This window comes from Rhizobium sp. SU303 (assembly GCF_021052345.1).
Lineage (GTDB): Bacteria > Pseudomonadota > Alphaproteobacteria > Rhizobiales > Rhizobiaceae > Rhizobium > Rhizobium laguerreae.
The window spans coordinates 796547-911889 of the sequence record NZ_CP088096.1 but is presented as its reverse complement, the minus strand read 5'-3'; the positions used below and the strand labels follow the sequence as shown (position 1 = coordinate 911889).

Sequence of the window (115343 nt, the reverse complement as noted above, 5' to 3'; positions counted from 1 at the left end):
GCCTGCACCCGCTTGGCCTGGCCGGACTAGCCATCATCCTGCTGCTGATCGTCGTGGCGCTCGCCGCCCCCCTGCTGACGAGCTACGATCCGATCGTTCAGGACATGGCCGGGCGGCTTGCCGCGCCATCGGCGAGCCATTGGCTCGGCACTGACAATTTCGGCCGCGACGTCTTTTCACGGGTGATCTATGGCGCCCGCACGACGCTCTACATCATCATGCTCGTCACGGTCATCGTCGCCCCGCTCGGCCTGCTGATCGGCACCGTCTCGGGCTATTTCGGCGGCATCGTCGATGAAATCCTGATGCGCATCACCGATATTTTTCTCTCCTTCCCCGGCCTCGTGCTGGCGCTGGGTTTTGCCGCAGCGCTCGGTCCAGGCATCACCAATGCGATCATCGCGATTTCACTGACGGCCTGGCCGCCGATCGCGCGCTTGGCGCGCGCCGAGACGCTCAGCCTGCGCAAGGCGGACTATATCGCCGCCGTACGCCTGCAGGGCGCGACATCGATCGCGATCATCACCCGTCACATCCTGCCGATGTGCATTCCCTCGGTGATCGTCCGCGTCACCCTCAATATGGCCGGAATCATCATCACTGCCGCCGGCCTCGGCTTCCTCGGCCTTGGCGCGCAGCCACCGTGGCCGGAATGGGGTTCGATGGCCGCCAGCGGACGTGAATTCATGCTCGATAGCCCCTGGGTCATCGCAGCACCCGGCATTGCCATTGCGCTCGTCAGCCTCGCCTTCAACCTTGTCGGCGATGCGCTTCGCGATGTTCTCGATCCCCGAGGTTCAGAATGACAGAGCCCTTGATCGATATTCAGAACCTCGAAATCGCATTTGGCGGCGGACAGGTGCGGGCCGTGCGCGGCGTGAGCTTTTCGCTTGGACAGGAAAAGCTCGGGATCGTCGGCGAATCCGGGTCGGGAAAGTCGACCGTCGGCCGCGCGATCATGAAGCTGCTGCCACCGACGGCGATCGTCAATGCCGAGCGGATGCGCTTTCGCGACGTCGATCTGCTCAAGGCGAACGAAAAAACGATGATGACGATCAGGGGGCGGCGGATCGGCCTGATCCTGCAGGATCCGAAATATTCGCTCAATCCCGTCATGCGGATCGGCGAACAGATCGCCGAGACCTACCGCTTCCATCATCCGAGGACGAGCAAGGTAAAGACCTGGCAACAGGCGCTCGATATGCTCGAGGCCGTCCAGATCCGCGATCCGGAGCGTGTGGCCCGCCTTTATCCGCACGAAATCTCGGGCGGCATGGGCCAGCGGGCGATGATCGCCATGATGTTGATTGCCGAACCCGAAGTGCTGATTGCCGACGAGCCGACCTCAGCGCTCGACGTGACGGTGAGGCTCGAGATCCTGGCCCTGCTCGACGAGCTCGTCTTGCGACGCAATCTCGGGCTGATCTTCATCAGCCACGACCTCAATCTCATCCGGAATTTCTGCGATCGCGTCCTCATCATGTATGCGGGGCGGGTCGTGGAAGTGCTCGAAGCGCGCGATCTCGACAAGGCCCGACATCCTTATACGCAAGGCTTGCTGGCATCCCTGCCGACGATCGAAGATCCCCCTGCCCGGCTGCCGATCCTGAAACGGGATCCGGCCTGGCTTGAAGAATTCGCATTGGAGCCGCCGCGGTGATTAAAATCGACAATCTTACGGTCCGCTTCGGACCCGGGCAGCGACCTGTCGTTCGAGACGTAAGCTTCGCCATCGAAAAGGGAACTGCTTTCGGCCTGGTCGGCGAGTCCGGCTGCGGGAAGTCCACTGTCCTGAGGGCGCTTTCCGGCCTCAACGCCAATTATGACGGCCGGATCGAACTCCAAGGCGAGCCGTTGACTCAACGGCGCAGTCGGCCATTCTTCCGCCAGGTGCAGATGGTGTTCCAGGACCCCTATGGATCTCTCCATCCCCGCAAGACCATCCGCTCGCAGTTGAAAGAACCGCTGCGCAACCAGGGCCTGGATACGAATTCCGTCGACGTCAACGCCGTCCTGAGATCGGTCGGCCTCGATCCGGCGCTGAGCTACAGATTTCCGCACCAGCTCTCCGGTGGCCAGCGCCAGCGCGTGGCGATCGCCCGCGCGCTGATGCTGGATCCGGACGTTCTGCTTCTCGACGAACCGACATCGGCGCTCGATGTCTCAGTGCAAGCCGAAATCCTCAATCTCCTCCAGGATCTGCGCACCAACCGCGGGCTGACCTATCTGCTCGTCAGCCACGACCTCGCCGTCGTCTCGCACATGTGCAGCCGCGTCGCCATCATGGAAGCGGGCGAGATCGTCGAACAGGTCGATGTCGGTGCCCTCCGAAGAGGTGCGGTCGAACACCCCTACTCGCAACGCCTGCTGCGCGCCAGCCGGATGTACGGAAAGGGGTAACTCTCGATCGATACGCGCCTGCTTCTTGAAGTCGTCGCAGGCCCGCCATACACGTCAAGCCGATCCGGCTGCCTAAACCAAAGGCAGTATCGATCGCCGATGATGTTGCGTAACCTTTGAAAGACGCTCGGCCATTCGCATGTTCACCCCGGCATGCTCAAGATTTTCGCTGGGCGGATCGGGGATTCCCAATCTAGCGTTATCCGCTTGATCTAGAGTACAGGCCAAGGTCGCTTATCACGGCAAATTCGCAACGCTGATAGAACTCCGACAGCGCCCCTCCTCGTTGTGAGATCAACCACACGCTGCTACATCCTTCAGCTGTGGCTGTTTCGAACATTGCAGAAAGTAGAGCGGTCCCTATTCCCTTACCCTGTGCGTCGGGCTGCACTGAAAGCTCGTCCACATAGATGACGGGGCCTGTATGGCGCCGCTGTCGTATCCCGAGCGCAATGCCGAGCACCTTGTCTCCGTCAACTGCCGCAAGTGCAATTGACCTGGGAGTTTCAAGCACATAGGTCACATTTTCTGCAGCCGCCTCAAGGCACCAGCTCTCATTCCACGGAGGCAGGGCATAGGCATTTACCAACACGCTGGCCGCGCCGCTAATGTGTTTTTCAATCAGACGCTCGATCCGAAATGGCATAAACTCGTCTCACGCTACGTGAGGTGACATTCGCCGAAGGCTGTTGATTTCGCAATGGTGTGTTGCCTGCATCCGCAGGTTTTTCGCCTAGCTTGTCCCTAAAAAGGTAAAGATCGCGACTACCCTAGGCAGGTCCGGGTCAGCGGGTTCAACCTCTATTTCCAGCTCGTATAATCGTCGGCGACGCAACCAAACGGCGCGCGATCCTGACCGAACCGCTTCTTCAGCTGCTCGCATCCCCACTCGTTCAACGGCGCTGGCATGAGATTGTTGATGTCCATGCCAGGCGATTGGAATGCTGTTGTGGAGGTCGTGACGTACCAAAGCCAGAAGCCGACCACGCCCACGACGATCAGAAGCAAGACACCGAAGAAAAGCTGCAGCCGCTTCCAGATCGATACCGTCCTTTTTGGTTCTTCAATCAAAACCGGTGCATTCCGGTCGTGTTCTTGCTGATACGCAAAGGGTGCAAGAGCTGCGGTGCGCTCGTTATCCGCAAGCTCCACGCGCTGCAGACGATCGTCGAGAAGCACCGGCAGGGCCGTATTGCCGTGCCTGACGGCCAGTCCGATCGCCTTGCCATTGGCTTCACCGACGATCAGAGGCTCCTCTCCATTCTTCATGCGCGTGTAAGCCGATCGCCCGGTTTTGTCGTCGGCGATCTTGTCATTATAGGTGATGGAAAGGACGCCGCGTTTGCGGTCGAATGCGGTAATCTCGACCGGGACGGGGGTCAGCATGGCAGGCCGAAGCAATTGGCCCTTGACCCACCAAATGCGGATAGCGAGAAAAATCATCCCCAGGCTCATGCCACCAAACAGTAGCGCAAATACCGTAAGCGTGATGATCCGATTCCAGAGCATGTCCAGACCCAGGCTCATCGTCGCAAGTTCAGGATGATCGGCTGATATCACAAGGCCGGTTTCGTAGTCGCCGGTATGGAAATCGACGAACATGACCTCCACCTCGGTGTCGTAGTCTCGTCCACCGTAGCTGTAGACAAGGCGTGCCTCGCAATCGGTAAGCACTGCCTTGCGTGTCGTGCATCGCCCGTTTTGCACGTCGCCATTTTCGAGCGTCAAAGGGTTCTGGCTGATCTGGAAATCGCGGATCACCCCTGGTGCTTCCGAGACGAATAGAAAGACAGCCAGCGCCAGGATAATGGGCGTCGACCAGAAATAAGCGCTCGGCGTGGAGATGACGTTGCGCGCCAACGAGAGCGGGCGACCAGGAAGAACAAGTGAAGGCAATGGCGTCGGACCCCTCATATGTGACAGCGCAATGGGCTGGCAAGCTCGGGCAGCGGCCAATGAGGCCGCAACTCAAAGCGCTGCGGCGTCCTTTGTGCATCTGAAAAGACGCGCGGCGCTATAGCGGAATTGACGTCGTTCCGGCCGGCTTGCACAATCTCATTGTGTAAGACCGATCTAAAACCTGAGGCGGGAGATCGCAATCCCTTTCAGCCTGCGTGGGCATCATTGGTCCATTGATCTTGTTGAAAACGTGCGCGCTGCGTTGGGAACGACGTCAATGCCTCCCATACGGAACCAAATCATCGCCGAGCGGTTATATGACACCCTCCTCCTCGATCAGCGGAGCGTCATGATGCGGATGTTAAGCGGCCCGAAAGTTACTCAGATGATCAAGGTCCTTGCCTGCGCCATTGCCGCTGCGACGGCGTCAATGCTCATGGCCGGCTCCGCCAATGCCGACGAGTCTGCTTTCCTCAAGACATTGGCAGGAAATTGGAGCGGTAAGGGTACGGTGAAAGTGCGGACAAATGCACCCACCTTGAAAGTCACTTGCCGTTTCAAGTCGGATGCGAATGCAGGTTCCCTTGCACTCAATGGGCGCTGCACCAGTCTCGCCATTTTTTCCCGTGTCATCAGCGCCAACCTCAGGGCCAGCGGTGAAATCTACACCGGCTCCTACGTGGGCGCGGGCACCGGCACCGCGGGCCTCGGCGGAAAACGCGCTGGTAATGCCATAAACCTCGCGATCAAATGGGCGAAAGAAGTGAATGGCGACCGACGTGCGCAGATGACGATCGAAAAAACCGGGGCGTCGGGCATGCGTCTCACAACCGTCGATACCGACCCCGCAACAGGTCGATCGGTTGTGACGAGCCGCATTGAGCTTCGTCGGAGCTGATATCTTTTTGCATTCAAAGAGCCGTTGTCGTGCTAAAGGGTTGATAGAGAAGCCCCGAAGCTATAGTTTCGCCTTCGCAAATCGTCGAACGATACAAGGAAATAGTTATCTCATGCCGACAGGTACCGTTAAATTCTTCAATGACGACAAGGGCTTCGGCTTCATTACCCCTGAGGGTGGCGGCCAGGACGTTTTTGTTCACGTGTCTGCGCTGCAGAGCGGCGGGTCGCTCCGCGAAGGCGACAAGGTCAGCTTCGAAATTGGACAGGATCGCAAGACCGGAAAATCGAAGGCTGAGAACGTCTCGACGCTCTGATCGAAATCGAAGATGGCCCAGCCTGCGTTGAGCGGGTTGGGCTCATCGAGTCGCGGGCGCGAATGCCTTCGTACTCTAAAGCGCGTCGTGCTCTTCGCGCTTTAAGGCTTTGTGTTACGCATGTCGTTGTCGCAAAGCCGCTGCACAGTTTTGCGCCACATGCTTTAAGCCGAAACGCCGACGATTGAGCCTGGCCGTGTCGTTTGATGTCCGCGCCTTTGAAATCATGAATATGACGCGTGAGGACGCTCATGCCAGCGCAGTGGCGGCAATCAGAGCATTGTCTCTCTGACAAAGGATGCTCCATGCATTCGTTTTAGACGATGCGATGAGCGGATCACATCACGCCCCTGACAGAATGCTATTCGCGGCCTTCTCGGCAATCATGATCACCGGCGAGTTGGTGTTGCCCGACACGATCGTCGGCATGATCGAGGCATCGACTACCCGCAGTTTCACCAGCCCATGCACCCGCAATTGCGGATCGACAACCGCCATCATGTCGCTGCCCATCTTGCAGGTACCGACAGGATGGAAGATCGTTGTGGCGATATCGCCGACGCGACGGATCAGCTCCTCGTCAGTCCGGTACTCCGCGCCCGGCAGCATCTCCTGCGGCCGGTACTTGGCGATCGCACCGGCCTCCATGAGCCGGCGGGCGTGCCGGATCGATTTCGTCGCAACCATCCGGTCGCCGACGGTCGAAAGATAATTCGGGCGGATTTCCGGCGACACGGAAAAGTCCGGGCCGCCAACATGCACGGTCCCCCGGCTCTCCGGCCGCAGATTGCAGACGGAGACGGTGACGGCGGGATATTTGTGCAGCGGCTCGCCGAGCCGGTCGGTGCTCAAGGGCTGCACGTGATATTCGAGATCGGCGGTCGCAACAGCCGGATCGCTCTTGGCAAAGATACCGAGCTGGCTCGGCGCCATCGACAGCGGCCCGGACCGGCGCAGCATATATTCAAGCCCCATGCCCGCCCGGGTGAACAGGTTGTGATAGAGCTGGTTCAGCGTCTTTGCGCCCTCGATGCGGAAGACCGTGCGGATTTGCAGATGATCCTGCAGGTTTTCGCCGACACCCGGAAGTTCATGGACGACGTCCAGTCCGGCAGCGGACAGCACATCCCGTCGACCGACCCCGGAAAGCTCCAGGATTTTCGGAGAATTGATCGCACCGGCAGACAGAATGACCTCGCGACCGGCGCGAGCCAGATGGTTCTGCCCGTTCAGCCGGAACCGTACACCGGTCACCATTCTGCCGTCGAATTCCAGCCGCTCGGTTTCGGCGCCGGTCAGCACGCGCAGATTGGGCCGCTTCATCGCCGGGCGCAGAAAGGCCTTCGTCGTGTTCCAGCGCAGGCCGGCGCGCTGGTTGACCTCGAAATAACCTGAGCCTTCATTGTCGCCATCGTTGAAATCGTCGGTCTTCGGGATACCGAGTTCTTCGGCCGCATCGCGAAAGGCATCGAGGATCGGCCAGGACAACCGCTGCTTTTCCACCCGCCATTCGCCGCCTGCTCCATGCATCCGCGACTGGCCCCGATAGTTGTCCTCGGATTTTAGGAAATAGGGCAGAACGTCGTCCCAGCCCCAGCCGAAATTGCCCGCCTGCCGCCAGCCGTCATAATCGGCCGCCTGGCCGCGCATGTAGATCATGCCGTTGATCGACGAGCAGCCGCCCAGCACTTTTCCACGCGGATAGGGCAGTGACCGACCGTTCAGTCCGGCTTCCGCTGCCGTCTTCATCATCCAATCGGTGCGCGGATTGCCCATGCAGTAGAGATAGCCGATCGGCACATGCACCCAATGATAGCGGTCGGTGCCGCCGGCTTCGAGCAGCAGGACGCGGGTCTTCGGATCGGCCGACAGCCGGTTGGCTAGAACGCATCCGGCCGATCCCGCGCCGACGATGATGAAGTCGTAGCTCCCCGCATCAATGGCTGCATCGTTCACACGGATATTCACGCCGCCGCCCCCGCTGCCACCGGCGGGACCGTCGTCAGACGCCGCCAGAGCGGCGCCATCGCCTCGGCGAGATCCTGATAGAGAGCGTAGCGGCGCGCATAATGCGCCTCGAGCGAGACATCCGGGCGATAATGGCGTTCGGTCCGGACCATGGCCGCAGCACCAGCGCCGAAGTCCGCGAAGAGGCCGGCGCCGGTTCCGGCCGCGATCGCCGCCCCCAGAGCACCGGTTTCGCGCGAGCGGGCGACAGTGACGGGTACGCCGAGCACATCGGCAAAGATCTGCGGCCAGATCAGACTGCGCGAGCCGCCGCCGGACAGCACGGCTTCGTTGAACACCGCGCCGGCCGTTCGGATCGCCTCGATGTGCTGGCGATGACCGAAGGCGACACCTTCGAGAAGCGCGCGAACGAGATGCCCCTTGGTGTGCCAGCCGGCAATGCCGTAGAAGCCGGCGCGCGCATGCCCGTCTTGCTGGGCACCATAGAGATATGGATGGTAGAGCGGGTCGTCTGCCGCGGGCTCGGTCGCCCCGGCCAGCGCGCAGCAGGCATCGAAGGGAGAAACGCCTTCTGCATGCTCGCCTTGGAAGAACTCCCGCACCAGCCATTCGAGATTGGCAGCCGAGGTGGCGCTGTTTTCCATCGCCATGTAGCGGGTGCGATCGAAAGTCGAGGACATGAAGACCGGCCCGTCGAGGTCGGGACCGTCTATGATGACCTGGTTGATGCTCCAGGTACCGGCAATGATCGAGGCGCTGCCGGTGCGCGAAACGCCCGAGCCGAGCGCCGAGGCGACGACGTCGAACAGCCCGCCGACCACAGGCGTACCGGCGGCGAGCCCGGTTTGCGTCGCCACCTCTTTCGTTACCGTACCGGCAATGTCGGCGCTTTCGATGAGCGGCGGCAAGAGGTCCATGCAATCGCCCAGTCCATAGGCCTCCATCAGTGCCCTGTCGTAGCGGCGCGCGGCAAGATCGAGCAAACCGGCACCCGACATGTCGGACACTTCGCTGACGCGGCGGCCGGTCAGGCGGTTGACGACGAAATCCTTGGAGAAGAACACCGTACCGATGCGGTTGAACAGTTCCGGCCGGTGACGCTTCAGCCAGGCAAGCAATGTCGGCGTCTGGGATGGCCACGGGCGCTGGCGGGCAATCGGATAGGTCCGGTCACCAACGCCGGCTTCTCGCCATTCATCGACCAGCCCGGCCGCCCGCGTATCGAGCGACTGGATGCCGATGAGCGGAGCGCCGTCGCGATCAAGCGCATAGAGACCGTTGCCATGCCCGGCGCAACCGATCGCGGCGATTTCCTCCGGCGGGATCTCTGCCTTTTCGATGCAGGTGCGGATGACCTGCCGGGCATTCGCCCATAATTCGTCCAGCCCCCGCTCGACATGGCCCGGGCTCGGCATGCGGCTGTGTCCCTCTTCGGACGCAGCCGCGATCTCGTTGCCCGCCCGGTCGAAAATCACCGCCTTGATGACGGTGTTTCCGGCGTCTAGCCCCAAAAGATAGTTTCCCATGCAGAACCCCTCCCAAGATTCGAAATCGCCACTCAGCCCTGCTGATAGAGTGCAAAGGCCTGTTCGCCGCTCGCATCCTCGTGCACGATCGCCATCAGCCCGCGCACCACGGCACTCGGATTGGCGTGCTGATAGATGTTGCGCCCATAGACCATGCCCATTGCGCCCTGTCGCATCAATGCTGCGGATTTGTCGAAGACGGCACGAAGATCTTCCTTGCCGCCGCCGCGGACGAGAACCGGGCAACGGGCTGCTTCCACCACTCTGTGGAAATCCTCGGCATTGGTGGTCGGATCCGCCTTGACGATATCCGCCCCCATCTCGCGGGCGAGCCGCGTCAAGGTAACGATTTTGTCGGCATCGCCATCGACCATGTAACCGCCCTTTTCGGTGACCGGCTGCATTACCAGCGGCTCGATCATCAGCGGCATGCCATACTTGTCGCAATCGGCCCGCACCCGGGAAATGTTCTGCACGCATTGGCGGAACAGGTCCGGCTCGTCCGGCAGCATGAACAGGTTGACGACGACGCAGGCCGCATCAATTTCGATCGCGCCGATCAACGGCTCGGCCTCGTTCTGCAGCACCGCCCACATGTCGCGGTGGCGGATCCGGTTATAGGGATTGCCCATGTCGATGCGCATGACCAGCGCCGGCTTGTCCTTGCCGGGTACCTCCTGCAGCAGGTCCGCCTGGCCGTAATTCATCTGGATCGCATCCGGCCCGGCAGAAACCAGCGCCTTGACGACGGCCTGAATGTCCTCCAGCCCGTTGAGGAAGGACGGTTCGTTGCAGACGCCATGATCGATCGCCACGTCGAGGCAGCGGCCGCCGCCGAACAGCCGGTTCAACCGGACTTTGCTGTTGTGTCGCATTCTATGCTCCTTGGTTCGTTCCTTGCCGAAAGCATGTCTTCGTCGACGCCGTGGCGTTCGGTGAGAAGGGTGAGAAAACGGTCGCGCTCACGGGTGCGATGCGCGAGCGTCCAGTGCTTTTCCTGCGCCAGCAGGTCGAGTACGGCATCCATCATCTCGAGCGAAAGCTCGCCTGAAACGGCCAGCGTCGTGCGCCGCAAAAGCAGGTCGTCGAGATGTTCCACCGCTTCGCAGCGGATCAGGAACTGCAACTCGCGCACCGAGTAGCCGGCGTGCGGCAACACTGCATCGGGGCCGGCGGCGATGAAGCCGGCAACCGCCTCGGCATCCGTGCCGTATCGAGCAAACAGCTCAGCCATGCGCCGGATGGAAAGGCCTTTGCTGGCCGCCACCTGCGCAAGCCAGACAGGCGCGTTGGCGGGAAATGCCTGCCCGCCGCCGATCGGCCGATCGGTTGTCGCAACGCGGCGCTGCCTGCCTAGCCGTTCCAGAGCCATGTCGGCCGCCAGTTCCCCGAAGGATCGGAATGTCGTCCACTTGCCGCCGATCATGCACAGAACCGGTGGGCCGCCATCCTTCGGCTCTACGACCGTGCAGAAATGATCGCGCGGAATGCGCCCGGTAAAGCTGTCGGTGCTGGCCGGCAGCGGCCGAACGCCGGAAAACTGGAAAACGATCTGTTCCGGCCGGATTGGGATGCTTGGCAGGACGAAGGCGAGCGATTGCTGGATATAATCCCGCTCGTCGGCCTCGCAGCGCACCGTTTCCGGATCATCGGTGCGGATATCGGTCGAACCGACGAGAACCTTGCCGAGATACGGAAACAGGATGCAGATCCGACCGTCTGCGTTCTCATAGTAGATCATGTGACCGGCGAGCGCGTCGCGCAGATCCGCATTGTCGACGATCAAATGCGAGCCCTTGGTGCCGCCCATCAGCGGAGCCGGCCGCCCTTCTGGCGAAAACAGGGTCTGATTGGCGATGTCGATCCAGCCGCCGGTGGCGTTGATGATCAGCGTCGGTTCGACGGCAATGGACGCGCCGCCGATCTGGTCTTCGACGCGGTACTGACCATCCTCTGTCCGCTGAAGTTCCGCATAGTTCAGCGCCATCGCTCCGAACTTTGTCGAAAGACCATCCTGCAGAAGCTCGATGCCTAGCCGCTCCGGATGGCTGACCCAGGCGTCGAAATAGGTGGCCGAACTCTTGATGTCGGGATTGAGCGCCGGCCACTTGGCAAGCGTTCTGCGCCGGCCGCGAAATTGGTGGCGCGGCATCAGCGCCCGTTTGCGGGTCAGGAAATCATAGATGCTCAGGCCCGCCTTGATGGCGATAGCGCCACGCCGGCTCGGGCGGCGGCTGAGGCCCAGGAAGCGGACGATGCCATTGCCGAGGCCGGAAAAGATATCGAACACCGGCACCGTCGTCGGCAGCGGCGCAACGTAATGCGGCGCATTGCGCAGCAGCCGGTCCCGCTCGACCAGCGATTCCTGCACCAGCTTGAATTCGCCGTTTTCAAGATAGCGAAGCCCGCCATGCACCATGCGCGACAGCGCCGAACTGGCCCCGGAGCAATAGTCGTGTTTCTCGACGAGCAGCACATTCAGCCCCTGCAGCGACAGCTCCCGAAAGACGCTGATGCCGTTGATGCCGCCGCCGATGACACACACGTCCACCTTCGGGCTCTGGCGGAGCCCGTCCAATATCTCTTGCCGTTTCATGATGGCGATCCGCTACCTGTCCATGTCAGTCAGTTTCGCCACTATGGCCGTATCGATGGCCCCAAGATCGGCCGCATCCAGCCGGATGGTCCCCGCCCGCGCATTGTCGAGCGCCTGTGCCGGATTGCGCGCCCCGCAAAGTGCAAAGGTGACGCCCGGCTGCGCCAACGTCCACGCAATCACGATCTGGGCGATGCTGGCGCCGTGTTTTTCGGCGACGGGCCGGATGGCGTCGGCCAGCAACGTTGCCTTCTGGCGGTTGCCGACCGAAAAGCGCGGATTGCCCTTGCGCTGGTCGTCGCCTGAGAACACCCGGTCAGGACCGATGGTGCCGGACAGCAACCCCAAGGCCAGCGACGAGTAGCTCAGCGTCGCAATGCCGTTGGCCCCGGTCAGCGGCAGAAGCTCCGCCTCGATCTCGCGGTCGATCATGCTGAACCGCTCCTGGATCGCGTCGAGACCACCGGCAGCGATATAGGCATTGAGGTCGTCGGGGCTGACATTGCTTGCGCCGATCGCCCGGATCTTGCCCGATATGCGCAGATCTTCCAGCGCCCGCATCGTTTCCTCGATCGGGGTCGTCGGATCCTGCCAATGAGTGATGTAGAGGTCGATATAGTCGGTTCCGAGCCGCCTCAGACTTTCCTCGACCTCATGCAGGATCGCGTCGCGGCCGAGATAACGGTGCACCGGCTTGCCGCCCTGGTCGAAGAAATGACGGCCCTTCTGCGTATGCCAGACAAGACCGCATTTGGTGGCGATGACAGCCTTGTCGCGGCGCCCGGTCAGCGCCTTGCCGACAATCTCCTCGGAACGTCCAAGCCCATAGGCCGGCGCCGTGTCGATCAGCGTCACGCCGGCATCGAGCGATGCCTGGATGGCGGCGATGGATTCGTCCTCATCGGTCCCGCCCCACATCCAGCCGCCGATCGCCCAGGTGCCCAGTCCGACCGCCGAGGCGGAAACGCCCGATTTGCCGATCTCACGTGTCAGTTGCTGTCCGCTCATGCCCATTTCCCTTCGCCATTCGCCAGTGCCAGCACCCGCGCACCCGTCGCCTCATCGGTCACCAGCGTATCCAGATGATTGCCGCGCAGAACGCTGAGGATCGGGCCCGCCTTGTTCGGCCCGCTCGCCACACCGATCTTGGTGGGGATCGAGGCGAATTCCGGCAGCGTCAGCGACACCAGCGAACGGTTGAGGCTGTAGTCGCAGACCTGGCCATGATCATCGAGCAGATGCGCCAGCAATTCGCAGGAGGCGCCGGAGCGCTCGATCGCGGCGCGGTCGGTGCTCGAGGACGGATGCAGGTCATAATAGCTCGAATCGTCCGACAGGATCGAGCCGATGCCGACCACCGCCACCTTCGCCTCGCGCCCCCGTTTGAAAACGTCTGCGACGGAACGCATGTTGATCAGCATCGCCCGCTGCTCGGCATTATCGGCAAAGAGGGGCGCGTGGATCTGGTAGGAACGCCCCCCAAGCCGGTCGGCCATCAAGGTCGAGACATGGTTGACATCGGTATAGTGCTTACCTTGCACGCAGCCGGTTGCTGGAATGACTTCGACATCAAAACGACGCGGCGGCTGCAGGCCGGCGACGACGGCGCTTACCCCTTTGCCGCCGGTGATGCAGATCGTATCGCCGTCTGTGATCTCTTCCAGCAGCAACCTCGCTGCCGCTTCGCCGACGGCTTGAAGTGCCGTCTGCGGGTTTTCGGACACCGTCGGCACCACCACGGCGCGGCCGATGCCGCCAAGCGCTTGTAGCCGTTCTTCCATATCGACCAGCGGCTCGACCGGCGACTTGATCTTGATCTCGACCAGGCCGAGCTGGCGGCCGCGCTTGATCAGGCGGTTGACGGTGGCGTGCGAGATGCCGAGCTGATCGGCAATCTGCGCCTGTGTCAGTCCCTCGAGGAAATGCAGGACCAGAGCCTGGTGCATCTGCCGGGCGATGACGATTTCCTCGCGCGGCGCATTTGCGGGTTTGAGCTTGGCTATCGGCATATCAGGCAGCCTTCCGCTTGTGCAGGAAATGGTCGATCGAGACGGCGGCAAGCAGAATGCAGCCTTTGATCATGTCTTGCCAATAGACAGACACGTCGAGCAAGATCAATGAGCTTGTTACGACCGACAGCAGGGCAATACCGAGGATTGCGCCCAGGATCGTGCCGGAACCGCCATTCAGCGACGCACCGCCGATCACCGCGGCTGCGATGATGTTGAGTTCCATGCCGACGCCAAAGGTCGGGGTCGCGGCACCGAAGCGGGACATGTAGATCACCCCGGCAACACCGGACAGCGTGGCGCAGAGCACCGTCACCCAGAACTTCACCTGGTTGGTCTTGATGCCGGAATAGAGCGCCGCCTTCTCGTTGCTGCCGGTGTAGAACACCTTGCGGAAGGCGGTTGCCCGGCGCAGCAGGAAATCGAACAGCACGACGACCGCGACAAAAATCAGGATCACATAGGGGACGCCATAGAATGTGCCCTGCCCGACCGCCTTGAACGAGGGCGGCAAGGTGAATAGCGACAGCGGTGTGCCCTTGGTGATGATCAGGCAGATACCGCGCACGATGACCATGGCCGCAAGCGAGGTAATGAAGTGGTTGAGCCCGACGATCGTGACGAAGAAGCCCATGACGCAGCCGATCAGGCCGCTGGCAATAATGCCGATCAGGGATGCGCTCCACGGATCGAGCCCCATCAGGAACAGCGAGCCCGACAGCACCATCGAGAAGCAGACGACCGAGCCGACCGACAGGTCGATGCCGCCGACGATCAACAGGATGGTCATGCCGACGACGACGATCCCTTCCACCGAAAACGACATCAGCATCGCCCGGAAGTTGCCGAGCGTCAGAAAATGCGGCGAGGCAAAACTCATGACGATGCAGAGCGCCAGGATGATCGCGATCAGTCCCGCCTCGCGCATCGTCCCCAGCCGTTTCCAGCCGGGCGCGCGTGCCTGATGTGCCGTTGCCAATGTAGCGTCCGCCATGACCCTGCCTCCTGCCCCTGCTTTTTCCCTACGCGGCATGCTCTGATGCCTTCGAATTGTTGTGGCCGCCGATACCCGAGGCGAGCCGCATGATCGCTTCCTCCGTCATCGCCTCGCCCTCGACCTCGCCTGCAACCGTGCCTTCGTGGATGACCAACACCCGGTCGCACAGACCGAGAAGTTCCGGCAGTTCCGACGAGATGACGACGATGCCGATGCCGGAGCGCGCGAGATCGCGCAGCAGCCGGTGGATTTCCGATTTGGCGCCGACATCGATGCCGCGGGTCGGCTCATCCATCAGGATCGCCTTGGGATTGACCGCCAGCTGCTTGGCAATCGCCACCTTCTGCTGGTTTCCGCCGGACAGCGATGAGACCGGCATGTCGATGCCACCCATCCGCACGCCGAGCCGCCGGACCAGGTTGTGGGCACGATCCGCCTCGGCCTTGGAATTCAATAGTCCCAGCCGTCCGGTCAGCGATTTCAAATCGAGAACGGCAATGTTCTGGGCGATGGAAAGATCGAGGAAAATGCCGGAGCCTTTCCGGTCTTCCGACAGGTAGACGACGCCCGCCTGCGCGGCCTGCGCATAGGAGCGCGCCCGCAGCCGCTGTCCATGCAGTTGCACTTCGCCGCCGGTTACCGGCCGCAATCCGCAAATACCTTCGGCTATCTCGGTGCGGCCCGAGCCGATCAGCCCGCCGACGCCAAGAATTTCCCCTTTGCGCAGGTCGAAGCTGACATCCGTGAAGCGGCTGCCGTCGCCGAGATCGCGAACGCTCAGAATAATCTCATCGGTCCGCTCCGCGGGAGCCTGCTTTTCTGGATAGAGCTGGGTAATCTCGCGCCCGACCATGCGGCGCACCACATCATCCGGCGTCAAATCCGCCACTTTCTCCGTCGAGACATAACGGCCATCGCGAAACACGGTGACCCGGTCGCACAGGCTGAAGATTTCGGCCATGCGGTGGCTGATATAAATGATCGAAATTCCCTGCGCCTTGAGGTCGCGGATGATTCCGAACAGGATCTGCGTCTCCGATTCCGTCAATGCCGCCGTCGGTTCGTCGAAGATCAGCACCCGGCAATCGAGCGTCAGCGCCTTGGCGATCTCGACAAGCTGCTGGCTGGAAATCGACAAGTCGCCGACTTTGCGGCGCACGTCGATCGGCGCCAGACGGTTCATCACGACCTGTGCATCCCGCTCCAGCCGGCCATAGTTCATGAAAGGCGAGCGGCGGCGGTTGGTCGCGGCCATGAACATGTTCTCGGCCACCGTCGCATCGGGGCAGAGCGCGATTTCCTGATGCACGAGCCCCAGCCCGAGCGATTGCGCCACGGCCGGCGACGTTACCTTTACCGGCGCGCCATCGACGAGAACGTCTCCCTCGGTCGGCTGCAGCACGCCGGCAATGATGTTCATCAGCGTCGACTTGCCCGCGCCGTTTTCGCCGCAAAGCGCATGAACCTCGCCTTTTTCCAGGCTGAAGCTCACCTCCGTCAACGCCTTCACCGCACCGAAGTGCTTGCTGACATTGCGGATTTCCAGAACCGGCACCGACACCATCATCGTCCCCTCCTCACGCTCGCGGTGGCTGTCCGGAGTTTCCTGCCCCGGACAGCCGGCACAAAGGCTTACTCCTCGATGCCTTTGGTGCCCCGCCGCTTCAGGTACTTGTCCCAGTAGAAGTCGTCGGCATTGGCAGCCGTGACGATCGACAGGCCGTTGTCGACGAACGGAATGCTCATCGGATTGAAGCCGACGCGCTTGGCGTCGTTCATCGGGTCGATGAGTTCCGGATGTTTTGCAAGCCACAAGAGCATGAAGCCCATATAACCCTGCATGCCCTGGTTCGGATTGATCGAGCCGAACACTTCGCCCGCCTTGATCATGTCGAGGATGTTGGCGTTGACGTCGGCACACATGACGAGGATCTTGCCGCCGCTTTCCTTGTTGGCCTGCGAAGCGCCGATGGCCGAGTTCGCTTCCGGCATGAAGACGGCGCCGATGTTCGGATGTGCCTGCACCAGGCTCATCAAGCCCTGATAGGCCTTGTTCGGGTCCTGGTTGGACGCAGCGCGGCCGACCAGCTTCATATCAGGATATTTTTCCTCCATACGGGCGATGAAGGCGGCGATACGCTTGTCGTGGTTGTCCTGGCCCGGATTTTCGAGAACGGCATATTCACCCTTGCCGCCCATCTTTTCGGCAATCGCGTCTGCCGCATAGGTGCCTTCGCGGGTATTGTCCGACGTGACGAACGAGATGCGCTTGGAGAGCGGCGCATCAGCTGCGAAGGTCACCACCGCCGTGCCCTGGTCGATCGCCCGGTTGATCGGCTCGATGAACGGATCGGAGTTCATCGGGTGAACGAGAATACCGGCCGGGTTCTGGGCCAGCGCCTGGTCGAAGGTGGCGATCTGCTTGTTGACGTCATATTCCGGCGTGCCGGTATAGGCGGTCTCGCAACCGAGCTGCTGACCGGCCTGCTTGAACATTTCATAGACCGGGAACCAATATTCGACGCCCGATACCATGACGTTCATGACGTATTTTTCACCGGGCTTGCAGCGGAACGGATTTTCCGTGTCCGCGCTGGCCACGCCGGCGAAAAGCGTCGATGCGAGGACCGCCAATGCGGTCGTGCTTAGAAATTTGCGCAAGTTTCCTCCTCGAGGCCGAAGCCCCTCCCAAATATCCGGCGGCGCCTCAGCGGCTGCCGATGATCCATTGAAGACCGGAGTTCCTCCTCGAAGTCCGGTACGGGCAGATAATCGCAACGGCAGAGCGCTGTCAATATAATTCATGCTGTGAAATATATTTCACAAAAGACGTGTGACGGGATGTCGATAGCGCCTTAGGGGCGTTTAGAAGGCGTACTGTTTGATTCTCGTGCTTGGATTATTACCGCTGACAGGGGACAGAGCAGTTGAGGGGTTATTTGAGCGACGAAGGTTGCTCTTTCCAAGGTACTGCAACGGAACCATCTGCTCTCGCCGCGGGTTGGATAGGCATCCTCAAGCTCTCAGCCCCACGGAGCGTGCGATGGCTATATCCGCCAGCAATCGAGACTCGGCCGCCTATCCGATGCAGTCGCTGTTCGTCCCCTTTCCCTTCGTCTGCTTCACGCTCGCGCTAGCGACCGATATCGCTTTCTGGCAGACCGGCAATCTGATGTGGCAGAATTTCTCTGCATGGTTGTTGCTCGCCGGGCTTATGTTGGGCTCGCTTGCGATTCTGGCCGGATTGATGGATCTGATGCGTCCCCGCACCCGCCCTTTGCGGCCGCCGATCCTGTCCGCGCTCCTCTATCTGATCATACTGGGCATTGCCTTTGCCAACAACCTTATCCATGCCGGCGATGGATGGACGGCCGTCGTCCCATATGGACTGATGCTTTCGGCCCTCACCTTTGTCTTGTGCCTGGTGGCCGCAGCAGTTTCCGCTCGAAAATATGCCAGACTGGCCTGGAGGATATGATGAAAAAATCCCAGATACTCGGCGCTTCGGTTCTGTCGATATCTCTTGGCGTCGGTCTTGCCGCTGACGCTCAAAGCGGAGATTTTGATATCTCTCAGCAGATCGGACCGAATCCCGTCCTTCCGGAACCAACCGCCTCACTGCTGCCTGATCTGAAGGTAGCGGAGGTCGTTGGCTGGAAGGATGGTGAGACGCCGGCCGTTCCGAATGGTTTGACGGTCACTGCTTACGCCAAGGACCTCGCCAATCCGAGGACAGTCCACACCTTGCCGAACGGCGACGTACTGGTGATTCAGTCGCGCGGCCCGTCCGGCAAACCGACCTCACGGCCGAAGGATTTGATCCGGGGCTGGATCATGTCGATCGCTCGTGGTGGCGGCGGCGAGCAGAAGGAAAGCAACGTTATCACACTGCTGCGTGACGCGAACCGCGACGGCAAAGTGGATGAGAGGCACGATCTTCTGAAGAAACTCGATTCGCCGTTCGGTGTCGCCTGGGTCGACAACACGCTCTACGTCGCCTCGACGTCCGCCATACTCGCCTACCCCTATGAACTTGGCCAGAATGAAATCACCGCCCAACCGAAAACCCTGACGCCCTTGCCGGGTGGTCCGATCAATCATCACTGGACCAAGGATCTGGCGCTGAGCCCCGACGGGCAGATGCTTTACGTCTCGGTCGGCTCGAATTCCAACGTCGCCGAGAACGGGCTTGAGGCGGAAAAGGGCCGTGCAGCGATCTGGCAGGTCGACCGGCACACCGGCGCGGCGCGGGTCTTTGCCTCAGGTCTGCGCAATCCGAACGGCCTCACCTTCAACCCTGAGACAGGTGTGCTCTGGACGGTCGTCAACGAGCGCGACGAACTCGGACCGGACCTCGTTCCCGATTACATGACCTCGGTCATGGAAGGTGGTTTCTATGGCTGGCCATGGAGCTATTATGGCAAGCATGTCGATGCGCGCGTGCATCCGCCGCGTCCCGACATGGTCGAAAGGGCGATCCCACCGGATTATGCGCTGTCGAGCCATGTCGCCGCGCTCGGACTGACCTTTTCTATGAATTCAGCGCTGCCGGCCGCCTACGCCAACGGCGCCTTCATCGGCGAGCACGGCAGTTGGAATCGGGACAGCTTCAACGGCTACAAAGTCGTGTACGTACCATTCGAAAACGACAAGCCATCCGGCAAGGCGCAGGACGTCGTCACAGCGTTTATCCAGGGCGACCAGGCGAAGGGACGGCCGGTTGGCGTCGAGATCGACGGGACGGGAGCGCTGCTCGTCGCCGATGACGCCGGCAATACCGTCTGGCGCATATCGTCGTCCGACGGCAAAATCACGCCGCAGCCAATCGGCACGGACCAAGTGAAATTGCAAGCTTCGACGAATGCGGCGCGAGATCAGACTCCCGATGGAGATCCAAACATCGGAACGGAGATGACGGGATCGGCTGCTCAATCCCAAACACCATCGGCATCGCCCGCTAAGCGCCCGACCGGCCTGGCACCACCACCTTCCGGCCAACGACAGGATGAGCGCCGGCCTGCGCAGATGGAGATTGCCCCCGCAACCGGTCCTTAAATTCGGAGGTGCCGAAATCCGAGGCTCCGAATGGAGCCTACGGCCATTCCGACCACAATTCCGGGCGCAGGACCGAATTGCTCTACAGCCGATTGGCGCGCAACAAGGTGTCACGAGACAAATACCCGACAAGTGTCCCATCTGCGGCTTTGACCTGCAGGCCCGGCATCTCACCGGAGAGGATGAGCGCCAAGGCGTCGTGAACCGTGGCATCAGCGGCAATCTCGGCATCGCCTTTCGACGGTTCCGGAGCAGTCATGATCATCGATACGGCAATCAAGCTTAGCCTTTTTATAGCCCGGTCGGGACCGAGGAAACTCTCGACGAATTCATTAACGGGACGCGCGAGGATTTCCTGCGGGGTATCATATTGAAGGAGGCGACCATCCCGCATGATGGCGATGCGATCACCCATCTTGATTGCCTCATCGAGGTCATGGGTGACGATGACGACGGTCTTCTTCACCTTCCTGAGAATATCCCGGAATTCGTCCTGAAGCCGAACGCGAGTGATCGGATCGATCGCACCGAACGGTTCGTCCATCAGCATGATGGCAGGGTCGGCGGCGAGAGCGCGCGCGAAACCGACGCGCTGGCGCTGCCCGCCCGACAATTCGTGTGGCAGGCGCTGCCGCATGATGGTCGGATCAAGTCCGACGAGATCCAGGAGCTCGTCGACCCGACGATCGCTGCGCGCCTTTTCCCAACCGAGAAGCCGCGGCACGGTCGCGACATTGCGTGCGATCGACATATGCGGAAACAGACCAACTTGCTGGATGACATAGCCGATGCTGCGGCGCAGTTCTTTCTGATCGACCCGGGCGATATCTCTGCCATCGACCAGCACCCGTCCCGCCGTGGGCGTCTCCAACTGATTGATCATGCGCATGGTCGTGGTCTTGCCGCAGCCCGAAGGACCGATCAGCGCAACCGTCGAACCGGTCTCGATCAGGAGATCGAGATTGTCGACCGCATGCGAGCCGCTTCCGTCGTAATTCTTCGTAACATGGTCGAGATGAATCATCCTGATATCCGCTTTCGGCCGCTTACCGCCGTTGAGTGAAAACGCGCTCCAGGGCGCCGAACGCCAATTCCGCAAAGATCGCGAGTAGGGCGATCGGAACCGCTCCGACGAGAAGACGCGGCATGTTCATGATCGCAATGCCGGCATTGATGAAATCGCCAAGCCCGCCGCCGCCGATGAAGGAGGCCAGCGCCGCCCCGCCGATGACCTGGATGGCACTCGTCCTGACGCCTGACAGAATCGAGGGCACGGCCAGAGGAAGTTCGATCTCCCGCAGCATCTGTCCGGCGCTCATACCCATTCCATCGGCCGCATCGATCACCGAGGCGTCGATCTCGCGGATGCCGATGATCGTGCTCAACAGCAACGGCGGCACGGCAAGGACGATGAGGGCGACCACCGACGGCAACAATCCGATGCCGAGAAACGGCATCGCCGCCGACAGGATCGCAAGGCTCGGGATGGAGCGCAAGGCGCCGGCAATATTGACCACGGCAAAGGCGGCGCGAGGTGCCCGTGCTACGGCAAATCCGAGTGGCACGGCAATGACGAAAGCGATGCCGAGCGATAGGACGCACATCAGAAGATGGCGATTGAAAGCGTTGAAGAAGGCGCCGGAGTTGCTGAAGATCCAGCTGAATGCATCGATAACGATCATGCTGCTTTACCTCCACTGCGCCGGCGCAGCAGCTTTTCGAACGATGCAAAACAGTAGTCGGCAAAGAGCGCCAGAAATGACGTCAGCAGCCCGCCCGCGATGATTTTTTCGGGAAACCGCTGGTCGATGCCTTCGAAAATGATGACGCCGAGCCCGCCGGCATTGATATAGGCGGCAACAGTCGCGATGCCGATGACCGTCACCATGGCAATGCGGATGCCGCCGACGATATAGGGCATCGCCAGCGGCAGCTCGACCTCCCAGATCCGGCGCGCCGTGCCGTAGCCCATGCCATCGGCAGCTTCGAGTATGTCACGCGGAATTGCCTGAAACCCCATGCCGATATTGCGGATCAGGATCATCAGCGAGTAGGCGGCAAGACCGGTAATGGCAGGTGCCGCCCCAATCCCCATGATGGGGATGAGAAGCGCAAACAGCGCCAGGCTCGGCACGGCGAACAGGATACCGGTGAAGATGATGATAACCGCGAAGCTCCGCGGTCGCCTTGCCGCCCATATCCCGACGATCAGCGAGATCACCAGGGCAATGCCGACCGAGGAAAAAACGAGATACAGGTGCTCCAACAGCGCTTCGAACAGCCGATCGAGGTGTTTAGGGACCCATTTCATCGTCGAGACCTCCGCGTCCGGGCGCTCGTTCGCCTGTCTACCATGAGATCCCCAATCTGCGATCGGCGTCGTCGGCTCTCTGCGGCAGAACATCGTAGGCCGACGGAACGACCGCCGAAAATCGTCTGAGGCCGAGCCGTTTCAAAGCCGCCGCTCCCTCAGACGTTTCATGCAACGTCACGAGGCTCCGCTGTAACGCTGTGGCGATGTCCGCGGGTAATGTTTGCGCGGCAACCAATAGCGGCGCAGGAAGCGGATCGGTCGTGGCCAGAATGCGAAGACCATCGATTTCGTCGCGTTCGTGCATCGACAACAATTGGAAGGCATAAGCATCCATCGCGCCCGCATCGATCCTGCCGTCCTTGAGAGCGGCGATGATGCCTGAAGGGTTGAGCAGCGGTCCGACCGTCATGCTCGGCTTCATTTTCCCGGCAAACTGGCCGGCAAGGAAGGAACGCGCCGCGTGGTAGCCCGATTGGGAATCGCGCACGGTCCAGCCCCAGCGTGCCGCAGCGAGATCCGCCACCGCGTTCACCGGCCCGGTGGAGGCGACGAGGATGTGGCTGGCATAGAGCGGCTGCTCCAAAGACCATGCTTCGCTCGAGACCGGTGCAGCAACGGCAGCCGGTCTTAAGCCCTCGGGCGTGCGCGAAAACGGGTAGCCGCACATGAAGACCGCTCCCATGTCCGGCCTCGCCCATAATTCCGACAAGGGTGCCGGTGCTGCATGGGCGATGATCTCGAGCTCGACGCCGGAACGTAGGCTGACCAACGCAAACAGCGCGTCCCACAGGCCGCGAATGCGCGGGCTGAGATTATACATTCTCGAACAGGCGATTGGCTTGCATATGACCATGGCTATTTATGCAAACCGCAGGCGCTGGCCGATATTCATCACCCTGGCCTTCTCCACCATGGCGGCGCCGAGCGCCACGTCGGTCGTGCTGAGGCCGCGATGCCAAAACAGGATCGTCTCCTCGTCGCTCTCGCGGCCGGGTTTCATGCCGCAGACGATCTGGCCGATTTCGGCATGCAAATTCTCGGCCGTCACCTTGCCCTCATCGACATGACGACGAAGCGCTCCGAACGGCTTGCCGGGGCCGCATTGTCCCCAATCGTCGACGACGACCTTGTCCATGATATCGGTGAGATCGAATTCAAGCGCGCTCATCGTGCCATAAGGCACGACGAAGGCTCCCTTCTTCACCCATTCCGTCTTGAACAGCGGCGCCGGTTCCGGCAGGCGGCTGGCCTCGACCATGATATCGGCGCCGTTGAGGCAATCCTGCCAATTGTCGGTGACGATGATCCCCTTGCCGAGATCTGCCTCAAGACGCTTTGCGAAGGCATTACGACTTTCCGGGCGGCGCGAATGCACGCGGATTTCATCGAAGTCGAAGAGATGATCGAGAAGGCGGACATTCCAGTAGGAGGTTCCGCGGGCGCCGATATGGCCGAGAATCTTGCTGTCCTTGCGGGCGAGATATTTTGCGCCAAGGGCGGTCACGGCGCCGGTGCGCATGTCGGTGATGGCAGTTGCGTCGATGATGGCCTTCGGTACGCCGGTGTTCGGATCGAACAGGTTGAGGACCGCAAGCTCCGAGGGCAGATCGACCTTGTAGTTGTCGACGAAGTCGCCGACGACTTTGACGCCGGCATAATTCAGCGCTTTGACATAGCCGCGAAGCACGTTGAAATGGCCTTTGTCGGAGCTCTCCGGCACAAGATGAACCCGCGGCTCGATGACGGTTTCGCCCCTGCCCTGCGCATCCAGTGCTTTCGACACCGCATCGAGAATCTCGTCATCCGTCAGCGCCAGCGCCTTGGCATCGAGAGCATTGAGATATTCGATCCAGATTTCCTGCATTTCCCGCTTCTCCACATTCCAGTCCGGCTGCTGAGCGGACGGATTTCGAACAAACACCGTAAGAAGTTCGCCACGCCAGGTCGCGGCCGGATCGATATCCGGCCGCGGGCGTGACAATCATTTCGGCAGCAGGCCGTTTTCCTTGAGGAATTCGACCGCCACGTCCTTGGCTTCCTCGTGATCGGTCTCGACCTTGGCATTGAGGACACGCATTTTCTCATTGTCGAGAAGGGAGCCGACCGCTTCCAGCAGTTCGGCAACCTTCGGATTGGCCTTCAGCACGTCCTGGCGGACAACAGGGGCCACGTAGTAGGGCGGAAACAGACCCTTGTCGTCTGCCAGCGGCACGAGGTTCTTCGAGCCGATCTGCCAGTCGGTCGCCGCACCATTGGCAACGTCAATGTCCTTTTGTTCCAGCGCGTCATAACGAAGGCCAAGCTTGGCAAACTGCTTGAACTCCTTGAACTCGGCGTCGTAGACACGCTTCAGGCCGGGCAAGCCATCGGCGCGGTCCGGAAATTCAGCGCCGCCGCCGAAGACCAGGGTCTTGGAAACCTTGGCGAGATCCGACAGGCTCTTCAGATTGTTGGCCTGCGCCGTTTCCTGACGGACCACGATGACATAGCCATTGTTGATGCCGCTCGGCTTCAGCCAGGTGAGATTGAACTGCTTGGCGTAGAAGTCCTTGACCTGCGTGTAGACCTTCTCGGCATCGGTCGACATCTCACCCTTGACGACAGAAGCGAGCGCCGTGCCGGTATATTCCGGATAGAGATCGATCTCGCCGGTCACCAATGCCTGGTGAGCAATCAGCGTGCCGCCGAGATTGATCTTGCGCTCGACGGTGATGCCGGCATTTTCCAAAACGGCGGCGTACATTTCGGCGAGGATAAACTGCTCGGTGAAATTCTTGCTGCCGACCTTGATGGTCTCTGCGGATGCAGACTGGAACAGGGCGGCTGCCATGATGCCGGCTGCAAAGATGCCTTTTGTCCAATTTTTCATAGTCATTCCCTCTTGTTGACTTTTCAATGAACGAACCGACGGGTTCTCCGGAATAACCGTCGGCATGACCGGTCGGCGCTCTGCCCTTCTTGCCGGGGCAGTGGCGAACCGGCTTATTGCGGGCCACGCCCGATCAATGCGGCAATCGTCGCAAAATCCGGCCCTTGCGCGCGATCCTCTTCAAGTGCTGGGACGTGGGTGCGGACAAAGGCATAGGCTTCCGCCGATCCCTTGCCCAATTCACCTGAGACGCCTCTGAGCTCGACGGCCTGTACCGATGCGATCAGTTCGATGGCGACCAGATAGCGCAGGCGCTCGACGATCGCCTGCGCCTTTGCCAAAACGCTGGGAGCCATCGATGCCTGGTCTTCGACACCATCGGCGACAGGAATGGGCGAAAGCGAAACCGGCATGGCCAGATGGCGGATTTCGGCTTCCATGGCCGAGACGGTCTTTTGCACGGTCGCAAAACCGGTACGGCTCTGGCCCATCGGGGTCAGGAAACGTGGCAGGTCGGACATGCCAGGCGACATGATCTTCATGATCCGATAGGCGGTGCCTGCCGCACAATGCGCCATCGCCTGCCCCAGCCTTTCCCAGGCGAGCACAAAAGCGGTCATGTCAAAATTGCCGTGTGAAAGAATGACGCCCTCGGATGCGATCACGACAGGATTGTCACTGGAACTGACGAGCTCTATGTCAGTCGCCTGCCTTGCCTCATCGATCGCATGCCGCAACGCGCCCCAGACCTGCGGCGTGCAGCGGTAGCTCAAAGGATCCTGCAGACGCCTTGCTGCATCGGCGGCAAGCAAGGAGCTGCCCGAAAGAAGCTCCATCAGCTGAGCGGCGACGCGGCGCTGCCCAAAGGCCGGTCTCGCAGCCAGAGCGCGGTCGTCGAAGGCACTGACATTGGCCCGGAACGCTTCGAAATTAACGGCAATCGCCTTCAGGGACCAATCGAACAGCCGCTCGATATCCACAAGCGTCAAGCAGGCGAGGCCGATGGAGAGGCTGTTGGCCACCACCAGCGCATGCCCGTCCTTCGGCGCGAATTCGAGGGGCTTCAAGCCGGCCCTTTCAAGGGCGATGGCGGCCGGCAGCACTTCGCCGCCAAGCTCGATCTCGCCGAAGCCCAGAAGGCCCCGGCTCATATGGGCAAGCGGCGCCAAATCCGCCGCACCGATCGAGCCCAATGAGGGGACGACAGGATGCACACCTGCATTGATGGCGGCGATCAGACCCTGGAAGACTCTCAGCGAAACGCCGGAGCCGCCCGCCGCCATGCCGGCGGCCCTGACGGCCATCATTGCCCGCACGGATTCCTGGGCAAGCGGCTCTCCGACGCCGACGGAGCGGGCTTGCGGCACGCGCATCTGGAACGCCACCAGATCTTCCGTTGCAAGTCGTGTATCGACCCCGGCCCCAAGGCCCGTCGTCAGGCCATAGACCGGCAGATCGCTTTCCGTGTAGCGGTCGACGACGGCGCGCGCGGCCACAATTCGGGCCTCGACCTCGGCGGATATCTCGATCCTTGCGTGACTACGGGCAATTGCTGCGATGTCCTCGATCGTCGGCGGCGCCGCGCTGAAGATGATCGATGGAGAATTGGTAGCGCTCACTGTTTCTCTCCGAGAATTGCGACGGGTCTGGAGGGACCCTTGGTGGACCGTGCTTCCAGCCGATATTGCGCGCCGGGATAGTATAACAGCGCACAGGTCACGACGGCCTCGCCTGACCAGGTTCTTCGAAAGACGCGCAGGCAAGGGTGATCATTCCTGAGGTCGAGATATTTGCGTATCGCCGGATCCGGCTTGACCGCCTGGACGATATGTTCGAATGCCGTTATCGGAGCCACCTCCGTCAGATATTCGTGCGGCGTCATGCTGCGGAAGTCGGTCGAGAGATAGTCGGGCGCGACCAGCGGATTGACGTAGCGCTCCTCGACCTGAATCGGCCGGTCGTTTTCCATGTGCACGATCAGCGAATGCATCACTTCAGCGCCGAGGATGAGTTCGAGCGCATCGGCAACATTGGCATCCGCCTTCATCAAGCCGGCCTTGACGACAACCGCCTTATGCGTGTGACCCCGTTCCAGTATTTCGTCGGCTATGTTGCGGATTTGAAGCAGATCGACGTCGAGGTGCTTTGGTGAAACGAAGGTTCCGATCCCGGCGGATCGCTTGAGAACACCCTCGAACATCAACTCCCGCAGCGCCCGGTTCGCCGTCATACGGCTGACGCCGAATGCAGCCACCAATTCGCTCTCAGAGGATACCCGGTCTCCCGGCTGCAGCTTGCCCTGGGCGATCTCGGCCAGGATCTGCTCCTTGATCCTGATATAATGGCGCGCTTCGCCGGCGGCGGGTTTGAGCGCTTTCGTCATGACAACCTCGCCATGCCATTGTCGAGGATGGTCGCGCCGCGCGCAGCAACGAGGCCTCGGAAACGAATCTCGGCATCGTTCCGCCACATCTGCACGGTGATCGTTTCGCCGGGAAAGATCGGCGCGCTGAAACGCGCCGCAATCGCGCTTAAGCCGCTCGCCATACTTGGATCGATGGCAGCGACAATGGCGTAGCCCGCATAACCGAAGCTGCATAGCCCATGCAGGATCGGCCGGTCAAAGCCGCTCCTGCCGGCTGCCTGCGGGTCGACATGCAGCGGATTGAGATCGCCGTTCAGGCGATAGAGCAGTGCGGCGTTGTCAGGGATGTCGACATTGAATTCAAGGTCCGGCTTTCTGTCCGGAACTTTCGGCAACGGTTCGGGCGCAGATCCCGCCGAGCCGCATCCACCGTCGCCGCGGCACGCATTGGTCTGGACGATCGTCGCGATTGGCTCATCACGTTCAGCGGTCGCGATCAGGCGCTCGAAGCTGACGAACATTCCTTTCTCAACGCCGCGGTCGATCACCGACAAGACGCGCGAGCGGGAGATGAGCGGCACATCGAGGGGAACCGGCCGGTGGATCGTCAAGCGATGTTCGGAATGCACCAGACGCGCCCAGTCGACGCCTGTCTGCTGCATCCATGGCCCCGGATGCGCCACGATATTGGCAAGGGTCGGCGCGGATACAAGATCGCGTTCATAGACGTATTTCAATGCTCTTTCGTCGAGCGCGTCGGTGCCGTAGCCAACCGAGAGGGCGTAAAGAATGGCATCCCTTGCGGTAACCACTTGTGTCGCTTGCGGCACCGGGAAATCGAGGATGGATTGAGCCGACAGCTTCACAATGCAGCTCCCCCCGATGTCGCGGGTTTGCGAGCGCCACCGGATAGGCGGATGCCGCCGTCAACGGAAAGCAATTCACCGGTGACGAAGTCGGCACCCTGAACAAGCCAGACAATGGCGCCGGCAACGTCTTCCGGTGTTGCGACCCGGCCAAGCGGGGCGGTTTCCGAAAATCGCTTGGCAATGGCTCCATAGGCATCCGGCCCGAGCGTATCGCGCATCCAGCGCGTATCGATGATGCCGGGGCAAACCGCGTTGACGCGGATATCGGGACCGCAGGTGCGCGCCAAAGCCAAAGTCAGCGCATTGAGCGCGCCTTTGGAGGCCGTATAGGCAAGCGAGCTGCCGCCGCCGGTAAAGGCAACATTGGATGAGACATTGACGATCGCACCGCCGCCGCTGTCACGCATCGCAGGCACCGCCGCCCGGCACATCTGATAGGCACCGATAACGTTGACACCGAAAACGTTCTGAAAATCTTCGGCCGACAATGTTTCCAGATCGAAAGGATCGGATTTGACCGTCATTGCGGCATTGTTCACCAGGGCGTCGAGCCGCCCCCATCGATTGACTGTAATCGCCACCATCCGGCGGCAAGCCGCGTCATCGGCAACGTCGGCCTGGACGATCTCCACCTCCGTGCCCAGGCTGCGGCAGATATCGCCGGTCTCATCGGCCTCTTTTTTGCTGCGGCTGTAGTTGATGACCACCCGGGCGCCGCCCTCGGCGAATTGTTTGACGCACGCCGCCCCGACACCCGTTGCCGAGCCCGTGACGATGATGGCGGCTCCATCGATTTTCATGGGGCAATGTCCTTCATGGCATGGGTCGAAAACAGGCGCGCATCCATCTTCTTCAGCTGGTCCGACACCGCGATGCCCTTCGGCAGGCGGTCCAGAACATGGGCGGCAAGATCGATGCCGGGGGCAAACTCCGTCAGCGTCAAGCATCCGCCGATCACCCGAAAAACCGCCCGCTCGGTGACGACGAGCTGGGACTGTCCCTCCGGCGCAAAGGCTGGGCTCGAACTGATCTGGTCGACAGCCTCGACGATCTTGCAAAGGCGGCCGTCCTGGATGATCTCGAGCCTGCCGTCGGCAACCGCAATTTGCGCGCCGCCCGCCGAAAATGCGCCGAGATAGACAACATGTTTGGCCGTCTGCGAGATATTGGTGAATCCGCCGACCCCGACGATGGAATTATTGAAGCGGCTGACATTGACCGCCCCATGCCGATCCACCTCTGCCATGCCGAGAAAGGCGATATCCAGGCCGCCGCCGTCGTAAAAGTCAAACTGCGATGCCTGTGGGATGATGGCGGTCGGATTGACGGCGGCGCCAAAGGACAGCTCCTCGGCCGGTACGCCGCCGATGACGCCGGATTCGATCGTTACCGTATAATCGTCGAATCCCTCTTCGCTGGCGATACGGCCAATACCCGCGGCAATGCCGATGCCGAGATTGATCGTCGGGCGGTTCAGCGGCGCCAGTTCCAGGAAGGCGCGTCGCTGAACAATCTTATCGACCGACAGCGGCGCCGGTTGCAGGCGGCTCACCGCCATCCGGACGCGTCCGGTATAGGCGATATTGTCCGCCTCGGCGAAACTGATGCCGTGCTGGGCCGGATCATCGCAGACGACGACATAATCGACGAGCGCCGCCGGGATGCGAACATCGTTCGGCTGCAGCGAGCCGCGCTCGGCAATCCGCTTGACCTGCACGACGACGATACCGCCGGAGTTTCGGCCCGCCTGTGCCATGGCGAGCACGTCGAGCGGGAAGGCCTCATCCTCGAGGGTGATGTTGCCGTCTTCGTCGGCCGTCGTCCCGCGCAAGAGCACGCAGTCGAGCGGCATCGACGGATAAAGCAGCCATTCCTTGCCGCGCAACGACACACGCTCGACTAGCGCGCGCGGTGTCGTCACATTCATGCGTCCGCCGCCATGAAGCGGATCCATGAAAGAGCCGAGCCCGATATGGGTGACCACGCCAGGCTGACCGGCGGCAATCGCCCGATAGAGCTGCGCGATGACGCCTTGCGGCCAGCAATGCGCTTCGATCTTTTCCTCGATCGCAAGCTTTCCAAGGCGCGGTGTTCCGCGCCATCCCCCGGCAATCACGCAGGCGACCAGGCCTTCATAACCGAAGTGCCCCATGCCGCGCGTCTGCCGATCGCCCGTGCTGGCAGCAAACAGAAGCGTCAGGTTGCGGGGTTTTCCAGAGGCGAGGAAACGCTCCTCGACAGCGGCCGTGATGGCCTCGGGATGGCAGCATCCTCCAAAACCGGAGGCAGCGACAGTCATCCCGTCTTCGAGAAGATCCGCAGCTTGCTGTGAAGAGATGACCCGCATGACGATCTTTGCTCCGCCTGGCCTGTATATACAGGCTAGCCGTTGATCGTTTGGAAGGCAACCGGAATCTTTGCAAGTATTTTGGGCATATCACCTCGATCAGACGATATTCAGCAGCCCGATCAGGCAAAGCCCAAGAGCCGCCAGCGCCAACAGCGACAGCGCCGCCGCTGCGAGGACACGACCACCGGTATGGGCGACGGATCTGACATCAACGGAGAGGCCCAAAGCGGCCATGGCGGTGACGGTGAAGGCGGCGGAGACAGCCGCTATCCCGGGCAGCAGCGGCGCCGGGATCGCGTCGAGGGAACGAAGCGTCGCCATGGCTGCAAAACCGAGGATGAACCATGGGAGAACATGGCGGAGATTGACTGCGGAACCGCCAGGGCGGCGGCCATGAACTGCGCCGAGCACGAGGATGACGGGTCCGAGCATCATTACTCGGATCAGTTTGACGAGCGTGCCCACCTGGGTGCTGACGGCTCCGGCAGAAGCCGTGGCCGCCAAGACCTGCGGAACGGCATAGGCTGTCAGCCCTGCGAAAACGCCATATTGTACCGCGCTCAAACCCAAAAACAGATGAAGAAGCGGCAGCGTCAGAACTGCACCGATGCCGAGGAGCGCGGTAAAGGCTATCGAGGCCGCGACATCGTCCGGTTTGGCGCCGATCACCGGCGCTGCGGCGGCAATCGCAGAATTGCCGCAGATCGAGTTGCCGCAAGCAACCAACGTCGCCAAGCTGGCCGACAGGCCGAAGAGCCGCCCGATAACAAAGCTGCCGACCAAAGACAGAGCAACCAGAACGGCAATTCCGCCGACAAGCGGCAGTCCAGCCTGCCTGATGGCAGCCGTGCTGAGCGAGGCGCCGAGCAACACGACCGCAATCTCGAGCAGTGTCTTGGCGGCGAATTGGATGCCGGGAATGAAGGTCTGCGGCAGGCAGACCGAGGAGCGCACGGCAATGCCGATCAGAATGGCGAGCACGAGGCTCTCGATCCAGTGCGAGCCGAAAATCATCATCTGCAGCTGCTCAACGAGATAGGCAGAGAACGTGACTGCCGCACACAGGACAAGTCCCGGCAGGACGGCAGGAAGCGACAGGGAACGTGAGGCGGAAACAATCATCGGCAAGACCTTGCGGAGGACTGTAATCTCCCACACTCAATTGTCGAATTCCATTGAATAGTATAGCATAGTTCATTCATTAAAATCGAACGATTGAACCATGACCTTTGAACAGCTTTCCATTTTTGTCGCGGTTGCGGAACGTGAGCATCTGACCAAAGCCGCCTTTGCGATCGGGTTGACGCCATCGGCCGTCAGCTCGGCTATCCGCAATCTCGAGACCTCCTACGGCGTCAAGCTTTTCCATCGCGTCGGACGCCGCATAGAGCTGACATATGAAGGACGGGTGTTTCTCGGGGAGGCTAGAGCGACGCTGGCGCGCGCAAAGGCCGCAGCGCTCGTCTTGTCCGACCTCGGCGGCCTGCAAAAGGGTGAGCTTGTCGTTTTTGCAAGCCAAACGATCGCAAGCTATTGGCTACCGGCGATGCTGATGCGTTTCAAGATCCGCTACCCGGGCATTGACCTGAAGCTGATGATTGGCAACACGACCACGGCGGCAAAAGCGGTCCTCGATGGATTGGCTGAAGTCGGCTTCGTCGAAGGCAGCGTTGACGAGCCGGCGCTGCATGTTCAGCCGCTTGCCGAGGACGAACTCCTTGTCGTCGTCGGTCCCCGCCATCCCTGGGCGCGTGGCAAACCAATTGCACCGGCGGACCTGATTTCAGGGACGAAATGGGTCATGCGGGAAAAGGGGTCCGGAACCCGGTCGGCTTTCGAGGCGGCGATTTCGAATCTCGGCATAGCCCCCGCAGATTTGGCTGTCGCGCTGCAACTGCCATCGAACGAGGCAGTCATATCGGCGGCAAGAGAGGGCCTCTGCGCGACGGTCGTCTCAGGTGCCGTTGCCGCACCGCTCTTGACGCAAGGTTTGCTGGTCAAGGCCCGCTTTCCCCTGCCATCCCGACAATTTGCAATCCTGCGGCATAAGCAAAGGCACTCGAGTCGTGCCTCGCTGGCGTTGGAAACCATTTGCCGCGAGGATAAAGCTGCCGAAGTCCAGAATTGGGATGATTGGGCGCTCTAGGCGTCTGATCCTCCGCGCCGGCGGCTTGACATCGGCAGGGTTAAGGCAGAAGCCGCACTCGGCCACGCCATGCGCGGCTGCTTTGCGAGGAGGCCAAAGATGACAACCAAGACTGGCGTCGCCAACGCCGGAAACCTGATCATGACCGGCGTCGTGCTGATGCTGCTCGGCGATCTGCTTTTTGCGCTGAATGATGCTATGGGCAAGTGGCTGGTCGCAAGCTTTGCCGTCGGCCAGGTGCTGGTGATCCGCTCGGTTGGCGCTTTCATCGTGCTCGGGCCAATGATCCTCCGGCAAGGGCCGATGGCCTTGTTCCGCGTCGAGCAGAAGGGCCTCCAGTTCATACGGGTCCTCATGGCGACTGTGGATGTCGCCCTGTTCTACGCTGCCGTCGCCTATCTGCCGCTCGCAGACGTCATGACTTTCTATATGGCCGGGCCGATCTACATTGCGGCGCTCTCGCATTTCTTTCTCGGAGAAAAAATCGGCTGGCGACGTTGGCTCGCTGTTCTCATCGGCTTCGCCGGCGTCGTCATCGCGCTGCGTCCGTCCACGGCGATGCTGTCGCTCCCATCGCTCTTCGGCCTTGCCGGCAGCTTCGCCTTTGCACTGTCGCTGGTGATGAGCCGTTATCTCCGCTCGACCAGCGACACGACACTGGTGACATGGCAGACGATCGCCGCGCTCATCACCGGCATCGTCCTGAGCATCGGCCATTGGCAGCCGGGAACGATTGTCGACTGGTCCGGCATGCTGCTGCTCGGCATCGTTGCCACCTGCGCGCATCTGCTGATCACGCGCTCGCTGAAGCTCGCGCCGGCATCGCTGCTCGCCCCGCTGCAATATACGCTGCTGCTCTGGGCGATCGTCCTCGGCTATATCTTTTTCAACGATGTTCCCGACGCGCAGATCATCATCGGTGCGGCAATCATCGTCGTTGCGGGGCTCTTCATCTTCCACCGGAAGAATTTGAAGGAAACGGTGCCGACTGAGGCCGTCCCGCCCGACGGTCATTGAGGCTACAGCGCCGCTTATCTTTCGGCTTCGCATAGGACGCTGCCGTAATCCCTGGAATTCCAGCATACTTCCATCCTTAAACCTTGCGGGTATAGATCAAACGGATGGAGGCTTAGTCACGTGGACTTTCCCGGAACAATCTGGACGCTTGCACGCTACTCCCGAGCATCAAACCCGGGAGATCGCAATGGCGTCCATGACCCTCGAAGACCTATCCTCGCAACTGAAGAAGATCGATTTCTGCATGCTGTCGACGAACGCCGGGTCGGGCCGCATCTCGGCCCGACCGATGAGCAATAACGGCGACGTCGAATATGACGGGGATTCCTGGTTCTTTTCGTATGAGGACAGCAGGAAAATCACCGAGATCGAAGGCATCGACACCGTCTCGCTGACGTTCACGGCGCCTCCCAGCCTCCTCGGCAAGCCGGGGATTTTCATCGCTGTCGAGGGCTTTGCCTCGCTGGTGCGGGACAAGGCGGCATTCGAAGAACATTGGGTCCCCGATCTCGAGCGGTGGTTTCCTGAAGGAGCGGACACTCCCGGGATGGTTCTTATCAAGGTTTCAGCATCCTCCATCCGATACTGGGATGGTGAGGAAAACGGCGAGGTCGTCCTGCCTGGCTCAGCGAGCTAGGGTAATGGCATAAAAGGGCGCCCTACTCCGCGGGCGGCTCCTCCCAGCCGAAGACGCTCCGGCCGCCGAAATCGGCGGATTGGCGGAATTCGCCGGCGATGATTTCCTTGAGGTCGGGACCCGTCACATAGCGTTCCATCTGCCTGGACTGATCGTCCAGCCTCCGCAGCGCCTGCAACTCCTCTTCACGCCCGAGCCTGCCCTTCTGCACCGCCGATTTCATGACGGCGATCGTCTCGTCATAGACTTTGAGCGGGACCGGAAAAGGATGGCGGTCCTTACCACCATGGGCGATCGAGAAGCGCGCCGGATCGGAAAAACGGCAGGGGGCGCCGTGAACGACTTCCGCCACCATCGCCAACGCCTTTACCGTGCGGGCTCCGACACCTGGCACAAGCAGCAGCTCTTCGAAATCCGCCGGCCCGCGGTCGGCCGCGGCAGCCAGATTTCCATGCAGGCGCCGCATGTTGACGTCGCTCTCGCGGACGTCGTGATGGGCGGGCATGATCAGGTGCGGCAGCATCGGCTGTTGGGCAGGTTCGGGCGCCGGCTCTTCGGCACGCAGCAAGGCGGCGGCTTCACGGATGATCCGGTCGGGCCCGAGGGTTGTCAGCAGATCGAGCTGACCGCGCCGCGAGCGTTCGGCGCGCCTGTCGGCAAGATTGACGATCTCGCCCTGGCTCCTTCCCTCGATTGCCGCATGCGGCGAGTTGACGAAGCTCTCCAGCCCTTCGGACAGCCAGTGATAGCGCCGGGCCTGACGCCTGTCGCCGTTCATGCCTTGCTGCACCACCACCCAATGGCCGTCATCGGCAACGATGAACCCGTGCAGATAAAGGTCGAACCCGTCCTGAAGGGCGGCGCTGTCGACCTTAGCGATGAGACGGCTCGTGGTCGCGAGCCCCTCGCCGTCGAGACCAATACGCTCGCCGATCGAGACGAGTTCCTGTGGCGTCTTGCGAGAATGCGCGCCACGACCGCCGCAGACATGCAGGCCGAGTTCGCCGGCACGCGGCTTCAGCCCACGCTTCAGCGCGCCGAGAACGCTGGTGGTGATACCGGAAGAATGCCAGTCCATGCCCATGACCGAGCCGAAGGACTGGAACCAGAAGGGATGCGCGAGCCTGCGCAGGAATTCGTCGCGGCCATAGTGATGGACGATCGCCTCGGTGATCAGCGTTCCGAGTCGCGTCATCCGGTCGCCGAGCCAATGCGGCACGCGTCCCCCGTGAAGGGGAAGATCGGCGCTACCTGCTCGTTGTGACATCTCGTTTCCTTGCATTCTGCATCGCTGGCGGCCGCCGTCCAACGCCATCGGGGAACCCAGGCAAATTCCGGGCGTTTGTGCTCCAGTTAGTGGCCGAGGCAATCATGACGACATTCGAAACCATCTTCAATAACCCGAGCTTGTCGCAGACAAAATCAAAACGGCCGAGCGACCGCCAAAAACAGGAGGGCAGCGCCTTGTGCCTGGAAGGGAGCGCTGCCAAGGCGGCCTTCCTGATCAATGGCAACAGCTATTTCGCCGAGCTGGCGCGTGCGTTGCGGCAGGCGAGGCGCACCATCTGGATCATCGGGTGGGATTTCAATGCATACATCGGGTTGGAACCCGATAAGTCCGATGAAACCCTGGCCGACCTGTTGCATGCCCTGGCAGCGGCAAATCCGGAGCTTGAAATACGCATCCTCATCTGGGCGCTAGGCCCCGTTTATTCTGGCAAGTCCCTGCAGATGCTGCGGAAGAAAAGCTTTCCCAGAAATACGCGGATCGATCTACGCTTCGAGCTTCAGCCGACATTGCGCGGCTGCCACCACCAGAAACTCGTCTGCATCGACGACGCCGTCGCCTTCATCGGCGGCATAGACCTGACGTCGCGCCGGTGGGACACCTGGCTCCACCGCGCCAAGGATACATTGCGACGTGACCCCAAGGGTGTTTCCTATGATCCGCTGCACGACGTTCAGGCAATGGTCACCGGCGACGCTGCCAAGTTGATCGGCGATATCGCCAGGCGGCGCTGGGAAAACACCACCAGTGAAAACCACCTGCCGCTGGCCGAAAACGTCCCCTTTGCCTGGCCGGACGATCTCGCCGTTTCCATGAGGGAGACCGCGGTCAGCTTCGCGCTGACGGAGCCCTCGACCGCACTTCGCCCCGGCATCAGCGACGGCATCGCCATGACATTGGACGTCATCGCCCGGGCACGGCGGCAGCTTTACATCGAGGCGCAATATCTCGCCTCCTTCCGCGTCGCCGACGCCATTGCCGCGCGGCTGCAGGAGGAAGACGGGCCTGAAGTCGTCATCATCTGCACGCGCAGCTCTCACGGGCTGATCGAAAGGATTGTCATGGGTGGCAATCGCGACCGAGTCATCCGCCGCCTGAAACGCGCCGATCGTGCGGACCGGTTGCGCGTCTATTATGCCGTCGTGCCCGGGCCAATCGTGCCCGGGCCAGTCAAGGCGAAAGAGAGCGGCGAGGTGGAGGTACTCGTCCATTCCAAACTGATCATAGCCGATGACGAGCTGGTCCGCATTGGCTCCTCCAACTTAAACAATCGCTCGGAAGGGCTGGATTGCGAATGCGACATGCTTGTAGAGGCCAGTAATGGCGAGCACCGGCGCGCGATCGTGGATCTGCGCAATCGCCTGCTTTCGGAATATCTCGGAACCACCCCGGAAAGCTTTGCCGCAGCCTTTATGCAAAGCGGCTCGTTGATCGAGGCGGTTGAGGCGCTCAATGACGGGCCTCGGGGTTTACGGGAATTCACCGTGGAACTGTCGGGCAGCATTTCACCGATTTTTGGCACGGCGATCTTCGACCCGGCTCGACCCTTCGCAGCTTTAAACCGACTGGGCCTCGACGCGCTCATCCGCCTCATCTTCCGCCCCGCGTGATTTCCGCCGGAAGATCATCTCGCTGATGACGAGAAGCGTCGTGCCGAGCGCCAGCGGAATGAAGAAATAGGCGCAACGGAATGCAATCAGCGCGCCGATCGAGGCTTCCTTCGGCACGACATAGGAGACCGTCGCCTCGAGCACGCCGAGACCGCCCGGAATATGCGTTGCGAGGATCGCGGAATTGGCAAGGACGTAAGCCGTTACCGACCTGAAGAAGGCCACGTCGCCGAAAGTGGAAAGCATCTGGTGCAGGCAGGCGGAGACGAACATGAAGTTGATCGTCCCAATTCCGATCTGCGCGACCGCGATCGAAAATCGCGGCAGCTGAAACGACCAGCGCCACAGCCGTAAGATGCCGCGGATGAAAAACGCCAGGCCGGCATAGACGACCGGCACGACTAGCGCCAGAACGCCGAAGATGCGCACACTCGCCGGATCGATGCGCAGCAGGCGCCCGGCATCGCCGGGATTGACGATCATGGCGATGCCGCCAAGCGTGATGAGCCCAAGCCCCACCGTGACGCCGCAAAACAGGATGATCTTCGCCACGTCCTCCGCCGTCAGCCCCCAGCGTGAATAGAAGCGATAGCGAAAGGCGCCGCTGCTTAACCCGGCAAAGCCGATATTGTGGCCGAGCGAAAGACTGACGAACGAGGCGAGCAGGATGTTCCGGTAGGGCAAGGATTTGCCGAGCGAGCGGATCGCCAGGAGGTCGAAGCAACTGAGGCAAAGATAAGATGCCGCCGTAAACAGAAGCGCTGTGCAGAAGGTCGAGAATGGAATGCTGCGAACCGATTGAACGATCTCATCCAGGCTGTACTGTTGGAAGATCCGATAGAGAAGGAAGACCGCAAGACAAAGGGCGGCAACCAACAGTCCATTCCAGATTATGCTTCTCCAGCTCATTGATTATCCATTTCGAAACGCAATGCGCAGATTTTACGGGTCAGAGCGTCCTTCGTGCGTTCGAAAAACGCACGAACGCGCTAACCTCGATGATCTGGAACGATCAAACGAGTTCTGTGTTCCCCCGAAGGACAAGTTCTATGTCCTCGGGGAACGAGCTTTCAGCGGGTCTATGCCGGACAAATCAATCAAACTCCTCACCTATAATGTGCATAGCTGTATCGGCGGCGACCGGAAGCTCGATCCCGCCCGCATAGCTTCTGTCATCGCCGAGGCTGAGGCTGATATCGTTGCTCTTCAAGAGGTCGACGTCCTCAGGCGCAGGACCGGCGGCGTCGACCAGGCCCATGCGATCGCCTCGCTTTTGAAGATGCAGGCTCATTTCCATCCGGCGCTGTCGATCGCCGAGGAGCAGTATGGCGATGCGATCATCACTTCGCTGCCGACAGGCGCGGTCAAGGCCGGACCATTGCCATCCATCGGCGAACAGCGCGGCGCCATTTCCGTCGAAATACTGGTCGGCGACAGAAAACTGCTGGTCGTCAACACCCATCTCGGCCTTCGTGGCCGCGAGCGCATCCGGCAGATGACGACATTGCTGAACCCCGGCTGGCTGCACGGCATGGCGGATGAACCTCTTCCAACCATCCTCTGCGGCGATTTCAACGCTATTCCGTCATCGGCGACTTACCGACTTGCCGCGCGGTCATTGAAGGACGCCCAGCTTGCAGGCAGCGCCGCGCCGAGAGCGACCTTTCCCTCGCGCTACCCGCTGATGCGCCTCGACCACATCTTCGTCACTGACGATCTCATCGTCAAACAGGCGGCGGTCCTGGAAAACCGCCTTACAAGGGTTGCCTCGGACCACCTGCCTCTGCTCGCCGAAATCGGCTTTGCCTGATAGTCATCGACGTTGGGCGAGCTTCCGGTTCATCGCTGCCGCCACCAATGGTAGCGCCGTCGTCGCCACGGCTCCCAGAGGCAACCGCATGATGCCCCGCGTGACGACGAAGGCCGCCGCCATAGCACCTGCCAGCTTGAGCCACGGCTGATTGCCGAGCTGCGCATGGGCGCTGGCATCGGCCCATCGGACGTTCTCCGTAACGACGGTCGCGGCCTGATGTTGGATCACGTGAAGGCGAGCGCGGAGGTTTTCGAGTTCTTCTCTCAGTTCTTGCAGACGGCCTTCCAGGACATGACCTTCGTAGATCGGGAGAGGCTCCTCGACAGTGTCTCCAACGGAAGCATGACCACCGAGCGTCGCAATATATGCCCGATATTCGGCCTCGCTGGCGAAACCCTCACGTCTGATAAGATCAGGGTTGATGCTCGCCTCCTCGAAGGAGGCCGGCGCGGTTTCCACACCGTCGCGCATGTCCTTGTTTGTGCCGGTGTCCCTGAGTTCGTCCTTCATGATGCGTCTCCAGTTGTTCCTGGCGATAGAACGCTCGACGGCTCAGAAGGATGCATCGGCCTCCGCTGCTGCCTTCATCTTCGCGACGCGCTGAAACGCTCCGGCCGAAAGTCCGCCAACAGCGGATGGCGGCGTCCGGTGACGATCTCGTCCGCCAGCAGTTCGCCGGCAATCAGGCCGAGGGTGGCGCCGCTATGGCTGAAGGCGACGAAATAACCCGGGATCAATAGCAGTTCGCCGAAGACGGGCTCGCCGTCGCCCGGGATGGGCTTCGGGCCGACCCCATAATCTTCGACCTCCAGCACCGGATTGCCTTCGAGAACCCTGGAGGCCTCGCGCAGCAATCCTTCCAGCGTCGATTGCCTGACATCATAGCTGCCGTCGGGCTTCACGCTCACCTCTTCCTCGGACCAAGCGGCGTCGAGCGCGAAGCCACCGTTGGGCGTCGGCCGGATGGCGACGCGAGGGGTGTTGAGCACGGCCTTCAGCGGATGGCGGATCGGCTTGGTCCGGACCAGAAGGGCGACAGGCGTTGCATCGCCGATATGCTGGCCGGCCTCGGCCACGATTGCGGGAACGTCGCCGCCGGCAGCAAGCAGCACGGCATCCGCATCCCGGCGCATGCCGTCTGCCGTGATCACGCCACGGGCACGCGCGCTTTCGACATCGACCGTCGCGCGACCCGCGTCCGTGATGATCTCGCCGCCCAGCGTGCGGAATTCCTGCGCGAGCACGCCGATCAAGAACGGAAGATCGACCCAGCCCTCCCCGGGATTGAAGATCGCGCCTTGGCGCGTCACAGTACTGGCGTCCACACCCGGCGTTACCCCAGCAATTCTATCCGGGGTGAGCCACTGCGCGTGATAGCCGAGGTCGCGCTCATAGTCGAAGATTTCGGCGATCTCGTTGGCGGCATCGTCCGCATCCCAGGTCAGGCCACCGTCGAAGCGCAGCCACGGCGCATCGGGATACCGGGCGGCCAGCGTACGGTAGCGATCTATGCCGGCCAAGCGCAGCCTGTGATAGGCATCGGTGCGTTTGCGCGCCGAATTGAGCCAGGCGAGCGAACGGCCGGAGGCGCCGTTAGCAAGCGGACCATCATTGATGAGCACGGTGCTGACCCCGAGCCGGGCCAGATGGACAGCGGTCGAGACGCCAAAGATGCCGCCGCCGATGACGACGACCTTCGAAGGTTTGGTGGAAGCATTCATGTCGATAACCTTGTTTTCTGCTCTTGCTAGATCGAATGAAATCCGGCGCGCCCGCCATGAGGACGACCGGGGGCACCATGCGTTGCTTCAGGCGGTTCAGAGAACTTCAGCAAGGAAGCGCTTCAGCCGCTCGCTTCGGGGATTGTCGAAAATCTGCTGCGGGCAGCCAGCCTCGACGATGCGGCCCTCATCCATGAAGACGACCTGATCGGCCACCCTGCGCGCAAATCCCATCTCATGCGTCACCACGGCCATCGTCATGCCCTGGCGGCCGAGAGCGGCCATCAGGTCGAGCACGCCCTTCACCAGCTCGGGATCCAGCGCACTCGTCACTTCGTCGAAAAGCATGACCTCCGGATCCATGGCCAGCGCGCGTGCGATGGCGACGCGCTGCTGCTGCCCACCCGACAGACCTGCCGGCCGATGATCCCGACGCTCTGCGAGACCGACCTCGGCCAGACGCGCCTCGGCGATGCGCCGCGCCTCTTGCCTCGGCATCTTCTTGATCTTGGTCAGCGAAAGCATGACGTTCTCGAGTGCCGTGTGGTCGGGAAACAGGTTGAAGTGCTGGAACACCATGCCCACACGCCGGCGCAGCCTCTCCGGTTTCATCGCCAGGATGCTCTCGCCATCGAGCAGGATGTCGCCGCCCTTCGGCTCGACAAGCCTGTTCATGCAGCGCAGCAGCGTCGACTTGCCCGAGCCGGAAGGGCCGATAATGCAGGTGACGGTACCAGCGGCGATGTCGAGATCGACACCCTTCAACACGTCGAGATCGCCATAGGCCATGGTGAGGTCCCGGATGTTCAGGGCGCCGCCCTTGAAGCGCGGCGTACTCTCCTCGGCCGTGCCCGTGGGATGGGGGCCGGCAGCGGCCCGCAACTCGCTTACCTCGACCAATCCGCTCGCAGCACCCGAGCCGCGGCCTTGTTTTCCGAGCCGCAGTCTCGCATCGATATAATTGACGAAGTGGGTCAGCGGCACGGTGATGACGAGATAGAAGACGCCCGCCAGTAACAAGGGCGACAGATTGCCGGTGACGACGGCCTGATCCTGCCCGACACGGAAGATCTCCCGCTCGGAAGCAAGCAATCCGAGGAAGTAGACAAGGCTGGAATCCTTGACGTTTCCGATGAATTGATTGACCAGCGCCGGCAGAACCCGCCTGATGCCTTGGGGAATGACGATCAGGCGCATGCCCTGCCCGTGGCTCATGCTGAGCGCCCGGCAGGCTTCCATCTGGCCGCGCTCGACGCTTTGAATGCCGGACCGGAAGATTTCTCCGATATAGGCACCGGCAATCAGGCTGAGTGCCAGGATGCCGAGCGGAAATGGAGACGGACCGAAGATCTCGCGCCCAATCCGGGCAAAACCCTGGCCGATGATCAGGATCGTGACGATCGCCGGCAGCCCGCGGAAAACATCGGTGTAGATGCGCGCCGGCAGCCGCAGCCAGCGGGATTGCGAGATGCCCATCACGGCAAGAGCCATACCGATGATGACACCGAGCACGGTCGAGGCAGCGGCCAGGATCAGCGTGTTCTTCAGGCCGACGCTGATCATGCTCGGCAGAACTTCCGCCATGGCGTCCCAGTCCAGGAAGCTGCGGCGCAGATTTTCAAGCCAGTTCATTCAGATCCCCATGAATTCTTGCCCGGCGCAGACGCCGACTAAAGCGGATCGCGATCTCTCAGATTCGCTTGTCGCGCTTTAGGTCTTTGTTTTTACGCATGTCGTTATCGCAAAACCGCGGCACACTTTTGCGCGACATGCTTTAGTAGTGCCTTGGTAGCCGCCCGCCGTGAGCGGGCGGCTTACGGCGTCACTTCTTGGGAAGATACTGTTCCGGCATCGGTGAGCCGGGGAACCACTTTTCGTAAAGGGTCTTCCAGGTGCCGTCCTGCATCGCATCGTGAAGCGCGCCGTTGAGCGCCGTGCGGAAGGCATCATTTCCTTTTCGGACCACGAAGCCAGCAGGCGCATCGAAGGACGGGATATTCACGGCAACCTTCAGCGCGGGATAGCGCTCGCCATATTGTTTGGCGGCCTCGTAGTCGAGAAAATGGGCATCGACCGTTCCGTTGTTGAGGGCGGCCACGGCAGAATTGTTGTCGGGAAATTTTACCAGATCGGTTCCCCCGAAATTCTTGGCTGCATAGACCTCCTGCAAGGTCCCCTGCACGACGCCGAGACGCTTGCCCTTGAGGCCATCGGCATCCTTGATGCCGGCATCCGGGGTCAGGACGGAGAGATAACCGGCAAGATAGCCGTCGGAAAAGTCGACAGTCTTCTTGCGGGCTTCAGTCGTTCCGATCGCAGCAACGGCAACGTCGAACCTTTCGTTTGCCACCGACGGCAGGAGTGCTGAAAATTCCTGGCCCGTGAACGTCACCTTGTCTTTTTCAAAGCCGAGGCGGGAGACGACATTGAGAAACAGTTCGATATCGAAACCGGTGAACTGGCCGTCCGCCGTGGCAAACGTATAGGGCTTGGAATCGCCCATCGTGCCGACGCTGATAGTTCCGGGCTCGATCAGGTTATAGGGATTGTCGGCGGCGGCCGCAGAGCCCGCCGCCATCGCAAGAAGGCACGTCAAAAAACCGGCCCGCAACGGGGCCATGATGGCCGGAAGTGATAAAAAAGGCTGCATCGTCGTTCTCCGCTCTGAAAGGAATGCTCTTGTCGGCACTGTAGATCGTCCCGCCGCTGCCGCTTACTGCGACAGTGATCAATGGAACAAGATACCGGTCTCTGATATAAAGAGACCGGTCTCACGACATATTTGATATCTGTCAATTGACCGGTCGTCAACAATTCTTGTAGTCCTCGGCCATGGAAGATTCCGCTCATCCGAAACGTTCAGTCACGGTCGCCGACGTCGCGAAGGCCGCAAAGGTCTCGAAGGCGACGGCCGCCCGCGTGCTCGGCGGCTACGGCGTGGTCAGCGCCAAGATCACGGATCAGGTCATGGCCGCGGCCGCCGCCCTCGAATACCGCCCGAACGAGCTCGCCCGGAGCATGAGCACCGGAAGATCCGGCATCATCGGGGTCGTGGTCGGCGATATCGAGAACGCTTTCTTCAGTCTGGCGGTGCGCGGTATCAGCGATGCGGCCCGTCTTGCGGGATTCAACGTCATCATCGCGAATTCAGGCGAAGAACTCGATGCGGAAAAATCTGCCGTCGACCTCCTGATCGGCAAACGCGTCGATGGTCTTATCGTGACGCCAGCCCGATGCGACAGCTTTGACCATCTGCAGCACGTCCGCCGTGCCGGGGTGCCGCTGGTCCTGTTCGACCGGGCTATTCCGGAACTCGATGTCGACGCAGTGACTGGCGACGACCGGGAGGCGGCCATCGCGGCGACCCGGTATCTGATCGGGCAAGGACATCGCCGCCTCGCCTACGTCTCTGCCATGGATGCCGAGGACGGTGGGCTCACCGATATTGGGCGGATCTCGAATTCCGCCGTGCGCGAACGCGTGGAAGGTTTTGTCAGCGTCCTGACCGAGGCGGGTTTGCCGAACCCTCTTCGTTATGTCAGGCTCGGCGCCACGAACCAGGAACAGACGGACGGCGTGATCAAACACCTGCTCTCTGACAGTGCCGCGCCGACGGCGCTGCTGGCATCGGACAGTCTCGTCGGCTTGCGCATCTTCAAGTCGCTACAATCGCTCGGCCTGTCGATCCCCAAGGACGTGTCGATGATTTCGTTTCTCGACGCCGATTGGACCAGCGTCACTGTTCCGCCGATCACCATCGTCGACCAGCGCGTCTACGAGATGGGCAAGCTCGCCGGCGAGCGGCTCATCGCCCGTATCGAACGCACCCCTCTTGCCGTCGAACGTCTACGCGTCAGCACGAGCCTCGTCGTGCGCGGCTCCGTCGCCACGATTAGCCGGTGAGGCCTATGGAGTTGGCTATACCCCATCGCTTTGTGAAGCAGCGAGTAGTACCGAACTGCGATCGGTCACGAATGCCCATGGCCGCCAGCTTGATATTACATGGGGTTGCTGTTGTCTTTGCCTGACCAACGTTATTTAATACCGAAAATACTCGCTGTGGGATTTTCAGAAAGATCATGCTCCAGTCAAAAGACGCTTCATCTGAGCTGATAGATTTGATCTATGGAAGTCTATTCGGGGAGTGCAACTGGCAGGATTTTCTGGATCGCGTTGCGCAAACTTCGCCGAATGGAAAGGCTGCCCTCCATTACCACGATCTGGCCTCACCTGTGGCCCATGTTCCCTACGTATCGGGGTTTTCGAGGACCGAGGTCGACCAGTTCAGCAGCCACTTTGCCGCAGTGAACCCCTGGATTCCGAGATTGAGCTTTGTGCCGGTTGGTCAAGGTGTCTGCGGAGACGAAATCTTTCCACGCGAAGACTTGCTCAAATCGGAATTCTACAATGATTGGCTGAAGGGACAGGCCCAATGCGAGACGAGCATCGGTGTCTCGATCATTCGGGAGGAAACCCGCACCTTCGTCCTTTCGACCTGCACCTCGTCAGCCGACCCCGATTTCAACAAAGAGGCAGCCGGGCGTTACACGATACTCGCGCCTCATTTGAAAAGAGCTTTCGACTTCATCCGGAAGCGCGATCTACTCGCCCCGGAAAGACAGACGACGCAAACCCTGTTTGATAGCATCGGCGTCGGATTGATCTACGTTTCGGAGCAAGGGCGAGCACGTCAATGGAATAAGAGCGCGGAAGCCTTGATGGAGGCTGGCTTTCCTGTGCAAGTCGCCCCAAGCGGCAAGCTCGAACTTCAATGCGAGAGGTCGACTGCCGTTCTTAATTTCCTGACTTCCAGAAAGGGCGTGCAAACAAGGCCGCATACGGCGATTGCAAATGGGAAGAACAAGGCTAGCTATCGCATCACACTCCTCCGGCTCCAGTCCGATGCATTCACTGAGTTCTTGGAGGGGCCGACCGTGGCCGTCATTGTCGAGCCGATGGTGGCCACGCCACTCAATGAGCGGCGAGACTTCCTAATGGAAGCCTACAAACTGACTGCGACGGAGATTCGGATCGCATCAAGCATTGCCTCAGGCCATTCGCCAAAAGAGGTGGCCATAGCCGATCACATCAGCTACGAAACGGTCAGAACCCACCTCAGAAACATCTATTCCAAGCTCGGGGTGAACTCCCGGGTTGGTTTGGTCGCGCTGCTCATGCGCTGACCAACGTTCTGCAATTCGTCCCTACCGCCCGCATGGTCAGCGAGCCTTTGCATATTGCGAACGGGTTGCGAGCGCAAAGGCGTGCGACACTCGACATGAATTCCGGCAACCCTTGTCTCATTGCGTTGGAAAACCAGCGCTACGCCCTCTAATCGTAGAGTTCGCCGCGACCAATCTGCTCCCTTGCAGGCGCATCGCTGATTGAGGGATCGTCGGCCGGATCGGGATCTCTCTTGTTGGCATCGCTCAGAAACTGCGCGGCCTTAAGCAGTGCCGCGGTCACCTCCTCGGTGCCCCATCCGGCTTCATTGGCGGCTGCAATCAGCCTTTCCAAAGCGTCGCGCGCGGCTGCGGTCGCGTCTTCGAAGCGCTGCGCGGGAGATTCGGTTTTCGGTGGTGGAAAGGTCATCGGCGTTCCCTCCATAGGTCTGGCTGTTAGGAGTGAACGCAGCCCAGGGGAAATAGATGCACGACCATGCTGATTAAACAAACCGATGCCCAGCAGCGCCGCACCGGCAACGGCCGGCCACGTCTTTTCCGCCTCAGATGACCGTCTGCAACAGAAACGGAGAACTCTCCAACGGACGCTGGGCGAGGATCCTCAGCATTGCGGGGCCCTGTATGCCGGAAGTCGCGCAGGAACGGCCGTCGTGATAGACCACCGTCATGATGCGGCTGAGACTATTGTACCTGATCTCTGCGATCGTCCGGGTGTGAACCGGAAAGATGAATTCATGGGGTTGAGATTTCTCCCCCGAGGTTTTCAAGGTCATTGCGATGCCCCAACGAAAAAAGCAATTTTAGCCCCACCGCGCCCTGGTCTGAGCCTAACGGTGCCTATCAAGCACATATTGCTGCGACGGTCGCGTGACATCGGCGTGACATGCAGAATCGACACTGCCAACTCAGGGCGGATTTGGTGACGCGTCAGTTGCCAAAGCGGCCATCAACCGTCAATGCAATGTCCGATGGATTCCGTGCGCGAGAGCGGCCTGCGGCCAGCATTCGACCGTGCGCGCCAACGATCGAACGGCTTCGTCCACGTTGAAAACCACGTCCCCGAGCCGCTCGATCTCATGATCGAGCTCGTAGACCTCGACTTCGTCGAGGTCGTCATTCTGGAGCATTCGCCTCATTGCCTCGATAAGGCGCTCAGTTCGCCCAACGATATCCAGCGCGCTGCGTATGATGATGTCGAACATGCCGTCCCCTCGCTTCGATAATGAAGGGTCGGCCAGAATCGTGATGCTGACAATCCTGAAATCTTGTCAGAGGCGCTCGCGGATCGTGTCGTAGAGATCCCTCAACTCCCGCAGTGCGGGTTGAGGCCTACGGCGCGGCAGGGCGGCGCGACGTCCGGCAAAGGCAAGTGCGCCGGCGACCGCCGCGATGAGCAGCAGCGTTGAGGCCGGGTAAAGCTTTACCGCTGCTTCCGTCTGACGCATTGCTTTCCCGGCACTCCCCTTTGCCGATCGGGCGGCATCGAGGACCTGCTGCTGGAGCGTGCCGATCTGCTTTCGCAGCGCGCCGAGCTCTTCTGCCAGGTCATGATCAGACTGCCGGGGAACGCCGACGGAGGCCGTATTCGTATCGATGACGGCTTTCGGAATGGGCTCGCCGATCTTGGCTCCCTTGGTGTCGAGGGTCGTCGTCTCAGTGCTCTTGCGGCGCGGCATGATCATTTCTCCTTCCTGGACATGATGCCGAAAAGTTTGAGCGGCTTTGGGAAAACAGGATTCAGGTCGACGGGACCTAAAGTCCTCCTGTTCTAGTCGTCGTCGAGCGAGAAGACCGGCCGATAGTGGCGCTCGGCGATCAGCAAGCTCCGGTCGGGCCGGATGATGTAGATCTCCTCGACCTGGCGCCCCCATTGATCTGTGAAGCTGTGGGGGAAGGAAGAGCCCACCGGCGATTTCGTCAACTTCGTGCGAGGCTGACCATTATAAGTGATACTGCCGGGAATGGGCGCCAGTCCTGCCGACGAATAATTGCCTGCGCTCGTCGTGCAGCCTGTCAGCACAACGGTAAAAACCAGCCCAAATCCTATGCTCCGCTTCATCGATCCCTCCAGCTGCCTCGTCTTCGCGCGGCACCCGCCTCTATCGTCAATGTAACAGGGGACGACAGACATTGTTCCAGAATTTGGCCGGAGACGTCAGTGCAGGCGAAACTTCGGCCCGAAACCGGAACGACCGCGCCATCGCGTCGCTCGGTCGGGGCGCATGCAGTCGCCCATCCCCTCACGTTGGCATTGAATTTTTCGGAGACCGAGTGGTAAATCCGAGAATGCACCCGGTTATGGTGAGGGGACAAACCGTATCAACGCGGCGTGTGAACAAAAGGAAGTTCGGTGATGCTAGCAAGACCAGCCGGATATGCCGGGGCCGCAATCGCTGCCCTGTGGGCGGCCCGCCAGATGGGCCGACTTTATTCCTCCACCGAACCGTTCGGTCCTGAGCTCATGAATGTTGCAAGAAATCTCGGCATTTTCATTCTGCCGGCACTCGTCCTGCTCCTGGCTGGGCCTTTCAGGATGTGGTTCGACAGATTTGCGCCGGTGTACCCCCTGGTGCTCGGAGCCGGTATGCTCAACATCTATATGCAAGACGATGCGCTGGCTGCCGGTCTGCCGTTGATCGTGCTCGTCTACCCCTTCCTGGTGGTCTTTGCGCTCGCCTATCTGTTGGGCGGGCGAGTGTCGGCAATGCGCAATTGAACCCTGCAGCGCGCCGCGGACGAGTGACTCCCATCTCACCTCTAGCCACTCCAGGAGAAGTGCGAAGCGGTTTTCCCGCGAAAGGCTCTAAAACTCGTCGCTGCGACGCCTCACGGCGTGCCTCAACGCCACCAAATGCCTTCGCCGCTCCAGCATATAATCGACATATCCGACGCAGATGAACAGCAGCGTGGGGCCGGCGTAGATGATGATCAGAGCCAATGCGATAAGGATGAATGCGCTCGTCATGGTCTTGTTTTCCAATATTGGTCGCCGCATCTGAAGCGGCGAGAGCGGACGGGTCCTCATCTCGGCAATGCCTGTCCTTATTCATTCAAAATTCGCCGGCTTACTATTCGTTCCCTGCGCGAAGCGATTTCCATATGCGCGGCGGTCCTATCGAACGACAATGATGAAGCGGACGGCTCGCCCGGCCTTAACACTCCCGCGGGCGTTCCTCCCGCATTGCCGCCGTCACGCTCTTCAGCAGCGGGCTCGACATCAGATCCGCGAGCAAAACCGATAGCTTCGGCTTCCAGTTCGGATAGCTGTCGCTGGTGCCTGGCACATTGGTTGGCCTCTTTTCGTCGGTGAGATCGGCGAGACGGACCGCGGCGAGAAGCGAGGGCGTCCTGGCGATGAAGCGATAGGCGCTGACGGTCAAATCCCTCAGCGTCTCCTCGCTTGCCCGCGCTTGGGAAAGCCTGGTCGGCAGTTCGAGGCCGGCAGCCTTCAGCGCCGCTTTCAGCTTCCTCCGCTCGCGCTTGCGGTCTTCGAGATGTTTCTCGGTGAGATCGGGCGGCACGATGCCGTGGTCGCACCGGGCCTGAATGTCGGCGCCGCGCCACCAGCCGGCAAGGGTCTGGTGGTCGTGCGTCGAAATGCAGGCCAAAGCCAGGGCGGGATAGACCTCCGCCGGCTTGAAGCCCTTCTCGTCCTGTTCATAGGAAAGGATGCGGTAGGAGAGAATGTGGGCCGCCGCCAAATCGTCCTGCAATCCCTTGGGGATCAGTCCCAAGTCTTCTCCAATGACGAGGCACCGATGCTCGGCGGACGCTTCTGCGAGGATCTGCAGAAGCCGATCCGCGGGATAACGGACATAGGCGCCGCCGTCCGGCCTGCTGCCCAATGGCACCAGGAAGAGGCGGCGAAGCGCTGCGGCGTGGTCGATGCGAATGGCGCCCGCATATCGCATGGCAGCGCTGACCATGCGCCGGAAAGGCGACATTTCTCCTGCGGCGATCGCGGAAGGCAGATATCCGGCAAGGTGCCAGTCCTGCCCGTCCACGGCGAATGGATCGGGTGGGCTGCCGATGGTGGCCTTCGAGACATAGGTATCCGGCTCGCTCCATGTCGCCGAGCCGTCGACCGCCTCCCCGACGGCAAGATCGAGATAGAGCCCGATCCGCAGGCCGGCCTTCCGCGCCCGGTCCGCCGCCTGCATCAGCTGCCGGTGAGCAAGCCATTGCAGCCACATATGGAAACGGACATCGTCCGCGTGTCCGCGCTCGAATTGGGCGACGGCGGCGCTGTCGAAGCGCTGAAAATCGGCCGGCCAACATTGCCAGCCGGCGCCCACCCCGCGCTCGACCATGGAAAACGAGAGGCATTCGAAAAGCGCATGCAGCCGCAGGCTGTTACCACCTTGCGTGATGAAGGCGTCGAAATCGGCCGGATCATAGGCGTCGTCGATCACGCTGCGCTGTTGCCAGGCCGGCCAGAGATCGCGCAGAGCCCTCAGCTTGATCTGTGCGACGCCGACGTAGTCGACGAGATCGGTTTGGCGAAGGCTGGCCAATTGCCGTTCGAGTTCCGGACTGCAGGCAAAACCCGGCAACCGGTCGACCGCGATATAGAGCGGGTTGAGATGCTGGCGGCTCGAGGGCTCATAGGGGCTGCAACGGTCGGGATCGGCGAGAAACGGCGCGTGAAGCGGGGTGAGGCCGATGAAATCGGCGCCCAGCGATCCCGCGAGATCCGCCATATCGGACAGATCCTCGAAATCTCCTATGCCCCAGTTGCGTGCCGAACGAAGCTCGTAAAGCTGCAGGCTCACGCCCCAGACGCGCGTACCGGAAAGGAAATCGGGCAGAAATGACCTGGCGATCTTCTTAGCCGCCGGCTTGGGCTCCCGCCGCGGCGCGCCAGTCTCGGGATCGGCCGTTCCCGGCAAGTCGACCTTCAGTGCCGAGAGGATCTTGCGCTTGGTCTCGCCTGATATCGCCACCTCCCGATTGTCGGGACTCGGCCTGGTCAGGCTGATGCCGTGCCGGCGGGCGAGCTTGTCGAGCTCAGCAGATTTCATCGTTCGATCGCCTTCCTGTCAGCACGCCGTCACGCTTCGCCGATGCTCCAGATCACCGTCCAGGGCGAGAGATTGCCACCATCGCTGCCGCCGAGACGGAAGATCGTCTCGCCGTCGTTCTGCTGCGAGACGAGCGCCGCCGCCTCGGCGCCGAGGTTGGCGTGCAGATGAAGACGCCGGTTTTGCGCCAGGGTCCAATCCACCGCGAGCGCGCTTCCCGCCGAGCGATAGACCGCGTTTCCGGCGCCGGCGCCGTTCAGCAAAGGCACGATCCTGCGGTGCCGGAGGTCGAGAAGCGCCCTGTAAAAACGAAGGACCTCGGAAGAGGCGAGTTTCGACCAGTCCAGTTTGGCGGCGGCGAAGGTCGATGGCGCCGTCGGGTCGAGAAGGTCGTCGGCGTCGAAGCCCGGGAGACGGGAAAGCTCCTCGCGACGGCCTTTCCTGACCTTCTCGTTCAGATCCTCGTCGAAATCGCAGAAAAAGGGGAAAGGTTCTCTGGCACCCCATTCCTCGCCCATGAACAGCATCGGGATCTCAGGCGCCAGCAGGTAGATGGCGGCGACGGCCTTGATGACATCGGCAGGGCTCGAAGCCAGAACCCGATCCCCCAGCGCCCTGTTGCCGATCTGGTCATGGTTCTGGATGAAGGAGATGAAAGCGGTGGACGGGAGATAGCCGCTCGGCTTGCCGCGGCTTGCGCCGCGATAGGGCATGTGTTCTCCCTGAAACACGAAGCCTTCCGCCAGCGCTCGGCCGAGCTTGCCGGCGTCACCGGTGTAATCGGCATAGTAGCCGAAGGTTTCGCCGGTGGCGGTGATATGCAGCACATGGTGCACGTCGTCGTTCCACTGGGCGGTGAACAGCTTCACTTCCCCGTTTTCGCCACGCTGCAACAGGTCGCTGTCGTTCTCCTCGTTTTCGACGATCAGATGAACATGCCGGTCGCCGGCCGCGGCCCTGACGCGGCGGGCAAGCGCGTGAAGCAGATGCTCAGCGCTGTCGTCCTTAATGGCGTGGACGGCATCGAAGCGGAAACCGTCGAGCCTGAACTCGGTGATCCAGTAGATGGCGTTTTCGATGATGAACTCGCGGATCATCTCCGATCCGTCGCCATCGTAGTTGATCCCGTTGCCCCAGGGCGTCTTGTGATGGTCGGTAAAGAGCGGCGCATAGGAGGGGATATAGTTCCCGTCGGGCCCGAAGTGATTGTAGACCACGTCCAGGAAAACCGAGATGCCGCGCTGGTGCGCTGCGTCCACCAGCGCCATGAAATCTTCCGGCCGGCCGTAGCTGCTGTCAGGAGCATAGGGAAGCACGCCGTCATAACCCCAGCTGTAACGGCCGGGAAATTCACTAAGCGGCATGATCTGCAGCGCCGTAACGCGCAGCGCTTGCAGATGGTCGAGCCGCGCGATCGCGGCCTTGAAAGTGCCCTCCGGCGTGAAGCAGCCGATATGCATCTCGTAGATGACCATCTCCTCCCAGGGCCGTCCCGTCCAGTCGTTCGTCTTCCAGCGATAGAAGGAAAGGTCGACCACTTCGCTCGGCCCGTGCACATCCTGCGGCTGAAACCGCGAGGCGGGATCGGGAATTTCAAGACCGTCCGGCAGGACGAAGCGGTAGCGCGTACCGACACCGGCATCCGCGACCGTAGAGTGGTGCCAGCCGTCCCCGACCGCCTGCATCAGCCGCGGATCAGCGCCTTCGATCTTCAACGACACGCTTTCATGCAGAGGAGCCCAGAGGCGGAATAGAATGCCCTCTTCGGTGAATGCGGGGCCGAACGTCATTTTGGTCAAGGGAAAGCCTTCGATGAAATTAGGATGAGATTTGGGTAACTTTTGCGGGAGCAAAAAGTTTCGTCCGCAAGGGGACGCGCGAAAGCCGCCGCTGTCACCAGGTGACGATATTCACCGGAACATAGAAGGTTAGGTCAATCGAGCCAGGTCGTGGGCTCGCGCATCCCGTGGACAACGACGACAATTTCGGCGCCGTAATTGGTGGGTTCATAGATGGCGATATAACGCCCCTCGATAATCAGGCGGGCGACGGGGCTGATTTCCGGGCGCGCAGGCCCCATTTCGGGATGAGCAGCGACGAGTTCGAACTTGTCGAAAAGCTTTTGCAGGAGCCTGTCGGCAGCCAGTTCATTGTGAACGGCGATATTGCGCCAGATATCGCGCATCTGGCGCTGGGCACGCGGAGTCAACTTATATTTAGCCACGAGCTGCGCGTTCTGCCTTCAGTTCTTGCAGGAAGGCCGTAGGATCAATCTCTTCGGGTTCGCCGCTGGCTTTGCCCTCGGCATATTCCCGCTTGAGTTTTTCCAGTTCAAGCGCACGAATTTCCTCCCGCTGTTCCAGCAAGCGGAGGCTATCGCGCATAACTTCGCTGGCGCTGGCATAGCGCCCGCTTTCAACAAGCTCACGGACAAAGCCTTCATAGCGAGGCCCAATATTATAGCTGGAGGGCATGGCAATACCTTTCATCGAGGCAATATTATCAGTTTTTGATAACCCGGACAAATAAAACAGACGGCACCACCTTGACTGCGACCAGAACTTGCAGCCGCGGCACTTCAACCCTCAGGCCGCAGCGACTTTACCCGAGAGCGCCTGATCCATGGCCGCCTGAAGCTGTTCCTGCGTGAATGGTTTCTTCATTCGCAGCATCCGCCCGAGGCCATGGTCTTCGGAAAACTCGGCATAGCCCGAGGCAAGGATGATGGGCAGGCCTGGAAAGGAGGAGCGAAGGTGACGCGCAAGCTCGGCGCCCGTCATGCCCGGCATGGCATGATCGGTGATGACGAGATCGCAACCCTGTCCGTCGGCAAAGAATTCCAAAGCCTGGGAAGCGGAAGATGCCTCTTGCGGCAGATGCCCGAGATCCTCCAGCATCGCCACGGTTCCGGTCCTGACAAGCGCATCGTCGTCGACGACCAGAATGGCAAGCGGCCGCGACGCCGGTTTCAAAGGCTCCGTTGCCGGAGGCTCGACGGCCTGCTGCACCCTGACGAAGGTTTCGGCAACGGGCAGCCATAGGGAAACGGTCGTGCCCTTGCCCCTGACGCTCGATATCTGGATAGAGCCGCCGGATTGCGCCGCAAGGCCATGAACCATCGACAGGCCGAGACCGGTGCCTTTGCCGACACCCTTGGTGGTGAAAAACGGTTCGGCGGCACGCGAGACCGTTGCCTCGTCCATCCCCTCGCCATCGTCCGACACCGATATCCTGATATAATTTCCGCCCGCGAGCCCGGCCGGGCGGGCGTCTTCGGCTGCCGCCGCGGCAACCGTCACGGCTCCGCCGCTTTCGAGCGCATCCCGCGCATTGACGAATAGGTTGAGCAGCGCCAGTTCCAGCTGGTTGCTGTCGACCAGAAGGGGCGCCAGATCCGCCGGAATGCTTTTGCGGATTTCGATGCGCGGCCCCACCGCCTTGGCGAGAAGATCCTCGACGTTTTCGAACAGCCTGAAGAAGTCGACCGCCTGCGGCTTGAGCTCCTGGCGGCGTGCGAAGGCAAGCAGGCGCTGGGTGAGCGCGGTGCCGCGCTCGGCCGCCTGGATCGCGTTCGTCACCAGGCGTTCGCTGCGTTCATCGGCCGGAAGCCGCTTCTTCAGAAGGTTGAGGCTGCCGAGAACTGCCATGAGGAGGTTATTGAAGTCGTGGGCGACGCCACCCGTCAGATGGCCGATCGTGTCGAGCTTCTGCGCCTCGAACAGCTGCGCAAGCGCCTCTTCGCGCTCCCGCGTCCTTTGGTCGATCCGGTGCTCGAGTTCCTCATTGAGCTCACGCAACTGCGCTGCAGAGGCCTCGAGCTCGGCGGTTCGCTGTTGAACGCGGGCCTCCAGCTCGGCGTTCAGGCGTTCGAGTTCCCTCGTCTTCCTGTAGAGATCGGCAAAGACCCGCACCTTGGCTCTGAGCACCTCGGGGACGATCGGGACGGAGACGTAGTCGACCGCGCCCACCGCATAGCCGCGCAGCCGGTCCGGTTCCGCCAGCATCACGGCGGAAACGAAGATGATCGGCGTGTTCTGATAGCGCGGATGCTGCCGGATCATGCTGACGAGTTCGAACCCATCCTGTTCGGGCATGCAGACATCGACGAGGATCACCGCGATTTCGGTGCGCAACAGATGCTCGAAGGCTTCGCGAGCGGATTGCGCCTTGATGAGGTTTTCCTCGAGCTCTTCGAGAATGACCTCGTAACTCAGGAGCTTTGCCGGTTGGTCGTCGACGAGGAGAATGTTGACGGGGTTCATGGCCAGATCCTCAGCGATGCAGCCACATGCGAAGAGCCGACAGAAGCTGTTCGGTATTGACCGGCTTCGCCAGATAGTCGGACGCGCCCGCTTCCAGGCATTTCTCGCGGTCGCCCTTCATCGCCTTGGCCGTTAGCGCCACGATCGGCAACCGCCGGAACCGGGGCTCCGAACGGATGACCTGCATCGTCTCGTAACCGTCCATTCCAGGCATCATGATGTCCATCAGCACGATCGCGACAGAGGGTTCGTTGTTGATGACGTCGATGGCTTCGCTGCCGGTCGTCGCGGTCAGGACCTTCATTCCCCGGCGTTCGAGGACGCTGCTCAGCGCGAAGATATTGCGGGCGTCGTCGTCGACGAGCAGCACGGTCTCGCCGACCAGATCCTCGTCCGAGCTGTGCAGTTCCTGCAGCGTTGCCTGTTTTGCGGCCGGCAGGTCGGCGACCACCCGGTGCAGGAACAGAGCCGTCTCATCCAGGAGACGTTCGGGCGACTCGACCCCCTTCACCACGACGCTGCGGGCCATGCTGTGCAGCGCCGCGTCTTCCTCGGCGGAAAGCTCCCGGCCGGTGAACACGACAACCGGCACCTCGCCGATCTCGGCGTCGTCGCGCATCTGCTCCAGCACGTCGAAGCCGGACATGTCGGGAAGGGAAAGGTCGAGCACCACGCAGTCGGCAGAATTCTGCCGAAGGGCGGCGAGAGCCTCCGATCCGGAGCCGACGCTGGTGATATCGATGTCGTCATGTCCGAGAAGGGCGGTGACGCTCAGACGCTCGGCCTCGTTGTCCTCCACGAGCAGCAGATGCTTGCGGCGCGGTTGTGCATAGGCCTTCAATCGCGACAGTGCCTTGCCGAGGCCTTCCGGCGTGGTCGGTTTGCTCATGAAAGCGAAGGCGCCGCGGGTCAGCCCATGCTGACGATCCTCGTCGAGGCTGATGATCTGGACCGGAATATGCCGCGTCTGCGGATTCTGCTTGAGCTGGCTCAGCACCGTCCAGCCGAGCATGTCGGGCAGAAAGATATCGAGCGAGATCGCCGCCGGCCTGTAGTCCTGCGCGAGTGCGAGCGCATCGCTGCCGCGCATCGCCACCAGAACCTTGAATCCATTGTCGCGGGCAAGATCCACCAGCACGCGGGCGTAATGCGCATCGTCCTCGACGACGAGCAGCACCGAGTCGCCGGCCGCTATCTGATGACGATCGTCTTCGACATGTTCGGTCGGTTTTTCGGCGCGGCGGTTTGCTGCCGCCTCGGCGAATTCCACTACATTTGCCGACGGAACGGTCTTGGGCGCAGCCGCGCCGGCTCCGACATAGGTGAGCGGCAGGTAGAGGACGAAGGTGCTGCCGACACCGGGGGTGCTGCGCAGCTGGATCTCGCCGCCCAAGAGGTTCGCCAATTCGCGGCTGATCGCCAGGCCGAGGCCGGTGCCGCCGTATTTGCGGCTCGTCGACGCATCCGCCTGCTGGAACGCCTCGAAAATGATGCGCTGTTTTTCAGGCGGTATGCCGATACCGGTATCGACGACTTCGAAGGCGATGACAGACGGCGCGTGCCTCAACGAGGGATGATCGGACGACCAGCCGCTCGTTGCCGACGCGACGCGAAGTGTCACGCCGCCCTGCGCGGTGAACTTGAAGGCATTCGACAGCAGGTTCTTGAGGATCTGCTGCAGTCGCTTCGAATCGGTGATGAGGCTCTTTGCAACATCGGCGCCGACATCGACCGAGAACGACAGGTCCCGGTTTTCGGCCTCGTGCCGGAATGGTCGCGCCATCATCTCGAGCAGGTTGCTGACAAAAATCTCCTCGGCATCGACCGAGACTGTTCCGGACTCGATCTTCGACAGGTCGAGGATGTCGCTGATGAGGTTCAACAGATCGGTTCCCGCGCCGTGGATCGTCTTTGCGAACTCGACCTGTTTGCCCGAGAGGTTGCCATCCGGATTTTCTCCCAGCTGCTGGCCGAGGATGAGGATCGAATTCAAAGGCGTGCGCAGCTCATGCGACATGTTGGCGAGGAATTCGGATTTGTACTTCGATGTCAGCGCCAGCTCGGTTGCCTTTTCCTCGAGCGCGCGCCGGGCCTGCTCGATTTCCTGGTTCTTCGCCTCGACTTCGACGTTGCGCTCCTCCAGTTGCTGCGCCTTCTGCCCGAGCTGCTCGTTGGTCTGCTGCAGCTCGCGCTGCTGCGTCTGAAGCTCGGCGGCAAGCTGCTGGGACTGCTTGAGCAGGCCTTCGGTCTGCATCGTCGCTTCGATCGAGTTGAGGACGATGCCGATCGATGTCGTCAACTGGTCGAGGAACGACAGCTGCAACTCGGTGAATTCGCCGACGGAGGCCAGCTCGATCACTGCTTTAACCTGTCCCTCGAAATGCACAGGCAGCACGATGGCGCTCCTCGGCAAAGTCGTGAACACGCCGGAGCTTATCGGAACGACATTGTCGGGAAGGTCGGTGACCAGGATGCGGCGGGCGTCGCTGGCGCACTGGCCGACAAGTCCCTGGCCGAATTCGAGCCGCGCCGGGTGCGCCGCCTCGCCCCCTTTCGCGTAGACAGAGAGCAGCGACAAGATCGGCTGCCGCTCGTCGGAATCCACCTGGTAGATGACCCCCTGATGGGCACCGACCAGAGGCGCCAGCTCCGACAGCAGCATCTTGCCGACCAGCGTCAGGTCGCGCTGCCCCTGCAGCATGTTGGTGAAGCGAGCCAGGTTGGTCTTCAGCCAGTCCTGCTCGGTGTTGCGCTCGGTGGTGAGCCTGAGGTTGTCGATCATCGTGTTGATGTTGTCCTTGAGCTCGGCCACTTCGCCACGCGCGTCGACCTTGATCGAGCGCGTCAGGTCACCCTTGGTGACGGCGGTCGCCACCTCGGCAATGGCGCGCACCTGCGTCGTCAGGTTGGCGGCCAGCAGGTTGACGTTGCCGGTCAAGTCCTTCCAGGTTCCCGCAGTACCCGGAACATTCGCCTGACCGCCGAGGCGGCCCTCCACGCCCACCTCACGCGCAACCGTGGTCACCTGATCGGCAAAGGTCGCAAGCGTGTTGGTCATGTTGTTGATGGTCTCGGCAAGGGCAGCCACCTCACCCTTCGATGCGACGGTGAGATTCTGCTTGAGGTCGCCGTTCGCCACCGCCGTCACCACCTTGACGATGCCGCGGACCTGCTCGGTCAGGTTGGCGGCCATGACGTTGACGGTGTCGGTCAGGTCCTTCCAGGTACCGGCGACACCCGGCACCTGCGCCTGGCCGCCGAGCTTGCCTTCGGTGCCGACTTCGCGGGCGACGCGCGTCACTTCGCCGGCGAAGGCGTTGAGCTGGTCCACCATCGTGTTGATGGTGTTCTTCAGTTCGAGGATTTCCCCCTTCACGTCGACGGTGATCTTGCGCGACAGGTCGCCGCGCGCCACGGCCGTCGTCACTTCGGCAATGTTTCGAACCTGGGTCGTCAGATTGGCGGCAAGCAGGTTGACGTTATCGGTCAGGTCCTTCCAGGTGCCGGCGACACCGGGAACGACGGCCTGGCCGCCGAGCCTGCCATCGGTGCCGACTTCGCGGGCGACACGCGTCACTTCGCCGGCAAAGGAGCGAAGCTGATCGACCATGGTATTCAGCGTATCCTTCAAGAGCAGGATTTCCCCGCGCACGTCGACCGTGATCTTGCGGGACAGGTCGCCGTTGGCGATAGCGGTGGCCACCTCGGCGATGTTGCGCACCTGCGCCGTCAGGTTGCCGGCCATGGAGTTGACGCTGTCGGTCAGGTCCTTCCAGGTGCCGGCAACACCGGAGACCTGCGCCTGGCCGCCGAGCTTGCCTTCGGTGCCGACTTCGCGGGCGACGCGCGTCACTTCGCCGGCAAAGGCGTTGAGCTGGTCCACCATCGTGTTGATGGTGTTCTTCAGTTCGAGGATTTCCCCCTTCACGTCGACGGTGATCTTGCGCGACAGGTCGCCGCGGGCCACCGCCGTGGTCACTTCCGCGATGTTTCGGACCTGGCCGGTCAGGTTGGAGGCCATGGAGTTGACGTTTTCGGTGAGATCCTTCCAGGTGCCTGCAACACCCGGCACCTGCGCCTGGCCACCGAGCTTGCCCTCGGTGCCGACTTCGCGGGCGACACGGGTGACTTCGGAAGCAAAGCGGTTCAGCTGATCGACCATGGTGTTCAGCGTTTCCTTGAGCTCGAGGATTTCACCCGAAACCGACACAGTGATCTTCTTCGACAGGTCGCCATTGGCAATCGCAGTCGAGACTTCCGCGATGTTGCGCACCTGCGCCGTCAGATTGCCCGCCATGGAGTTGACGCTGTCGGTCAAATCCTTCCAGGTGCCGGCGACGCCGAGCACGTTCGCCTGGCCGCCGAGCCGCCCTTCCGTGCCGACCTCGCGCGCCACACGCGTCACCTCGCCGGCAAAGCCGTTGAGCTGATCGACCATCGTGTTGATGGTCTCCTTCAGTTCGAGGATTTCGCCCGACACGGTGACGGTGATCTTCTTGGACAGGTCTCCCTGGGCGACGGCGGTCGCGACTTCGGCGATGTTGCGCACCTGCCCGGTGAGGTTGGAAGCCATGGAATTGACGCTGTCGGTCAGGTCCTTCCAGGTGCCGGCAACGCCGCGCACATTGGCCTGGCCGCCGAGCCGGCCTTCTGTGCCGACTTCGCGGGCGACACGTGTCACTTCCGAAGCGAAGGCATTCAGCTGATCGACCATCGTATTGATGGTTTCCTTCAGTTCGAGGATCTCGCCCTTCACGTCGACGGTGATCTTCTTCGACAAGTCGCCATTGGCGATGGCGGTCGAGACTTCCGCGATATTGCGCACCTGTGCCGTCAGGTTGCCGCCCATCGAGTTGACGTTCTCGGTCAGATCCTTCCATGTGCCGGCGACGCCGCGCACATTGGCCTGGCCGCCAAGCCGTCCCTCCGTGCCGACTTCGCGAGCGACGCGGGTGACTTCCGAAGCGAAGGCATTCAGCTGATCAACCATCGTGTTGATCGTTTCCTTCAGCTCGAGGATTTCCCCCGACACCGTCACGGTGATCTTCTTCGACAGGTCGCCATTGGCGATCGCAGTCGAGACCTCGGCGATGTTGCGCACCTGCGCGGTGAGGTTCGAGGCCATGGAATTGACGTTATCGGTGAGGTCCTTCCAGGTGCCGGCGACGCCTGGCACCTGCGCCTGACCGCCGAGGCGGCCCTCCGTGCCGACTTCACGCGCCACGCGCGTCACCTCGCCGGCAAAGCCGTTCAGCTGATCGACCATCGTGTTGATGGTTTCCTTCAGCTCCAGGATTTCACCCGAGACGTCGACGGTGATCTTGCGCGACAGGTCGCCGCGCGCCACGGCCGTGGTCACCTGGGCAATGTTGCGCACCTGAGCCGTCAGGTTGCCGCACATGGCGTTGACGCTGTCGGTCAGGTCCTTCCAGGTTCCGGCGACACCCGGCACCAGCGCCTGTCCGCCGAGCTTGCCTTCGGTGCCGACCTCGCGGGCGACGCGCGTCACTTCCGAGGCGAAGGACCTGAGCTGGTCGACCATGGTGTTGATCGCTTCCTTGAGCTGCAGGATCTCGCCGCGCACGTCGACGGTGATCTTCTTGGAAAGATCGCCATTCGCAACCGCGATCGTCACTTCGGCGATATTGCGCACCTGCGCCGTCAGGTTCGACGCCATCGAGTTCACGCTTTCGGTGAGATCCTTCCAGACGCCCGTCACCTCCGGCACCTGTGCCTGGCCGCCGAGTTTTCCGTCCGTGCCGACCTCGCGGGCGACGCGCGTCACTTCCGATGTGAAGACGCTCAGCTGCTTGATCATCGTGTTGACGATATCGGCCGAGCGCAGGAATTCCCCTTTGAGCGGCCGCCCGTCGACATCCAGCGGCACGGTCTGCAAGAGATCTCCCTTGGCGACTGCCGTGATCGTGCGCGTGACGGCGGTTGTCGGCCATAGGAGATCGTCGATCAGACCGTTGATCGATCCTTCCATTTCGGACCAAGAGCCGTCCGACAGGCCGAAGCGTACGCGCGTGCTCGTTCGCCCGTCCCGGCCGACCACCTGCCCGACATGCTCGAGCTGCTGGGCCATGCGCTGATTGGCGGCGATGATGTCGTTGAGGGCATCGGCGACCTTGCCGGTGAGACCCGTCAGGTCGGATCGCATCCGTACGGAAAAGTCGCCGCGCCGGACTGCGACAAGGACTTCCAGAAGCGCGCTGGCGTCGTCGAACGCCATCGTTTTGTGGTCACGCCCATTGAGGCTGTCTACCGCAACGCTGTCGCGCGCGAATTCGCTGGTTTGGTTGCTCACGAAAATCCCCCTCTTCGACGATCGGTAATTTAGCGCTCAACTCAGAAAATGGTATGGGCCGTCCCGCGTCCATCCTAACATGATTCATCGCTCAAAATGAGCCTGATAGTTGCAGATATCGGAAATGCTCGCCAGAACCCGCCCCGGTGGAATTTGCGGTTTTTCGTGCGCGGGAACACTTTGCTGCCGGCTGTCGTTTCCGTCCTGACAATGGAGAGCGACATGTCGAACGTCTCAAGGACAGGCAAGGAAGAGATCAACAACGCGACCAGCCCGACCACTTTCGGAAAGTCGGTCGAGAGCCAGGCGCAAATCGATGACGCGGCTGCGCAAGCGTCGCCCGACGCCGGCGGCGAGATGCTCAACATCTACCGGTTGGAGCCGATCGCCGCACCCGACGATCCGAGATGGGACAATTCCCCCGGACACGGTACCGTCGTCGTCGCCGCGAGAACGCCAGGCGATGCCAGGATCGTCGCCGCGGCGCGCGAACTCGACTTCATGGAAGTCGACGCAGCGCCCGCCGAGGACGTGACGACAGTCAATGCCAGTGCCTTCCGCGACGACAAGCTTTACACCGTGATCGAAATCGATCGGAACAGACGTGATATAAAGCGCAGCATCCTCGACGGTACGGTCTCCGTCGACACGATCCGGCCGGTCGAACCGGACTAGAAATTCTTTCTTCACCTGGGGAGTTCTCATGAATACCGCCAATCTGCAGCTCAAGGGCCTGATCATGGCGATGGCCTCGATATGTGATGCGATCGTCGATAAGCAACTGCTCACGCGCGGGGAGATCGACGCTGCGCTCTCGAAGGCTCAAAAGGCGATCGAGGAGGATGACGACCACGAGCTGTCAGGCGCCAACCGGGCGGCGATCCTGTTTCCGATCCGCGTGCTGCAGCTAGCCGGCGAAGCCGGTCGGAAGGGCGAAGGGGCCACGTTTTCAGACTATGCCAAGCGTGTGGGGAAGCTCAGCTGAGCATGTTCGAAGGCTTTTCTCTCGATACCGTCGACGCCGGGCCGGGGTCGCTTCGCGTCCGTCACGGCGGAACGGGACCGGCCGTTCTGCTTCTCCACGGCCATCCCAGGACACATATGACCTGGGGCACGGTGGCCGATCTGCTGTCGCCCCATTTCACGATCGTCTGCCCCGACCTTCCCGGTTTCGGCCGCTCCTACCAGCCGCTCGATGCTCCCGACAGCCGCAACTCTTCGAAGCGCGCAAAGGCGGAAGCCCTGGTCGAACTGATGCTGAGGCTGGGGCACGAGAGCTTCGCGGTGGTCGGCCACGACCGCGGAAGCTTGACTGCCTTCCGCATGGCGATGGATCATCCCGACCGCGTGCAGAGACTCATCATCGCCGACGGCATCCCCGTGATCGAGCATCTCGAACGCGCCGACTGGAAATTTGCGAGAGACTGGTACCACTGGTTCTTCTTCGCTCAACCGGAAAAGCCGGAACGGGCGATCTTGGCCGATCCCCTCGCGTGGTATGACAAACTCTCGCCGGCGCTGATGGGAAGGCAAGCCTATGACGACCTCGTCGACGTCGTCCGCGATCCAGCCGTGATTCACGGGATGATCGAGGACTACCGCGCCGGCCTCCGCATCGACCATCTCCACGACCGCGAGGACCGCGACGCCGGCCGGAAAGTGACCTGCCCCATGCTCTGCCTCTGGTCGCTACGCGACGACATGGAGCAGATCTATGGCGATCCCGTCGCCATCTGGCGGAACTGGGCGGATCACGTGCACGGCTTCGGCATAGACAGCGGCCATCACGTGGCCGAGGAGAATCCCGAAGCGCTCTCGCAGGCGATCCGGGAGTTTCTCGACCGCCGATAGAACTGAAATCGAGACACGTTTCGGTAGTGCGCCATCCGGGGAGAATGTTCAGCGCTGCCGGTTTCTGCTATAAGTTGATCCATTCGGTCTTGTTTCTCGGCGGCTCCTGTGGCTATACCCCGGCCGTACACACTCACGCACCGGGATCTATACGTGACCAGCCTCAAATCGCTTCTGGCCGCCTGCGGCCTCTCCGCTATGATCGGCCTTGCCGCAAATCCGTCTTTGGCCGGTTCGACGACCTACCCGCTGACACTGGAAAACTGCGGCGCGCAGGTGACTTTCCAGAAGGCGCCCGAACGAGCGATTGGCCTCGGCCAGAACAGCGCTGAAATCCTGCTGCTGCTAGGCCTCGAGAACAAGATGGCCGGCACAGCGTTCTGGCCGAGCAAGGTCCTGCCGCAGCTCGCAGAAGCCAATGCCAAGGTCAAGCTTCTGACCGTCGAGATGCCGACTTTCGAATCGATCCTGGCCGAAAATCCCGATTTCGTGGCGGCGGCTCTGCCGAGCCTGGTTGGGCCGAACAGCAAGGTCGCCAAGCGCGAGGATTTCGACGAGGTCGGCGTCGCGACCTATCTCTCGCCCAGCACCTGCCTCAGCACCAAGGACGTCAAAGACCAGTACGGCAGCCGCGCCGAGCTGTGGAACATGGACCTTCTCTACAAGGAGATCGACGAACTCTCGCAGATCTTCGATGTCGCCGATCGCGGCCAGGCGCTGATCGCCGACTTCAAGGCGCGCGAAGCCAAGCTTCGCTCCAGCGTTTCGAAGGACGGCAAGAACCTTTCCTACGTCTTCTGGTTCTCCAGCCCCAGCCCGTCGGCCGACGCCTATCTCGGCGGCAAGAACAGTGCGTCCGGCTTCATCGCCGACCTGCTCGGCGGGCACAACGCGATATCAGCGGAAGCGGAATGGCCGACGCTCGGCTGGGAAGGCATCATCGCCTCCAATCCCGACGTCATCGTCGTCGCCAGTCTCGATCGTAACCGTTGGGAGCTCGACAAGCCGGAGGCGAAGATCAATTTCCTGAACACCGATCCGGCCGTCAGCCAGATCCCCGCCGTCAAGAACAAGGCGATCGTGATCATGGACGGCCAGGCCATGAACCCGACCGTCCGCACGGTCTACGGCGCTGAGCAGGTGGCCGGCCAGCTGAAGGCTCTCGGTCTGTTGAAGTGACGGAAGCGGGCCGTATCTTCCGGCAGCTGGGAGCCGTCCTCGCACTGCTCCTCGCCTCTTTCTGCCTCATCGCTATCGCCATTGGCGTCAGCGTCGGGATCGGCGACCTGCCGATCCCGCTTGCCACCACGTTTTCGGCCGTCACCAACCGGCTGGGATGGACCGCGGTCGAACTGAACCGCATCCATGAAACCGTCATCTGGGATTATCGTCTCAGCCGGGCGCTCGTCGCCGCCTTTTGCGGCGCGGGCCTTGCGCTGTCGGGCGCGATCATGCAGTCGCTGCTGCGCAATCCGCTTGCCGAACCCTATGTTCTCGGCATCTCGGCCGGCGCCTCTTCCGGCGCCGTCGCCATCGTCATCCTGGGGATCGGCTCGGGGGCGGTTTCGATATCGGCCGGCGCCTTTGCCGGCGCCTTCGCAGCCTTCTTCTTCGTCGCGCTCCTGTCGAACGGCACGCGCGGCGGAGCGGATCGGACCATCCTTGCCGGTGTCGCCGCTTCGCAGCTTTTCAACGCCACGACGTCCTATATCGTCACGACATCGGCCAATGCACAGCAGGCCCGCGACGTCATGTTCTGGCTGCTCGGCAGCTTCGGCGGCGTGCGCTGGCCGGAATTTGCGCTGGTTTCTATCGTCGTCGGCGTCGCCCTTGTCGGGTGCCTGTTTTACGCTCGCGTGCTCGACGCCTTCGCATTCGGTGACGAGGCGGCATCCTCGCTCGGCGTCAATGTCGGCCGCGCGCGGATGGCGCTCTTTGCGCTGACGGCAATGATGACGGCGACGATCGTCAGCATGGTAGGATCGATCGGCTTCGTCGGCCTCGTCGTGCCGCATGTCGCCCGCTTTGTCGTCGGGCCGCTGCATGTCCGCCTCCTGCCGGCTTGCGCCATAACAGGGGCGATCTTCATGGTGCTCGCCGACATCGCCGCGCGCGCCCTCATTCCGAACCAGATCCTGCCGATCGGCGTCGTCACGGCGCTGGTGGGCGTCCCCTTCTTCTCGATCATCCTCTACCGGTTCCAGCGCGCATCATGAGCATCAAAGCCGACAACCTCATCTGGAAGATTGGCAGGAAGACCATTCTCGATGGCGTTTCCCTGGACGCGCCGCCGGGCAAGATGCTCGGCCTGCTCGGACCGAACGGCTCGGGCAAGACCTCGCTCCTTCGGCTTCTCGCCGGCCTGAAGCGGCCGCATTCCGGCCGCATCACGCTCGACCGGAGGGACATCGCCACGATCAGCCGCCGCTCGATCGCCCGGCGGATCGCCTTCGTCGAGCAACACGCCACCACAAATGCCAATCTCAGGGTCGTCGACGTCGTCAAGCTCGGCCGGTTCCCGCACCGGTCGATGTTTTCAGGCTGGACGCAGACCGACGAAGAGGCGGTCGAAGCCGCGCTGGTCCGCGCCGGCATGGCGGAGAAGCGCGACGATCGCTGGCAGAGCCTGTCGGGCGGCGAAAAGCAGCGCACCCATATCGCAAGGGCGCTCGCCCAGTCGCCCCAGGAACTGATCCTCGACGAGCCCACAAACCATCTCGATATCCAGCACCAGATCGGGCTAATGCGGCTCGTCTCCGGCCTGCCGATCACCAGCATCGTCGCCCTGCACGATCTCAACCATGCCGCCATGTTCTGCGACCAGCTGATCATTATGCAGCATGGCAGGATCGTCACCTCCGGCGCGCCGCAGGACGTGTTGAGCGAGGATCTTCTAAAGGATGTCTTTTCCGTCGAGGCCCGTATCGAAACCTCTCCCTATCATTCGCGCCCGCATATCCACTATCTCAGGTGAGAGCGGCTCTCACGTCACGATCTGCAGCGGCAAAGCGGTCGTCTTTTTCAGTGTCTTGAGGACGATGCTTGACTTGACCGACGCCAGATTGTCGGTGACCCGGATCATTCTTTCGAGAAATTGGCTGAGATGTTCGAGGTCGCGCGTCATGACCTTCATCAGAAAGTCGGCGTCACCGGTCTGCGAATAGCATTCCAGGATCTCCGGCGCGGTCTCGATGAAACGATGAAGCTGCTCGTTTCCACCTTCCGTATGCGCTCTGAGGCTGACGAGCGTATGAGCGACGACAGTGAAACCCAGTTTCACGGGATTGAGGATGGCGACGACACTCTGGATATATTGCTCGTTACGCAGCCTTTCCAAACGGCGTGCGCACTGGGTCGCGGAGAGATTGACCGTCAGAGAGAGTTCGTTCTGCGTCAGCTCGCTGTTTTGCTGGAGAGCGGCGAGCAATTTGATATCGAATGGGTCAAGCATGGCCACCCTCCTCGGACGGTGAATTTCTGCACATCATAGCCATATCGCGCTGATTGTCTGCATAGATGCGCCATTACAGGGAGATAATCGCAGAAATTCGTCGCGAAAGTTCAGCTAGTCTGCGAGCCAGAATTACGGAAACGAGGTGGACTTGTGTTTGACGAACTGAACAGTCGGCCAGCCGACAGCCTGCTTGCACTGATCAAGGCCTTCCAGGCCGACGATCGCCCCGGAAAGATCGACCTCGGCGTCGGCGTCTATCGTGACGCCATGGGACGCACGCCAGTGATGCGAGCCGTCAAAGCGGCGGAGCAGTTTCTCCTGGAGACCCAGGACAGCAAGAAATATCTTGGCCCGGAAGGCGACCTGCAATTCGTGCGCCTCCTGCAGCCCATCATCTTCGGAAAATCGCCGACGTTTGCTCAACGCCTTGTCGGCATTCAGACACCCGGTGGAAGCGGCGCCCTGCGTCTCGGTGCTGAGCTCATCCAAGCGGCAAATTCGTCGGCAAAGGTTCTGCTCGGGACGCCAAGCTGGCCAAATCATGCGCCGATCTTCAGCTCGGCGCGCTTGCCGGTAAAGGAGTACGCTTTCGTTGACCTGATGTCGCAGCAGGTGAAATTCGAAAGTGTGGTCGCCGCCTTGTCTTCCGCTCGGGAAGGCGACGTCGTGCTGCTTCACGGTTGCTGCCACAACCCGACCGGCATCGATTTCACCATGGAACAGTGGCGGCAGATTACCGGGATTCTCGTTGCGCATCGGCTGGTGCCGTTCATCGATCTCGCCTATCAGGGCCTCGGCGACGGCCTCGAACAGGACGCCGCGCCGACGCGCATGATCCTCGAGGCGGTCGATGAGGCGCTGATCGCCTATTCCTGCGACAAGAATTTCGGTCTTTATCGCGAGCGTGTCGGCGCGCTTTATGTCATGACCCGCAATGAGGATGCCCTCAGAAAGGCCGAAAGTAACATTGCGGCACTTGCTCGAGTCAACTGGTCCATGCCGCCCGATCATGGAGCCGCGGTCGTCAGGTCCATTCTCGAAAGCGAAGAGATGTCGGCCATGTGGCGCGCTGAGCTCGAAGAGATGTGCCTGCGCGTCAACGGCAATCGTGCAGCGCTGGCCGACGCCGCTCTCGATCTGACCTTCATCCGCCGGCAACGCGGCCTGTTTTCCAATCTTTCCATGTCCAAAGAAACGGCTGCGGCCCTCCGGGCTAGGCACGGCATCTACATGGCGGATTCCGGGCGTATGAATCTCGCGGGCATGCAACCGGCAGACGCCGACGCCATCGTCGCGGCGCTCAGAGCCGAAGGCTGCCTGAAATCGTCGACGGTCGCCTGACCGAATTCAAGCCATTGGAGCCTCCGGATGAGCAGGAAAGAAACGACCGGTCAGGCGATGACCCGTTCACTCGTCGCCCATGGGATCGACACCGTATTCGGCATCCCCGGCGCCCACATGTATGATTTTAACGATGCCCTCTACGGTGCCGGTGACAAAATTCGGTTCATTCACACCAGACACGAGCAGGGCGCCGGTTACATGGCCTATGGCTATGCCAAGTCCACCGGCCAGATCGGCGCCTATACCGTCGTTCCAGGCCCAGGCGTCCTCAATTCCGGCGCGGCGCTCTGCACCGCTTACGGCGCCAATGCCCCGGTGCTGTGCATCACCGGCAACATCATGTCCCACCTGATCGGTCAAGGCAGAGGACAGTTGCACGAACTGCCGGATCAGCTCGCGACGATGCGCGGGATTACGAAAACGGCGGAGCGGATCAATCACCAGTCCGAAACCGGTCCTGTCACGGCCGAGGTCGTCGCCAAAATGCTCTCCGGCCGCCAGGGTCCAGGAGCGGTCGAAGCGCCATGGGACGTGTTCGGGCAATTCGGCCCAGAAACCGATCTGCCGGTCGGCACGAGAGCACCTCATCCGGCCGTCAACCCTGATCAGGTCGCTGCCGCGGCGGCACTGATATCAGGTGCCAGCAACCCGATGATCATGGTTGGTGGCGGCGCGGTGGATGCTGGAGCGGAAATCGCCGCTCTTGCGGAATTGCTGCAGTCGCCCGTCACGTCCCATCGCTCCGGCAAGGGCATCGTCGCCGACGACCACCCCAACTACCTGAATTTCGTCGCGGCCTATGAATATTGGCGGAAGACGGACGTCGTCATCGGGATCGGCAGCCGGCTGGAATTGCAGTTCATGCGATGGAAGTGGCTTCCCAAGGATCTCAAGGTGATCCGCATCGATATCGATCCAACCGAGATGGTCCGTCTCAAGCCTGATGTCGGCATCGTCTCGGATGCCAAGGCCGGAACACAGGCCCTCATTGATGCGCTTGCCGGGCTGGGCCGTGAAGATCGCACGCGCGAATTTGCCGAGCTCAACGAAGAGGCAAGGTCTCGCTTCTCGGCAGTGCAGCCGCAGCTCGTCTATCTCGATGCCATTCGCGAAGCCCTGCCAAGGGACGGCTTCTTCGTCGAGGAAATCTGCCAGATGGGCTTTACCGCCCGATTTGCATTCCCGGTCTACGCCCCTCGTCAGTACGTCACATGCGGCTATCAGGACAATCTTGGTTTCGGCTTCAACACGGCCTTGGGCGTGAAAGTCGCCAATCCCGACAAGGCCGTTATTTCTGTTTCCGGCGATGGCGGCTTCATGTTCGGGGTTCAGGAACTCGCTACCGCCGTCCAGCATAAGATCAATGTCATCGCCATCGTCTTCAACAATTCGGCCTATGGCAACGTACTGCGTGACCAGAAGCAGGCGTATAAAGGCCGCTATCTTGGCTCGGAGCTGACCAATCCAGACTTTGTCGCGCTTGGCGAGAGCTTCGGCATTCGAGCATTCAAGGTGACGAGCCCTGGCGAATTGAAAGACGCGATCGAGAAAGCCCTATCTCTCGACGAACCTGTTCTCATCGAGGTTCCCATCGAGAAGGGATCCGAGGCGAGCCCTTGGCCTTTCATTCATCCGGCTCCGCACACCGAATGAAACCCGATCAAAATGACGGTCCCTTGAGAAAGATCGTCGCCAGCGGCGGCAGCGTCAGCGACAGGGAGACGGGCCTGCCGTGGGCGGGAATGGGCTCGCTCGACACGGCGCCATTGACAAGGCCCGAGCCGCCATATTCCCGCGCATCCGTCGTCATCCGCTCGATCCACACCCCGTCCTGCGGCACGCCGATCCTGTAGCCGTAACGCGGCACCGGCGTGAAGTTCGACATGACCAGAACCGACGAAGCCCGATCGGGCGTATAACGGAGCATGCCGAGGACGGAGTTGGTGGCGTCGTCGGCTGCCGCCCATTCGAAGCCCTCGGGATGAAAGTCGCCAAACTGCAATGCCGGCTCGTCCGCGTAAAGGCCGTTCAGATCCTTCACCAGCCGCTGAATCCCCACATGCTGAGGCCGGTCCAGCACATCCCAGCTTACCGAACCATCATGGTTCCACTCGCCAGGCTGGGCGATTTCGCTCCCCATGAACAAAAGCTTCTTGCCGGGATGGCCCCACATGAAGGCGAGATAGCTGCGCAGATTGGCGAATTTCTGCCATTCGTCGCCCGGCATCTTCGTCAGCAGCGAGCCCTTTCCGTAGACGACTTCGTCATGTGAAATCGGCAGAATGAAGCGTTCGGAATAGGCGTAGATCATGCCGAAGGTCATCGTGCCGTGGGCATAGCTCCGGTAAATCGGGTCCTTCTCGATGTAGCTCAAGCTGTCATGCATCCAGCCCATATTCCATTTGATGTCGAAGCCCAGGCCCCCTTGCTCCGGCGGCTTCGTCACCCCGGGCCAAGCTGTCGATTCCTCGGCGATGGTCACCGCGTGCGGGCAGCGCTCATGAACGATGCTGTTCAGGTGCTTGAAGAATTCGACGGCTTCCAGATTTTCCCGGCCGCCATATTGGTTGGGAATCCATTCGCCCTCGTTGCGGCTATAGTCGCGGTAGAGCATCGAGGCAACGGCATCGACCCGCAAGCCGTCGATATGGTAGCGCTCCAGCCACTCCAGCGCGCTGGCGATCAGAAACCCCTTTACCTCGTTGCGGCCGAGATTGTAGATCAGCGTGTTCCAGTCGCGGTGAAAGCCTTCACGCGGATCTTCGTGCTCGTAGAGCGCGCTGCCGTCGAAGCGGGCAAGTCCCCAGACGTCAGTGGGAAAATGGGCCGGCACCCAATCGAGGATGACGCCTAGCCCGGCGCCATGGCACCGGTCGATAAAATAGGCGAAGTCCTCAGGCGTCCCATATCGGCCAGTGGGAGCGAACAGACCGAGCGGCTGATAGCCCCAGGACCCGCCGAACGGATGCTCCATGATCGGAAGCAGCTCGATATGGGTAAAGCCCATGTCGCTGACATAGGGAACCAGCCGCTGGCTGAGTTCCACCCAGTCGAGCGACCTGTTGCCGTCTTTTTGATCGCGAAGCCAGGAGCCGGCGTGTACCTCATAGACGGAGAACGCACCCTCCAGCCTGTCTTGTCGGGACCGGCCCTTCATCCAGCCGTCATCAGTCCATCGGAACGGCGTCGACGATGCGACGATCGAGGCGGTGGACGGAGCGGCCTCACTTGCCCTCGCCACCGGATCGGCCTTCTGCGGCAAGCAGGTCCCCTGCGCATCGATGATCTCGAACTTGTATCTTTCGCCGGGAGCCAGCCGGGGGATAAACAGCTCCCAGACGCCCGCCGACTGTCTCAGCCGCATCGGGTTTCGTCGACCATCCCAGGCGTTGAAGTCGCCGACGACCGAGACGCGGCGCGCATTTGGAGCCCACACGGCGAAGCGAACGCCCGATACACCGTCGATCGACATCGCCACCGCGCCGAGCGTCCGGCTCAGACTATAGTGAGTGCCCTCCGATATCAGATGGAGGTCGAGCTCTCCGAGCAGCGGACCGAAGCTGTAGGGGTCCTCGGTGATTTGGACTGCATCCGGCCATGTGATCCGCAGCCGGTATCCCGTCCTCGAGGCGGCCGCCGCGGCAAACAGGCCGGACGGGTGGGCGATACTGAACGGCGTCACCACCCGGCCACTCGTCGCATCGATGAGATCGACCGCTTCGGCGCCAGGCAAGTATACCCGCACGATCGTCATGCCGCCGCTTTCGTGAGGGCCGAGGATCGAAAAGGGATCGCCGTGGCGGCCGTCTATCAGAGCCCAAAGCGCATCCTGTCCAATGCCTGCGAGAAATTCCATGCGTTCAACATTCATGCCGTTACCCCCGCTAAGCGCGATGCGATTTCGGTAAGACCGGCGAGCGGAATCGGCAACCACTTCGGCCTGTTGCGCGCTTCATAGGCGATTTCATAGGCAGCCTTTTCGAGAAGAAAGGCATCGAGGACCCTCCGTCGTTGGTCGGGCGGCATAGCGAGCGCCTTCGATGCGGAGACCTCCTGCCAATAGGCATTGAGAAAGGCTTCCTCGGCACCGCGCCCGAAGCGGGCGATGGCGTCCCGTCGCACCTCATTCTCGTGTTCGGTAACCGCGTCATTGTCGAGCTGCGCGGTGGCGACGAGATAGTTCAGCGATCTTAAAAGCCCGGCGACGTCGCGGAGCGGAACGGTCTTGGCTCGGCGCTCGGCGAGATTTTTCGCGGGCTCTCCTTCGAAGTCGATGATGACGGCATCGCCTTCGCTGACCAGAATCTGGCCAAGATGAAAATCGCCATGCGTACGCGTCATCAACGTGCCGCGAGTGTTCTCCGCCAGGCTTGCGCCAAGCTCGACGAGTTCGGCGCGGCGCTCCAAAAGCGGGCGAGCGAGCAGATCGACCGCGGGATCGGCATTTTCCTCGCGTTCGGCAAGCTTCGACATGGCATAGGCGATTTCGCCCGCCACCGCCTTCTTGATCGCCTCGACCTCGCCGTCGCCGGCGATAAGGGGACTGAAAGCCTCGTCCGCGCTCTCCCCCGCGAGGACAACATGCAATTCGCCGAGCCTCCGTCCCACCATTGCAACGAAGCTGATCAGCGACTGGAAGACGTCGTCGCCAGGTTCGACCGCCGGATCGTTCATCACGAGCTCGTCGGCTGCGCGGCGCAGATTGCTCAACATCCAGTTCCAGGCGTCGCCCTGATTGCGGATCGCACCTTGAACGATAATCAAGGTCGATCGGCGCCCGCTGGAGTCGGTATGCGCCACCTCGCCGAGAAGCGGTGCAGTATGGTCGTAGCCGGCGCGGGTCAGATACCGTGTCATTTCGACCTCCGGATGAACGCCGGGGAAAATATGCCTGATCAGCTTGATCATCGCGACGTCGCCCACGATCAGCGAACTGTTGGACTGTTCGGCCGAGAGCCAATGGACCGACATATCGTCGGTGACCTGGAGACGGTCGAGCCGTTCCGTGCCGAGAAATTCGAGGGTGCCGGTACGCCCCGTGATGCGCGAGCGGTCGGCAAGCCCGCGCAGGACGCCGCGGGCCATCGGCTCAACGGCAAACGCGTCCGTGAGGAAGCCGACCCGCCTGCCCTGGCGAACCCGCCCGAGCGCAAGCTGCTGGGCGAGAGCCGAGGGTTGCGCATCGTCCCAGGCAACCGTCAACGGCAGCTGGTAGGATTCGCTGTGATCGGGCAGCTCTACCTCCAATTCGCCGAGAACGACGCCGTCGGCATAGGGGATCGGAGTGGCCGAGATCAACCGCGCCGCCTGAAGCGGCTGATCCTTCGCTCCGAACCAGCGACGCCTGGCGAGATAAGCGGGCAGGATCTCGTTGCTGAGAACGCGCATGTGCGCGGGCTCGTCGACGACATCGAGCAGGCCGCGGCGGAGGACCATCGTCGCGAAATCGGAAAGCTGTTCCGGCGGCGCGGTGCGCCATGCCGGCGGATCGGCATCAGCCTCCAGCTGAAACCAGAAAAAGCCATAGGGCGGCAGCGTCAGGAGATAGGTCAGTTGCCCGATCGGTGGAAAGGGCGACATGCCCGTGAGCTCGATAGGCACGCGGCCCTCGAAGGCGGAGAGGTCGAGCTCCACTGCCTGAGGCAGCCGGGAAAGGTTTGCGACGCACATCAGCGTCTCGCCGTCATATTCCCTCAGATAAGCGAGAATCTTTCGGTTCTCAGGCGAGAGGAACCGCAACGAGCCGCGCCCGAAGGCCGGATGCCTGCCGCGCAGCGCCAGCATCTTGCGCGTCCAGTTGAGCAGAGAATGGGCATCGGTGCTTTGGGCCTCGACGTTGACCGCCTCGTAACCGTATAGCGGATCGGCAATCAGCGGGAGGACGAGACGAGCCGGGTCCGTGCGGGAGAAGCCGCCATTGCGGTCCGGCGACCATTGCATCGGCGTCCGCACCCCGTCGCGGTCGCCGAGATAAATGTTGTCGCCCATGCCGATCTCGTCGCCGTAATAGATGACAGGTGTTCCGGGCATCGAGAGCAGAAGCGCGTTCATCAGTTCGATGCGCCGGCGGTCGCGCTCCATCAGCGGCGCCAGGCGCCGCCTGATGCCGAGGTTGATGCGGGCGCGTTTGTCGGATGCATAGGTCTCCCAGAGATAATCCCGCTCGGCGTCGGTCACCATTTCGAGGGTCAGCTCGTCGTGATTGCGCAGGAAGATCGCCCATTGGCAATTCTCGGGGATTTCGGGCGTCTGGCGCAGGATGTCGGTAATCGGGAACCGATCTTCCTTGGCGATCGCCATATACATGCGTGGCATCAGCGGGAAGTGGAAGGCCATATGGCATTCGTCGCCCTCACCGAAATATTCGCGCGTGTCCTCTGGCCATTGATTGGCCTCGGCAAGCAGCATCACGCCGGGATGAGTGGCGTCGAGGGCGGCGCGGATCCGTTTGAGGATCGCATGGGTCTCGGGAAGATTTTCGTTGATCGTTCCCTCGCGCTCGACAAGGTAGGGAATGGCGTCGAGACGGAACCCGTCGATACCGGTTTCCAGCCAGAAGCGCATCACCTTCAGCAGTTCCTCCATGACAAGAGGACTGTCGAAATTAAGATCGGGCTGGTGGGAATAGAAGCGGTGCCAATAATAGGCGCCGGCAACCGCATCCCACGTCCAGTTGGATTTTTCCGTGTCGAGGAAGATGATGCGGGTTTCAGGAAATTTCTGGTCGCTGTCCGACCAGACATAGAAGTCGCGCTCCGGCGACCCCACCGGGGCGTGGCGCGCGCGCTGGAACCAGGGATGCTGGTCGGAGGTGTGGTTGATGACGAGCTCGATGATGACGCGGATATTGCGCTGATGGGCGGCGTCGACGAAAGCCCGGAAATCCTCCATCGTTCCGTAGTCGGGGCTCACATTGCCATAATCGGCAATGTCGTAACCGTCGTCCCGGCGCGGTGAGGGAAAGAAGGGCAGCAGCCAGATGGCGTTGACGCCGAGGGCTGCGATATGATCGAGCTTCTGGTGCAGGCCGGCGAAATCGCCGACCCCGTCACCATTGGCGTCGTAGAACGACTTGATGTGCAGCTGGTAGATGATAGCGTCTTTGTACCAGAGCGGCTGGGTCAAACCATCAGGATTCAACGTGTCCATTCATGCCTCCGCTGCGCGAACGCGCCAGATCGCAAAGGGCAGGATCTGAGGGTTGAAGCTCACTCTCTGCCACTTGCCATTCCATCTGAACCGATGCCCAGCGACCAGATCTTCCGCGTCGAGCGCTCCACCGTCTCCGAGCGACCACTTCCAGAGCGGCAGCTCGACGTCGCTTTCCTGAAAGTTGTGTGGATCGAGACTGATGGCGATCAACAAAACATTGTCGCGGGCGCGGCTCGCCTTCTCGAAGAACAAAATGTTGTCGTTCGAGGCGTTTAGCAGCGTCAGCCCGAGATGCGAATGCAGGGCAAGATTTTCGTTCCGGATGCGGTTGAGCATCCTGATCTCGGCGATGATATTGCCCGGGCGGTCGTAGTCCCAGGCGCGGATCTCATACTTCTCGCTGTCGGCATATTCCTTGCGCTTGGCATCGGGACGCCCTTCGCAAAGTTCGAAGCCGTTATAGACGCCCCACAATCCGGAAAGCGTGGCAGCAAGTGCTGCGCGGATCAGGAAGGCCGGGCGCGGGGCGTTCTGCAGGAAATCCGGATTGATATCATGCGTGTTGACGAAGAAATGCGGGCGGAAGAATTCCTTCGGCGCCGTCTCTGTCAGTTCCCGCAAATATTGCTCAAGTTCCCACTTGGCATTGCGCCAGGTGAAATAGGTGTAGGACTGGGAGAAGCCGATCTTCGCCAAGCGGTACATCACCTTCGGCTTGGTGAAGGCCTCCGACAGGAAGATCACATCGGGATGACGGGCCCTGATATCGCCGATCAGCCATTCCCAGAACGGAAAGGGCTTTGTGTGCGGATTGTCGACGCGAAACAGCTTGACGCCCTGGTCCACCCAAAGCTGGACGATATCCCTGAGCTCCACCCATAGTGAAGGCAGCGCATCTTTTGTGTAGAAATCGACGTTGACTATGTCCTCGTATTTCTTCGGCGGGTTTTCGGCGTATTTGATCGTGCCGTCGGGACGCCAGTCGAACCAGCCGGGATGCTCCTTCAGCCAGGGGTGATCCGGCGACGCCTGGATCGCCAGGTCGAGAGCGATCTCCAGACCGTGCCGGCTTGCCTCCTCCACCAGCCGGCGGAAATCCTCGAACTCGCCGAGCTCGGGGTGGATGGCATCATGGCCGCCCTCCTCGGAGCCGATGGCATAGGGGCTCCCGGGGTCATCTGGCCCTGCTTTCAGGCTGTTGTTGCGGCCTTTCCGGTTGGTCGAACCGATCGGATGAATGGGAGGGAAATAGAGCACGTCGAAGCCCATGTCACGGATGGCGGGCAACCTCGGGATGACGTCGTCGAAGGTGCCGTGTCGGTTCGGATCGCCGCTCTGCGATCGCGGGAAGATCTGGTACCAGCTGGCAAAGGCAGCCTCCTTGCGTTCGGCATCGACGGCGCTTGCCGTCGAGCGAAGCCGAAACGGCCGCCTGTCCGCCTTGTTCATCAATTCAGATGTTCCGGCATCGAGCAGGATCGCCGTTCGCTCGGCATCTGAGGCGCTCTCGAGATTGGCGAGCAGCGCCTTTAATTCGGCGCGGAGCGTGTCACCTGCATGCATCTCGGCCGAACGGACGAGCTTTATCCCCTCCTGGAGTTCAAGCTTCAGATCCAGCCTGGCATCGTTCTTCTTCGTCAGTTCGTAGCGAAAAATCGCAAACGGGTTCTTCCATGCCTCGACGGCAAATTCATAGCGCCCGACCCGTTCTAATAGGAATTCGGTGCGCCAGCGGTCATTCTCGACCAATTGCATCTCCGTCTCGTTCCAGTCCGCCGCATCGAGCGGCCGCCAGAGCAGGACCGCGGCGATCGGGTCGTGGCCGTCGGCGAATATATCCGCCTCCACTGTGACGATGTCGCCGACCACCCGCTTGACGGGAAAGCGTCCGTCATCGACCCGCGGCGTGATGTTTTCGATGGTGAGCCGCGGTGATGCTATCGCCTGCGCGACGTCGAGGATCGACCGCGATGTGATCGGCGCCGGCGCCTTGCCTTCGACCACCAGGGCCTCCCCTGCCCGCAGCCTCAGAGCGGTGCCGTCGGCTGCGGCGGGAAGAAAACCGGAGGCCGCTTCACGCAGTGCGGTCACTGGAGCGAGCGCACTTTTCCGAAGGTCCCTGTTGAGCAGGATGAACCGCACATTCTCGGCGCTGCGAAGATCTTCCGCCGCCGATTGCAGCAGCGCTGAGACAGGTCCATTGGCGTTGCGGATGAGCCGAAGCGATGAGGCAAGCGCAGGGGGAGCCTTGCCGACCTCGGTGTTCGCAAGGCGAATTTCGGAGGAGATATCGAAAGCAAGGTCATGCCGCAGTCCCCGCAAACCCGTTCCATTCCCATGGGTCGGATCGAGCGGCGCGGCTGCGCCATATTCGAAGCCCATCGGGACCATCAGGCCGCCGCCGAGCGAGGCAGCTAGGCGCAGCGCCCTTATGGCGCGCCGTTCAACGATTTCGCGGCTCTCGGTTCCGTGCGCGATCCGCCTGGCGAATGGCGGCTCCGGAAAAGCGATCTGCCAGCCTAGCTGCTTCTGGACGCGGTGTTCTTCGATGAACCATCTCTCGTCAAAATCCCACCAGGCCATCGATGAAAAACATCCATCAAAGCCCGTATTCTTGACCGCGCTCCTCGCCCCAAAATCAGTGCCGGGCGTCCAGGCGAAGAATTGCGCGTCCGCCTTCTCGCGCACCGCCGAAATCAGCGATTTGAAAGCCGCCGGCGCAATGCGATCGATCCCGAGCACCCGGTAGCCAGAGAGGCCTAGACCGGCAAGTTCTTGCAACCGTTCTGTCCACTCTTCTAACAGCCGGGATCGAGACTCCGCCTCCATCGCGATCATCGGCTCTTCCGGATCCAATGGTGAGCGTCTCGGATCGACGGGGCGAAAGCCCGCCTCGGAATTCCGGGCCTTGCCGTCGAGCATCAGGTCCATCATCAAGGCGATGCCGCTCTTGCGGGCGGCCTCCGCCAAGCGTCCCACCCCATCCTCGATTGCGCTTCCGAGCGACAGTTGAGGATCAAGGCGATTCAGATCCTGGGAGGCAAAGATGCTGCGCTCCCCGCCCCTATCGAACAGAGGTGCCGTCAGCACACGGTCGAAACCGGTATCCGCCGCGTGGTCGAATACCTCGCGCCACGCGTCGATACCCTGAAGAAGGAGTGGATTGACATAATAGATCCGGGGTGGGGTGCTCAACACACCCTGGTTTGGAGAGAATGACATCGGCCGCCGCTCGAGTTTGGTTTGAAGGCAAACTTCTGTTGCCGGACGTTGTTCCACCGAAAGTTTCAATTCAGGTTGCGCCAGACATCGCCGGCCGCACCGGCGAGGACCGATGGAACGCGCTCGATACGCGCGTCAAAAGCCTTGAACTGCGCAGACGGACCTTGAAGGTTCGCGACGTAATTGAATAGTCTTGCGCTTTCTGGGACGATGACCCATTTGGCTGCCGACGGAAGCCCCGTCGCCGCCCCGCACCGTTCTGAAAGATCAGGCGCCCGAACGAGACTTGATGTATCCGAATGAAATCACTGCGATTGCAATAGAGGCGGCCAGGCGTGGATCCATCGGTGGAATTGTGTTCATACCCCGGACTCGATGATCGAATCGCGATCGTCAGGGCGGGAGACGAAGTTGATGCCGTGTTCGTCCGGACCGAAAGGTTCAATGTCCTGATCGATACGCTCGGAACGCCCGAACTGTGCCTGACGGCGCTGGACCTGCTCGGGGAACAGACGAACGCTCGTCCGCTGATCGTCATCAATTCGCATATGGATTGGGATCATTTCTGGGGGAATGCCGCCATTGCTGGGCGCGCTCCGATTATCGCGCATGCCGCCACGCTCGACCGTTTACACGACCCTTCCGCACGGGAAGTCCTGAGGCACAAGGCAAGCCAGGATTCGAGGTTTCGGAACGTCGACCTCATCGGTCCCGATATTACCTTCTCCGGCTCGATGACCCTCAACGGCGGCGATCTGACGCTGGAACTCATTCATACGCCGGGACACACGCCCGACCATATCGCCGTATGGATTCCCGAACTTCGCATCTGCCTGGCCGTCGACGCGGTAGAATACCCCATCCCCGAAGTCTGGAGCAAAAATGCCGGCGACCTGCGCTTGATCCGTTCCTCGCTCGAGCGGATACGCGACCTCAATGCAAGACTGGTCATCCCGGCGCATGGCCGGACGCACTCTCCTTCGGCGGTGGATGACAACCTCGCCTATTTCCAAGCCCTGGCCGATCGTGTCGGCAGTTTGAGCGAGAGCCAGCTGGCGGATCCGCAACTGGGCAGTTCAAGCGGCCTGCGGCTTGAAGACTTCGTCCCCATCCCCGACGGAATGCCTTCCGACGTCGTGGCGTTCTACCGGAACTGCCATGAGACAAACCTTGGCGCCACGGTTCAGGCCCATATCGAAAAACTGAATTCGCATAAAGAACGTCTGGAGGCCGGAACGTGAAACTGTTGGAGGGCGGACGAACCGGGCAGATCTGGCAGGACGGCAATACCGTGATCAGGCCTTCGGGCGCATGGACGCCGACGGTGCACCGGTTTTTGCGCCATCTCAGGAGCAGAGGCTTTCTGGGAGCGCCGGATCCTATCGAGATAACCGAGAACCAGGAAGTCGTCAGCTATGTCAGCGGGCGCGTCTGCGAAGACTTGAGCGACAAGTTTGTCGGATCGGAACGCATGCTGCTTTCCGCAGCCAGGCTTCTGCGCGATTTTCATTCGGCATCTCAGGGGTTTCTGGAATCGGATCACGAGATCAAGACATGGATGCTGCCGCCACAGGAGCCGCGCGAGATCATATGCCACGGCGACTACGCGCCCTACAATGTCGCGACGGCAGACCATGAGGCTGTCGGGATTATCGATTTCGATACCGCCCATCCCGCACCGCGCCTATGGGATCTGGCCTATTCGGTCTACCGCTGGGCGCCGCTTTCCGATCCCGCCAATCCTCATGTGACCTTCGGCATCGACGAACAGCTGCATCGCGCGGAAATGTTTTGCACGGCATATGGGGCGACGATGGAAGACCGGCTCCAGCTGCCTGAGATGATCTGCAGACGGCTGCAGGCGCTCGTCGATTTCATGCTGGCAAGTGCGGGCGCCGGAGATGAGACGTTCATGGAGGACGTGGTTGCCGGAGACGCCCGGCTGTATCTCAGCGATATGGACTACGTTCGCAGCAATCGGGACCGGCTGCTGAAGGCGTTGTGCTGACGTACCATCGCCAAGCCGAATGTCTGCCGCATACCCCCTGCATCACATATTTAGAGCCACTTCTTCCGACGGAAGAAAGTGAAGAGGCCCAGGCACAAGGTGACGATGACGCCTAGCACGACGAAATAGCCGTACTGGAATTTCAGCTCCGGCATATCGTTGAAATTCATCCCGTAGATTCCGGCAATCGCGGTGGGAACGGCGAGGATTGCCGCCCAGGCGGCGAGCTTGCGAGCGATCGCCGTCTGCTCCGTCTGGCCGATCATCACGCTGGCCTCGAAGGCGAAGGCGAGGACCTCGCGCAGTGCATCGATATCTTCCTGAACCCGGCGGACGTGATCGGTCACGTCGCGAAACAGCGACTGGAGTGTGGGATCCATGCCGGGAAGATCGATGTGCTCGTATCGCCGGCAGACGTCTACCAGCGGCACCACAGCATTGCGCAGCCGCAGCAGCTTGCGCCGCAACAGGTAAAGCCGTTCGATGTCGGACTTTTCCAGCTGTTCGCGCAGCACCAGATCCTCGAGCTTCTCGACCTCCTCCTGCACGACCTCGATGACAGGCATGTAGTTGTCGACGATGAAATCGAGGATGGAATAGAGAATATAGTTCTCGCCGTGGGCAAGTGCTGCCGGCGTGGCCTCGCATCGCTGACGCACCGCCAGATAGGAGGACGAATCCCCGTGGCGGACGGAAACGACATAACCGCGACCGACGAACAAATGCGTTTCGCCGAAGACGATTTCGTCATCCTTCATATGGGCGGTCCGGGCGACGATGAACATCGCGTCGCCGTAAATTTCCAGTTTCGGGCGCTGGTGGGGCTGCGCCGCATCCTCGATCGCCAAGGCATGGAGGTTGAACTCGGCCTGGACCTGATGCAGCAGCACTTCATCAGGCTCGTGCAGGCCGATCCAGACGACGGCATTCTCCCGGCTTCGCCATTCGCCGGCCTCCTCTATCCTGATGTCGCGAATGCGTTGCCCATGCTGATAAACGGCGGCGGCCACGACGCCGGGCCGTTCATACGGAGGCGATGTGGAACCCCCGTCTGCCAGCGCGGAAATACCGTTCAGATCCTTCAGCCGTTCCAAATCGAGCTATCCTCTCCATGGCCGCACGGGATCATATATCCGCGGAGCCATTCCCTTCGCCGGTCAGGCGCTCAGCCGATCATAATGCTATTTCGTAAAACATGCATCACTGGATCGGTGCCGGGTATGACCAGCCGCCTTCATTGTGGCCAGGCGCCGGGCAGCGTCATGTGTCCGTGGAAATATCGTCCCAATCCTGGTCCATGTAGCCAATCAGCCAGTTGAGGGCGTAATGCCGTTCGTAGACCACGCCCTTATCCAATCCCGCAGGTGGCTCCTCTCCCTTCAGCTGCGCATTCACGGCGGCCCAATCGTAGCGGTAAATGAGGTCGGCGGCGTCCAGGAGTTCTTTCTGCGGACGAAGCTTGGCGCGACGCATCAGCCCGTCCGTCCCCAGTTCGCGCAGCGTGTTCGCAATGAATGACACGTCGCAAATATGGTCGGGACGTTTAAGATCGGAGCTGATCCCGAGCGCCCACAACATGACGTGCACGCCCTCATAGCGCCAGGCGAAGTTCGTCCGGTCCTGATCCGTGGGATCGGGATCCTCCATGAACGCCCGTTCTTTCGGGGTAAAAAAGCTTGTCGCGTCGAACTGCTGGATGAGAGCCTGACCCATTTCGTGGTCGCCGGTCTCGCCTTTCACGGCGACGATCGCAAGCGCAATCGTGCGCTGAACGACAGCCTTTGTATTTCGGCGGGTGCTCTCGCTCTCGGGCTCGATGGTCGGCAGATGATCGATGGTCGGCACCCCTTCCGATTGAAGCTGGGCGATAGACCGAGCTTTGCGTGCCCCTGCTTCGTCGGCGGGTTGCGAAACGGCTGCATGCATCGGAAGGATCAATGCGAGAAGGGCGGAAAATATGCGCTTCATCATTTCTGGCTCCCATCATTCCTGATGCCGCATCGATAGGGATTTTCCTCAATCAGCGGGAGGCTCAGCACGAAGGCGGCGGCGATTTTCAGGAAAACTGGTAAACGGCGTTTTTACATCTGGGACAAATCGTTAAATTTTTTTCGCGTGCAGCCGTCCATGCGGTTGCCGCTCGCCGCTGAAACGGGCGGCGACAGGAAACCCCGAGACAGAAAGGCGCCCGGCGATTGCCAGGCGCTTTTCATTCGGTCAGGACGCGAAGGCTGGATTGCGCCGCGCGCCCATTCTCAACACGAAATAGATCGCCCCGCCGATGGCGACGCCGAAGAACCAGCCGCAGGTGCCCCACCAGTCCGGCAGGATGGCGGTGAAGGTCGGCAGGATCGAGGAGAACAGCGCCCAGCTCTCATCATTGCGAGCCAACGACACGGCCGGCCAGACGAAACGGACTTGCGACTGCGGCGCCGGCGGCATCGAAAACATAGGCGCCAACATCTCCGGCGGTCGAACGCCTTCCGCTTTCGAAGGAGGCAAGCTGCGCTCCGAACTTGGCGAGCGATGCGTAGCGGTCATGCCCCAGCCCGTCGGATGCCTGGATCGACGTGATGTCGATGACCCGAAGCCTTTCCTTCAAGGCAGCCTCCCTGATGACGGGATCGTCGATATCGAGGCGTCCGACACGCGCCCGCTCTCCCGCTATGAAGCTCGAGGCCACCAGCGCCCGGTCGTCCTTCGAAACGAGAAGAGATATGGGGATCGGCATCCGACCGATATCCTTCAGCTGGGACCGGAAAACATCGACGTCGATGTCAGGGGCGGCGAGGATCACCGCCAGTTTGCCGATGACCTCGTCGCGATGCTGTAGTTTGAGCTGGCGCACAGTCTCCATGACCAGGAATCCGCCCATGCTGTGTCCGAAAAGGATGATGCGTTTCACCTTTCCTGAAGCCGAGAGCGCGGCGACAAGCGAGTCGAGGTCGCTGCGCGAGGAGAGAGCCGCATCGCGGTCGGCGACATAGCCGGCGACGGCAGCGGCCGAAGGCCACGAAAACAGAACCGGAGAACCCGGAATGTCGGCGTCCGCGGCAATCTGCGCGGTGCGAAACAGCGCCTCCTGATAGCTATAGTTATAGCCATGCACGAAGATGCCGACAGTGCCGTCGGACTGCGTAGAGCGGAGCGCCTCCTCTACGAAGGCGTCCTTTGCAAGCTGCTTGCGCCTGATGACAGCAAATTGGCGTTCGGGATCCGGTCTCGATGTCGGATATGTGATCGCGGTGTCCTTCCGGCCGGGCGGGACCGAAAACGCATATTGCTCGTAGGTAAGATTGTCAGCCCAGGCGCTCCCGAACCCGCCCCGTATGCTATCGGGGGTTCTGTTGGTCGCTACGAGCACGTTCACGCTGACCGGGGTCTTTTCGGCATGAGTCGGTTGACTCAGATGAACTGGCTTCAATACGTCCGGCGATGGTCTCGTCGCACAGCCTGCGAGCATCGCCAGGCCGATCGCGGCAATGATGGCCGGCCCGGTCTTCAGGAGCTCTCGGTGATCTGCCTTCGAGGGCTCCGGAGAATATCGTTCCGTCATCGATAAATTTCCCCTGGGATCAAGGCTCTCGGGCGCGCCAATCTCGTCATGCGGCATGTCGTTCTCGTTCCCGCGTGGGATGGCATCGCCTGCGCCACCCCACACATTTTATCGCGGCCCGTGTTGCAGCGGCCGCCGCGGCGGCCGTGGGCGATGGCCGTCGAAGACTGCGTCATACCTCTGCCGCCGCGGCTTCGGCCCGAACGCCTTCGTCCCTCGGAATCCTGAACCACGCGACGTAGAGCGCAGGCAGGAACAGCAGGGTGAGTGCGGTTCCGACGACGATGCCGCCCATCATGGCGTAGGCCATCGGCCCCCAGAAGATCTCGCGCGAGATCGGGATCAGCGCCAGCGTGGCGGCCGCGGCCGTCAGCATGATCGGCCGCATGCGGTGTTCGGTGGCCTCGATGACCGCTTGCCAGGCCGCCATTCCTTCACTGCGGAGATGCTCGATCTGGACAACCAGGATGACAGAGTTGCGGATCAGAATGCCGATGAGCGCGAGCACGCCCAGGATCGCGACGAAGCCCATGGGGGCGTTGCTGAGGAGCAGGGCCGCGACGACGCCGATCAGGGCCGTCGGCGCGACGGCGAACACCAGGAACAGGCGGCTGAAGCTTTGCAGCTGAATCATCAGGATCGTCGCCATCGCAAACAGCATCAGCGGAGCCACAGCCACGATCGGCCCCTGTGAGTCGGCGCTGGATTCGACCGCCCCGCCCACTTCCACCTCGTATCCCACCGGAAGGCCTTTCTGGAATTCTTCGACCTTCGGCTTGAGCTGTTCGACGACCGTGGCCGGTTGCGTCGGACCGACGACGGCCGCCTTGACCGTTATGGTGGGTTGCCTGTCGCGACGCCAGATGGTCGGCTGCTCGAGCTCGTAGCGGAAATTCGCCACGGCAGAGAGCGGCACGACCTTGCCGTTGGAGGTGGAGAGCTGAAGATTCTGCAGCGTCTGGATGGAATCGCGCTCGGATGCCCTGGCGCGGCCGATGACGTTGACCAGGTAGATGTCGTCTCGAACCTGGGTGGCCGTCGAGCCTTCGACGATGCCGTTGAGGGCGGTGGCGATGTCTTCGGAGGATACGCCGAGCTGGCGCGCCTTGTCCTGCAGCACATCGACCTTCACCACACGAGACGGCTCGTTCCAGTCCAGGACCATGTTCGCCAGAAGCGGATGCGATCCGATGACGCCGGCAAATTTCTGGGAGAGATCGCGGACCTTTTGAATATCAGGGCCGCTGACCCGGTACTGGACCGGCTTGCCGACGGGCGGACCGATGTCGAGAAGTTTCACGAAGGCGTCGGTGCCGGGGAAGGTTTTCGTCAGATAGTCCTGCAGCTCTGTTCGCACCTTGTCGCGCACGTCGAGCCCCTTGGTGACGATGATCGTCTGTCCAAACGACACGTTGGGCGTCTGCACGTCGAAGGACAGGATGAAGCGCGGGGCGCCCTGGCCGACATAGGTCGTCCAATGATCGATATCCTTGTTGTCGGCCAGCATCTCTTTTTCGAATCTCGCCATCTGCCTGTTGGTTTCAGCGATCGAACTGTTGTGGGGGAGGTTCCAGTCGATAATGAGCTCAGTCCTGTCCGAGCTGGGAAAGAACTGCTGCTGCACCAGCCCCATGCCGCCAATCGAAAGCCCGAAAACGCCGACCGTCAGAATGATGGTGACCCAGCGCCAGCGCATCGCCAGGCCCAGGAGCCAGGAGAAGACCGAGGCGAAGCGGCCCTTCTTCTCGTGATGCGATTTCATCGTCTTCGGCAGGATCGTGACGCCGAGAAGCGGCGTGAACAGCACCGCCACCACCCAGGAGACGATCAGCGAAACCGCGATGACGACGAAAAGCGTGAAGGTGAATTCACCGGCAGCGCTGTTGTTGAGACCAACCGGAATGAAGCCCGCTACGGTGACGAGCGTTCCCGTCAGCATCGGAAAGGCGGTCGACGTGTAAACATGGGTGGCGGCCTTCCTGAGATCGTCGCCCGCCTCCAGGCGGGCCACCATCATCTCGACAGCGATCATGGCGTCGTCGACAAGCAGCCCGAGTGCGATGATCAACGCTCCGAGCGAGATGCGCTGAAGCGAAATGCCGGAATACTCCATCACCACAAAGGTGATGGCGAGCACGAGCGGAATGGAGATCGCCACCACCATGCCGGCGCGAAGACCAAGGCTGATGAAGCTGATGATCAGCACGATGACGATCGCTTCGAAGAGCGCGCGGGTAAATCCGGACACCGCTTCGTCGACAACGGCCGGCTGATCGGAAACGCGGTGGACATCCACGCCGATCGGGAGGTCGGCGACGACACGCTTCATCTGCGCGTCGAGCCCCTCGCCGAACTCCAGAAGATTGGCGCCCTGCTTCATTCCGATTGCAAGCCCGATCGCAGGCTGGCCGTTGAACCGGAACAACGCCGACGGCGGATCCACGTAGCCGCGTTTAATCGTGGCGACGTCGGTCAGCGGAAAGAAGCGGTCGTTTATCCGAAGATTGATCGATCTCAGACTTTCCTCGGACGTGAATTGTCCACTCACCCGCAATGCAATGCGCTCCGGCCCGGCGTCGACGAAGCCGGATTGCGTGACGGCATTCTGCGCCTGCAGGGTCTGGATGACCGACTGCTGGTCGATCCCGAGTGCTGCGATCTGGCGCGTGGAGAATTCCAGATAGATCGCCTCGTCCTGGGCGCCGACCACATCGACCTTGCCGACGTTGGGCACGGTCAAGACCTCGGAGCGGGCGTTTTCCACGAGATCGCGAAGCTGCCGCTGGGTAAGGCCGTCGCTGGTGAAGGCGTAGATGTTTCCGAACACGTCGCCAAAGCGATCGTTGAAGAAAGGACCGACGACGCCGGTCGGGAAATCACCCTTGATGTCGGCGATCATGTTGCGGATGCGCAGCCAGGTCGGCGCGACATCCTTTGCCTTGGTCGTCGGCAGCAGCTCGACGAAGACGGTCGTCTGGCCGGCAACGGTCTCGCTCTTGGTATAGTCCAGCGATTCCAGTTCCTGGAGCTTCTTCTCGATCCTGTCGGTCACCTGCCGCGTCACTTCTTCGGCGGAGGCGCCGGGCCACTGGGCGGTGATTACCATCGTCTTGATCGTGAAGTTCGGGTCTTCCTCGCGGCCGAGCTTCACGTAGGAGAAGGCGCCTGCGAGAATGAAGACGATCATGAAGTACCAGACGAGCGAACGGTGTTCGAGCGCCCAGTCGGAAAGGTTGAAGGACTTCACTGGCTGATCTCCTGGTCGATCCTGATGGCCTGGCCATCTTCAAGTTTATGCACGCCTGCCACGACGACCCTTTCTCCGGGGGCGAGCCCCTCGGTGACGCGGACGCTGCCACCGTCTTCGACGTCGCCATCGATCTTCACGCGGCGAAGCGATACCTTTCCGGCAGGCGCATCGACGATCCAGACACTCGGGCCGTCGCTGCCGGCAAGGATTGCCGAGGAAGGCAGCACGATCTCAGGATCCGCGGCAATGGTTGCCGAGGCTGTGATGACCGAGCCGAGCCTGAAGGCTTCGGGCGGATTGCTGAGCGCGATCTTGGTCCTGCTCGTGCGGGTAGAGGTCTCCGCCTCCGGTGCTATTTCACGCACGATCCCGGACGTGCGGATGGCCGGATCGAGCTGCAGCGTCACCTCGAAGGGCGCGCCGATCTTCAGTTTCTGGGCGGCGGCCTGGGGCACGTCGACCACGGCGTCGCGCTTGTCCGGCCGGGCGATGGTCACGACCGTCTGACCGGCCGACACCACCTGCCCGACCTCGGCCGAGGTCGCCGTCACCACCCCGTCGAACTCCGCCCGAAGCTGCGCGTAACCAAGTTGCTCTTTGGCCTTGTCGAGGTTGGCCTGCGCCTTGGCGACGGCGGCCGCCGCCGTCCGCCTTGCCTGTTCAGCCTCTTCGAGCGAGGCTTCGGTGCCGGATCGCGATTCCAGCAGCGCGCGCTGGCGCTGCTCCGTGGTCACCGCATTCCTGAGTTGGGCGTCGCTGTTTTCGACGTCGGACTGCGCGTTGCGCACGGCAAGCTCCAGCGCCAGAGGATCGATGGCGGCAACGACGTCATCCTTCTTGACAAGATCGCCGACATTGACGTTGCGGGCGATCATCCGCCCGAGAATCCGGAACCCGAGTTCGGTCTTGATCGTCGGCTCGATCGTGCCGGTGAGGCTCAAACTTGAGGCCGACGTCGGCTTGACTGTCATCGACAGCACGGGACGGGGCGCTTCCTCCTTGCTTTCCTCCTGCGGCGCGCAGGAGGAGATCAGGGCCGTACCCATCATCAGAGCGACTATGTTGAGACGAATACTCACTTGGAAGCTTCCTTGACATAAGACACGATTTCACCCGGCCTGAGGAACTTGGTTCCGTCTGCCACCACGACCTCTCCTTGCGATACGCCCGACTTGACGATGAAGCTGCCGGTCTCATAGCCGGAGATATCCACCGCCCGAACCGAAACCGCAGACGATGCGGGATCTACGATCCAGACGGCCGGCTTGCCGTCCTTGGATGTCATGGCGGACCAGGGAAGCTGGATGACGTCCTGGGAGACGTAATTGAATCTTCCGACGACGGGAGCGCCGAGAGGCATCGGAGTGTCGCTCGATATCGCGACCTTGACCTTGATGGTTCCGGTGGAGGAATCGATCGTCGGCGAAATCTCGCGAACCTTCGCCGCGATCTTCTGCGTCGGGTCAGATAGAAGGGCCACTGTGCCATCGCCGTCGATCGGGCGCAGGAACGCACTTTCGACCACCTCAAAGACAGCATCGCGGTCGCCGTCATGGGCAAGCGTGAAGACGACCTGAGCGGCCTGCGCCACCTGCCCGACCTCAGCATTGCGGGCGGTGATCACCCCGTCGGCATCCGCCTTCAGCTCTGTGTAAGACAAGGTATCCTGAGCGGTTTCCAACAGCGCCTGGGCCGACTTCGTCGATGCCTGCGCGGTCAGAAGCGCCTCCTGCGCCTGGTCGAGTGCTGCACGCGTCGTCACCTGCGTCCGAAACAGGCTCTGCTGGCGGTCGTATGCGAGCTGCGCCTGGGTCTGCTGCGCCTCAGCCGACTGAAGATTGGCTGCCGCCACATCCAGCTCGGCCTTCTGCTCTTCCGGATCGATCCGCGCCAGGAGCTGCCCCGCCTTCACGAACTGTCCGACTTCCACCAGCCGCTCGATGATCTTGCCGCTGACGCGGAAGGACAGATCGGTCTGAACACGCGCCCGCACTTCTCCTGTGACCGCGCCGCCCTGAGCCAGCGGCTCAGCCTTGGCGACGACGACGCCGACCTCTCGTGGGGTTGGCCCAGCCGGTCTGCTCTCATCGCTGCATGATCCCAGACCCATGGCGCATACGATCGCTGTGGCGACCAGAATGGTTCTCATAGTTGACCTCTTGCTCTCAACGGCAGCTGCTATATAATTGACTGACCGATTAGTCAATGAAACTTTGCGTCGCAGGGAGAGAGCGCACGCAGCAGGTTGGAGGATCAGAAAATGACAGCCCAGAAGAAGCTCACACGCGCCGAACAGAAGTCGCTGCGGCCCATCCAGATTCTCCATGCCGCCTTCGAAGAATTCGTGAGATGCGGTTTCACAGGTACGAGAGTCGAAGACATTGCCGACAGAGTCGGCGTCACCAAGGGTACGGTGTATGTCTACTTCGAGACGAAGGAGAAGCTTTTCGAAGCCATGATCAACCATTTTTCCGTGCCGTTTCAGGAACTGCTGGGGATCACCGAGAACCTCAGCGGCAGCGCCACCGACCGGCTGATTTCCATTCTCGGCCTGCTCTACGAACAAATCGCCGAGGATCGCACGACCCGCGAACTGACGCGGCTGGTTATTGCCGAAGGACACCGGTTCCCCGACCTGATCGACCGCCACCACGACCAGTTCATTGAGCCGATCATCACCAAGGTCGACTCTCTCATTCTGGAGGGTGTGGCGTCAGGGGAGTTTCGCGAAGTTCCGGTGGAATTCTCCGACATCGTGGTCGCGCCCATCCTGACGACGACAGTTCTGCGGCTGATATTCGACGACCGCCGCGTGCCCACTCCAAACAAAGAGGCCTTCCTGCGGGCCTATTTCGACCTGCTGCTCAATGGCCTGCTTGCCAAACCTCACTGATCGCCGAATGACGAAAAATACCGCGCCAGGCACGTAGCTTTTCTAAAGTTTTTATGTGAAAACATTGAGTTAGCTGTGGCTTCGAAGGCACGACCTCAATTCGCGACGGAAAAAGTGGAACGCAAAGTCAATCTCAAGGATGTCGCGCGCGACGCGGACGTGTCGCTGAGCACGGCCTCGCACGCGCTCAACGGAACCGCACCGTTGACGATCGAGGTGCGCGAAAGGGTTCTGGATTCAGCCAAACGCCTTGGTTACCTCGATCGCCGGAGGAAGAAGGCGACGATTGCGGCCTTGCGCGTCCTGCTTCTTGCGATTCCCGACGATGCAGCACCGGAGAGCGATCTCAATCTGGTGAGTTGGACGATCCTCAACGGTCTTCGTAGGGAGTGCGAACGTCGCGGCATCAGGATCGTGCCTTTCGTCAGCACCGGCCGGCGCATCGACGGCGCTCAGGTCAGGCAGATCGCGCTCTCGGAACGTGCCGACGGCATCGTGGTCCTGAATGACGATCAGCCGGAACTTATCCGCAGCCTCGCCTCCCCTGATATGCCTGTCGTCATCGTCAACGGCGAAGATCCGGCCATGCTGGTCGATACAGTCACCCCCGAAAACCGCTTCGGCGCGAGGCTCGGCATCGAGCACCTGCTGGCGCTCGGACATCGCCGCATCCTGCACCTGACCTGGAAGGGGCGCACGACGATCCAGCGCCGGTATGACGGCTTTTCCGATGCCTATCTTGCCGCCCAGCTTCCCGTGCCGGACGATATGATCGTCGAGGCCGAGGGATATGAGCCTAGGCACGGCGAGGCTGCGATCAACGCGCTGCTCGACCGCGATCCCACGGTGAAAGGAGCGACCGCCGTCTTCTGCGCCGCCGACAATCTGGCGCTCGGCTGCCTGAAGGCATTGGCCGATCGCGACATCCGCGTGCCCGAAGCGATATCCGTGCTGGGGTTCGACGATATCGTCCCCGGCGAGTTCAGCCGTCCGCCGCTCTCGACGATCAGCGTTCCCACAGACCGGCTCGGCGCTGCCGCTTTGGCGCTCATCGAACAGAGGCTGATCGCCAACGATCCGCAGCGGCCGGCTCATCGCCTGGAACTCGGATGCCACCTCGTCCTGCGCGGCAGCATCGCGCCGCCGCGTTAGATGTCCCGGGCGTGATACTGTATTCCGGCATCTCGTAGATGGAATTGGAGAGGTCCAGGCGATTAGTTGGGAACAGGGCCGTTCACTTCATGCCTGTTCCGGCGATGCCCGTGGTGATGTACTTCTGCAGGAACAGGAAGACGACGGTGACAGGCAGCAGGCTGAGGAACGTCATCGCCAGGATATAGTGCCACTGCACCGAGAACTCTCCCTGGAATGCATTCAGGCCGACCTGCAGGGTGAAATTCTCGCGACTGTTGAGGACGATGAGCGGCCAGAGGAAATCGTTCCAGCGCCAGAGCACGGAAAAGATCGCCAGCACCGCGAGAGCCGGCGCCGTCAGCGGCAGTATGATGCGCCAGAAGATGCAGAATTCGCTCGCCGCATCGACGCGCGCCGCCTCTATCAGTTCATCGGGTATGGTCAGCATATATTGCCGCAGCAGGAAGACGGCGGTTGGAGAGGCGATCGTCGGCAGGATGACGCCCCAGAGATTGTCGGCAAGGCCGACCCCGACGATGACGAGATAGGCCGGCACCATGACGACGGCGAGCGGGATCATCAGCGTCGAGATGATGATGACGAAAACGGTCGTGTCGCCACGAAATTTGTATTTCGACAGCGCAAAGGCCGCCATGGCGTTGACGATGAGCGTCAGAAGCGTCGCAACAACGGTGACGAACACCGAGTTCTTGAGGAAGGTCAGGAAGTTGAAGCGCGTCAGCGGATCGGTGTAATTCTCGGTGGCGACGGTTAAATGCTGCACCGGCGTCATCCCTTTGACGTCGACGCTGACGGGTGGTCCCGGATTTGCGGGATCGACCATCTGGGCCTTGAGGCCAATGCGGCGGACCATGGCCATCTCGCGTGGCTTACCGTCGATGGTCACCTGCCAGAGGCTGAGCGGTTTGTCGAATCCGGGCACCGTCTGCTCCACCGCGGCACGCGGAAGCAGCGCCGGCGGAAACCGGGTGATCTCAGCTGCCGGCTTCAGCGAGGAGAGACCCGCCCAGACGACGGGAACGAGCACGGCGAACGTGCCGCCGATCAGCCAGACCCATGACAATATATCGGTGATGTCGATGCGCCCGGCCCGGCGCGTGCGCGAGAGAAAGCTGATCGGGTTCATCTCAGGACTCCATTCGCTTGCCGAGGCGCAGCTGTATGAGGGTGAGCACCAGAAGCACCAGCCCCATAAGAACCGATGCGGCGGAGGCCAATCCGAAGAGGCGGAGATCGCTGCTGAATGCCATCTGGTAGATATATTGGACGATGAAGCTGTTGGCCGTGCCCGGACCGCCGCCGTTGGTCAGAACCCAGGCTTCGTCAAAGATCTGCACGGACTTGATCATCAGAAGGATGAATACGACAAGCAGGTTCGGAGCAAGGAGCGGAAGCGTGATCCTGAACAGCGTGCGGCGCGGCGACGCGGCGTCGATGGAGGCAGCCTCGTAGAGCTCCTTGGGGATCGCCTGTAGGCCGGCGAGCAGGATGAGTGTGTAAAAGCCCATGTGGAACCAGACCGACACCACGACGACGAAGAAGCGCGACCAGCCAACATCGAGCAGAAAGATCTCCGGGGGGACGCCGAGCATCTGAAAGAAGGCGTTCAGGAGCCCGTTGCGATCGAGGAACCACTTCCAGATCAGGCCGATGACGACCGGCGACAGCAAAACGGGATAGAAGAACATCGCCCGGAAGAAGCCGCGCGCAAAGATCGCCCGGTTGAGAATCAGCGCCGTGATCAGCGCCACCAACAATGTAGCGACGACATTGAAGGCCACGAACCAGAGCGTGTTCCACACAGCCGTCCAGAACAGCGATTCCTGGCAGGTTCCGGGCTGCAGATAATTGCCGCAGGAAAGCAGCGTGCGGAAATTATCCAGGCCGACGAAGGGGCGTTCCGAGACGAAAAGATTGGTTCCGCCGGTGAAGGCGTAACCGACCGCGATCGCGATCGGAAGGAACGTGAAGATGGCGAACAGAACGAGGTTCGGCGCCAGGAACAGCCATGGCATACGCTTGCGGCCGAAGATGCGCTCGATCACATTTATCGGGGCTTCGACCACTCTCATCGCCGTTTCCCCCGTCTGGGACAGCAATGCACCTGCCTTGAATGCCGCCATGTTCAGCGTCTCCCCTGTCCGGGCCGCCGGTCAAAAGCGAGGCCGTTTTCGGGATCGAACAGATGAACCCGCCCAGGGGCGGCGTTGATCAGGATGTGATCACCAGGCGCCGGCGCGAAATGGCCGGCCTCGTGAATGATGATCTGCTCGTCTTGCCCGGCAAGGTTGCCGTAAACATAGGTTTCAGTGCCGAGGCCCTCGTGATACTGGACGATGAACGGCAGGCCCTGCTCGCTGGAGCGTGAAAAATGCGCGGGCCGGATACCGGCGAGAACGGCCTGGCCGACCGCAATGCCGGCGAGATCGACATCGCTGACGATGCTGCCACCGTTGCCGACATCGATGACGACGCCGCTTTCGCCGATGCCGGATACCTTGCCCTTGATGATGTTCATGCGCGGCGAGCCGAGGAAGCCCGCGACGAAGAGATTGCGCGGGCTGTCGAACAGGTCCAGCGGTGCTCCGACCTGCTCGACCCGGCCGGCGCGCAGCACGACGATCTTGTCGGCCATCGTCATCGCCTCGACCTGGTCATGCGTGACATAGATCATCGTCGTCTTGATCTCGCGGTGGAGCTTGGTGATCTCGGCCCGGGTCTGGACGCGTAGCGCCGCGTCGAGATTGGACAACGGCTCGTCGAAGAGAAAAATGTCCGGTTCGCGCACGATGGCCCGGCCGATCGCCACGCGCTGGCGCTGGCCGCCCGAAAGCTGCTTCGGCCGTCGGTCCAGATAGGGTTCGATCGCCAGCATCCTGGCGGCTTCGGCAATCCGCGCTTCGATCTCGGCACGCTTGAACTTCAGGTTCTCCAGGCCGAAAGCGAGGTTCTTGCGAACGCTCATATGCGGATAGAGCGCGTAGGACTGGAAGACCATTGCGATCTTGCGCTCCGCCGGCGAGAGCGCGCTGACGTCGCGGCCGCCAATCGCGATTGCGCCCTCCGTGACCTCCTCGAGGCCGGCGATGACACGCAGCAGGGTCGACTTGCCGCATCCCGACGGGCCGACGAAGACGACGAATTCGCCGTCTTGGATATCGAGTTCGACGTCATGCAGGACTTTGACCGAGCCATACGACTTGTTGACGTTGGAAAGTTTCAGTTCTGCCATGTCCCACTCCCATCAGGTGCCGCCGTTTCGAAGACGGCGTCTTTTTTGTTCCAGCCTTGCGGCAGCGGTGTCGGCCTCGTGATCCGCACCTCGTTCATCAAGATCCCGGTGACATCAGCCACGTAGACGGCCGGCATTCCTCCCGGATAGTGCTCAAGACCAATCACCCGGCCGTCCGACCCGCGGGTCCAGGCATTGGCGCGACCGCCGCCATCGGCTTTCGGGGAAAGGTCGGCGTTCGTCGGACGCAAATCATAGGATCGTGCCGTGCCGAGTTGCCCCGGCTGCTGGTCTATAGCGATGCGCGCAAGCGATGCGTTCCGGATCCCGGCCGACGAGGTCGAAATGACCGTGATCGCCCCCTCCATCCGACCGGTTATGTCCTCGACGATGAGATTTTCGATGGTACCTGCCGTACGCTCCGCGACACGATCGACGACATTGACCGTCAGCGCCTCCCCCGAGCCCCAGAAACCATCGGGGGTCTCGCGGCACTCTACCGCAATTCGTGAAAACCTCACGTTCGATATCCGGCCGCCGTCGCGGGAAAATATGCCGAGCGCCCTGTTGGAGGATGAGACGTTGCAATCCTCGAACACGACATTGGTGACGTCGCCATGGGTTTCAGTGCCGATCTTTAGCGCACAGCTGAGGCTCTGAACGGAGCAGCGGCGGACAAGAATGTTCTCGCATCGCCCGATGGCGACACGGTCGGGACCAATGCTCGTCTTCAGGCATATGCCATCGTCGGCCGTCGATATCCGGCAGTCCTCGATAACGGCGCCGCGGCAGGCATCCAGCACGATGCCGTCGGTATTGGGAAGGCGGCGGTCGTTGTCGATGGTCACGTTCCTGACCGCGACATCGGTGCAGTTGACGAAGTGCAGCGTCCACATCGGCGAGCGGCTGATATGGACGGAGCTGATCTCGACCTCGTCGCAGTCCTCGAAGACGACGACGCGGGGACGAAATTCGGCCGGGATGAAAGTTCCCACCGTCTCGTCGTCCCCCACGATGAAGCTGTCGCAACCGGCTTCGATGCGACCCGCCCCCGTCAGGCTGATCCGCCGCGCATCCTTTGCGACTATCATCCCGCGGTCCGATTTTTCGGCGATCACCGAAACACTCGTATGCGCATAGGCGGCATAGTCCGGAACGGGACGCAGGATCGCGCCGGTGGCCAGATGAAGGTCGACGCCGGATCTGAGCTGGAGCCCGCGGCAGACATGAATGCCGGCCATGAGCTCCACGCGTCCGCCGCCCGAAGCCGACAGGCTGTCGATAGCCGCCTGAAGGCGGACCGTATCGTCACCCCGCGCCGGCTCGATCGCGACGAGAGACACAGGGCTCATTGGCGCTCGCCGTTCTTGAGAAAGACTTCCGTCAGCAGCAGCATGGTCAGCGCCTGGCCATAAGGCGTCGGCACGTTGGGGATGCGCCGGTAGAAATCGAGGTCATGGCCCATCGGCGTGCCGTCCGAGACGCCGTGGACGACACCTTCTTCGTCGATCTGCGCCAACACCGCCGCAAGCGCGCGCTCCGCATAGGCCCTGTCGTCCTTGTCGAGAATACCGGCATCGATGGCCCGCAATATGCCGTAGGCAATGCCTGCCGTGGCCGAGGTTTCCAGCGGCGACGACGGATCGTCCAGAAGGGTGGTGAACATCCCGTCCGGCCGCTGGTATGCTTTCAAGGAGCGCACCTGGCTGACGAGAACATTCGATAGAAACCGCCGGTCCTTCTCGCCGAGCGTCGGAACGAGATCGAAGAGCTCGGGGATGGCGACAGTGATCCAGGCATTGCCGCGCGCCCAGAAGGCATTGGCGAAATTGTGCCGGCCGTTGAAGGTCCAGCCATGATACCAGAGGCCGCTCACCGGATCGGAGAGATAGCGGGTGTGGATCACGAACTGATAAACGGCCTCGTCGATCCACTCGCTGCGCTCGCAGAGCACGCCGGCCCGGGCGAGAAACAGGCAGGCCATGAACAGCGTATCATCCCACAATTCGCCGTCGTTGAGACGCTCCTTGACGACGTGCTGAAAGCCGCCGTCCTCGGTCTTGGGCAGTTCCTTGACGAGCCATTCGGCCCAGTCCTCGACGAGAGCACGAAAATCGGGACGGTCGACATGCTGGACGAGGATTGCAAGCGGCAGCATCGGCGCCGTGCTGTTGATCTGGCGTGGCGGCAGGCCGCGTTCGATCTGGCCGGCATACCAGGCGACGAGCTCCTGCAGCGCTTTCTGATCATTGGTGGAAATGGCGCGCCGCAGGAAGCCGTAAAGACCGACACCGACTTCCCAGTCCCATTCGTCGAACTGGATTCCGGAGGCGGAATTTCCGGTCACGAGACCTTCCTTGATGCCTCTGAGCCGGCTGAAAGCCGTTGCCACGCGATCGATCGTCGTCAGGAGGGCGGCGTTATCGACAGATGTTGTGTTCATGCAGGAGACCTATGTTTAAGAGTAGAACGGCCCGTCAGTACCCGCGCCGGAGGCTGCACTGTCGTGGGTGAGGATCGGCTGCGGCTGCTCGTGCGTGAAGGGCCTCGCCTCGCCGCCGATCGAAAGACCGTCAGCATAGGACAGGCAGATCGCCGGGCCGCCCGGCGGAGTGAGGGAGAGACGCCGAAGCCCGGGATCGAAGGAAATCGTCGTCCGGCGCAGGCGCTCGATGAACGTCTTGAAGGCGTCGCCATTGCCGCATCCGACGATACCAGCCCAACCGCAAAGCTCTCCGTGGGAGCGCGCCTCCCGGCCGGCGGTCGGGCCATCGGTGATCAGCTCCAAGCCGTTCGACGCCCAGAGGGCGGAAAATCCCCGACCCGATCGCGCGATGAGCCACTTGTCTTCGATGATGAGATCGTCCAGCCCGTCGCGGCCGATATAGGCGTGCGTCCATGCATGGCGTGCGTCGCTTGTGTCCTCGATCAGGAGGGCGACGTCGCGATGCTGGGCAACGCGCGGCAGGATGCCGTTGCCGGCCCAATAGGACGGCCTTTGATTGCCCCAGGGATCGTCCTCACCGGGATGATTGACCCACAGCCTCGCCATCGGGTGGCCGGCCAGCCTGATGTCAATGACATGCTGCTGGTGCCCCTTCTGGCCGGTCTTGTGATCGACGACCGTCGAAAGCTGCGCTGCCTCGTTCTTGAACAGCACCAGTTTTCCGCTCTCGAGCCCCTGGCTGTAACGCGCTTCGACGCTTCTTCCTCGCGACAGCGAAGCAAGTTCAGCGAGATCGGCGGGCGGCTCGTAGCCGCCGGCGCAGAACATGGTCAATGCCGCAACACCGTTGTTCAACCAGCCGGTTCCGAAAGCGACCTGGGCGAAGGGCGCGAGCTCGGTCAGCGGGCCGGCGCGCAACTCCTTGTCATAGGCGCGGCCCTGCGATCCGGCCGGAACACCTGCGAGCGTATGAAGAGCGATCATCCGGAAGATGAGATCGATCTGGGCGCGGGCGCGCGCTGACATCGCCGCCTCAGCCCAGCGCTCCAGCGCCAGCAGGCCGATGAAATCGATCGGGTAATAGGCGGCCGAGTTCCACTCCGCCAACCCATGGGCTTCGACGCTGTCGAACCAGCGCCCGAGCCGCTCACGGCCGAGTTCCGCCTGCTGCCGCCCCGTCCGGCCCGAGGCCGAAAACACCTCGTCGGGCAGGAGAAGTCCGGCCAGTAGCTGGCTCGTATGGAAGCAGAGCACGTGGTTCTCGCTCCAGAACCACATCGCGTCGTTGCCCGGCTCGTCGACCCAGTAGCGGTAGGAGCGAACGGAATGCCGGATGCGAGCGACCACGGCGTCGGGCATCCGGTCGGCATAGGCGCCGAGCAGCCACAACAACGGCACCATGATGAAATCCGAGCAATCCTCCCGCGCATCGATGGAGGCGAGCGTCGCGTCGATGATGCGGTCGAAGCTTTCCTGGTCGTGGTGGCCGGTTTCCATCATCGCGATCAGGCGCCCGACGCGGTTTGCGCCGAAGCGGGCGCTGTATTCCAGTGCCTGCCACTTGCGGGCGGCGAGCGACGCCTCGGCCGGCAACGGCGAAATGCTGCTCATGAAGGCGGCATCGATGACGCGGGTGACCGAGCCAGGCCCGGAGCCGATCGTCATGTGGATGCCGTGATAACCGTCGGCAATGCCGCAGACATCCTCGGCGATCAGCAGACCACCCTGATGGGCGTGAAGGGTCAGTTTCGAATGGGCGAGAACCGGCCGTTCGTGGCCGTGGCCGACCACCTTGAGCTCCACCGGCAGGTCGCGCCCGGGTGCGGTATCGAAGACGATTTCCAACGGCTGGTTGACGAAAACGTCGCGCGCCGGGCGCACGCCACGCGAAAGCGCTTCCAGTTCGCGCACCTCGTCCTGATCAAGTGCGACCGGCAGCAGAACCGAGAGCGGCTCCTTGTCCAGCATCTCGAGCTCGAAGAACCAGGTCGTATCGCGCTCGGCAAGGTCTTCGGTATGAACGAGAATCTCGTTGTCGCCGGCTGCGAGCGGCAGCATTATCTCTGTTGCGCTCTCGACGTTGCGCTTGAAGGGCTCGAAGCGCGCAGCCTCCTGCCCGTTGACCCATATGCGAACACCGCCGCAGGTCTTGAGCGCGAGATTGAGCGTGCGCGGGGCCTCCGTCCGGAACGTGCCCTTCAACCAGCGCCTGACATGCGTGGGCACATGCCAGAAGCCGGTAAACTCGACGCGGCGGTTCGAGCCGGGAAGATAGAGGCTTTCGGTCGGCCAGGACGTGTCGGGGATGAGCGCGCGGCCCACCATGGTGGACCAGAACGCCTTGCGGCAAGGCAGATCGCCGACATCGACGAAACCATTGATGAAGCGATACTTCACCCGATCTTCGGCCGGAGCCGGTTCGCCGGGAAAATAGCTGACGATGAGGGCGGAAACAGCCCATGCCGTTATCGTCTGCCGCTCGGCCACGCTGTATGTCGGCGCCTTGTCGTCCGGCTGCTTGATGCTTTCCGTTTTCACAGATCGCCTCCTCTGCAATCCTATGAAAATATTTTCATCAGGTTGTTTGGGTACGTTATTTTTGAAATTTGCTCAAAAACATCGCTATTTGCTCAGGAAATAGCTTGAACGGAACGAATGTCAAGTATATGAAATTCACATATCGACGGCTGATGCCGCGATTGATGAAAATATTTTCATGGGAGGATGAAAATGAAAACCTATCTATTAGGGGCTTTCGCACTGGCGCTGGCCACCGCTTCTTTCGCCTGGTCGAGTGTCGCCATGGCGGAAACCCAGACGATTACCTTTCTCTTCACCGACGACGACCAGGCTTATGTCGAACGGATGGAAGCGCTCAGCAAGGAATTCGAGACGGCGCATCCCGACATCAAGGTGAATTTCGTCTCGTCGGGTTATGACGCAGTCGCCAAGCAGCTGCCGGTACAGCTTGCCATCGGCGAAGGTCCTGACATCGCCAAGATCACCGACTGGCAGCTGGCGCCCTACTATCTCGACATGCGCCCCTTGATGAAAGACCCGGATGGCTTCGCCAAGCTGCATGGCGAAAGCTTGAACACGCTTCGCTTCCCGGGCGTCAACGATCCGAACTCGATCAACGGCTATGTCGCGTCGCAGACCTTCAACCTGCCCTTCGTCAACAAGACGCTCTTCGAACAGGCGAATGAACCACTTCCGAAGCCGACAGCCACGCTGAAGGATATCGTCGAAGCCTCGGCGCGCGTCGCCAAGGCGACCGGCGCCCAGATCCCCTTCACGATGGACCGCTCGGGCCATCGCTTCTCCGGCGCGGCCTTCTCCTACGGCTCGAATTACGTCAAGGACGGCAAGTTCTCGTTCCCCGACGATGCCGCCAAGCGCTACATCACCGATCTCTACAACTGGACGAAGGACGGCTCTTTCCCCAAGGAAATGTGGGGTGCGGCCGGCGGAACCCAGTACAAGAACATGGGCGACGAATTCGTCAACGGCAATGTCGTGACGTATGTCGCCGGCAACTGGATGGTCAATCCGTTCCAGAAGAAGATCGGCGACGCCTTCGACTGGACGGCGATCAGCGCCCCCTGCGGCGATGCCGGTTGCTATGCGATGCCCGGTGGCACCGCGATCGTCGGCTTCAAGCGCACCAAGCATCCGGAGGCCGTCGCCGCCTTCATCGAATTCCTCGGCTCTGAAAAGGTCCAGCGTGAAATCGCCGAAAACTACGTCATCCTGACCGGCGCCGACATCAAGGACCCGCAATACAAGCTCGAGAGCAAGAACGCCAAGGATGCCATGGCCGTCTTCCTCGGAAGCCGCAACAGCGCACCGAAGGCAGCCCGCGACCTGGAACGCCTCAAGGGCTCCTCCGCCATCTATCAGCTGATCGTCCAGCGGATGAGCCAGCTGATCGTCGGCGAGCTTTCCCTCGACGAGACCTTCAAGGCGATGAGCGCGGACGTCGACAAGGTCAACGTGGCGCTCGCCGCCAACAAGTAACCGGCCGCGCCTGTCTCCCACAGATTGCGCGCTGCGTCAGCCACGGCCTCGCAACGGGCCGTGGCTGATCGTTTTTCGCCCTGCCTGGCGTCCTCTCCGACACTTTGATCGGTTTCCAATTGTCGACGATCTGAACCACACTACAACTGCCGCCAGGAAATGTAGCGTCGCCAGTTCCGCGGCGCGATGCTGGGAACGGCGGCGACTGGCGAAGGAATGGTGACACGCGGTTCGAGAGAGGTTATAGGCGTTGTCAGCCTTCGCCGGCTCGCAGGCGCCATGGTCAACTCACAAATGCCGGCAACCCGGTTACCTCCGGCGACCCAGCGCTGTCCATCCGTATAGAGGTGCATTTCCATGCCGATGGGCTCCGAGCATCCGCTGCGAAGGGAACTTCACAACGAGCTCCACGCGCGGCCGTCGCTTTACTTCGATGGCGACACGGATGTGTGGCATGTCGCCATCGTCGGCGACAATGCCCCTCCTCAAATGCCCAATTCCCTGCCAGGACTGGAGGACGTTTCCACGACCCGCGAAGGCAACCACGGCATCGGCCGCATCGGCGATGGCCGGCTGAAGTGGGAGGCGCATACCGAGTTTCTGACGCTGACCTTCGTCGTTCCCGCGTCGGCCGAGCCCGGCAGCAATCCGCCGGAAGCCTTTCAGGCCTGCTGCCGTCAGATCGACGGAAAGGTCATCGCGGCGGTCCGGGTGCTCGTGCGGGACGAGAAGGACGGGCAGCGTCCGGAAAAACCGAAGCTCGACTATGTCGCTTCACAGGTCGGCGGCGGCGACGCTGAAGTGCATTCGAACTTCCGGCTGACCGACAGCGGCTTCGTGGAATTCCTGTTCTTCAACCGCAATCTCAACGCCTATCGCACCGGCCGGATGGTCAGGCGTTTCCTGGAGATCGAGACGTACCGGATGATGGCGCTACTGGCGCTGCCGATGGCGCGCGAGACGGTGTCGAAGCTCTCGATCTTCGACCGGCGCCTCGACCTGCTGATCTCGCATATGCAGAGTGCGGTCAAGGTCGACAAAGCCCTGCTTTCCGAGGTCACCAAGCTTTCGTCGGATGTGCTCAATTTCTCCGCTCTCGCCCGCCACCGCTTCGGCGCGACGAAAGCCTATGCCGAGATCGTCGCGAGCAGATCGTCGGAGCTGCGCGAGGAGCGCGTCGAGCAGCGCCAGCGGATCGGCACCTTCATCGACCGGCGGTTTCAGCCGGCCGTCCGTGCGGTTCACGCCGCCGAACGCCGCCTCGATGAACTGGCCGAACGCGTGAGCCTGGCCGGAGACCTGCTCAGAACCACCGTGCAGGTGCAGCTCGAAGATCAGAACGCCTCACTGCTGACCTCAATGGAAGAGCGGGCGCGCATCCAGGTGCATATCCAGCAGGCGGTCGAAGGCTTCTCCGTCATCGCCATTACCTATTACACCGTCGGCCTCGCAAAGATCTGCCTGGAAAGCATTTCTGAACTGGGCGTCGATCCGCACGTGACGAAGCTCGCCGTTCTCGGCGCCATCCCGCTCGTGCTCTTCGCCGTCTGGGCGGCAGTTCGTCATGTTCGAAAGAGCATTGCCGGCCACTCCAACAGCCCTGCATCCGAGAGCCACTGACGCGGCGTCAGATACTCGCTCACCGCCGCCCTTTCGAGACGGCGGCGTTTTCTTAGCTGTACCGGAAGAACGTCAGGATGCCATTGCGTAGTGGCGTTCCGATGCCCGGCCACTGCCCGTCCTGAACCGCCGCAGCAGCTCGGCAAGGCTTTCAGTTTCATGGGTCAGGCTCTGGGCAGCCGCCGTGGTCTCTTCGACCATCGCGGCGTTCTGCTGCGTCACCTTGTCCATCTGGTCGCCGGCAGCCGAGACCTCGCGCAGGCTGGTCGCCTGCTCGCGGGCGGCAACGGCGATCTCGGCCACGGTCGCATTCATGGCCGTGACCTGCTCGACGATCTGTTCGAGCGAAAGGCCGGATTCGCCTACCAGCTGAACGCCGGTCTTGACCTGCGCCGAGGAGGTGGAGATCAGCTGCTTGATCTCCCTTGCCGCGTTGGCGGAGCGCTGGGCGAGCTCGCGGACTTCCTGGGCGACGACGGCAAAGCCCTTGCCGGCCTCGCCGGCGCGCGCCGCTTCCACGCCGGCATTCAGCGCCAGCAGGTTGGTCTGGAAGGCAATCTCGTCGATGACGCTGATGATGTTGCCGATTTTGGACGACGAATTTTGAATTTCCGTCATCGCATCGATTGCGCGGGCAACGATCTCGCCGCCCTTTTCCGCATTGGTGCGGGCGGTTGCCACGACACCCTGGGCGCGGCTTGCGCCCTCCGCCGTTCCATTGACGCCGCGGGTCACCTCACCCAGCGCCGCGACGGTCTCCTCCAGCGAGGCTGCCTGCTGCTCGGTGCGGCGGGCGAGATCGTTGGAAGCGGTGGAGATTTCCGCAAGGCCGGATCGGATGGTGCCGACCGCGCGGATGACGGCGTCAACCGCCTCTTCGAGGCTCGCGACCGAATTGTTGAAATGATCCCGGATCCTGACATAGCGATGGTCGACTTCGCCGACGCGGACAGTGAGGTCGCCCTTCGAGAGTGCGTCCAGCCCGACAGAGATCTGGCGGAAGGCATGCTCCATCACCTGCGCATCGCTGAGCCGCTCGGCCTCCTGGCGCAGCCGCTCTTCTTCGGCCGCCAGGCGGGCGCGTTCGGCATTGGCTTCCGCAATCAGCTTGGCGCGCCCCGTTTCCTGGAAAACCTTCAGCGAACGCGCCATGGCCCCCAGCTCGTGGCGGTGCTCGACGCCCGTTATCACAATTCCTTCCTCACCGCGGGCAAGCCGCTCCATGGACTGCGCCATGTTGCGCACCGCCGAGGAAATCAGCCGGCCGACGAAATAGGAAAGCACGAGGCCGATAACGATCAGCAGCCCACTGATGACCAGCGTTGTGCTGGTCGCGGAGGCAACCGTTGCGTCCACCGAACCATCAAGGGTCTTCTGCGCACCGGTAACGGTTGCCTGCAGATCCTTGAAGCCATCCGAGATTTTCGGCGCGAGCACGCTGAGCTGCGTCTGGCGGATGTTGCCCGAGGCCTGCAGCACGTCCTTCATGTCGCCGAGACGGGCGGTGTAATTCTGCATCAGCTGGCCGGCGCCCATCAGGCGCTTCTTCTGCAGCTCGTTCTTTGCGGCTTTTGCGGCAGCTTCGTTGAGCGCGACCGCTTCGGCCAGTGCTGCCTGCGCCGTGTCATAGGCCGCAAAATCATCGGAATGCACGAAGCGTTCGGAGAAATAGAGGCTGCGGTTCAACGCCTCCAGTGTCGCCGCCGTCATCTGCAGCAGCGGCACATCATTCTGGCGCCAGGCGCTGCGCACGACATCGTTGAGCGCAATACTGGTCCAGGGGCCGAATTCGGTGACCTTGGAGATCAAGGCATCACGCCTGGCCTGCAGCGCAACGATTTCTTCGAAAGCCTTGCCATAGGTGGCGATGTCCTGGCGGATCGCCGCAAGACCGGACTGCAGGTCCTTGTTGCCGGCAAAACGCGGATCGTCGGCGTCGAACGCCTTCACGCCGGCGCGGAAGCGCTCGACGACAGCCTGCGTCGGCGTGGAGCGGAAGGCTTCCGCCGACATCTGAATCTCGTTCAGTTGGTCGCTGTAGTCCGAGATGGCGAGACTTTGGCCGGCCGTGACCCGATAGGACGAGAAGATCGAGGCGAGCCCGTTCATACCCGAGATCGCGCTGATCGTGAGCAGGCTCATCAACAGGATCAGTGGCACGAAGCCGGAGGTGATCTGTGCGCGAATGCCGAATTTATTCCAGAAATGCAACATCATAGTCCTCTTATGCTCACTGGCTCTTCGGCAGATAGGTGGCAATGTTCTCAGGTGTGACGAGTTCGAATGGAACGTTGTTTTCGCGCGGCACCTTCTCTTTGCGGATCAACTTGACGGCAGCGTCGACAGCGGCAGCACCCTGTCCGACGGCGCTCTGGAGAATGGTGACGTCGAGATCGCCGGCCACCATCGCGGCGAGCGCGTCATCGGTCGCGTCGACACCGGCGACGACGACATCTTTCATCGGAATATTGTTCTTCTTCATGGCCCGGATCGCGCCGAGCGCCATCTCGTCGTTATTGGCGATAACAGCGTCGAACTTGACGCCGGCCGACAGCCATTCCTGCATCTGCTGGTCGGCATAATCGCTCGACCAATAGGCGGCCTGCCGCTCGACGATCTGAAGACCCTTGCAATCCGGGGTGGCGATGACGTCTGATATGTCTTGGGTACGGGCGCGGGCGGCTGCATGGAAGGGTTCGCCCATCAGTACGACGACGCGGCCTTTGCCTTTGAGGAGCGTGCAGACCTGCTTGGTCTCCAGCGTTCCCGACTCTTTCTCGTTGGAGGCCACCACTACCTGATTATCAGGCAGGTCCATGAGGTTGGAAGGGACGTTGTTGATGTAGATCAGCGGAATGCCCGCATCTGCCGCGATCTTGGTCATTTGCGGCCCGAGATCGCCATCGGAGACGGCAACGATGATCGCGTCGACCTTGTCGGCAACGAACTGCTGGACCTGCTTCTTCTGGAGCTCGTTGTCGCCCTTGGCGCTTTCGGTGACGAGCTTGAGGCCTGATATCGTCTGTACATGTGAGACGACGCCGTTCAGAAGTGCTGTTCTGAATTTGTCGAGATCGGACATCGAAACCCCGATCGTCTGAGCATGGGCAGCAGAGATCGATATCGCCAAGGCGATGGATGCAAGCGTGGCCGTTTTCATGAATTCCCCTGGCGCAATTCGGATATGAAGGGGTTATTTCAAAGTTTGGTTAAATTTTACTTTTCTTCCGGAAGCAAAAGTTAAGCGCGAGGGCATGATCTTGCCGCGGCAGCAGCGCCTTCTTCGGCGGCAACCGAGCGGACTTGAATGGCATCACAGCAAACTTGATGTGATGCGCTTAAATCTTCGTTCTTATGAAGATTAGCGCCCACCAAAGCCGGAGCTGACGGTAATGCCCTTGTAGATCACCCTCTGCAGCACGATGGCCAGAATGACGCCGGGCACCATGGAGATCGTCGCACCGGCCATGATGTAGTTCCAGGCGGTGCCCTGCTGTGTCTGGAACAGGGTGAGCCCGAGCGGCAGCGTGGCCATTTCGACGCCGCTGGTGGCGATCAGCGGCCAGAGGAAACTCTTCCATTGTGCGATGAAGGTGAATAGCGCCAGCAGGCCGATGGCCGGCATGGCAAGCGGAATGATGACCGTGACCAGGATGCGCAGGCGCGAAGCCCCGTCCATCATCGCCGCCTCGTCGAGATCCTTGGGAATGCCGAGGATGAACTGCCGCAGCAGAAAGGTGCCGAAAGAGCTGAAGGCGACCGGCAGGATCATGCCGTGATAGGTGTTGATCCAGCCGAACTTGCTGACGATGAGGAAGAGCGGAATGACCAGCATCACCTGCGGGATCATCAGCGTGCTGAGATAGGTAAGCAGCAGCCCCTCCCGGCCGGGAAACCTCAGCCGGGCGAAGGCGTAGGCCGACAGGCAGGATACCGCAATCACGATCGCCGTAACGCCGCAGGCGACCACGAAGGAATTCAACAGGAAGGTTCCGAACGGCAGGGAAACCAGCGCTTCGACGAATGTTCCCCAATGATATTCCTCGGGCAAGATGCGGACCGGCACGGCCATCACCTCGGCATTGGAACGCACCGCGTTCGACACCATCCAGAAAAAGGGGAAGAGGAAAAGCAGCGCGATCAGCGAAAGCGCCGTGTAACTGACGAAGGTGCCGACGCGCCGCAATAGGCGGTGACGATGCTGAGACATGGAATGCGGGTGCCGTGAGGTCGGATCAATCGTCATAATGCACCCATTTGCGCTGCATGTGAAATTGCAGGATGGTGAGCGCCATGATCATGACGAACATCACCCAGGCCAATGCGGAGGCATAGCCCATCTGAAAGTTGGTGAAGCCCTTCTGGTAGATGGCGAAACCGAGCGTCGCCGTTGCCGAGCCCGGGCCGCCGCGCGTCATCGCGAATATCTCGTCGAAGACCTGCAGCGAGGTGATCGCCGTCATCACGGTGCCAAAGAAGATGGTCGGCGAGATGAGCGGTAGGCGGATGCGCCAGAAGCGCTGCCAGGCATTGGCGCCGTCGATCGTCGCCGCCTCGAGATAATGCTTCGGCACCAGGTCGAGGGCGGCGTTGAACATCACGACGTTATAGCCGACATTCGCCCACAGGGTGACAAGCACGACCGCCTGCATGGCCCAGGTCGAGTTCAGCAGGAAATTCGGCAGGCCGAGGCCGAGCGCGCGGATGATGGTATCGGCCAGCCCGTCCGGCGTGAAGATCAGCAGCCAGACCACCGACGCCGCGATCGTCGGCGTGAAGGCCGGCAGGAAGAAGATCACCCGGAAGATCGCCTTGCCGCGCTTCAGGCTCGATATCCAGACCGCGAGCGTCAGCGAAACGATGATATTCAGCGCCAAATACTCGACGGCGAAGAACAGCGTGTTGCTCAGCACGGTGTAGAAGGCCGGATCGACAGTGAAGAGCCTGATGTAATTCTGAAAGCCGACGAAGGACGGCGTCGAGATCAGCTGCCAGTTGGTAAAGCTGAGCGCCAGCGACGCCAGAATCGGCAAGGCCATGAAGACCATGAAGCCGAGGAAACTCGGCAACAGGAACAGCATGGCTGTCTGCGTCTCCGGCTTCAGGAAGAGCCGGGGCCGACCGGGCTGCAAGGGAACTTCGGCAACAGCGCTTTGCGACATGTCTTCCTCCATGCGACGGCGCGTCCTGTCGGACGCGCTGACTCTATTGCTGCGCGAGGCTCTGGATGGACTCCATCGTCTGCTTGGCGTCGACGCTGCCGGCGAAAGCCGGCGGGAAATACTGGTTGAAGAGGTTTTCCACCGCTGCCCAGTTGTTGGTGATCACGTAAGGCACGGAGTGCGCCAGGGAATAGTCGATGGCCTCGCCGCCGTTGGTGATGTCCTTGGCCGCTACCTTGTACCAGGCCGATTGCGACGCCGTGCGCGCAGGCAAGGCACGGCCCTGTTCGGCGAGATAGGATAACGCTTCCGGGCTGGTCAGCACCTGGATCGCCTTCCAGGCCGCGTCCTTATTCTTGCTCGTCGTGGAAATGCCGAAACCGGAGCCTGCGGTGACGGCCGAGAGTTCGCCCTCGTCGCGCGGCAGCGTGGTGAGGCCGATCTTGAACTTGGCCTGGCCCTTCATGCCGATGATCGACCAGGGGCCGTCGATATACATGGCGACATTGCCCGAATTGAACCGGCCCTGGACGACATCACCTGGATTCGCGCCACCGGAGGGGACCAGCGGCGCGATCTTATCCTTGGCTGCAAAGCCGATCAGCCTGTCGGCGGCAGCAACTGCGCTCGCACTGGTCAAATCAAGCTCGCCGGCGTCGTTGACGTATTTATCGCCCCAGGCGGCGGCCAGGACCGAATAGTTCGTCGGGGTGATGCCGAAGCCGTACTTGCCGTCCTTCGTCAGTTTCTTGGCGGCATCGGTGAACTCGGCAAGCGTCCAGCCCGGCTTCGGCAGCGGAACGCCAGCGGCTTCGAGCGCGTCCTGGTTATAATAGATGACCCACGGACCGACGTCATAAGGCAGACCGTATAGCTGCTTGTCGACGGACATGCCGCCGATGATCGAGGGTGTGAAGGCGGCGACGTCGAACTTATCGGCCTCGATCCGGTCATTCAGGGGCTCGAGCAGCGAATAGAAGTTCGGCATGCGCAGCGATTGCATGGAGACGATGTCGGCGAGCTGTCCCGATGCCGCCAGCACCGGCAGCCGCGTCCAGTAGTCGACCCAGCCCGTCGTCGTCAGCGTCACCTTGATATCGGGATACTTGGCGGTCACCATCTCCGCCAGGTGCTGCCAACTCTTGGTGTCGGTTTCGGAGCCGGTCCACATCTGCCAGGTCAGGTTGACCTGCTCGGCCGATGCGGCTGTGGCAAAAAGACTGCTGCCGATAGCGGCAAGCAAAAGCGTTTTCTTCAGAACCTTCATGGGTTTCTCCTCCCTCCATGAACGCAAAGGACACGCGAGTGCGATCGAGCTCACGCCTTCAGGACGATCTCGATCACCGGGACGGTAACGTCCGGGCGCCGGACCGGCAGTTCGAGCGTGATCATGCCTTCCGGCACCATCACGCCGATATTGGAATCCACTTCCTTCGTCTGGCTGAGCCAGCGCACTTCGCTGGCGTCATGCAGGAATTGCGCATAAGCAATCCTGTCGGCAAAACCTTCGATATGGATGTGGCGGTAGGGCCAGTTGTAGACATGCAGATAGAGGCGATTGCCGTTCTGAGTGTAGCGGCAGCCGGCCGGCGCCGGAAAGCCGGACGGACCCGCTCCGTAGATGGAGCGTGCGTTGACGCCCATCCAGTTCTGGTAGACCTCGAGCGCGCTGATGGCGCGCGCATCGAGCGTGCCCCGGCCGGTCGGGCCGACATTCATCAGGAGGTTGCCGCCGAGCGCGACGGAATCGATCAGCAACTGGATGATCTGTTCCGGGCTTTTCCAAGTATCTTCGTCGCGGTGATACCCCCAGGAGCCGCTGAACGTATGGCAGGCTTCCCAGAGCACCCCCTGGCTGGCGATAGCGGGGGCGACCCGCGGCGTATATTGCTCCGGCGTCGTCACGTCAGGCAGGGTGCCGGGCGGCAGATCGAGGCGGTTGTTGACGATGATGCCGGGCTGCAGCTCGCGCACCAGCTCGACCAGCCGCTCGCTCTCCCAATCGGCGCGCCCCTTGCCGGGCAGGCCGCGATATTCGCGCCCGGGATAGCTGAAATCGAACCAGATGATGTCGATGCGGCCGAAGCCGGTCAGAAGCTCGCGCACCTGTTCGCGCATATAGGCCGCGTAGTTGGCGATGTTACGGCCGGCATTCAGGGCCTTGGCGTCGGGATGGTTGCGCAGCGGATGGTGAACGTCGATCGGGAAATCGGGATGGTGCCAGTCAAGCAGCGAATAGTAGAAGCCGATCTTCAGCCCTTCGGCGCGGAAGGCTTCGACCAGCGGCGTGAGCAGATCTTTGCCGCAGGGCGCGTTCGGCGCCTTGTAGTCCGTCACCTTGCTGTCCCAGAGGCAGAAGCCCTCATGATGCTTGGTCGTCACCACGACATATTTCATACCGGCAAGACGCGCCCGGCGGGCCCACTCCTTGGGATCGTAGAGATCGGGATCGAAATTGTCGAAATAGCGCTGGTAATGCTCGTCGGTCAGCTCTTCGCGGTTCTTCAACCACTCGTGCCGGGCTCCCAAGGCATAGAGGCCCCAATGGATGAACATGCCCAGGCGATCCTGGCTGAACCAGGCGTGTTTCTCCGCCCCTCCCGATGCCGGATTTTCCGGCTGGCGTTCCGAACTCGTCACAGGTTTCTCCTCCCTGTTTTCCGGCTCAACATCATATCGAACCGGTTCGGTAAATGATCATCTCGCCTGATCCGATGTCTGTCAAGCCGAAATTCGTGATCGCAAGATCAGAGAGACGAACCCCGTAAAGCAACTGATTTGAAGTATGAATGTTGCACCGGCCAATAAAATCGGACATAACAAGACATTAGAACCGGTTCGACAGACATGACCACGATACGAGACGTAGCGCGCCTTGCGGGAGTTTCCATCTCGACCGTCTCGCTGGCACTCAACAGCCCGAAGCGGGTCGGCGTCGAGACGCTCGACCGCATCCAGCAGGCGATAAAATCGACCGGTTACCGCATCGACCCGGTGGCCCAGACGCTGGCGCGCGGACGCAGCTCACTGATCGGTTTCGTTTCGGCCAATCTCGGCAATATGTTCTTCGGCGACATCCGCCGCGAGATCGAGCGCCAAGGGCTCGACAACGGCTATTTCGTTCTGATCGCTGATTCCTCCGGCAGGGCCGACCTCGAACGGGCGCTGCTGGAACGGCTGGAGGCGCAGAAGATCGCCGGCATCGCGCTGGCGGCAAACGGGCATGGCGAGGAATACGCAACCTTCCTGCGCGACTTCAAGACGCCGATCGTGATGTTCGACCAGAAGGTGGAAGGCGCGGAACGCGATTTTGTCGGCTCCGACAATCCGCTGACCACCACCATCCTAACGGAACATCTGCTGCAGCTCGGCCACAGGCGGATCGGTTTCATCTCGGGGCCGAGCGGCCTGCACACCGCCGACGAGCGCCTGAAGGGTTTCATGAACACGATGGCCGGCGCCGGCGTGGACATCGATCCTTCGCTGGTGGCCGAAGGCGGCTATACCAGAACCGGCGGCCATGCGCAGGCCATGCGCCTGCTCACCCGTCGCGATCGGCCGACCGCCATCATCGGCGCCAACAACATGACGGGCCTCGCGGCACTGCAGGTGATGCAGGAGATGGGCTTCCGCTGCCCTGACGACGTGTCGCTGGCGATGGTCGACGACGTGCCCTGGAGCAACGTCATCACACCCCGCATCACCATGGTGGTGCAGGATGCACAGAAGCTCGGCGAACTGGCGGCACAGCGCCTCCTGGCAAGAATAGCAAGCCCCGAGGGGGCCGCAGCGCCGCCGCAGGATTTTATCCTGACGCCGAGGTTCGTGCGCGGGGAGTCGACCAAGCGGCTTTGAGTGCTTCTGCCGAGGCAGCGTCGAGAGATATAAGCGCAGCGCCGGATTTTCACTGTTCGGCCCTTATCCATTGAAAGGCGGCCAAATTTGTCATACATGTGTGATGAATCGTGAATTTCGCAATGCCGCGTTTGAACGGCATTCGGATCAAAGCCGATGCGGGGGCAGGCGTGGCTATGCAGGTGAAGGATCGCAGCAAAGGCTCCGGGTCGCTGGTCTCACAGGTCGGCGAAAGCCTCCGGCAAGCCATATTGAGCGGCCAATATTCTGCCGGCGACAAGCTTCCGAGTGAGCACGAACTGACCGAAACTCACAGCGTCAGCCGCACCGTCGTGCGCGAGGCGGTGGCAGCACTTCGCTCCGACGGGCTTGTCGAGGTGCGCCAGGGAGCGGGGATTTTCGTGCTCGGCGCCGATCCGGCGCTCTCCGCGCGGAAAGTCGACAAAGCCCGCGTCGCCTCCGATCTTGAGGTACTCGAGATCAGAACACCTGTCGAAATCGAGGCGGCGGGCCTTGCAGCCCTGCGCCGCTCGCCGGCACAGGAGGAGGCGATATTCGAATGTCATCGGAAAGTCCTCCAATGCATCGAGACTGATCAATCCATTCGCGATGCGGATCTCGAACTCCATGCCGCGATCGCCGAAGCCACGAACAATCCGCTGTTCAGGCAGTTCCTGGAATCGCAGGGCTCGGCGATCATCCCGCAGTCGAGGCTCGTTCCGGAATCGAGGACGGCCGAACAGACCGCCTATCGAAAGCTGATCCACAAGGAGCACGAAGCAATCGTCGTCGCCATCTCTGACAGAGACGAGCAGGCCGCCCGCAACGCCATGCGCGACCATCTGGTCGGCAGCCAGGCCAGGTACCGCAACCTGCTGAGGGATCTGCGAAGCTTTACGAGCTGACATCCGATCCGGAATTGCGTGGAAGTCGGACTGATTATGTGCGCACGGCCGGCAGGCGCGCCGGATGTGACCCGCGGCTCCTGACATAAGGTCGCCATGAACGCATCTATTGGCGCGAATTGTCCGCTATTTGTCCGGCGCGCGCATTTTCCCCTGCCTTGAAATCGCCGAGTATGACTTCATGATCAATCTGCATGGAGCAAAAAATGTCCGGCCATGATACTGTCCTTCTCGTTATCGACGCCCAGGAGTCCTTCAGACACCGCGATTACTGGGATGAAAACCTCGCTTCCGGCTATATCGATCGTCAGCAGGCTCTGATCGACGGCGCGCAAGCCGATGGAATACCCATCATCCAGATCTTCCATGTCGACGAAAACGGGCCATTTTCGGAAGCATCCGGGTTCGTCAGCACACTCGCCCCGCTCAGGATCGCTCCCAAGGCGACGTTCAGGAAGAGGCGCCATAGCGCCCTGGTCGGTTCCGGTCTCGACGTGTGGCTGACCGAGAACGGCGTCCGTCGGATCCTCGTCTCCGGCATTCGTACCGAACAGTGCTGCGAGACCACCACCCGCCACGCCTCCGATCTCGGCTATCAAGTCGACTATGTCGGCGAAGCGACACTGACCTTCCCGATGACCGACGCCACAGGACGCACCTGGAGCGCCAAGGAAATCCGGGACCGGACCGAACTGGTCCTGTCGGGGCGTTTCGCTCGGATCGCGACCGTCGAACAGGCATTGGCCCGGCGCGAAAAGTCACTCGCCGTATGACGGACGCCGCGCAGCCCTTCGATATCCCGGTCTTCGTCGTCGTGCCGCCGCGCGTGCTGCTGCTCGACGTCGCCGGCCCGATCGAAGTGCTGCGCAAGGCGAACCTCGAACAGCGCACAGTGCGCTTTACCGCCACCTATATCGGCCCAACGGCGACGGTCGGCAGCTCGATCGGTCTTGCCGTTACGGGCGTCGTCGCATTGCCGGAACGCTTGCCCGATAACGCGCTTGTCGTCATTGCCGGCAGCGCCGACGCCCCGATGGCAAACAGCCGTCCGTGGGACGAACAGGAACGCGCCGACCAGGCCGCCATCGTCGCATGGCTGAAGCGCGCCATTCTTCCGGGAATTCGTCTGGTCTCGATCTGCTCGGGCGCATTGCTCGCCGCCGAGGCAGGAATGCTCGACGGCCGCGATTGCACCACCCATCATGCCTGCATAGAGGATCTGGCGAGGCTCGCGCCCACCGCGCGCGTCCGGGACAACCGGCTCTACGTCGAGGACGGTGACCGCCTCACGAGCGCCGGCATCACTGCCGGCATAGACCTCATGTTGCATATCGTTGCCGAAGCGGCGGGACATACCTGCGCACTTGCGGTGGCGCGATATCTTGTCGTCTATCTCAGGCGCGGCGGCTCGGATCCGCAGCTTTCGCCCTGGCTCGAAGGTCGCAACCATATCCACCCGGTCATTCATCGCGCGCAGGACGCGGTGGTCGCCAACCCCTCCCAGGACTGGTCGGTGGCGTCCCTCGCCCGCCTCAGCGGTGCCAGCCCGCGCAACCTTTCAAGGCTGTTCAACGAGCAAACGGGCATGAGCGTTACGGATTTCGTCAACCTTATGCGCGTGGCTCTTGCCCGCGAGATGCTCTCCGGTTCGCGGCTGGACATGGAGGACATCGCGATGCGCGCCGGCTTCGGCTCGGCGCGGCAGCTCCGCCGCGCCTGGAACCGCCTGAATGACGGCCCGCCGAGCGCGGCACGGTCAACGCTGCCTACATTCTCATAGCGCGAGAGGAAGGGCGGACGGCTTGAGGTCGGCGCCCTGCACCTCTGTTCCCCAGATTTCGATCTGGGTCAGCGCCGGATAGGGCGAGGCGTCCTCGGCCTTGATCAGACCGTGCAGCTCCACCCATTCGACGATGCAGGGCTCTATCGGAAAGGCCTGCGCGGCGCCTGATTTCACCAGCGGAAAGCAGGAGGTCCTGCCGTTCGAGAAGGTGACGCTGGCTTCCTCCCACCAGGAATCATGCGGGAAGTCAGCCCGAAGATAGAAAACGATCTCGTCGATCTTGACCGGCCTGCCGAATTCCACCGTCAGTGCTGCTTGCGGATCGCGATTGATGCCCCAACTCGTATAGGGCCAGAAGCCGTGATCGTCATTGGCCTTTTCGCCGTCGATCGCGTTGCGCGCGGCAAAGACCGCTTCGCCCCGGGTCTCGACATTGGCGCGCGCATGCGGAAACAGAGCCCGATTGGCGTGATCGTCCCAGGGGTTCAGGGCGAGGTTGCGCCGATGGACAATCTCGTCAGGGCGGGTGCTTCGCGCTGAAAGCCGGTGGATATCGCCCCTGAAGGCATTCGGCGAATAGGGCTTGCGCCTATCGCCGAAGGGTACGGCGAGCGAATAGGCGCACTCCTTCATGTAGACCAGGCCGGGTTGGATCGCGCCATCAAGGGAGAGGAACACATGCCCAGGCTCGGAGACCTCCACGACCACGCGATCGCCTTCGCGATAGCTCTGGCGATAGACCAGGAACGTCTCGTCCCGGCCTGTGGAACGCGCCAGCACCACCCCATCGGCATCCACGATCTTCAGTGTCAATTCCATGCTCGCCCTCCCCAGAGCATGACGCCGAAAAGTGTGAGCGATTTTCGGACGACATCATGCTCTAACTCTTTAATTTAGAACGGGATTCAGACTTTAAGCCGACCCGGCCTAAAATCATCCTGTTCTAGACGATCCGCAACTTCAGCAGCCTGCCGGCAAACGGCACGCGCAGCCGATAGA

Annotated in this window: 99 protein-coding genes and 1 pseudogene (2 of these 100 running past the window's edge); 34 read left to right on the top strand and 66 right to left on the bottom strand. The window is 61.4% G+C overall.

Going from position 1 to position 115343, the window contains the following annotated elements:
• The 3 genes in view from RlegSU303_RS28860 to RlegSU303_RS28850 are tightly spaced (each overlapping or abutting the next) and all read left to right on the top strand, a layout consistent with a single transcriptional unit that may run on beyond the window.
• On the top strand, window positions 1-806 hold the 3' portion of the coding sequence (locus RlegSU303_RS28860; RefSeq protein ID WP_017956641.1) for an ABC transporter permease. The gene continues 130 nt to the left of window position 1, outside the view; only the last 806 of its 936 coding nucleotides appear in the window; its start codon lies off the left edge, out of view; the stop codon is at window positions 804-806.
• The gene (locus RlegSU303_RS28855; protein WP_017956642.1) at window positions 803-1660 is read left to right on the top strand and encodes an ABC transporter ATP-binding protein; all 858 of its coding nucleotides are present in this window, start codon (window positions 803-805) and stop codon (window positions 1658-1660) included. The genes RlegSU303_RS28860 and RlegSU303_RS28855 overlap by 4 nt, the downstream gene beginning before the upstream one ends.
• Window positions 1657-2400, top strand: coding sequence for an ABC transporter ATP-binding protein (locus RlegSU303_RS28850; RefSeq protein WP_017956643.1), 744 nt, complete (start codon window positions 1657-1659; stop codon window positions 2398-2400). Before RlegSU303_RS28855 ends, RlegSU303_RS28850 begins: the two co-directional genes overlap by 4 nt.
• A 199-nt stretch (window positions 2401-2599) precedes the next feature.
• Here RlegSU303_RS28850 and RlegSU303_RS28845 read toward each other — a convergent pair whose 3' ends face one another.
• Window positions 2600-3046 (bottom strand): GNAT family N-acetyltransferase, encoded by a 447-nt coding sequence (locus RlegSU303_RS28845; protein ID WP_017956644.1) that lies wholly within the window; start codon window positions 3044-3046, stop codon window positions 2600-2602.
• A 155-nt stretch (window positions 3047-3201) separates the two neighbouring features.
• Window positions 3202-4314, bottom strand: a complete 1113-nt coding sequence (locus tag RlegSU303_RS28840) for a hypothetical protein (protein ID WP_017956645.1) — start codon at window positions 4312-4314, stop codon at window positions 3202-3204.
• 370 nt (window positions 4315-4684) lie between these two features.
• On the opposite strand from RlegSU303_RS28840, the gene RlegSU303_RS28835 reads away from it, so the two are divergent.
• Complete coding sequence (locus RlegSU303_RS28835; protein ID WP_231283885.1) at window positions 4685-5197, top strand: hypothetical protein; 513 nt, start codon at window positions 4685-4687, stop codon at window positions 5195-5197.
• A 112-nt stretch (window positions 5198-5309) separates the two neighbouring features.
• Complete coding sequence (locus RlegSU303_RS28830) at window positions 5310-5513, top strand: cold-shock protein (RefSeq protein WP_017956647.1); 204 nt, start codon at window positions 5310-5312, stop codon at window positions 5511-5513.
• A 342-nt stretch (window positions 5514-5855) separates the two neighbouring features.
• Here RlegSU303_RS28830 and RlegSU303_RS28825 read toward each other — a convergent pair whose 3' ends face one another.
• From RlegSU303_RS28825 to RlegSU303_RS28785, 9 genes are all read right to left on the bottom strand, one after another.
• Window positions 5856-7481, bottom strand: coding sequence for a GMC family oxidoreductase (locus tag RlegSU303_RS28825; protein ID WP_131643217.1), 1626 nt, complete (start codon window positions 7479-7481; stop codon window positions 5856-5858).
• Window positions 7478-9007: an FGGY-family carbohydrate kinase gene (locus RlegSU303_RS28820; RefSeq protein WP_017956649.1), complete on the bottom strand. Its 1530-nt coding sequence runs from the start codon at window positions 9005-9007 to the stop codon at window positions 7478-7480. Before RlegSU303_RS28820 ends, RlegSU303_RS28825 begins: the two co-directional genes overlap by 4 nt.
• Window positions 9008-9039: 32 nt before the next feature.
• Entirely contained in the window at window positions 9040-9882 is an 843-nt protein-coding gene (locus RlegSU303_RS28815) for a class I fructose-bisphosphate aldolase (RefSeq protein ID WP_231283884.1), read from the bottom strand.
• Window positions 9855-11603 carry a glycerol-3-phosphate dehydrogenase/oxidase gene (locus tag RlegSU303_RS28810; protein WP_131718968.1) on the bottom strand — a complete coding sequence of 583 codons (1749 nt, stop codon included), beginning with the start codon at window positions 11601-11603 and terminating at the stop codon, window positions 9855-9857. The genes RlegSU303_RS28815 and RlegSU303_RS28810 overlap by 28 nt, the downstream gene beginning before the upstream one ends.
• 12 nt (window positions 11604-11615) lie before the next feature.
• Entirely contained in the window at window positions 11616-12611 is a 996-nt protein-coding gene (locus tag RlegSU303_RS28805) for an aldo/keto reductase (protein ID WP_017956652.1), read from the bottom strand.
• On the bottom strand, window positions 12608-13612 hold the full coding sequence (locus tag RlegSU303_RS28800; RefSeq protein ID WP_017956653.1) for a sugar-binding transcriptional regulator: 1005 nt from the start codon (window positions 13610-13612) through the stop codon (window positions 12608-12610). Before RlegSU303_RS28800 ends, RlegSU303_RS28805 begins: the two co-directional genes overlap by 4 nt.
• Window position 13613: 1 nt before the next feature.
• Window positions 13614-14606, bottom strand: coding sequence for an ABC transporter permease (locus RlegSU303_RS28795; protein WP_017956654.1), 993 nt, complete (start codon window positions 14604-14606; stop codon window positions 13614-13616).
• A 28-nt stretch (window positions 14607-14634) separates the two neighbouring features.
• A complete protein-coding gene (locus RlegSU303_RS28790; protein WP_131719022.1) occupies window positions 14635-16173 on the bottom strand; it encodes a sugar ABC transporter ATP-binding protein in 1539 nt (512 codons plus the stop codon).
• Window positions 16174-16241: 68 nt separating this feature from the next.
• A complete protein-coding gene (locus RlegSU303_RS28785; protein WP_017956656.1) occupies window positions 16242-17270 on the bottom strand; it encodes a substrate-binding domain-containing protein in 1029 nt (342 codons plus the stop codon).
• A gap of 382 nt (window positions 17271-17652) precedes the next feature.
• Between RlegSU303_RS28785 and RlegSU303_RS28780 the strand changes: the two genes are divergently transcribed.
• A complete protein-coding gene (locus RlegSU303_RS28780; RefSeq protein ID WP_094088198.1) occupies window positions 17653-18087 on the top strand; it encodes a DUF2231 domain-containing protein in 435 nt (144 codons plus the stop codon).
• The gene (locus RlegSU303_RS28775) at window positions 18087-19664 is read left to right on the top strand and encodes a PQQ-dependent sugar dehydrogenase (RefSeq protein ID WP_094088199.1); all 1578 of its coding nucleotides are present in this window, start codon (window positions 18087-18089) and stop codon (window positions 19662-19664) included. The genes RlegSU303_RS28780 and RlegSU303_RS28775 overlap by 1 nt, the downstream gene beginning before the upstream one ends.
• A gap of 82 nt (window positions 19665-19746) precedes the next feature.
• Here the strand turns inward: RlegSU303_RS28775 and RlegSU303_RS28770 are convergent, their stop codons facing one another.
• From RlegSU303_RS28770 to RlegSU303_RS28715, 12 genes are all read right to left on the bottom strand, one after another.
• Window positions 19747-20688: an ABC transporter ATP-binding protein gene (locus RlegSU303_RS28770; protein ID WP_131718969.1), complete on the bottom strand. Its 942-nt coding sequence runs from the start codon at window positions 20686-20688 to the stop codon at window positions 19747-19749.
• 22 nt (window positions 20689-20710) lie between these two features.
• Window positions 20711-21346 (bottom strand): ABC transporter permease, encoded by a 636-nt coding sequence (locus tag RlegSU303_RS28765; RefSeq protein ID WP_017956660.1) that lies wholly within the window; start codon window positions 21344-21346, stop codon window positions 20711-20713.
• Window positions 21343-21975: an ABC transporter permease gene (locus RlegSU303_RS28760; protein ID WP_003550062.1), complete on the bottom strand. Its 633-nt coding sequence runs from the start codon at window positions 21973-21975 to the stop codon at window positions 21343-21345. The genes RlegSU303_RS28765 and RlegSU303_RS28760 overlap by 4 nt, the downstream gene beginning before the upstream one ends.
• A 37-nt stretch (window positions 21976-22012) precedes the next feature.
• Complete coding sequence (locus RlegSU303_RS28755) at window positions 22013-22831, bottom strand: phosphate/phosphite/phosphonate ABC transporter substrate-binding protein (protein WP_094088201.1); 819 nt, start codon at window positions 22829-22831, stop codon at window positions 22013-22015.
• Between the two features lie 6 nt (window positions 22832-22837).
• Window positions 22838-23842 (bottom strand): ornithine cyclodeaminase family protein, encoded by a 1005-nt coding sequence (locus RlegSU303_RS28750; RefSeq protein WP_131718970.1) that lies wholly within the window; start codon window positions 23840-23842, stop codon window positions 22838-22840.
• A 117-nt stretch (window positions 23843-23959) separates the two neighbouring features.
• Window positions 23960-24847: a glycine betaine ABC transporter substrate-binding protein gene (locus RlegSU303_RS28745; RefSeq protein ID WP_043294038.1), complete on the bottom strand. Its 888-nt coding sequence runs from the start codon at window positions 24845-24847 to the stop codon at window positions 23960-23962.
• 113 nt (window positions 24848-24960) lie between these two features.
• Entirely contained in the window at window positions 24961-26466 is a 1506-nt protein-coding gene (locus tag RlegSU303_RS28740) for an HAL/PAL/TAL family ammonia-lyase (protein ID WP_094088202.1), read from the bottom strand.
• Window positions 26463-27230 (bottom strand): histidine utilization repressor, encoded by a 768-nt coding sequence (gene hutC / locus RlegSU303_RS28735; protein WP_094088203.1) that lies wholly within the window; start codon window positions 27228-27230, stop codon window positions 26463-26465. Before hutC ends, RlegSU303_RS28740 begins: the two co-directional genes overlap by 4 nt.
• Entirely contained in the window at window positions 27227-28078 is an 852-nt protein-coding gene (locus tag RlegSU303_RS28730; RefSeq protein WP_131718971.1) for a MaoC family dehydratase, read from the bottom strand. Before RlegSU303_RS28730 ends, hutC begins: the two co-directional genes overlap by 4 nt.
• Window positions 28075-28881, bottom strand: a complete 807-nt coding sequence (locus RlegSU303_RS28725; protein ID WP_131718972.1) for an SDR family NAD(P)-dependent oxidoreductase — start codon at window positions 28879-28881, stop codon at window positions 28075-28077. The genes RlegSU303_RS28730 and RlegSU303_RS28725 overlap by 4 nt, the downstream gene beginning before the upstream one ends.
• A complete protein-coding gene (locus RlegSU303_RS28720; RefSeq protein ID WP_131620165.1) occupies window positions 28878-30428 on the bottom strand; it encodes an acyl CoA:acetate/3-ketoacid CoA transferase in 1551 nt (516 codons plus the stop codon). Before RlegSU303_RS28720 ends, RlegSU303_RS28725 begins: the two co-directional genes overlap by 4 nt.
• A gap of 99 nt (window positions 30429-30527) precedes the next feature.
• The gene (locus tag RlegSU303_RS28715) at window positions 30528-31589 is read right to left on the bottom strand and encodes a YeiH family protein (protein WP_179039454.1); all 1062 of its coding nucleotides are present in this window, start codon (window positions 31587-31589) and stop codon (window positions 30528-30530) included.
• Window positions 31590-31653: 64 nt separating this feature from the next.
• On the opposite strand from RlegSU303_RS28715, the gene RlegSU303_RS28710 reads away from it, so the two are divergent.
• The 3 genes from RlegSU303_RS28710 to RlegSU303_RS28700 all read left to right on the top strand — a co-directional run bounded on the left by RlegSU303_RS28710 (window position 31654) and on the right by RlegSU303_RS28700 (window position 34231).
• Entirely contained in the window at window positions 31654-32577 is a 924-nt protein-coding gene (locus RlegSU303_RS28710) for a LysR substrate-binding domain-containing protein (protein ID WP_131620167.1), read from the top strand.
• 99 nt (window positions 32578-32676) lie between these two features.
• Window positions 32677-33594 (top strand): DMT family transporter, encoded by a 918-nt coding sequence (locus RlegSU303_RS28705; RefSeq protein ID WP_094088209.1) that lies wholly within the window; start codon window positions 32677-32679, stop codon window positions 33592-33594.
• Window positions 33595-33781: 187 nt separating this feature from the next.
• Complete coding sequence (locus RlegSU303_RS28700) at window positions 33782-34231, top strand: pyridoxamine 5'-phosphate oxidase family protein (protein ID WP_017956672.1); 450 nt, start codon at window positions 33782-33784, stop codon at window positions 34229-34231.
• Window positions 34232-34253: 22 nt separating this feature from the next.
• On the opposite strand, the gene RlegSU303_RS28695 is transcribed toward RlegSU303_RS28700, so the two are convergent.
• On the bottom strand, window positions 34254-35498 hold the full coding sequence (locus tag RlegSU303_RS28695; RefSeq protein WP_017956673.1) for a DUF763 domain-containing protein: 1245 nt from the start codon (window positions 35496-35498) through the stop codon (window positions 34254-34256).
• A 104-nt stretch (window positions 35499-35602) separates the two neighbouring features.
• On the opposite strand from RlegSU303_RS28695, the gene RlegSU303_RS28690 reads away from it, so the two are divergent.
• Entirely contained in the window at window positions 35603-37129 is a 1527-nt protein-coding gene (locus RlegSU303_RS28690; RefSeq protein ID WP_017956674.1) for a phospholipase D-like domain-containing protein, read from the top strand.
• On the opposite strand, the gene RlegSU303_RS28685 is transcribed toward RlegSU303_RS28690, so the two are convergent.
• Window positions 37076-38038 carry a lysylphosphatidylglycerol synthase domain-containing protein gene (locus tag RlegSU303_RS28685; RefSeq protein WP_026158202.1) on the bottom strand — a complete coding sequence of 321 codons (963 nt, stop codon included), beginning with the start codon at window positions 38036-38038 and terminating at the stop codon, window positions 37076-37078. The two genes, RlegSU303_RS28690 and RlegSU303_RS28685, sit on opposite strands and share 54 nt — an antisense overlap.
• Window positions 38039-38210: 172 nt before the next feature.
• On the opposite strand from RlegSU303_RS28685, the gene RlegSU303_RS28680 reads away from it, so the two are divergent.
• Window positions 38211-38939, top strand: a complete 729-nt coding sequence (locus RlegSU303_RS28680; RefSeq protein ID WP_017956676.1) for an endonuclease/exonuclease/phosphatase family protein — start codon at window positions 38211-38213, stop codon at window positions 38937-38939.
• Window positions 38940-38942: 3 nt separating this feature from the next.
• On the opposite strand, the gene RlegSU303_RS28675 is transcribed toward RlegSU303_RS28680, so the two are convergent.
• From RlegSU303_RS28675 to RlegSU303_RS28655, 4 genes are all read right to left on the bottom strand, one after another.
• Entirely contained in the window at window positions 38943-39455 is a 513-nt protein-coding gene (locus RlegSU303_RS28675) for a hypothetical protein (protein ID WP_026158203.1), read from the bottom strand.
• A 71-nt stretch (window positions 39456-39526) separates the two neighbouring features.
• Window positions 39527-40663, bottom strand: a complete 1137-nt coding sequence (locus RlegSU303_RS28670) for an NAD(P)/FAD-dependent oxidoreductase (protein ID WP_017956678.1) — start codon at window positions 40661-40663, stop codon at window positions 39527-39529.
• Between the two features lie 96 nt (window positions 40664-40759).
• Window positions 40760-42295 (bottom strand): amino acid ABC transporter permease/ATP-binding protein, encoded by a 1536-nt coding sequence (locus RlegSU303_RS34275; protein WP_017956679.1) that lies wholly within the window; start codon window positions 42293-42295, stop codon window positions 40760-40762.
• A gap of 190 nt (window positions 42296-42485) precedes the next feature.
• The gene (locus RlegSU303_RS28655) at window positions 42486-43313 is read right to left on the bottom strand and encodes an ABC transporter substrate-binding protein (protein WP_017956680.1); all 828 of its coding nucleotides are present in this window, start codon (window positions 43311-43313) and stop codon (window positions 42486-42488) included.
• A gap of 182 nt (window positions 43314-43495) precedes the next feature.
• On the opposite strand from RlegSU303_RS28655, the gene RlegSU303_RS28650 reads away from it, so the two are divergent.
• The gene (locus tag RlegSU303_RS28650) at window positions 43496-44566 is read left to right on the top strand and encodes a LacI family DNA-binding transcriptional regulator (protein WP_017956681.1); all 1071 of its coding nucleotides are present in this window, start codon (window positions 43496-43498) and stop codon (window positions 44564-44566) included.
• A 176-nt stretch (window positions 44567-44742) separates the two neighbouring features.
• Complete coding sequence (locus tag RlegSU303_RS28645; RefSeq protein WP_017956682.1) at window positions 44743-45846, top strand: LuxR C-terminal-related transcriptional regulator; 1104 nt, start codon at window positions 44743-44745, stop codon at window positions 45844-45846.
• Window positions 45847-45994: 148 nt separating this feature from the next.
• Here the strand turns inward: RlegSU303_RS28645 and RlegSU303_RS28640 are convergent, their stop codons facing one another.
• The 5 genes from RlegSU303_RS28640 to RlegSU303_RS28620 all read right to left on the bottom strand — a co-directional run bounded on the left by RlegSU303_RS28640 (window position 45995) and on the right by RlegSU303_RS28620 (window position 47905).
• A complete protein-coding gene (locus RlegSU303_RS28640; RefSeq protein WP_017956683.1) occupies window positions 45995-46255 on the bottom strand; it encodes a hypothetical protein in 261 nt (86 codons plus the stop codon).
• A 133-nt stretch (window positions 46256-46388) separates the two neighbouring features.
• Entirely contained in the window at window positions 46389-46619 is a 231-nt protein-coding gene (locus RlegSU303_RS28635) for a hypothetical protein (RefSeq protein ID WP_017956684.1), read from the bottom strand.
• Between the two features lie 180 nt (window positions 46620-46799).
• Window positions 46800-47048, bottom strand: a complete 249-nt coding sequence (locus RlegSU303_RS28630) for a hypothetical protein (protein ID WP_017956685.1) — start codon at window positions 47046-47048, stop codon at window positions 46800-46802.
• Between the two features lie 66 nt (window positions 47049-47114).
• A complete protein-coding gene (locus tag RlegSU303_RS28625) occupies window positions 47115-47522 on the bottom strand; it encodes a hypothetical protein (protein WP_026158204.1) in 408 nt (135 codons plus the stop codon).
• Window positions 47523-47614: 92 nt separating this feature from the next.
• Complete coding sequence (locus RlegSU303_RS28620) at window positions 47615-47905, bottom strand: hypothetical protein (protein ID WP_026158205.1); 291 nt, start codon at window positions 47903-47905, stop codon at window positions 47615-47617.
• Between the two features lie 294 nt (window positions 47906-48199).
• Between RlegSU303_RS28620 and RlegSU303_RS28615 the strand changes: the two genes are divergently transcribed.
• Window positions 48200-48562, top strand: a complete 363-nt coding sequence (locus RlegSU303_RS28615; RefSeq protein WP_131718974.1) for a hypothetical protein — start codon at window positions 48200-48202, stop codon at window positions 48560-48562.
• An 87-nt stretch (window positions 48563-48649) separates the two neighbouring features.
• Here the strand turns inward: RlegSU303_RS28615 and RlegSU303_RS28610 are convergent, their stop codons facing one another.
• From RlegSU303_RS28610 to RlegSU303_RS28580, 7 genes are all read right to left on the bottom strand, one after another.
• Window positions 48650-48811 (bottom strand): hypothetical protein, encoded by a 162-nt coding sequence (locus RlegSU303_RS28610; protein ID WP_017956689.1) that lies wholly within the window; start codon window positions 48809-48811, stop codon window positions 48650-48652.
• 187 nt (window positions 48812-48998) lie between these two features.
• On the bottom strand, window positions 48999-50867 hold the full coding sequence (gene malQ, locus RlegSU303_RS28605; RefSeq protein WP_017956690.1) for a 4-alpha-glucanotransferase: 1869 nt from the start codon (window positions 50865-50867) through the stop codon (window positions 48999-49001).
• A 29-nt stretch (window positions 50868-50896) separates the two neighbouring features.
• Entirely contained in the window at window positions 50897-52666 is a 1770-nt protein-coding gene (gene treZ, locus RlegSU303_RS28600; RefSeq protein ID WP_131718975.1) for a malto-oligosyltrehalose trehalohydrolase, read from the bottom strand.
• Between the two features lie 134 nt (window positions 52667-52800).
• A complete protein-coding gene (locus RlegSU303_RS28595; RefSeq protein WP_003549969.1) occupies window positions 52801-53091 on the bottom strand; it encodes a type II toxin-antitoxin system RelE/ParE family toxin in 291 nt (96 codons plus the stop codon).
• Window positions 53084-53341 (bottom strand): type II toxin-antitoxin system ParD family antitoxin, encoded by a 258-nt coding sequence (locus RlegSU303_RS28590; protein ID WP_003549968.1) that lies wholly within the window; start codon window positions 53339-53341, stop codon window positions 53084-53086. Before RlegSU303_RS28590 ends, RlegSU303_RS28595 begins: the two co-directional genes overlap by 8 nt.
• Before the next feature lie 111 nt (window positions 53342-53452).
• Window positions 53453-55129, bottom strand: a complete 1677-nt coding sequence (locus tag RlegSU303_RS28585) for a response regulator (RefSeq protein WP_131718976.1) — start codon at window positions 55127-55129, stop codon at window positions 53453-53455.
• Window positions 55130-55139: 10 nt separating this feature from the next.
• Complete coding sequence (locus tag RlegSU303_RS28580) at window positions 55140-61439, bottom strand: HAMP domain-containing protein (RefSeq protein WP_131718977.1); 6300 nt, start codon at window positions 61437-61439, stop codon at window positions 55140-55142.
• Between the two features lie 210 nt (window positions 61440-61649).
• On the opposite strand from RlegSU303_RS28580, the gene RlegSU303_RS28575 reads away from it, so the two are divergent.
• From RlegSU303_RS28575 to RlegSU303_RS28550, 6 genes are all read left to right on the top strand, one after another.
• Window positions 61650-62114 (top strand): hypothetical protein, encoded by a 465-nt coding sequence (locus RlegSU303_RS28575; RefSeq protein ID WP_026158206.1) that lies wholly within the window; start codon window positions 61650-61652, stop codon window positions 62112-62114.
• A 28-nt stretch (window positions 62115-62142) separates the two neighbouring features.
• Entirely contained in the window at window positions 62143-62424 is a 282-nt protein-coding gene (locus tag RlegSU303_RS28570; protein WP_017956696.1) for a hypothetical protein, read from the top strand.
• Between the two features lie 2 nt (window positions 62425-62426).
• Window positions 62427-63290 carry an alpha/beta fold hydrolase gene (locus RlegSU303_RS28565; RefSeq protein ID WP_017956697.1) on the top strand — a complete coding sequence of 288 codons (864 nt, stop codon included), beginning with the start codon at window positions 62427-62429 and terminating at the stop codon, window positions 63288-63290.
• A 153-nt stretch (window positions 63291-63443) separates the two neighbouring features.
• Window positions 63444-64469: an ABC transporter substrate-binding protein gene (locus RlegSU303_RS28560; RefSeq protein WP_017956698.1), complete on the top strand. Its 1026-nt coding sequence runs from the start codon at window positions 63444-63446 to the stop codon at window positions 64467-64469.
• Window positions 64466-65506, top strand: a complete 1041-nt coding sequence (locus tag RlegSU303_RS28555; protein ID WP_131718978.1) for a FecCD family ABC transporter permease — start codon at window positions 64466-64468, stop codon at window positions 65504-65506. Before RlegSU303_RS28560 ends, RlegSU303_RS28555 begins: the two co-directional genes overlap by 4 nt.
• Window positions 65503-66264 carry an ABC transporter ATP-binding protein gene (locus tag RlegSU303_RS28550; RefSeq protein WP_017956700.1) on the top strand — a complete coding sequence of 254 codons (762 nt, stop codon included), beginning with the start codon at window positions 65503-65505 and terminating at the stop codon, window positions 66262-66264. Before RlegSU303_RS28555 ends, RlegSU303_RS28550 begins: the two co-directional genes overlap by 4 nt.
• A 9-nt stretch (window positions 66265-66273) precedes the next feature.
• On the opposite strand, the gene RlegSU303_RS28545 is transcribed toward RlegSU303_RS28550, so the two are convergent.
• Entirely contained in the window at window positions 66274-66741 is a 468-nt protein-coding gene (locus tag RlegSU303_RS28545) for an Lrp/AsnC family transcriptional regulator (RefSeq protein ID WP_017956701.1), read from the bottom strand.
• 153 nt (window positions 66742-66894) lie between these two features.
• Between RlegSU303_RS28545 and RlegSU303_RS28540 the strand changes: the two genes are divergently transcribed.
• Together RlegSU303_RS28540 and RlegSU303_RS28535 are read left to right on the top strand one after the other, a co-directional pair.
• Window positions 66895-68085, top strand: a complete 1191-nt coding sequence (locus RlegSU303_RS28540; protein ID WP_131718979.1) for an amino acid aminotransferase — start codon at window positions 66895-66897, stop codon at window positions 68083-68085.
• 27 nt (window positions 68086-68112) lie between these two features.
• The gene (locus RlegSU303_RS28535) at window positions 68113-69741 is read left to right on the top strand and encodes a thiamine pyrophosphate-dependent enzyme (protein WP_017956703.1); all 1629 of its coding nucleotides are present in this window, start codon (window positions 68113-68115) and stop codon (window positions 69739-69741) included.
• A 7-nt stretch (window positions 69742-69748) separates the two neighbouring features.
• On the opposite strand, the gene glgB is transcribed toward RlegSU303_RS28535, so the two are convergent.
• The 3 genes from glgB to RlegSU303_RS28520 are packed head-to-tail and all read right to left on the bottom strand — an operon-like array spanning window position 69749 to window position 78462.
• Window positions 69749-71959: a 1,4-alpha-glucan branching protein GlgB gene (gene glgB, locus RlegSU303_RS28530; RefSeq protein ID WP_131620175.1), complete on the bottom strand. Its 2211-nt coding sequence runs from the start codon at window positions 71957-71959 to the stop codon at window positions 69749-69751.
• Window positions 71956-75237 carry a maltose alpha-D-glucosyltransferase gene (gene treS, locus RlegSU303_RS28525; protein ID WP_017956705.1) on the bottom strand — a complete coding sequence of 1094 codons (3282 nt, stop codon included), beginning with the start codon at window positions 75235-75237 and terminating at the stop codon, window positions 71956-71958. Before treS ends, glgB begins: the two co-directional genes overlap by 4 nt.
• Window positions 75238-78462 (bottom strand): alpha-1,4-glucan--maltose-1-phosphate maltosyltransferase, encoded by a 3225-nt coding sequence (locus RlegSU303_RS28520; RefSeq protein WP_131718980.1) that lies wholly within the window; start codon window positions 78460-78462, stop codon window positions 75238-75240.
• Here RlegSU303_RS28520 and RlegSU303_RS28515 point away from each other — a divergent pair.
• The 3 genes from RlegSU303_RS28515 (at window position 78456) to RlegSU303_RS28505 (ending at window position 80470) form a co-directional block, all read left to right on the top strand.
• Entirely contained in the window at window positions 78456-78653 is a 198-nt protein-coding gene (locus RlegSU303_RS28515; RefSeq protein ID WP_017956707.1) for a hypothetical protein, read from the top strand. The genes RlegSU303_RS28520 and RlegSU303_RS28515 overlap by 7 nt on opposite strands.
• Window positions 78654-78797: 144 nt before the next feature.
• Window positions 78798-79703, top strand: coding sequence for an MBL fold metallo-hydrolase (locus tag RlegSU303_RS28510; protein WP_017956708.1), 906 nt, complete (start codon window positions 78798-78800; stop codon window positions 79701-79703).
• Window positions 79700-80470 (top strand): aminoglycoside phosphotransferase family protein, encoded by a 771-nt coding sequence (locus RlegSU303_RS28505; protein ID WP_017956709.1) that lies wholly within the window; start codon window positions 79700-79702, stop codon window positions 80468-80470. The genes RlegSU303_RS28510 and RlegSU303_RS28505 overlap by 4 nt, the downstream gene beginning before the upstream one ends.
• A gap of 50 nt (window positions 80471-80520) precedes the next feature.
• Here RlegSU303_RS28505 and corA read toward each other — a convergent pair whose 3' ends face one another.
• The 7 genes and pseudogenes from corA to RlegSU303_RS28470 all read right to left on the bottom strand — a co-directional run bounded on the left by corA (window position 80521) and on the right by RlegSU303_RS28470 (window position 89425).
• On the bottom strand, window positions 80521-81564 hold the full coding sequence (corA, locus tag RlegSU303_RS28500; protein ID WP_017956710.1) for a magnesium/cobalt transporter CorA: 1044 nt from the start codon (window positions 81562-81564) through the stop codon (window positions 80521-80523).
• Between the two features lie 166 nt (window positions 81565-81730).
• A complete protein-coding gene (locus tag RlegSU303_RS28495; RefSeq protein ID WP_131620178.1) occupies window positions 81731-82441 on the bottom strand; it encodes a DUF4272 domain-containing protein in 711 nt (236 codons plus the stop codon).
• Between the two features lie 246 nt (window positions 82442-82687).
• Window positions 82688-82837 (bottom strand): annotated as a pseudogene (locus RlegSU303_RS28490) (nitrate reductase); the annotation flags it as partial.
• Window positions 82838-82847: 10 nt separating this feature from the next.
• Entirely contained in the window at window positions 82848-83933 is a 1086-nt protein-coding gene (locus tag RlegSU303_RS28485; protein WP_231283904.1) for an alpha/beta hydrolase, read from the bottom strand.
• A gap of 265 nt (window positions 83934-84198) precedes the next feature.
• A complete protein-coding gene (locus RlegSU303_RS28480; protein WP_017956714.1) occupies window positions 84199-87273 on the bottom strand; it encodes an efflux RND transporter permease subunit in 3075 nt (1024 codons plus the stop codon).
• Window positions 87270-88355 carry an efflux RND transporter periplasmic adaptor subunit gene (locus RlegSU303_RS28475; protein ID WP_131620179.1) on the bottom strand — a complete coding sequence of 362 codons (1086 nt, stop codon included), beginning with the start codon at window positions 88353-88355 and terminating at the stop codon, window positions 87270-87272. The genes RlegSU303_RS28480 and RlegSU303_RS28475 overlap by 4 nt, the downstream gene beginning before the upstream one ends.
• Window positions 88352-89425: an efflux RND transporter periplasmic adaptor subunit gene (locus RlegSU303_RS28470; RefSeq protein WP_017956716.1), complete on the bottom strand. Its 1074-nt coding sequence runs from the start codon at window positions 89423-89425 to the stop codon at window positions 88352-88354. Before RlegSU303_RS28470 ends, RlegSU303_RS28475 begins: the two co-directional genes overlap by 4 nt.
• A 111-nt stretch (window positions 89426-89536) precedes the next feature.
• Between RlegSU303_RS28470 and RlegSU303_RS28465 the strand changes: the two genes are divergently transcribed.
• Window positions 89537-90169: a TetR/AcrR family transcriptional regulator gene (locus RlegSU303_RS28465; protein ID WP_131718981.1), complete on the top strand. Its 633-nt coding sequence runs from the start codon at window positions 89537-89539 to the stop codon at window positions 90167-90169.
• Between the two features lie 114 nt (window positions 90170-90283).
• Window positions 90284-91321, top strand: coding sequence for a LacI family DNA-binding transcriptional regulator (locus RlegSU303_RS28460; RefSeq protein WP_017956718.1), 1038 nt, complete (start codon window positions 90284-90286; stop codon window positions 91319-91321).
• An 82-nt stretch (window positions 91322-91403) separates the two neighbouring features.
• Here the strand turns inward: RlegSU303_RS28460 and RlegSU303_RS28455 are convergent, their stop codons facing one another.
• From RlegSU303_RS28455 to RlegSU303_RS28430, 6 genes are read right to left on the bottom strand one after another with little or no spacing between them, the layout of a single operon-like run.
• On the bottom strand, window positions 91404-92450 hold the full coding sequence (locus RlegSU303_RS28455; protein WP_017956719.1) for a carbohydrate ABC transporter permease: 1047 nt from the start codon (window positions 92448-92450) through the stop codon (window positions 91404-91406).
• Between the two features lies 1 nt (window position 92451).
• Window positions 92452-93447 (bottom strand): carbohydrate ABC transporter permease, encoded by a 996-nt coding sequence (locus RlegSU303_RS28450; RefSeq protein ID WP_017956720.1) that lies wholly within the window; start codon window positions 93445-93447, stop codon window positions 92452-92454.
• Window positions 93448-93449: 2 nt separating this feature from the next.
• On the bottom strand, window positions 93450-94556 hold the full coding sequence (locus RlegSU303_RS28445) for an ABC transporter ATP-binding protein (RefSeq protein ID WP_131627517.1): 1107 nt from the start codon (window positions 94554-94556) through the stop codon (window positions 93450-93452).
• The gene (gene pglB, locus RlegSU303_RS28440; protein ID WP_131627519.1) at window positions 94544-95908 is read right to left on the bottom strand and encodes a polygalacturonase PglB; all 1365 of its coding nucleotides are present in this window, start codon (window positions 95906-95908) and stop codon (window positions 94544-94546) included. The genes RlegSU303_RS28445 and pglB overlap by 13 nt, the downstream gene beginning before the upstream one ends.
• Window positions 95905-96999 carry a beta-galactosidase BglB gene (gene bglB / locus RlegSU303_RS28435; protein WP_017956723.1) on the bottom strand — a complete coding sequence of 365 codons (1095 nt, stop codon included), beginning with the start codon at window positions 96997-96999 and terminating at the stop codon, window positions 95905-95907. Before bglB ends, pglB begins: the two co-directional genes overlap by 4 nt.
• Before the next feature lie 15 nt (window positions 97000-97014).
• Window positions 97015-99540 (bottom strand): hypothetical protein, encoded by a 2526-nt coding sequence (locus RlegSU303_RS28430; RefSeq protein ID WP_131718982.1) that lies wholly within the window; start codon window positions 99538-99540, stop codon window positions 97015-97017.
• Window positions 99541-99732: 192 nt separating this feature from the next.
• On the opposite strand from RlegSU303_RS28430, the gene RlegSU303_RS28425 reads away from it, so the two are divergent.
• Together RlegSU303_RS28425 and RlegSU303_RS28420 are read left to right on the top strand one after the other, a co-directional pair.
• Window positions 99733-101019: an ABC transporter substrate-binding protein gene (locus RlegSU303_RS28425; protein WP_131620186.1), complete on the top strand. Its 1287-nt coding sequence runs from the start codon at window positions 99733-99735 to the stop codon at window positions 101017-101019.
• Window positions 101020-101376: 357 nt separating this feature from the next.
• On the top strand, window positions 101377-102639 hold the full coding sequence (locus RlegSU303_RS28420) for a DUF3422 domain-containing protein (RefSeq protein WP_131627523.1): 1263 nt from the start codon (window positions 101377-101379) through the stop codon (window positions 102637-102639).
• 72 nt (window positions 102640-102711) lie between these two features.
• Here the strand turns inward: RlegSU303_RS28420 and RlegSU303_RS28415 are convergent, their stop codons facing one another.
• The 6 genes from RlegSU303_RS28415 to RlegSU303_RS28390 all read right to left on the bottom strand — a co-directional run bounded on the left by RlegSU303_RS28415 (window position 102712) and on the right by RlegSU303_RS28390 (window position 110441).
• Window positions 102712-104853, bottom strand: a complete 2142-nt coding sequence (locus tag RlegSU303_RS28415; protein ID WP_131718983.1) for a methyl-accepting chemotaxis protein — start codon at window positions 104851-104853, stop codon at window positions 102712-102714.
• 16 nt (window positions 104854-104869) lie between these two features.
• Window positions 104870-105799, bottom strand: coding sequence for a substrate-binding domain-containing protein (locus tag RlegSU303_RS28410; RefSeq protein WP_131718984.1), 930 nt, complete (start codon window positions 105797-105799; stop codon window positions 104870-104872).
• 201 nt (window positions 105800-106000) lie between these two features.
• The gene (locus RlegSU303_RS28405; RefSeq protein ID WP_094088237.1) at window positions 106001-106885 is read right to left on the bottom strand and encodes a carbohydrate ABC transporter permease; all 885 of its coding nucleotides are present in this window, start codon (window positions 106883-106885) and stop codon (window positions 106001-106003) included.
• Window positions 106875-107801: a carbohydrate ABC transporter permease gene (locus RlegSU303_RS28400; RefSeq protein WP_131718985.1), complete on the bottom strand. Its 927-nt coding sequence runs from the start codon at window positions 107799-107801 to the stop codon at window positions 106875-106877. The genes RlegSU303_RS28405 and RlegSU303_RS28400 overlap by 11 nt, the downstream gene beginning before the upstream one ends.
• Window positions 107802-107844: 43 nt before the next feature.
• A complete protein-coding gene (locus RlegSU303_RS28395; protein ID WP_131718986.1) occupies window positions 107845-109068 on the bottom strand; it encodes an ABC transporter substrate-binding protein in 1224 nt (407 codons plus the stop codon).
• Between the two features lie 50 nt (window positions 109069-109118).
• Window positions 109119-110441 carry an alpha-L-fucosidase gene (locus tag RlegSU303_RS28390; protein WP_131718987.1) on the bottom strand — a complete coding sequence of 441 codons (1323 nt, stop codon included), beginning with the start codon at window positions 110439-110441 and terminating at the stop codon, window positions 109119-109121.
• A gap of 207 nt (window positions 110442-110648) precedes the next feature.
• Between RlegSU303_RS28390 and RlegSU303_RS28385 the strand changes: the two genes are divergently transcribed.
• The 4 genes from RlegSU303_RS28385 to RlegSU303_RS28370 all read left to right on the top strand — a co-directional run bounded on the left by RlegSU303_RS28385 (window position 110649) and on the right by RlegSU303_RS28370 (window position 114341).
• The gene (locus RlegSU303_RS28385) at window positions 110649-111656 is read left to right on the top strand and encodes a LacI family DNA-binding transcriptional regulator (protein ID WP_131718988.1); all 1008 of its coding nucleotides are present in this window, start codon (window positions 110649-110651) and stop codon (window positions 111654-111656) included.
• A gap of 122 nt (window positions 111657-111778) precedes the next feature.
• Window positions 111779-112561, top strand: coding sequence for a FadR/GntR family transcriptional regulator (locus RlegSU303_RS28380; protein WP_131718989.1), 783 nt, complete (start codon window positions 111779-111781; stop codon window positions 112559-112561).
• 194 nt (window positions 112562-112755) lie between these two features.
• Window positions 112756-113334, top strand: coding sequence for an isochorismatase family protein (locus tag RlegSU303_RS28375; protein ID WP_205928055.1), 579 nt, complete (start codon window positions 112756-112758; stop codon window positions 113332-113334).
• Window positions 113331-114341 carry a GlxA family transcriptional regulator gene (locus RlegSU303_RS28370; RefSeq protein WP_131718991.1) on the top strand — a complete coding sequence of 337 codons (1011 nt, stop codon included), beginning with the start codon at window positions 113331-113333 and terminating at the stop codon, window positions 114339-114341. The genes RlegSU303_RS28375 and RlegSU303_RS28370 overlap by 4 nt, the downstream gene beginning before the upstream one ends.
• On the opposite strand, the gene RlegSU303_RS28365 is transcribed toward RlegSU303_RS28370, so the two are convergent.
• Window positions 114336-115163 (bottom strand): carbohydrate-binding protein, encoded by an 828-nt coding sequence (locus RlegSU303_RS28365; protein WP_131718992.1) that lies wholly within the window; start codon window positions 115161-115163, stop codon window positions 114336-114338. The genes RlegSU303_RS28370 and RlegSU303_RS28365 overlap by 6 nt on opposite strands.
• Before the next feature lie 124 nt (window positions 115164-115287).
• Window positions 115288-115343, bottom strand: partial view of a heparinase II/III domain-containing protein gene (locus RlegSU303_RS28360; protein ID WP_131718993.1) — the 3' portion only. 1741 nt of this gene lie beyond the right edge of the window; 56 of the gene's 1797 nt are visible here — the last part of the coding sequence; its start codon lies beyond the right edge, outside the window — the gene reads right to left on this strand; the stop codon is at window positions 115288-115290.

Bases quoted from the DNA above. Each gene is read 5' to 3' on its own strand.
- RlegSU303_RS28855 (WP_017956642.1), top strand. From the start codon at position 803: ATGACAGAGCCCTTGATCGATATTCAGAACCTCGAAATCGCATTTGGC.
- RlegSU303_RS28845 (WP_017956644.1), bottom strand. From the start codon at position 3,046: ATGCCATTTCGGATCGAGCGTCTGATTGAAAAACACATTAGCGGCGCG.
- RlegSU303_RS28840 (WP_017956645.1), bottom strand. From the start codon at position 4,314: ATGAGGGGTCCGACGCCATTGCCTTCACTTGTTCTTCCTGGTCGCCCG.
- RlegSU303_RS28835 (WP_231283885.1), top strand. From the start codon at position 4,685: ATGATCAAGGTCCTTGCCTGCGCCATTGCCGCTGCGACGGCGTCAATG.
- RlegSU303_RS28830 (WP_017956647.1), top strand. From the start codon at position 5,310: ATGCCGACAGGTACCGTTAAATTCTTCAATGACGACAAGGGCTTCGGC.
- RlegSU303_RS28820 (WP_017956649.1), bottom strand. From the start codon at position 9,007: ATGGGAAACTATCTTTTGGGGCTAGACGCCGGAAACACCGTCATCAAG.
- RlegSU303_RS28815 (WP_231283884.1), bottom strand. From the start codon at position 9,882: ATGCGACACAACAGCAAAGTCCGGTTGAACCGGCTGTTCGGCGGCGGC.
- RlegSU303_RS28810 (WP_131718968.1), bottom strand. From the start codon at position 11,603: ATGAAACGGCAAGAGATATTGGACGGGCTCCGCCAGAGCCCGAAGGTG.
- RlegSU303_RS28805 (WP_017956652.1), bottom strand. From the start codon at position 12,611: ATGAGCGGACAGCAACTGACACGTGAGATCGGCAAATCGGGCGTTTCC.
- RlegSU303_RS28800 (WP_017956653.1), bottom strand. From the start codon at position 13,612: ATGCCGATAGCCAAGCTCAAACCCGCAAATGCGCCGCGCGAGGAAATC.
- RlegSU303_RS28795 (WP_017956654.1), bottom strand. From the start codon at position 14,606: ATGGCGGACGCTACATTGGCAACGGCACATCAGGCACGCGCGCCCGGC.
- RlegSU303_RS28790 (WP_131719022.1), bottom strand. From the start codon at position 16,173: ATGGTGTCGGTGCCGGTTCTGGAAATCCGCAATGTCAGCAAGCACTTC.
- RlegSU303_RS28780 (WP_094088198.1), top strand. From the start codon at position 17,653: ATGGCTATATCCGCCAGCAATCGAGACTCGGCCGCCTATCCGATGCAG.
- RlegSU303_RS28775 (WP_094088199.1), top strand. From the start codon at position 18,087: ATGAAAAAATCCCAGATACTCGGCGCTTCGGTTCTGTCGATATCTCTT.
- RlegSU303_RS28770 (WP_131718969.1), bottom strand. From the start codon at position 20,688: ATGATTCATCTCGACCATGTTACGAAGAATTACGACGGAAGCGGCTCG.
- RlegSU303_RS28765 (WP_017956660.1), bottom strand. From the start codon at position 21,346: ATGATCGTTATCGATGCATTCAGCTGGATCTTCAGCAACTCCGGCGCC.
- RlegSU303_RS28760 (WP_003550062.1), bottom strand. From the start codon at position 21,975: ATGAAATGGGTCCCTAAACACCTCGATCGGCTGTTCGAAGCGCTGTTG.
- RlegSU303_RS28755 (WP_094088201.1), bottom strand. From the start codon at position 22,831: ATGGTCATATGCAAGCCAATCGCCTGTTCGAGAATGTATAATCTCAGC.
- RlegSU303_RS28750 (WP_131718970.1), bottom strand. From the start codon at position 23,842: ATGCAGGAAATCTGGATCGAATATCTCAATGCTCTCGATGCCAAGGCG.
- RlegSU303_RS28745 (WP_043294038.1), bottom strand. From the start codon at position 24,847: ATGAAAAATTGGACAAAAGGCATCTTTGCAGCCGGCATCATGGCAGCC.
- hutC (WP_094088203.1), bottom strand. From the start codon at position 27,230: ATGACGAAAGCGCTCAAACCCGCCGCCGGCGAAGCGCGCCATTATATC.
- RlegSU303_RS28725 (WP_131718972.1), bottom strand. From the start codon at position 28,881: ATGAAAATCGATGGAGCCGCCATCATCGTCACGGGCTCGGCAACGGGT.
- RlegSU303_RS28720 (WP_131620165.1), bottom strand. From the start codon at position 30,428: ATGCGGGTCATCTCTTCACAGCAAGCTGCGGATCTTCTCGAAGACGGG.
- RlegSU303_RS28710 (WP_131620167.1), top strand. From the start codon at position 31,654: ATGACCTTTGAACAGCTTTCCATTTTTGTCGCGGTTGCGGAACGTGAG.
- RlegSU303_RS28705 (WP_094088209.1), top strand. From the start codon at position 32,677: ATGACAACCAAGACTGGCGTCGCCAACGCCGGAAACCTGATCATGACC.
- RlegSU303_RS28700 (WP_017956672.1), top strand. From the start codon at position 33,782: ATGGCGTCCATGACCCTCGAAGACCTATCCTCGCAACTGAAGAAGATC.
- RlegSU303_RS28695 (WP_017956673.1), bottom strand. From the start codon at position 35,498: ATGTCACAACGAGCAGGTAGCGCCGATCTTCCCCTTCACGGGGGACGC.
- RlegSU303_RS28690 (WP_017956674.1), top strand. From the start codon at position 35,603: ATGACGACATTCGAAACCATCTTCAATAACCCGAGCTTGTCGCAGACA.
- RlegSU303_RS28685 (WP_026158202.1), bottom strand. From the start codon at position 38,038: ATGAGCTGGAGAAGCATAATCTGGAATGGACTGTTGGTTGCCGCCCTT.
- RlegSU303_RS28680 (WP_017956676.1), top strand. From the start codon at position 38,211: ATGCCGGACAAATCAATCAAACTCCTCACCTATAATGTGCATAGCTGT.
- RlegSU303_RS28670 (WP_017956678.1), bottom strand. From the start codon at position 40,663: ATGAATGCTTCCACCAAACCTTCGAAGGTCGTCGTCATCGGCGGCGGC.
- RlegSU303_RS34275 (WP_017956679.1), bottom strand. From the start codon at position 42,295: ATGAACTGGCTTGAAAATCTGCGCCGCAGCTTCCTGGACTGGGACGCC.
- RlegSU303_RS28655 (WP_017956680.1), bottom strand. From the start codon at position 43,313: ATGCAGCCTTTTTTATCACTTCCGGCCATCATGGCCCCGTTGCGGGCC.
- RlegSU303_RS28650 (WP_017956681.1), top strand. From the start codon at position 43,496: ATGGAAGATTCCGCTCATCCGAAACGTTCAGTCACGGTCGCCGACGTC.
- RlegSU303_RS28645 (WP_017956682.1), top strand. From the start codon at position 44,743: ATGCTCCAGTCAAAAGACGCTTCATCTGAGCTGATAGATTTGATCTAT.
- RlegSU303_RS28640 (WP_017956683.1), bottom strand. From the start codon at position 46,255: ATGACCTTTCCACCACCGAAAACCGAATCTCCCGCGCAGCGCTTCGAA.
- RlegSU303_RS28635 (WP_017956684.1), bottom strand. From the start codon at position 46,619: ATGACCTTGAAAACCTCGGGGGAGAAATCTCAACCCCATGAATTCATC.
- RlegSU303_RS28630 (WP_017956685.1), bottom strand. From the start codon at position 47,048: ATGTTCGACATCATCATACGCAGCGCGCTGGATATCGTTGGGCGAACT.
- RlegSU303_RS28625 (WP_026158204.1), bottom strand. From the start codon at position 47,522: ATGCCGCGCCGCAAGAGCACTGAGACGACGACCCTCGACACCAAGGGA.
- RlegSU303_RS28620 (WP_026158205.1), bottom strand. From the start codon at position 47,905: ATGAAGCGGAGCATAGGATTTGGGCTGGTTTTTACCGTTGTGCTGACA.
- RlegSU303_RS28615 (WP_131718974.1), top strand. From the start codon at position 48,200: ATGCTAGCAAGACCAGCCGGATATGCCGGGGCCGCAATCGCTGCCCTG.
- RlegSU303_RS28610 (WP_017956689.1), bottom strand. From the start codon at position 48,811: ATGACGAGCGCATTCATCCTTATCGCATTGGCTCTGATCATCATCTAC.
- malQ (WP_017956690.1), bottom strand. From the start codon at position 50,867: ATGAAATCTGCTGAGCTCGACAAGCTCGCCCGCCGGCACGGCATCAGC.
- RlegSU303_RS28590 (WP_003549968.1), bottom strand. From the start codon at position 53,341: ATGCCCTCCAGCTATAATATTGGGCCTCGCTATGAAGGCTTTGTCCGT.
- RlegSU303_RS28585 (WP_131718976.1), bottom strand. From the start codon at position 55,129: ATGAACCCCGTCAACATTCTCCTCGTCGACGACCAACCGGCAAAGCTC.
- RlegSU303_RS28575 (WP_026158206.1), top strand. From the start codon at position 61,650: ATGGAGAGCGACATGTCGAACGTCTCAAGGACAGGCAAGGAAGAGATC.
- RlegSU303_RS28570 (WP_017956696.1), top strand. From the start codon at position 62,143: ATGAATACCGCCAATCTGCAGCTCAAGGGCCTGATCATGGCGATGGCC.
- RlegSU303_RS28565 (WP_017956697.1), top strand. From the start codon at position 62,427: ATGTTCGAAGGCTTTTCTCTCGATACCGTCGACGCCGGGCCGGGGTCG.
- RlegSU303_RS28550 (WP_017956700.1), top strand. From the start codon at position 65,503: ATGAGCATCAAAGCCGACAACCTCATCTGGAAGATTGGCAGGAAGACC.
- RlegSU303_RS28545 (WP_017956701.1), bottom strand. From the start codon at position 66,741: ATGCTTGACCCATTCGATATCAAATTGCTCGCCGCTCTCCAGCAAAAC.
- RlegSU303_RS28535 (WP_017956703.1), top strand. From the start codon at position 68,113: ATGAGCAGGAAAGAAACGACCGGTCAGGCGATGACCCGTTCACTCGTC.
- glgB (WP_131620175.1), bottom strand. From the start codon at position 71,959: ATGAATGTTGAACGCATGGAATTTCTCGCAGGCATTGGACAGGATGCG.
- treS (WP_017956705.1), bottom strand. From the start codon at position 75,237: ATGGACACGTTGAATCCTGATGGTTTGACCCAGCCGCTCTGGTACAAA.
- RlegSU303_RS28515 (WP_017956707.1), top strand. From the start codon at position 78,456: ATGACATCGGCCGCCGCTCGAGTTTGGTTTGAAGGCAAACTTCTGTTG.
- RlegSU303_RS28520 (WP_131718980.1), bottom strand. From the start codon at position 78,462: ATGTCATTCTCTCCAAACCAGGGTGTGTTGAGCACCCCACCCCGGATC.
- RlegSU303_RS28495 (WP_131620178.1), bottom strand. From the start codon at position 82,441: ATGATGAAGCGCATATTTTCCGCCCTTCTCGCATTGATCCTTCCGATG.
- RlegSU303_RS28485 (WP_231283904.1), bottom strand. From the start codon at position 83,933: ATGCTCGCAGGCTGTGCGACGAGACCATCGCCGGACGTATTGAAGCCA.
- RlegSU303_RS28470 (WP_017956716.1), bottom strand. From the start codon at position 89,425: ATGAGAACCATTCTGGTCGCCACAGCGATCGTATGCGCCATGGGTCTG.
- RlegSU303_RS28465 (WP_131718981.1), top strand. From the start codon at position 89,537: ATGACAGCCCAGAAGAAGCTCACACGCGCCGAACAGAAGTCGCTGCGG.
- RlegSU303_RS28455 (WP_017956719.1), bottom strand. From the start codon at position 92,450: ATGAACCCGATCAGCTTTCTCTCGCGCACGCGCCGGGCCGGGCGCATC.
- RlegSU303_RS28450 (WP_017956720.1), bottom strand. From the start codon at position 93,447: ATGGCGGCATTCAAGGCAGGTGCATTGCTGTCCCAGACGGGGGAAACG.
- RlegSU303_RS28445 (WP_131627517.1), bottom strand. From the start codon at position 94,556: ATGGCAGAACTGAAACTTTCCAACGTCAACAAGTCGTATGGCTCGGTC.
- pglB (WP_131627519.1), bottom strand. From the start codon at position 95,908: ATGAGCCCTGTGTCTCTCGTCGCGATCGAGCCGGCGCGGGGTGACGAT.
- bglB (WP_017956723.1), bottom strand. From the start codon at position 96,999: ATGAACACAACATCTGTCGATAACGCCGCCCTCCTGACGACGATCGAT.
- RlegSU303_RS28425 (WP_131620186.1), top strand. From the start codon at position 99,733: ATGAAAACCTATCTATTAGGGGCTTTCGCACTGGCGCTGGCCACCGCT.
- RlegSU303_RS28420 (WP_131627523.1), top strand. From the start codon at position 101,377: ATGCCGATGGGCTCCGAGCATCCGCTGCGAAGGGAACTTCACAACGAG.
- RlegSU303_RS28415 (WP_131718983.1), bottom strand. From the start codon at position 104,853: ATGTTGCATTTCTGGAATAAATTCGGCATTCGCGCACAGATCACCTCC.
- RlegSU303_RS28410 (WP_131718984.1), bottom strand. From the start codon at position 105,799: ATGAAAACGGCCACGCTTGCATCCATCGCCTTGGCGATATCGATCTCT.
- RlegSU303_RS28405 (WP_094088237.1), bottom strand. From the start codon at position 106,885: ATGACGATTGATCCGACCTCACGGCACCCGCATTCCATGTCTCAGCAT.
- RlegSU303_RS28400 (WP_131718985.1), bottom strand. From the start codon at position 107,801: ATGTCGCAAAGCGCTGTTGCCGAAGTTCCCTTGCAGCCCGGTCGGCCC.
- RlegSU303_RS28395 (WP_131718986.1), bottom strand. From the start codon at position 109,068: ATGAAGGTTCTGAAGAAAACGCTTTTGCTTGCCGCTATCGGCAGCAGT.
- RlegSU303_RS28385 (WP_131718988.1), top strand. From the start codon at position 110,649: ATGACCACGATACGAGACGTAGCGCGCCTTGCGGGAGTTTCCATCTCG.
- RlegSU303_RS28380 (WP_131718989.1), top strand. From the start codon at position 111,779: ATGCCGCGTTTGAACGGCATTCGGATCAAAGCCGATGCGGGGGCAGGC.
- RlegSU303_RS28375 (WP_205928055.1), top strand. From the start codon at position 112,756: ATGGAGCAAAAAATGTCCGGCCATGATACTGTCCTTCTCGTTATCGAC.
- RlegSU303_RS28370 (WP_131718991.1), top strand. From the start codon at position 113,331: ATGACGGACGCCGCGCAGCCCTTCGATATCCCGGTCTTCGTCGTCGTG.
- RlegSU303_RS28365 (WP_131718992.1), bottom strand. From the start codon at position 115,163: ATGGAATTGACACTGAAGATCGTGGATGCCGATGGGGTGGTGCTGGCG.